Source organism: Streptomyces carpinensis, from assembly GCF_002154505.1.
Classification (GTDB): domain Bacteria; phylum Actinomycetota; class Actinomycetes; order Streptomycetales; family Streptomycetaceae; genus Streptomyces; species Streptomyces carpinensis.
Window position 1 is genome coordinate 1 of record NZ_MUBM01000086.1, and the last position, 92,322, is coordinate 92,322.

At 69.6% G+C, this 92,322-nt stretch carries 87 protein-coding genes and 10 pseudogenes; 50 read left to right on the plus strand and 47 right to left on the minus strand.

Going from position 1 to position 92,322, the window contains the following annotated elements; all coding sequences use genetic code 11:
- A partial coding sequence (locus tag BZY54_RS12520) for an ATP-binding SpoIIE family protein phosphatase (RefSeq protein ID WP_158103853.1) occupies positions 1-914 on the plus strand: 914 nt, incomplete at its 5' end.
- A gap of 117 nt (positions 915-1,031) precedes the next feature.
- On the opposite strand, the gene BZY54_RS12525 is transcribed toward BZY54_RS12520, so the two are convergent.
- Positions 1,032-1,319: a metal-sensitive transcriptional regulator gene (locus tag BZY54_RS12525; protein ID WP_086725253.1), complete on the minus strand. Its 288-nt coding sequence runs from the start codon at positions 1,317-1,319 to the stop codon at positions 1,032-1,034.
- A gap of 168 nt (positions 1,320-1,487) precedes the next feature.
- The gene (locus tag BZY54_RS12530; protein WP_158103854.1) at positions 1,488-2,117 is read right to left on the minus strand and encodes a TetR/AcrR family transcriptional regulator; all 630 of its coding nucleotides are present in this window, start codon (positions 2,115-2,117) and stop codon (positions 1,488-1,490) included.
- Positions 2,118-2,211: 94 nt separating this feature from the next.
- Between BZY54_RS12530 and BZY54_RS12535 the strand changes: the two genes are divergently transcribed.
- Together BZY54_RS12535 and BZY54_RS12540 are read left to right on the plus strand one after the other, a co-directional pair.
- On the plus strand, positions 2,212-2,874 hold the full coding sequence (locus tag BZY54_RS12535) for a class I SAM-dependent methyltransferase (RefSeq protein WP_086725255.1): 663 nt from the start codon (positions 2,212-2,214) through the stop codon (positions 2,872-2,874).
- Between the two features lie 215 nt (positions 2,875-3,089).
- Positions 3,090-3,725: a sigma factor gene (locus BZY54_RS12540; protein ID WP_086725327.1), complete on the plus strand. Its 636-nt coding sequence runs from the start codon at positions 3,090-3,092 to the stop codon at positions 3,723-3,725.
- Here BZY54_RS12540 and BZY54_RS12545 read toward each other — a convergent pair.
- Positions 3,632-4,036 (minus strand): ArsR/SmtB family transcription factor, encoded by a 405-nt coding sequence (locus tag BZY54_RS12545; protein ID WP_086725256.1) that lies wholly within the window; start codon positions 4,034-4,036, stop codon positions 3,632-3,634. The genes BZY54_RS12540 and BZY54_RS12545 overlap by 94 nt on opposite strands.
- A gap of 121 nt (positions 4,037-4,157) precedes the next feature.
- Between BZY54_RS12545 and BZY54_RS12550 the strand changes: the two genes are divergently transcribed.
- The 7 genes from BZY54_RS12550 to BZY54_RS12585 all read left to right on the plus strand — a co-directional run bounded on the left by BZY54_RS12550 (position 4,158) and on the right by BZY54_RS12585 (position 10,024).
- On the plus strand, positions 4,158-6,134 hold the full coding sequence (locus tag BZY54_RS12550; protein ID WP_086725257.1) for a heavy metal translocating P-type ATPase: 1,977 nt from the start codon (positions 4,158-4,160) through the stop codon (positions 6,132-6,134).
- Entirely contained in the window at positions 6,131-6,532 is a 402-nt protein-coding gene (locus BZY54_RS12555; protein ID WP_086725258.1) for a hypothetical protein, read from the plus strand. The genes BZY54_RS12550 and BZY54_RS12555 overlap by 4 nt, the downstream gene beginning before the upstream one ends.
- Before the next feature lie 270 nt (positions 6,533-6,802).
- Positions 6,803-7,288, plus strand: coding sequence for a fluoride efflux transporter CrcB (crcB, locus tag BZY54_RS12560; protein ID WP_086725259.1), 486 nt, complete (start codon positions 6,803-6,805; stop codon positions 7,286-7,288).
- On the plus strand, positions 7,285-7,626 hold the full coding sequence (locus BZY54_RS12565) for a DUF190 domain-containing protein (RefSeq protein WP_086725260.1): 342 nt from the start codon (positions 7,285-7,287) through the stop codon (positions 7,624-7,626). The genes crcB (BZY54_RS12560) and BZY54_RS12565 overlap by 4 nt, the downstream gene beginning before the upstream one ends.
- A gap of 3 nt (positions 7,627-7,629) precedes the next feature.
- On the plus strand, positions 7,630-8,004 hold the full coding sequence (crcB, locus tag BZY54_RS12570; RefSeq protein WP_086725261.1) for a fluoride efflux transporter CrcB: 375 nt from the start codon (positions 7,630-7,632) through the stop codon (positions 8,002-8,004).
- Positions 8,001-9,221: an MFS transporter gene (locus BZY54_RS12575; protein ID WP_244217125.1), complete on the plus strand. Its 1,221-nt coding sequence runs from the start codon at positions 8,001-8,003 to the stop codon at positions 9,219-9,221. Before crcB (BZY54_RS12570) ends, BZY54_RS12575 begins: the two co-directional genes overlap by 4 nt.
- Positions 9,222-9,838: 617 nt before the next feature.
- A complete protein-coding gene (locus tag BZY54_RS12585; protein WP_425276272.1) occupies positions 9,839-10,024 on the plus strand; it encodes a heavy-metal-associated domain-containing protein in 186 nt (61 codons plus the stop codon).
- A 226-nt stretch (positions 10,025-10,250) separates the two neighbouring features.
- Here BZY54_RS12585 and BZY54_RS12590 read toward each other — a convergent pair whose 3' ends face one another.
- From BZY54_RS12590 to BZY54_RS12610, 4 genes are all read right to left on the minus strand, one after another.
- Positions 10,251-11,471 carry a S53 family peptidase gene (locus BZY54_RS12590; protein ID WP_086725263.1) on the minus strand — a complete coding sequence of 407 codons (1,221 nt, stop codon included), beginning with the start codon at positions 11,469-11,471 and terminating at the stop codon, positions 10,251-10,253.
- A 555-nt stretch (positions 11,472-12,026) separates the two neighbouring features.
- On the minus strand, positions 12,027-12,449 hold the full coding sequence (locus tag BZY54_RS54730; protein ID WP_279634680.1) for an SDR family oxidoreductase: 423 nt from the start codon (positions 12,447-12,449) through the stop codon (positions 12,027-12,029).
- Between the two features lie 168 nt (positions 12,450-12,617).
- Positions 12,618-12,839, minus strand: coding sequence for a DUF6059 family protein (locus BZY54_RS12605; protein ID WP_086725264.1), 222 nt, complete (start codon positions 12,837-12,839; stop codon positions 12,618-12,620).
- Positions 12,840-13,021: 182 nt separating this feature from the next.
- Entirely contained in the window at positions 13,022-13,642 is a 621-nt protein-coding gene (locus BZY54_RS12610; RefSeq protein ID WP_086725265.1) for a LysE family translocator, read from the minus strand.
- Between the two features lie 112 nt (positions 13,643-13,754).
- Between BZY54_RS12610 and BZY54_RS12615 the strand changes: the two genes are divergently transcribed.
- The 4 genes and pseudogenes from BZY54_RS12615 to BZY54_RS55365 all read left to right on the plus strand — a co-directional run.
- Positions 13,755-14,207 carry an Lrp/AsnC family transcriptional regulator gene (locus BZY54_RS12615; RefSeq protein WP_086725266.1) on the plus strand — a complete coding sequence of 151 codons (453 nt, stop codon included), beginning with the start codon at positions 13,755-13,757 and terminating at the stop codon, positions 14,205-14,207.
- A gap of 207 nt (positions 14,208-14,414) precedes the next feature.
- Entirely contained in the window at positions 14,415-16,361 is a 1,947-nt protein-coding gene (locus BZY54_RS12620; protein WP_244217126.1) for a maleylacetate reductase and hydroxyquinol 1,2-dioxygenase domain-containing protein, read from the plus strand.
- Between the two features lie 17 nt (positions 16,362-16,378).
- The gene (locus BZY54_RS12625) at positions 16,379-18,151 is read left to right on the plus strand and encodes an FAD-dependent oxidoreductase (protein WP_086725268.1); all 1,773 of its coding nucleotides are present in this window, start codon (positions 16,379-16,381) and stop codon (positions 18,149-18,151) included.
- Positions 18,148-18,393, plus strand: a pseudogene (locus tag BZY54_RS55365) (CoA-transferase); the annotation flags it as partial. The gene BZY54_RS12625 and the pseudogene BZY54_RS55365, both read left to right, overlap by 4 nt.
- Here BZY54_RS55365 and BZY54_RS54735 read toward each other — a convergent pair.
- The 3 genes from BZY54_RS54735 to BZY54_RS12640 all read right to left on the minus strand — a co-directional run bounded on the left by BZY54_RS54735 (position 18,380) and on the right by BZY54_RS12640 (position 20,565).
- Positions 18,380-18,514, minus strand: coding sequence for a hypothetical protein (locus tag BZY54_RS54735; RefSeq protein ID WP_279634682.1), 135 nt, complete (start codon positions 18,512-18,514; stop codon positions 18,380-18,382). The pseudogene BZY54_RS55365 and the gene BZY54_RS54735 overlap by 14 nt on opposite strands.
- Before the next feature lie 60 nt (positions 18,515-18,574).
- The gene (locus BZY54_RS12635) at positions 18,575-19,492 is read right to left on the minus strand and encodes a helix-turn-helix domain-containing protein (RefSeq protein ID WP_086725269.1); all 918 of its coding nucleotides are present in this window, start codon (positions 19,490-19,492) and stop codon (positions 18,575-18,577) included.
- 197 nt (positions 19,493-19,689) lie between these two features.
- On the minus strand, positions 19,690-20,565 hold the full coding sequence (locus tag BZY54_RS12640; protein WP_086725270.1) for an SDR family NAD(P)-dependent oxidoreductase: 876 nt from the start codon (positions 20,563-20,565) through the stop codon (positions 19,690-19,692).
- Between the two features lie 69 nt (positions 20,566-20,634).
- Between BZY54_RS12640 and BZY54_RS12645 the strand changes: the two genes are divergently transcribed.
- Positions 20,635-21,294 (plus strand): TetR/AcrR family transcriptional regulator, encoded by a 660-nt coding sequence (locus BZY54_RS12645; RefSeq protein WP_086725330.1) that lies wholly within the window; start codon positions 20,635-20,637, stop codon positions 21,292-21,294.
- Positions 21,295-21,380: 86 nt separating this feature from the next.
- On the opposite strand, the gene BZY54_RS12650 is transcribed toward BZY54_RS12645, so the two are convergent.
- Entirely contained in the window at positions 21,381-22,283 is a 903-nt protein-coding gene (locus BZY54_RS12650) for a DMT family transporter (RefSeq protein WP_086725271.1), read from the minus strand.
- A gap of 391 nt (positions 22,284-22,674) precedes the next feature.
- Between BZY54_RS12650 and BZY54_RS12655 the strand changes: the two genes are divergently transcribed.
- Positions 22,675-24,810, plus strand: coding sequence for a SpoIIE family protein phosphatase (locus BZY54_RS12655; RefSeq protein ID WP_086725272.1), 2,136 nt, complete (start codon positions 22,675-22,677; stop codon positions 24,808-24,810).
- Positions 24,811-25,000: 190 nt separating this feature from the next.
- Positions 25,001-25,415, plus strand: a pseudogene (locus BZY54_RS12660) (WhiB family transcriptional regulator).
- Positions 25,416-25,490: 75 nt separating this feature from the next.
- On the opposite strand, the gene BZY54_RS12665 reads toward BZY54_RS12660, so the two are convergent.
- Both BZY54_RS12665 and BZY54_RS12670 read right to left on the minus strand, forming a co-directional pair.
- On the minus strand, positions 25,491-26,120 hold the full coding sequence (locus BZY54_RS12665) for a cysteine hydrolase family protein (protein WP_244217127.1): 630 nt from the start codon (positions 26,118-26,120) through the stop codon (positions 25,491-25,493).
- 158 nt (positions 26,121-26,278) lie between these two features.
- Complete coding sequence (locus BZY54_RS12670; RefSeq protein ID WP_086725274.1) at positions 26,279-27,082, minus strand: DUF427 domain-containing protein; 804 nt, start codon at positions 27,080-27,082, stop codon at positions 26,279-26,281.
- A 194-nt stretch (positions 27,083-27,276) separates the two neighbouring features.
- Here BZY54_RS12670 and BZY54_RS12675 point away from each other — a divergent pair, with 194 nt between their 5' ends.
- The 4 genes and pseudogenes from BZY54_RS12675 (at position 27,277) to BZY54_RS12690 (ending at position 29,855) form a co-directional block, all read left to right on the plus strand.
- On the plus strand, positions 27,277-27,720 hold the full coding sequence (locus BZY54_RS12675; protein ID WP_086725275.1) for a hypothetical protein: 444 nt from the start codon (positions 27,277-27,279) through the stop codon (positions 27,718-27,720).
- Positions 27,721-27,832: 112 nt separating this feature from the next.
- Positions 27,833-28,261: a DUF6210 family protein gene (locus tag BZY54_RS12680; RefSeq protein ID WP_086725276.1), complete on the plus strand. Its 429-nt coding sequence runs from the start codon at positions 27,833-27,835 to the stop codon at positions 28,259-28,261.
- Between the two features lie 100 nt (positions 28,262-28,361).
- A pseudogene (locus tag BZY54_RS12685) lies at positions 28,362-29,370 on the plus strand (questin oxidase family protein).
- Positions 29,371-29,498: 128 nt separating this feature from the next.
- On the plus strand, positions 29,499-29,855 hold the full coding sequence (locus BZY54_RS12690) for a hypothetical protein (protein ID WP_086725332.1): 357 nt from the start codon (positions 29,499-29,501) through the stop codon (positions 29,853-29,855).
- A gap of 222 nt (positions 29,856-30,077) precedes the next feature.
- Here BZY54_RS12690 and BZY54_RS12695 read toward each other — a convergent pair whose 3' ends face one another.
- The 8 genes and pseudogenes from BZY54_RS12695 to BZY54_RS12725 all read right to left on the minus strand — a co-directional run bounded on the left by BZY54_RS12695 (position 30,078) and on the right by BZY54_RS12725 (position 35,944).
- Positions 30,078-30,677: a hypothetical protein gene (locus BZY54_RS12695; protein ID WP_086725277.1), complete on the minus strand. Its 600-nt coding sequence runs from the start codon at positions 30,675-30,677 to the stop codon at positions 30,078-30,080.
- A 374-nt stretch (positions 30,678-31,051) separates the two neighbouring features.
- A complete protein-coding gene (locus tag BZY54_RS12700; RefSeq protein WP_086725278.1) occupies positions 31,052-31,312 on the minus strand; it encodes a hypothetical protein in 261 nt (86 codons plus the stop codon).
- A gap of 482 nt (positions 31,313-31,794) precedes the next feature.
- Entirely contained in the window at positions 31,795-32,562 is a 768-nt protein-coding gene (locus BZY54_RS12705; RefSeq protein ID WP_086725279.1) for a class I SAM-dependent methyltransferase, read from the minus strand.
- A gap of 256 nt (positions 32,563-32,818) precedes the next feature.
- Positions 32,819-33,202 (minus strand): VOC family protein, encoded by a 384-nt coding sequence (locus tag BZY54_RS12710; RefSeq protein WP_086725280.1) that lies wholly within the window; start codon positions 33,200-33,202, stop codon positions 32,819-32,821.
- A 51-nt stretch (positions 33,203-33,253) separates the two neighbouring features.
- Entirely contained in the window at positions 33,254-34,120 is an 867-nt protein-coding gene (locus tag BZY54_RS12715) for a GNAT family N-acetyltransferase (protein ID WP_086725281.1), read from the minus strand.
- Positions 34,121-34,364: 244 nt separating this feature from the next.
- Positions 34,365-34,478, minus strand: a pseudogene (locus BZY54_RS49275) (IS481 family transposase); the annotation flags it as partial.
- Between the two features lie 159 nt (positions 34,479-34,637).
- The gene (locus tag BZY54_RS12720; protein ID WP_086725282.1) at positions 34,638-35,378 is read right to left on the minus strand and encodes a class I SAM-dependent methyltransferase; all 741 of its coding nucleotides are present in this window, start codon (positions 35,376-35,378) and stop codon (positions 34,638-34,640) included.
- Between the two features lie 107 nt (positions 35,379-35,485).
- Positions 35,486-35,944, minus strand: a complete 459-nt coding sequence (locus tag BZY54_RS12725) for a PPOX class F420-dependent oxidoreductase (protein ID WP_086725283.1) — start codon at positions 35,942-35,944, stop codon at positions 35,486-35,488.
- A gap of 94 nt (positions 35,945-36,038) precedes the next feature.
- On the opposite strand from BZY54_RS12725, the gene BZY54_RS12730 reads away from it, so the two are divergent.
- Positions 36,039-36,677: a CatB-related O-acetyltransferase gene (locus BZY54_RS12730; protein WP_086725284.1), complete on the plus strand. Its 639-nt coding sequence runs from the start codon at positions 36,039-36,041 to the stop codon at positions 36,675-36,677.
- Between the two features lie 41 nt (positions 36,678-36,718).
- Here BZY54_RS12730 and BZY54_RS12735 read toward each other — a convergent pair whose 3' ends face one another.
- Together BZY54_RS12735 and BZY54_RS12740 are read right to left on the minus strand one after the other, a co-directional pair.
- Positions 36,719-37,414, minus strand: a complete 696-nt coding sequence (locus BZY54_RS12735; RefSeq protein WP_086725285.1) for a hypothetical protein — start codon at positions 37,412-37,414, stop codon at positions 36,719-36,721.
- Between the two features lie 362 nt (positions 37,415-37,776).
- On the minus strand, positions 37,777-38,430 hold the full coding sequence (locus BZY54_RS12740) for a M15 family metallopeptidase (protein WP_086725286.1): 654 nt from the start codon (positions 38,428-38,430) through the stop codon (positions 37,777-37,779).
- Positions 38,431-39,469: 1,039 nt separating this feature from the next.
- Here BZY54_RS12740 and BZY54_RS12745 point away from each other — a divergent pair.
- A complete protein-coding gene (locus BZY54_RS12745; protein WP_086725287.1) occupies positions 39,470-39,691 on the plus strand; it encodes a hypothetical protein in 222 nt (73 codons plus the stop codon).
- Between the two features lie 86 nt (positions 39,692-39,777).
- On the opposite strand, the gene BZY54_RS12750 is transcribed toward BZY54_RS12745, so the two are convergent.
- Entirely contained in the window at positions 39,778-40,305 is a 528-nt protein-coding gene (locus tag BZY54_RS12750) for a DUF3761 domain-containing protein (protein WP_086725288.1), read from the minus strand.
- 204 nt (positions 40,306-40,509) lie between these two features.
- Here BZY54_RS12750 and BZY54_RS12755 point away from each other — a divergent pair, with 204 nt between their 5' ends.
- Positions 40,510-41,283, plus strand: coding sequence for a class I SAM-dependent methyltransferase (locus tag BZY54_RS12755; RefSeq protein WP_086725289.1), 774 nt, complete (start codon positions 40,510-40,512; stop codon positions 41,281-41,283).
- Here the strand turns inward: BZY54_RS12755 and BZY54_RS55045 are convergent.
- From BZY54_RS55045 to BZY54_RS12770, 3 genes are all read right to left on the minus strand, one after another.
- On the minus strand, positions 41,280-41,801 hold the full coding sequence (locus BZY54_RS55045) for a mycothiol transferase (protein ID WP_086725290.1): 522 nt from the start codon (positions 41,799-41,801) through the stop codon (positions 41,280-41,282). The genes BZY54_RS12755 and BZY54_RS55045 overlap by 4 nt on opposite strands.
- Positions 41,802-41,992: 191 nt before the next feature.
- A complete protein-coding gene (locus tag BZY54_RS12765) occupies positions 41,993-43,372 on the minus strand; it encodes an FAD-binding oxidoreductase (protein WP_086725291.1) in 1,380 nt (459 codons plus the stop codon).
- A 39-nt stretch (positions 43,373-43,411) separates the two neighbouring features.
- Entirely contained in the window at positions 43,412-44,332 is a 921-nt protein-coding gene (locus BZY54_RS12770; protein WP_086725292.1) for an antibiotic biosynthesis monooxygenase, read from the minus strand.
- A 111-nt stretch (positions 44,333-44,443) separates the two neighbouring features.
- Between BZY54_RS12770 and BZY54_RS12775 the strand changes: the two genes are divergently transcribed.
- The gene (locus tag BZY54_RS12775) at positions 44,444-45,010 is read left to right on the plus strand and encodes a nucleoside deaminase (protein WP_086725293.1); all 567 of its coding nucleotides are present in this window, start codon (positions 44,444-44,446) and stop codon (positions 45,008-45,010) included.
- 271 nt (positions 45,011-45,281) lie between these two features.
- On the opposite strand, the gene BZY54_RS12780 is transcribed toward BZY54_RS12775, so the two are convergent.
- On the minus strand, positions 45,282-45,884 hold the full coding sequence (locus tag BZY54_RS12780; RefSeq protein ID WP_086725294.1) for a TetR/AcrR family transcriptional regulator: 603 nt from the start codon (positions 45,882-45,884) through the stop codon (positions 45,282-45,284).
- Positions 45,885-45,991: 107 nt separating this feature from the next.
- Here BZY54_RS12780 and BZY54_RS12785 point away from each other — a divergent pair, with 107 nt between their 5' ends.
- Entirely contained in the window at positions 45,992-46,927 is a 936-nt protein-coding gene (locus BZY54_RS12785) for an alpha/beta fold hydrolase (RefSeq protein ID WP_086725295.1), read from the plus strand.
- A gap of 21 nt (positions 46,928-46,948) precedes the next feature.
- Here BZY54_RS12785 and BZY54_RS12790 read toward each other — a convergent pair.
- Both BZY54_RS12790 and BZY54_RS53110 read right to left on the minus strand, forming a co-directional pair.
- A pseudogene (locus BZY54_RS12790) lies at positions 46,949-47,815 on the minus strand (IS5 family transposase); the annotation flags it as partial.
- A 219-nt stretch (positions 47,816-48,034) separates the two neighbouring features.
- The gene (locus BZY54_RS53110; protein WP_086725296.1) at positions 48,035-48,580 is read right to left on the minus strand and encodes an HAD domain-containing protein; all 546 of its coding nucleotides are present in this window, start codon (positions 48,578-48,580) and stop codon (positions 48,035-48,037) included.
- 211 nt (positions 48,581-48,791) lie between these two features.
- Here BZY54_RS53110 and BZY54_RS12800 point away from each other — a divergent pair, with 211 nt between their 5' ends.
- From BZY54_RS12800 to BZY54_RS54740, 4 genes are all read left to right on the plus strand, one after another.
- On the plus strand, positions 48,792-49,238 hold the full coding sequence (locus tag BZY54_RS12800) for a MarR family winged helix-turn-helix transcriptional regulator (protein ID WP_086725333.1): 447 nt from the start codon (positions 48,792-48,794) through the stop codon (positions 49,236-49,238).
- Entirely contained in the window at positions 49,231-50,652 is a 1,422-nt protein-coding gene (locus tag BZY54_RS12805) for an MFS transporter (RefSeq protein ID WP_208640636.1), read from the plus strand. Before BZY54_RS12800 ends, BZY54_RS12805 begins: the two co-directional genes overlap by 8 nt.
- A gap of 166 nt (positions 50,653-50,818) precedes the next feature.
- The gene (locus tag BZY54_RS12810) at positions 50,819-51,376 is read left to right on the plus strand and encodes a cysteine hydrolase family protein (protein WP_244217128.1); all 558 of its coding nucleotides are present in this window, start codon (positions 50,819-50,821) and stop codon (positions 51,374-51,376) included.
- 186 nt (positions 51,377-51,562) lie between these two features.
- Positions 51,563-51,688 carry a hypothetical protein gene (locus BZY54_RS54740; RefSeq protein ID WP_279634681.1) on the plus strand — a complete coding sequence of 42 codons (126 nt, stop codon included), beginning with the start codon at positions 51,563-51,565 and terminating at the stop codon, positions 51,686-51,688.
- A gap of 262 nt (positions 51,689-51,950) precedes the next feature.
- On the opposite strand, the pseudogene BZY54_RS12820 reads toward BZY54_RS54740, so the two are convergent.
- The 4 genes and pseudogenes from BZY54_RS12820 to BZY54_RS53115 all read right to left on the minus strand — a co-directional run.
- Positions 51,951-52,157 (minus strand): annotated as a pseudogene (locus BZY54_RS12820) (electron transfer flavoprotein subunit beta); the annotation flags it as partial.
- Positions 52,158-52,198: 41 nt separating this feature from the next.
- Positions 52,199-53,488, minus strand: coding sequence for a cytochrome P450 (locus BZY54_RS12825; RefSeq protein WP_086725298.1), 1,290 nt, complete (start codon positions 53,486-53,488; stop codon positions 52,199-52,201).
- Positions 53,485-54,279, minus strand: coding sequence for an alpha/beta fold hydrolase (locus BZY54_RS12830; protein WP_086725299.1), 795 nt, complete (start codon positions 54,277-54,279; stop codon positions 53,485-53,487). Before BZY54_RS12830 ends, BZY54_RS12825 begins: the two co-directional genes overlap by 4 nt.
- 251 nt (positions 54,280-54,530) lie before the next feature.
- Entirely contained in the window at positions 54,531-54,716 is a 186-nt protein-coding gene (locus tag BZY54_RS53115; protein WP_244217129.1) for a hypothetical protein, read from the minus strand.
- A 485-nt stretch (positions 54,717-55,201) separates the two neighbouring features.
- Between BZY54_RS53115 and BZY54_RS12840 the strand changes: the two are divergent.
- Positions 55,202-55,702 (plus strand): annotated as a pseudogene (locus BZY54_RS12840) (transposase); the annotation flags it as partial.
- Positions 55,703-55,775: 73 nt separating this feature from the next.
- Here BZY54_RS12840 and BZY54_RS12845 read toward each other — a convergent pair.
- The 3 genes and pseudogenes from BZY54_RS12845 to BZY54_RS12860 form a co-directional block, all read right to left on the minus strand.
- A complete protein-coding gene (locus tag BZY54_RS12845; protein WP_086725300.1) occupies positions 55,776-56,204 on the minus strand; it encodes a VOC family protein in 429 nt (142 codons plus the stop codon).
- A 214-nt stretch (positions 56,205-56,418) separates the two neighbouring features.
- Positions 56,419-56,816 (minus strand): annotated as a pseudogene (locus BZY54_RS12850) (IS110 family transposase); the annotation flags it as partial.
- A gap of 482 nt (positions 56,817-57,298) precedes the next feature.
- Positions 57,299-57,688, minus strand: coding sequence for a hypothetical protein (locus tag BZY54_RS12860; protein ID WP_244217132.1), 390 nt, complete (start codon positions 57,686-57,688; stop codon positions 57,299-57,301).
- Between the two features lie 342 nt (positions 57,689-58,030).
- Between BZY54_RS12860 and BZY54_RS12865 the strand changes: the two genes are divergently transcribed.
- A complete protein-coding gene (locus tag BZY54_RS12865; RefSeq protein ID WP_086725302.1) occupies positions 58,031-59,143 on the plus strand; it encodes an ABC transporter substrate-binding protein in 1,113 nt (370 codons plus the stop codon).
- 243 nt (positions 59,144-59,386) lie between these two features.
- On the opposite strand, the gene BZY54_RS12875 is transcribed toward BZY54_RS12865, so the two are convergent.
- The gene (locus tag BZY54_RS12875) at positions 59,387-60,487 is read right to left on the minus strand and encodes a nuclear transport factor 2 family protein (protein WP_086725303.1); all 1,101 of its coding nucleotides are present in this window, start codon (positions 60,485-60,487) and stop codon (positions 59,387-59,389) included.
- Between the two features lie 151 nt (positions 60,488-60,638).
- On the opposite strand from BZY54_RS12875, the gene sigJ reads away from it, so the two are divergent.
- Complete coding sequence (gene sigJ / locus BZY54_RS12880) at positions 60,639-61,580, plus strand: RNA polymerase sigma factor SigJ (protein ID WP_086725304.1); 942 nt, start codon at positions 60,639-60,641, stop codon at positions 61,578-61,580.
- 585 nt (positions 61,581-62,165) lie between these two features.
- On the opposite strand, the gene BZY54_RS12885 is transcribed toward sigJ, so the two are convergent.
- On the minus strand, positions 62,166-62,606 hold the full coding sequence (locus BZY54_RS12885; protein WP_208640640.1) for an Lrp/AsnC family transcriptional regulator: 441 nt from the start codon (positions 62,604-62,606) through the stop codon (positions 62,166-62,168).
- Positions 62,607-62,686: 80 nt separating this feature from the next.
- On the opposite strand from BZY54_RS12885, the gene BZY54_RS12890 reads away from it, so the two are divergent.
- The 3 genes from BZY54_RS12890 (at position 62,687) to BZY54_RS12900 (ending at position 66,402) form a co-directional block, all read left to right on the plus strand.
- On the plus strand, positions 62,687-63,436 hold the full coding sequence (locus BZY54_RS12890; RefSeq protein ID WP_086725306.1) for an AzlC family ABC transporter permease: 750 nt from the start codon (positions 62,687-62,689) through the stop codon (positions 63,434-63,436).
- Positions 63,429-63,758: a branched-chain amino acid transporter permease gene (locus BZY54_RS12895; RefSeq protein WP_086725307.1), complete on the plus strand. Its 330-nt coding sequence runs from the start codon at positions 63,429-63,431 to the stop codon at positions 63,756-63,758. The genes BZY54_RS12890 and BZY54_RS12895 overlap by 8 nt, the downstream gene beginning before the upstream one ends.
- A gap of 235 nt (positions 63,759-63,993) precedes the next feature.
- A complete protein-coding gene (locus BZY54_RS12900) occupies positions 63,994-66,402 on the plus strand; it encodes a glycoside hydrolase family 84 protein (RefSeq protein ID WP_425276273.1) in 2,409 nt (802 codons plus the stop codon).
- A 72-nt stretch (positions 66,403-66,474) separates the two neighbouring features.
- Here BZY54_RS12900 and BZY54_RS12905 read toward each other — a convergent pair whose 3' ends face one another.
- The gene (locus tag BZY54_RS12905) at positions 66,475-67,632 is read right to left on the minus strand and encodes an ROK family transcriptional regulator (RefSeq protein ID WP_158103855.1); all 1,158 of its coding nucleotides are present in this window, start codon (positions 67,630-67,632) and stop codon (positions 66,475-66,477) included.
- Between the two features lie 286 nt (positions 67,633-67,918).
- Between BZY54_RS12905 and BZY54_RS12910 the strand changes: the two genes are divergently transcribed.
- From BZY54_RS12910 to BZY54_RS12930, 5 genes are read left to right on the plus strand one after another with little or no spacing between them, the layout of a single operon-like run.
- Positions 67,919-69,064, plus strand: coding sequence for an ABC transporter substrate-binding protein (locus BZY54_RS12910; RefSeq protein WP_158103856.1), 1,146 nt, complete (start codon positions 67,919-67,921; stop codon positions 69,062-69,064).
- Positions 69,065-69,067: 3 nt separating this feature from the next.
- On the plus strand, positions 69,068-70,021 hold the full coding sequence (locus BZY54_RS12915) for a carbohydrate ABC transporter permease (RefSeq protein WP_208640637.1): 954 nt from the start codon (positions 69,068-69,070) through the stop codon (positions 70,019-70,021).
- Entirely contained in the window at positions 70,011-70,853 is an 843-nt protein-coding gene (locus BZY54_RS12920) for a carbohydrate ABC transporter permease (protein WP_086725311.1), read from the plus strand. Before BZY54_RS12915 ends, BZY54_RS12920 begins: the two co-directional genes overlap by 11 nt.
- 45 nt (positions 70,854-70,898) lie before the next feature.
- Positions 70,899-72,287 (plus strand): alpha-L-fucosidase, encoded by a 1,389-nt coding sequence (locus BZY54_RS12925; protein ID WP_208640638.1) that lies wholly within the window; start codon positions 70,899-70,901, stop codon positions 72,285-72,287.
- Positions 72,288-72,324: 37 nt separating this feature from the next.
- Positions 72,325-73,773: an alpha-L-fucosidase gene (locus BZY54_RS12930; RefSeq protein WP_086725312.1), complete on the plus strand. Its 1,449-nt coding sequence runs from the start codon at positions 72,325-72,327 to the stop codon at positions 73,771-73,773.
- 158 nt (positions 73,774-73,931) lie between these two features.
- Here the strand turns inward: BZY54_RS12930 and BZY54_RS12935 are convergent, their stop codons facing one another.
- Positions 73,932-76,097: a family 20 glycosylhydrolase gene (locus BZY54_RS12935; protein ID WP_158103857.1), complete on the minus strand. Its 2,166-nt coding sequence runs from the start codon at positions 76,095-76,097 to the stop codon at positions 73,932-73,934.
- 80 nt (positions 76,098-76,177) lie between these two features.
- A complete protein-coding gene (locus tag BZY54_RS12940; RefSeq protein ID WP_086725314.1) occupies positions 76,178-79,348 on the minus strand; it encodes a GH92 family glycosyl hydrolase in 3,171 nt (1,056 codons plus the stop codon).
- Between the two features lie 690 nt (positions 79,349-80,038).
- Between BZY54_RS12940 and BZY54_RS55370 the strand changes: the two genes are divergently transcribed.
- The 5 genes and pseudogenes from BZY54_RS55370 to BZY54_RS12965 form a co-directional block, all read left to right on the plus strand.
- Positions 80,039-80,308, plus strand: a complete 270-nt coding sequence (locus BZY54_RS55370) for a PAS domain-containing protein (protein ID WP_425276274.1) — start codon at positions 80,039-80,041, stop codon at positions 80,306-80,308.
- Between the two features lie 725 nt (positions 80,309-81,033).
- Positions 81,034-82,122: a hypothetical protein gene (locus tag BZY54_RS12955; RefSeq protein ID WP_086725316.1), complete on the plus strand. Its 1,089-nt coding sequence runs from the start codon at positions 81,034-81,036 to the stop codon at positions 82,120-82,122.
- Positions 82,123-82,396: 274 nt separating this feature from the next.
- Complete coding sequence (locus BZY54_RS50840) at positions 82,397-82,555, plus strand: hypothetical protein (RefSeq protein WP_158103859.1); 159 nt, start codon at positions 82,397-82,399, stop codon at positions 82,553-82,555.
- 845 nt (positions 82,556-83,400) lie between these two features.
- Positions 83,401-83,679, plus strand: coding sequence for a WhiB family transcriptional regulator (locus BZY54_RS12960; protein WP_086725317.1), 279 nt, complete (start codon positions 83,401-83,403; stop codon positions 83,677-83,679).
- A gap of 221 nt (positions 83,680-83,900) precedes the next feature.
- Positions 83,901-84,340 (plus strand): annotated as a pseudogene (locus BZY54_RS12965) (ATP-binding protein); the annotation flags it as partial.
- A gap of 119 nt (positions 84,341-84,459) precedes the next feature.
- On the opposite strand, the gene BZY54_RS12970 reads toward BZY54_RS12965, so the two are convergent.
- Complete coding sequence (locus BZY54_RS12970; RefSeq protein ID WP_086725318.1) at positions 84,460-85,374, minus strand: AraC family transcriptional regulator; 915 nt, start codon at positions 85,372-85,374, stop codon at positions 84,460-84,462.
- A gap of 85 nt (positions 85,375-85,459) precedes the next feature.
- On the opposite strand from BZY54_RS12970, the gene BZY54_RS12975 reads away from it, so the two are divergent.
- Positions 85,460-86,458: an SDR family NAD(P)-dependent oxidoreductase gene (locus BZY54_RS12975; protein WP_086725319.1), complete on the plus strand. Its 999-nt coding sequence runs from the start codon at positions 85,460-85,462 to the stop codon at positions 86,456-86,458.
- A gap of 148 nt (positions 86,459-86,606) precedes the next feature.
- Here the strand turns inward: BZY54_RS12975 and BZY54_RS12980 are convergent, their stop codons facing one another.
- A complete protein-coding gene (locus BZY54_RS12980; protein WP_086725320.1) occupies positions 86,607-87,875 on the minus strand; it encodes an MFS transporter in 1,269 nt (422 codons plus the stop codon).
- A 133-nt stretch (positions 87,876-88,008) separates the two neighbouring features.
- Between BZY54_RS12980 and BZY54_RS12985 the strand changes: the two genes are divergently transcribed.
- On the plus strand, positions 88,009-88,944 hold the full coding sequence (locus tag BZY54_RS12985) for a LysR family transcriptional regulator (RefSeq protein ID WP_086725321.1): 936 nt from the start codon (positions 88,009-88,011) through the stop codon (positions 88,942-88,944).
- Positions 88,945-89,076: 132 nt separating this feature from the next.
- On the opposite strand, the gene BZY54_RS12990 is transcribed toward BZY54_RS12985, so the two are convergent.
- Positions 89,077-89,637 (minus strand): cysteine hydrolase family protein, encoded by a 561-nt coding sequence (locus tag BZY54_RS12990; RefSeq protein ID WP_086725322.1) that lies wholly within the window; start codon positions 89,635-89,637, stop codon positions 89,077-89,079.
- Positions 89,634-90,458: an alpha/beta fold hydrolase gene (locus BZY54_RS12995; RefSeq protein WP_086725323.1), complete on the minus strand. Its 825-nt coding sequence runs from the start codon at positions 90,456-90,458 to the stop codon at positions 89,634-89,636. Before BZY54_RS12995 ends, BZY54_RS12990 begins: the two co-directional genes overlap by 4 nt.
- 57 nt (positions 90,459-90,515) lie before the next feature.
- Between BZY54_RS12995 and BZY54_RS13000 the strand changes: the two genes are divergently transcribed.
- Positions 90,516-91,001, plus strand: a complete 486-nt coding sequence (locus BZY54_RS13000) for a MarR family winged helix-turn-helix transcriptional regulator (protein WP_086725324.1) — start codon at positions 90,516-90,518, stop codon at positions 90,999-91,001.
- 25 nt (positions 91,002-91,026) lie between these two features.
- On the opposite strand, the gene BZY54_RS13005 is transcribed toward BZY54_RS13000, so the two are convergent.
- Positions 91,027-91,368, minus strand: coding sequence for a VOC family protein (locus BZY54_RS13005; RefSeq protein ID WP_086725338.1), 342 nt, complete (start codon positions 91,366-91,368; stop codon positions 91,027-91,029).
- 430 nt (positions 91,369-91,798) lie between these two features.
- Between BZY54_RS13005 and BZY54_RS50245 the strand changes: the two are divergent.
- Positions 91,799-92,322 (plus strand): annotated as a pseudogene (locus BZY54_RS50245) (hypothetical protein); the annotation flags it as partial.

Genomic DNA, 92,322 nt, shown 5'->3' on the forward strand with positions numbered 1-92,322 from the left:
TGCGGACCGCGGTCCGCACGCTGGCCGATGTCGACCTTCCCCCCGACGAACTCCTTGTGCACCTGGACGACCTGGTCATCCACCTCGCGGCAGAGGAGGACACGGCCGTCGACGCCGACCTGGAGATCGTCACCGATCTCATCGCCACGTGCGTGTACACGGTCTACGACCCGATCTCGCGCCGCTGCACCGTCGCCAGCGCCGGCCATCCCCCGCCCGCGGTGGTCACCCCGGACGGCACCGTCGACTTCATCGACGTCCCGCCCGGTCCCCCGCTGGGAGTGGGCGGGCTGCCTTTCGAGGCCGCCGAGCGGGAACTGGCCGAGGGCAGTCTGCTCGCCCTCTACACCGACGGGCTGGCGGAAGCCTGCGGCCGTGACATCGATGCGGGGCTCGAACAGCTGCGCCAGGCCTTGGCCAGGCCCGCCGACTCGCTGGACGAGGTGTGCGCAGCCGTCCTGGACAGTCTGCTCTCCGGCCAGCCCGCGGACGACGTCGCCCTGCTGATCGCCCGCACCCGCGCTCTGGACACCAGCCAGGTGGCCACCTGGGACCTGGACCGCGACCCCGCGGCCGTGGCCGGCGCCCGCGCCGAGGCCACTCGCCAACTCGGGGCCTGGGGGCTGCAGGAGATCGCCTTCACCGTCGAGCTGGTGGTCAGTGAGCTGGTCACCAACGCCATGCGCTACGGCGGCCCGCCCATCCAGCTGCGCCTGATCCAGGACACCGCGGTCATCTGCGAGGTGTCCGACGGCAGCAGCGCCGCCCCCCACATGCGGCGGGCCCGCACCTTCGACGAAGGCGGGCGCGGCTTGATGCTCGTCGCCCAGCTCGCCCGGCGCTGGGGGACCCGCCACAAAGGCGCCGGCAAGATCATCTGGGCGGAGCTCACCGTTCCCGGGGCGTGGGCGTGACAGCGCGGGACCGGGTGGCTGAGCCGCCCGCTGCTCTGCCCCTGCCTTGTCGGCGCCGCACCCACTGTCCGGCGTCATGCCGGTCGACGCTGTGGCGAGTGACGGCTGAAGATTTCCTCAGGCCAGCGACAGGAAGAGCTTCTCCAGGCGGGCGCGCATCGCCTCGGTGTCCTCACCGTTCTTGCGACCCGACTCGATATCGGCCACGCACTGCTGCAGGCCGGTGGCGATGATCGCGAAACCGGCACGGTCGAGCGCCCGCGAGGCGGCGGCCAGCTGCGTGACGACGTCCTCGCAGTCCCGCCCCTCCTCGATCATCCGGATCACACCGGAGATCTGGCCCTGCGCCCGCCGAAGCCGGTTCAGCACGGCCCGCAGGGGCGCGTCCTCAAGCTCCAGTTCCACGATCACTCCTCGAAAATACCCCGAGGGGTACTGTACGTCCCGGTTCGGGACGGCGATGACCATCAAGGATCACAACCGGCATGACCAGCCTTCCGATCCCGGTTTCCGGCCTCATCCCGGTTCCCGGCAGCTCGTCGCGGATCCCGACCAGGCGCGACGGCGAAGCCGTCAGGTGGCTGCCGCCCCTCCGCCCTCTTCCGGGAACAGCGATCGCAGTGCCATCCTGGTCAATTCGGCCTCTACGGCATGCCGGTTCGGGACCACGGCCGCGCGGAAGGGGCGACCGGCCAGGAGCGAGACGATCCACCAGGCGGCGGTGTGCGGGTCCACGTCGTTGCGGACGTCGCCGACCGCCTGGCCGCGGCGGAGCAGTTCCGCGAGGGTGGCGGCGAAGTGCCGATGGACCTGGCGCAGGGCTTCGCCGAGCTCGGGGTCGTCGGCCAGGGCGGTGGCGTCGGCGAACAGGAAGCCATGGGAGCCGGGCTGGTGGAAGCGTTCCATGTGGGCCGGGTCGAGAAAGGTTGTCAGCACCTCGGGAACCGGTCGGCCCGCGTCGGCGGCCCCCCGAAGAAGCGCGGAGACCGAGGACGTGGCGTGTTCGAGTGCCGCGCGGTACAGCGCGGACTTGGAGCCGAAGTTCTGGAAGACGACCGGCTCGGTGACGCCGACTCGCTTGGCGATCTCGGAGACCTTGCCGCGTTGGTATCCGGTCTCGGAGAAGACCTCCGTGGCCGCGGCGAGGATCGAGGCGCGCCGTTGGGCGGCGGGCAGGCGGGTGCGCGTGCGGGGCTCGGTCACAACGGCCATCGTATGCCCGCCCCCTTGCCAGCTTTCTTAGTCGTGACTAAGTTAGAGCTTGTACTTAGTGGCGACTAAGTTGTGGAGGAGAGTCATGTCTCTCGGACGCCTCATGCAGGGCGAGCCCCACGCGGCTACGCCCGGCGTGACCATCGCAGCCCCTCGCACTTACGAAGCGTTCGGCGCCGTCTGCTTCGCCGGCCGCCGCAACCGTTCCTTCACCCGCCTCGCCGGACTCAGCGGAGCCGAGCCCGGGGACCGGGTTCTCGACGTCGGCTGCGGCACCGGCTACCTCGCCCGGCGAATGGCCGCGCGGGTCGGGCCGGGCGGTGCGGTGACGGGGGTGGACCCCTCACCGCCGGTCCTGGACTACGCACGGAGCAAGAAGCAGCGTCCCGGCAGTGCCCCCTGCACCTTTCAGGAGGGCATCGCCGAGTCCCTCGACCTGCCGGACGCCTCTTTCGACACCGTCGTCACCAGCCTGATGCTGCACCACCTGCCGGAGGAGCTCCGTCCCGCGGCACTGCGCGAGATGCACCGCGTCCTGCGGCCCGGTGGGCGGCTGCTGGTCGTGGAGTTCCGTCCGCCGCGGAGCCGGATCGGCCGCCGTCTGGTGCATACGGGAACAGCTCATGCCATGGCGTACAACCGGGCGGATCTGCTGGGCGGCCTTGTCGCGGACGCCGGCTGCGAGGTCCGCGGGAGCGGCGATCTGCGGCCCTGGCTGTGCTACGTACAGGCGACGCGGGCGCGGTAGTGCCGGGCGCCGTCCCGCCGTTTTTCGATCACGCTCCACGGTGCGTGGCAGCTGGCGCCGAGCCGCGGTCGCACGGCCCCCACGGGGCGGCCACCGCGCGAGACCACGGTGTGGACCAGTCACTCCCCGGGGCGCCCTGGAGGGGTCCGGCGAGCGACGGTGAGCGCGGCCGCAGCAACGGATGCCGGACGCGAACGGGAGCCGAGACCGTGACCATGAAGACGCTGGAGTCGCACACGGGCCACCCGGAACAGTCCGAAGGCCGGCCGGACACCGGAGGGAACGCCGCGGCGACGTTCCTCAGCGCAAGGCCCCTTCTCCTCTCGATCGGGCTGCGTGTCCTGCAGGACGTGGGTGAGGCCCAGGACGCGGTGCAGGAGACGTGGCTGCGCTGGGCCCGGACCGACCGCTCCGCCGTCACCAACCCGCCCGTGTTCCTCGCGCAGACCACGAGCCGGATGGCCATCAACGTCACCCAGTCCGCCCGCCGACGCCGTGAGACCCTTGGCGGTCCATGGCTGCCCGAGACCGTGGACCGCACCGGCAACCCCGAGTGGGCGCTGGAACGCCATGAGACGGTCGACGGCGCGATCCGGCTGCTCGTGGAGCGGCTGCCCGCCGCGGAACGGGCCGTCCATCTCCTGCGCACGGCCTTCGACCACCCCTGTCCCCGGATCTCCGAGCTCCTCCACCTGAGCGAGGCCTACGCACGCCAACTCCTGCGCCCTGCCCGCCGAGGGGGCAGTCGGCGGTGGCATCAGGCGCGCGGGGCGGTCGCGGCTTCGGGCTCTGGTTCCACTGCCGGTGCCACCGTGTCGCTCAGGCCGAGGCGGAGGTGCTCGACGTGGTAGAGGGCCTGGTCGAGGAGTTCGGCGACGTGGTTGTCGTAGAGGGCGTAGACGACGGAGCGTCCCTTGCGGGTGCCGGTGACCAGGCCGAGGTTGCGCAGCAGCCGTAGCTGGTGGGAGCAGGCGGACTGTTCCATGCCGACCTCGGCGGCCAGCTCGGTCGCGGGCAGGGGGCCTTCGCGCAGGCGGGCGAGTATGAGCAGGCGGGAGGGGGTGGCCAGGGCCTGGAGGGTGGTGGCGACCCTGGCGGCGCCGGCCGCGTCCAGGCGCGCGCGGGGGACGTTGCTGGAAGGCGGTGCGGCTCCGTGACCCATGCGTCCATCGTAGGGCACCCTTCCATGAATGCATGAATGAGTCTTCATCTGTTCCTGTTACGGTGGAGGCGTCGGTCGGACTGTGCTCCGTCCCCCTCTTTCCGTGAAGGACCCCGTGTCGATGTCTTCCACCCTCACCCGCCCGGCGCCGCCCGGCACTGCCCGGGAGGCGGTGGCACCCCGCCGCCCCACCCGGATCTTCGCCCTGCCCGAGGCCCGCTGGGCGGCCGCGGCGCTCGTGCTGTTCCTGCTCGCGCTGCCGCTGTATCTGGCCGGTACGTCGGCCTGGACATGGGCCCCCTTGTTCGCGGCCGTCTACGCGACCGGCGGCTGGGAGCCGGGCTGGGCAGGGCTCCGGGCACTGGGCGAGAAGACCCTCGACGTGGACCTGCTGATGGTGGTCGCCGCGCTCGGGGCGGCGGCGATCGGGCAAGTGCTGGACGGAGCGCTGCTGATCGTCATCTTCGCCACCTCCGGCGCTCTGGAGGCGATCGCCACCGCCCGCACCGCCGACTCGGTGCGTGGCCTGCTCGACCTCGCTCCCGCCACAGCCACCCGGCTTGCCGGCGACGGCACCGAGGAGACGGTGCCGACCGACCGGCTCGCGGTGGGCGACGTCGTTCTGGTGCGGCCCGGTGAGCGGATCGGTGCCGACGGCCGGGTGCTGGACGGCGCGAGCGAGGTCGACCAGGCCACCATCACCGGCGAACCGCTGCCCGCGGCCAAGCAGGAGGGCGACGAGGTGTTCGCCGGCACCCTGAACGGCACCGGTGCGCTGCGGGTGGTGGTCGAGCGGGACCCGTCCGACTCGGTGATCGCCCGGATCGTGGCCATGGTCGAGGAAGCCTCCGAAACCAAGGCCCCCACCCAGCTGTTCATCGAGAAGGTCGAACAGCGCTACAGCCTCGGGATGGTCGCCGCCACGGTGGTCCTGTTCGTCCTGCCTCTGGTGTTCGGCGCCGATCTGCGGTCCACGCTGCTGCGCGCGATGACCTTCATGATCGTCGCTTCGCCGTGCGCGGTGGTGCTGGCCACCATGCCGCCGCTGCTGTCCGCCATCGCCAATGCCGGACGGCACGGCGTGCTGGTCAAGTCGGCCGTGGTCATGGAGCGCCTCGGACAGGTGGACACGGTCGCCCTCGACAAGACCGGCACGCTGACCGAGGGCACCCCGCGCGTGACCGACATCCGCCCGCAGGCCGCCTCCGGCCTGAGCAAGGACGAGGTGCTGCGGCTGGCGGCGGCGGCCGAGCACCCCAGCGAGCACCCGCTGGCCCGCGCGATCGTCGACGCCGCCCGCGCTCGCGACCTGGACATACCGCTGGTGGAGGACTTCGTTTCCGCCCCGGGCGCCGGAGTCAGCGCGAGGGTGGAGGGCAGCACCGTCGCGGTCGGAAGCCCCGCCCGCATCCTGGACGATCCCGCCGGCCACCCGGCCGTCGCCGTGGCCGCCGCCCTGGAGCAGGACGGCCGCACGGCCGTGCTGGTCACCCTCGACGGCACCCCGGTGGGGGTGCTGGGCATCGCCGACCGGCTGCGTGAGGACGCCGCCGCCACCGTCGCCGCTCTGGGCAGCCTGACCGGTACGGCCCCGGTGCTGGTCACCGGCGACAACCCCCGCGCCGCGGGCCGGCTCGCCGCCGAGGTCGGCATCACCGACATCCGCGCCGGTCTCCTCCCGCAGGACAAGGTGAATGCGGTGCAGGAGCTGGAACAGGCCGGGCGGAAGGTGCTGGTGGTCGGCGACGGTGTGAACGACGCCCCCGCACTGGCCGCCGCCCACACCGGTATCGCCATGGGCCGTGCCGGATCGGACCTGGCCCTGGAGACCGCCGACGCCGTCGTCGTGCGCGACGAACTGGCCACCATCCCCACCGTGGTACGCCTCTCGCGCCGAGCCCGCCGCATGGTGGTGCAGAACCTCGTCATCGCCGCGCTCTTCATCACCGGCCTGGTCGTGTGGGACCTGGCCGGCACCCTGCCCCTGCCACTGGGTGTCGCCGGCCACGAGGGCTCCACCGTCATCGTCGGCCTCAACGGGCTGCGCCTGCTCGCCGACGGCGCCTGGCGCCGTGCCCTCGCCGGGACAGACCGTTGAGCCGCCGCGCCCGCAAGGCCGCCCCCGCGGGGGCGGCCAGGTGCACCGTCACCGTGTGCCGCGGCTGCTGCTGCGGCACCGAGAAGATCCCCGGCGTCGACCACGCGGCCCAACTGGCAGGCCTGCGGCAGGCCCTCGCCGACACCGCGCAGATCCGGGTGACCGGGTGCCTGGACGCCTGCGAGCACGCCAACGTGATCGTCGTCCAGCCCTCGCCGGCCGGGCGGGCCGCCGGCGGGCGGCCCGTGTGGCTGGGCCTGGCCAACGACCCCGAGGCCGCCGATGACATCGCCACGTGGATCGCTGCCGGCGGGCCCGGACTCGCGGACCCGCCCGGCGTGCTCGACCTGTACGCATTCACCCCGTCCCGGCGCATGCGCCAGGCGGTCGAGGGCTGATCGCACCCGGCGCCGGGAGCGGCACGGCGAGGCGCCCAGCCCTTCCGCCGGTCGCGCTGGGCCGCTGTTCTCCGAAGGGGCCACGGGACTGACTGCTGCTTGCCGCCCGGACAAGGCGTTACCCTGATCTGCGGCTGTGGCTCCCGATCACAGCGCGGCGGTGGGGCTCGCCGTACCCGAACCGCGGCATCGTCGCCGCCGACAGTCCCTACTTGCGATGGAGCGACGCCCGCATCCGTGCGGGCCCAGGCGAGTAGGAGACGTGCGTTCATGACTGCCCCGAACACCAGGGTGACGGACGAGCCCACGGCTCCCGACGTCGATCTGCACCTGCCGTCTCAGCGGCGGCAGTCGTGGCGGGCGCAGGGGCCGATCGTTGCGGTGGTGGCGATCGGCGGGACGATCGGGGCGACGGCCCGGTACGGGGCGTCCCTGGTCTGGCCGGTCGCCGCGGGTGGCTTCCCGTGGACGACGCTGTGGGTCAATGCCGCCGGCTGCGCGGTCATCGGTGTCTTCACGGTGCTGATCACCGACGTGTGGGCGGCGCACCGGCTGGTGCGGCCCTTCTTCGCGACCGGGATTCTCGGCGGGTTCACGACCTTCTCCACGTATGCCGTGGACATCCAGAAGCTCGTGCAGGGCGGGCATCCCAGGACCGGGCTCGCCTATCTCGCCGCGACGCTGTGCGCGGCGCTTGCGGCGGTATGGCTCGCGGCGACGACGACGCGCCGCATGGTGGCATGGAGGCAGCGGTGACAAGGCTGACGGGCAGCGCCCTTCGAGTGACGATCTTCATCGGTGAGAACGACGTCTGGCACCACAAGCCCCTGTACAGCGAGATCGTGCACCGGGCGCACAAGGCCGGGCTGGCCGGAGCGTCGGTGTTCCGCGGTGTGGAGGGCTTCGGGGCCTCCTCTCTCGTCCACACCTCGCGGCTGCTGTCGCTGAGCGAGGACCTGCCGGTGGCGATCGTCATCGTGGACACGGCGGAGCGGGTGCGGGCCTTCCTGCCGCAACTGGACGAGCTGGTCGGGTCGGGGTTGGTGATCCTCGACGACTGCGAGGTGATCCGGTACGTGGGCAGGGAGAATTAAGGCATGAACTGGCTGCTCGTGGCCCTTGGTGCCATGGTCGGGGCTCCCCTGCGGTACCTGACCGACCGGGCGGTGCAGAAACGGCACGACACGGTGTTCCCGTGGGGCACGTTCACCGTGAACGTGGCCGGCTGCCTGATCCTGGGCCTGCTCTCCGGCGCCGTGGCGGCAGGGGCCGCTTCGTCGCACGTCCAACTGCTGCTGGGCACCGGGCTGTGCGGGGCTTTGACGACCTATTCGACGTTCTCGTACGAGACACTGCGGCTGGCGGAGGACGGGGCGAGGTTCTTCGCCGCCGCCAACGTGATCGCCAGTGTGGTGGCGGGCTTGGGGGCGGCGTTCGTGGGGGTGTCGTTGGCGGAGGCGCTGTGGGCGTGAACCGGCCCGGCCCCACGGCGCGGGAGGCGGACCGGCCGCCCGGGCGGATGGGGCCGTGGCGGTTCGTGGTCTGGTTCGGCACGGTCAGCCTGCTCGCGGATGTCGTGTACGAGGGGGCCCGCTCGATCACCGGGCCCCTGCTGGCCTCCCTGGGTGCCTCCGCTCTGGTCGTCGGGTTGGTGACCGGCGCCGGGGAGGCGGCGGCACTGGGGCTGCGACTGGTCTCCGGCCCGCTGGCGGACCGGACCCGCCGCTTCTGGGGTCTGGCGATCGCCGGATACGCGTTGACCGTCGTGTCGGTGCCGCTGCTCGGCGTGGCGGGTGTGCTGTGGGCTGCCTGCGTGCTGGTGATCGCCGAGCGGGTGGGGAAGGCGGTGCGCTCGCCCGCGAAGGACACCCTGCTCTCGCACGCCACCGCCGCGACGGGCCGGGGGCGCGGCTTCGCCGTCCACGAGGCGCTCGACCAGATCGGCGCCCTGGTCGGCCCGTTGCTGGTGGCGGGCGTGCTCGCGCTGACCGGGAACGACTACGGTCCCGCGCTGGGCGTGCTCGCCCTCCCCGGCATCGCCGTACTGCTGCTCCTGTCCTGGCTACGGGCCCGGGTGCCCGACCCGGAAGCCTACGAACGTGAGGTGACAGCCGCGGCGCCCGCGACACCTGTCGCGCACGACGGGCGGCTGCCGAGGGCGTTCTGGACGTATGCCGGGTTCACCGGGGCCACCACGACCGGGTTCGCCACGTTCGGCGTGCTCTCCTACCACCTGGTCCAACGGCATCTGCTGGCCGCCGCGTGGGTGCCGGTGCTGTACGCCGCGGCGATGGCCGTCGACGCCGTCGCCGCGCTGGCCACGGGGTGGCTCTACGACCGGCACGGTCCGCGTGTGCTGATCGCCCTGCCCGTCCTGACCGCGGCCGTGGCGGCACTGGCGTTCACCGACACGATCGCGATCGCGGTGGCCGGATCGCTGGCCTGGGGTGCCGCCATGGGCATCCAGGAGTCCACTCTGCGCGCCACGGTCGCCGACCTGGTGCCCAGCGGGCGGCGGGCGACCGCCTACGGGCTGTTCGCAGGCGTCGTCGGCGCGGCGAGCCTGGCCGGCGGCACCCTGACGGGCGGCCTGTACGGCTACTCCATCCCAGTACTGATCACGGTCGTCGTCGCCATCCAGGTGCTGGCAGTGGTGCTGCTGGCCGCTACCCGCGTGCGGCGGCTCTGACCGCCGGGCGGAAGGCGACTGCCGCGAGGCGAGGAGCTTTCTGGCGGCCGCCGGCTGGTTCGCCGGATCCGCGGATTCGCCGGCATCGCCCTCGCCTACGGCTCCTACCGGCGCAGCCGCTGGTCCAGCCGCTCCGCACTCACCTGCGCCTCCTTGAGACATCCGACCCGCCACTCGCGTCAACAGACGGAGCAGGCTTGTGCGGAGCGCGTCCTGTGCTTCGGTGTCGGACATCCGGCCGGCGCCCCGTTCCTCACTTGCGACATGGGCAAGCCTGATGGTAGCGGCGACCGGCCAGTGGACCGGTAGCCGGTCAACGAACTCCCCGGTCTCCCGGCCCCTGGCGATCACCTGTCCGACACGGTCGGCGAGGGGCCTGTGCTGGTCCCGGTCGGCCTGCGGGCTGACGGGCAGGGCGCTGACCTTCTGCAGCAGCACGGGGTAGCGCCGGGCCGCCCTCATTCCCGCTTCGAGCAGACGCATCGACGCGTCCGCAGCGGGTCCGGTGTCGAGATCGACGCCATCCATCGCAGCGACGGCGTCCTCGGTGACGCGGTCGACGACGGCCAGCAGCTGCTCGCGCGGGAGGGGCCGGCGCGACCGAGACCAGCTTCACCATCACGGGCATGGTCTGCGCGCACTGCGCGGCACCCGTCACCGAGGAGATCGAACGCATCTCCGGGGTCACCGCCGCGAGGCTGGACGTCGACAGCGGAAGGGCCGTGGTGATCAGCGACGGAACCCTGGACGTCACCGGCGTACGTGCCGCCGTCGACGAAGCGGGCTACGCGTTGTCGACCTGAGATACGAAACCGGCGGTGGACGGAGCCCCCGTCGGGATCACCCGGCGGGGGCCTGGGCCTTCGGCCCCGTCAGCTGCCGCCGGTCGAGCGGCAGTTCTGGCGGGAACCGGAGCCGGCGTTGTCGCCGACTCCGGCGCGGCGGCGGAGGACCGGGAGCGCCGCGACAGGGCGGGGCGGCGGTCCTCCGCCGCCGCATACGGCCGAACGGCCTGTCCCGTAGGGAGGTTCAGCCGGTGAAGGCGGTGGTCCCGTTCGGGACGCCGAGACCGGACGGGCCGTCGTACCCGGTGGTGCCGGTGCAGAGGTAGGAGCCGCCGCAGCTGCCGTTGGAACCGCTGGTGACGTCGTACAGCGCCGAGGTGTGCGCGTAGGGGAACGATGCCGGGTAGGAGCCGGCGGACGGGGTGCCGCCCAGGGCGTAGGTCGCCGCGATCAGCGGGGAGGAGGCGCTGGTGCCGCCGAAGACCATCCAGCCCGTGCCCTGGCTGTAGGTGTCGTACACCGCGACACCGGTGTTGGGGTCGGCGACCGCCGAGACGTCCGCGACCGTGCGGTTGGCGCAGCCGGTGTCCTTCTGCCAGCTGGGCTTGGCGTCGTAGGAGGAGCAGCCGGAGCCGGCCCCGCTCCACACCGTGTCGGTCCAGCCGCGCGTGTTGGAGGCCGTCTTCAGGGACGTACCGCCCACCGCCGTCACGTACTTGGAGGCCGCCGGGTACTCGACGCCGTAGCCGTTGTCACCGGAGGAGACGGTGATGGCGACGCCCGGGTGGTTGAAGTACGAGGAATCGTACGTCGCGTCGCTGGAGGACTCGGAGCCGCCGTAGCTGTTGGAGACGAACTTCGCGCCCAGGTTGACCGCGGTGTTCACGGCCGTACCCAGGTTGGTCATGGTGGCCGAACTGGCCTCCACCAGCAGGATCTTGCAGTTCGGGCAGGCAGCGCTGACCATGTCGAGGTCGAGGGAGATCTCCTCGGCCCAGCCGGAGTTGCCGCGCGGGTACTTGGTGCCGCCGTTCTGGTCGACCTTCTTGAAGCAGCCGTTGGCCGTGGTGCAGGCGGACAGGCCGTACTGGGAGCGGTAGACGGCGAGGTCGGCCTCGGCGTTCGGGTCGTCGTAGGCGTCGACGATCGCCACCGTCTGGCCCGAACCTCCGGTCGCGGACGGGAGGTTGTACGCCGCCTGGAGCGAGGCGGGACCGTAGCCGGAAGGTGCGGCGGCCGCGGTCAGGTCGCTCTCGGCGTGCGCCGACTTCGGGGTGCCCGCGGTGACCTCGAGGGCGTGGCAGGCCATCTCGCCCTTCTTGGCCGGGGCGGCACAGGCGTGGGCGACGGTGACGCCGTGGGACGGGGAGGCGGTGGCCTGGGCCGCCTGGCCGACGGGGGCGGCCAAGGCGAGGGCGGCCGTGGCGAGCGTGGCCACGGCGGTGAGGGATACGGTTCTGCGCAACGTACGTCCTCCGCAGGGTGGGTGAACCGGGAAGGGCTGTGGGGGGTGCGCGGCCTCGGCGCGGGGTGCGCACCACGGCCGCGCAGAACCTACGGATGTCGGGGCCACGTCAACAAGATGGATGTTGAAGCCGGAACGTTCCTTTGCCGTTCTTGGGGCGTTCATATGTCGTTCCTGGACGAGTCGTAACCGACACCGGGAGCGACCATGGCTTGACCGTGCTTCGTTCGGAACCGGATCGTCGACACCCTGTGTCAGCGACTTCCCATGGTGCGTTCCTGTCCAGCGACCGCCTCACACCGGGCTGCGTCCAGTGGACGCCCCATCACATCGCCCGCTCCCCGGAGCAGTTCGAGGTGACCGAGCGCGCGGTCGGCGAGTCGGGGCCGGCGCCGCCGCTGGAGCCCGAAGTCGTGGAGGCCGTCATGCGGTGCCTCGACTGGATGCGGCCCGTGGAGGCACGGCCCGGTTTCGGCCTCTCCTGCAGGCAGTGGACGAGACGACCGGACAGCCGTTCCGTCCACCGAATCGATGCGCACCCTGGCCCCCGTCTCCTCAAAGCTCATGCACGAAGGGCGGGGCCGCCGCGCGGTTGTGTTCAGAGGTGCGAGCCGCCGGACGCGTCGATGGTTTGGCCGGTGATCCAGCGGCAGTGTCGGATGCGAGGAACGCGATGATGTCGGCGAAGTCGGAGGGGTCGCCCATGCGGTTGAAGACCGAGTGCTGTGCGTGGGCGGTTTCGCTTTCCGGGGTGTTCCAGCGGTGCTTGTTCATGTCGGTTTTGACGTGGTCCGGGGCTACGGCGTTGATGGTGATCTGGCGGGGCCCGAGTCGTTTGGCGAGCGTGCAGCTTTTTCGTTGGTCGCGTAGTGGACGGCGACGAGTGTCCCGTCGGCGGCGAGACGGTGGGCGATGGCCCGGCCGATGCCGCCGTCCTGCGCCGGTGACCAGTGCGGTTCTGCCCGTCAGGGCTGCCATGGTTGTCGCTCCGCACGTGTGTTGTGTGCTCCTGTGGTGTGCCGGTGCCGGTGCCGGTGCCGGGCCCGGGCCGTCCGGCACCGGGCGGTCTGGGGCGGGACGGTCCAGCCCCGCCCCGGCGCCGGCCGGCGTGGGACTGAGGTGCCCGCTGTCGTTTCGCCGGCTGGGTCAGCGTGAGCGGAGTTCGCGCCGCAGGGTGCGTTCGAGCGGGGTGAGGGGGATGTCGTGCCGTATGCGTTCGGGGTGCCTGGCCGCGGGTCCGGTCAGGTCGTGGAGTGACCCCGCGGGGAAATACGGTCCGGCTGGCGGCGGGCCCATGGTGTTGTAGGGCTCCAGGCCTGTGTAGACGTACAGGGCGTGCAGCATGCGGCGGGGCAGTGACAGTGCCACGGGGGACCTCGCTTGGCTCGTCGACGGAACCGGTCGGATGTCTCACCGTGCGGCTGTACGGTCGGCACGCGGTCCTGACGCGCTGGAGGCGGAGTCGGGGTGCGGTGGTGCTGAGGTGGGGGAGGACCCCAGGCGCCGGGCCGGCAGGGTGGCCGCGCGATCGCCTGCGGGAGACCCGGCCCTCACCAGCCGGCCAGGCGCTCCACCAGCAGAGAACCGCCGATGACGATCATCATGGCACCGGAGACCCGGGTCACGGCCCGAGCCGCGGAGGGCCGCGTCTTGAGCACGGTGCGGGCCAGGACACCGACGGAGAGATAGACGACGGCGCTGGCCGTCATGTGGAGCGTGCCGAGCAGGCCGGTCTGCGCGGCGACGGGCCAGCCGCCCGAGGGGTTGATGAACTGCGGGAACAGTGAGAAGTACAGCAGCAGCGCCTTCGGGTTCAGGCCGCTCGTGCCGGCTCCCCTGAGCGCGACCTGCCAGTGCGAGGAGGCCATGGTCTCCGTGGACGCCGCCAAGGCGGCGGGCTGCCTCAGCACGCTCCACCCCAGCCAGATCAGATAGGCGGCCCCGGCGACGGTCAGCGCAGTGAGAACGGTGGTCGAGTTCGCCACGATCACCACCAGCCCTGCCACGGCCAGCAGCGTGTACCCCGCGTATCCGGCGATCAGTCCGGCGACGGCCGGCACGACCGAGCGGTCCCGAAGCCCGGCCGAGATTGCATAGGCCCAGTCCGCACCAGGGGTGAAGACCAGCAGCAGATCCACTGCCAGGAAAGCCGCAACCGTCGTCGTGTGCATCGATCGTTCCCTCTCACATTCCTTGCTGTGAGAGGGAAGGTTAGGTGCGAGTTGCCCGAAAGTGTTTGCTTCTTTACTCCATGATCGCGCTTCTTCGGGGAAAATCTCCCCCATGGATGCCCTGGACCGGAAGATTCTTACCGAGCTGCAGCTGGACGGCCGCCTGACGGTCACTGAACTGGCAGCGCGCGTGCAGCTGAGTGTCTCGCCCTGCCATCGCCGGCTGCGCGACCTCGAACGCGAGGGCGCCATCCGTGGCTATCGCGCCGTCGTCGACCCGGCTGCCGTCGGCCTGAACTTCGAAGCCGTGGTCTTCGCCACCCTGCGCTGGGAGGACGCCGGCACCGTCACCGCCTTCGAGGAGGCCGTGAGCGCCATTCCTCACGTCATCCAGGCCCAGCGTCTCTTCGGCGACCCCGACTACCTCCTGCGCGTCGCCACCACCGACCTGGCCGCCTACCAGCAGCTCTACGACCAGCAGTTGGCCAAGCTCCCGGGCGTCCAGCGCCTGACCTCGACCCTCGTCATGAAGAACGTCGTGCAGGACCGGCCGCTGCCCGAGTAGCCGCACCCTCGAGGACGCCGGATTCGCCGATGCCCGAGGCATCAGGACGCACGCCGGCGGGCGGTGCCGCGCGGAGACACGCCGGCGTCCATCCCCTGGCGGGGCAGGCCCGCGCGTTTCGTGCAGCGGGACGCGCGCATCGTGCAGGAATCCACGCGATCGCGCTGCGGATACTCGTGCGCAAACGACCGACGTACCTCAGATGACATGCGGAGGCAGAGCTCCATGCGGACGTTCGTCTACACATCTCCTCCCTCGCGGGTGGTCTTCGGCGCCGGCACGGTGGGCCGCCTCAGGGCGGAGGTCGAGCGGCTGGGCTGCTCCCGGGTTCTGCTGCTGTCCAGTCCGCCCGTGGCGGAGGCCTCCGCGCGGGTCCGCGACGCGCTCGGGGACCTGCTGGCGGCGGAGTTCGACGGCGCGGCCATGCACACCCCGGTGGAGGTGACCGAGCAGGCGCTCCAGGCGCTCAGGCACGCCTCGGCCGACGGCATCGTGGCCGTCGGGGGCGGTTCGACGACCGGCCTGTCGAAGGCACTGGCCCTGCGCACGGACCTGCCACAGGTGATCCTGCCGACCACGTACGCCGGTTCCGAGGTGACGCCCGTCCTCGGCGAGACCCGCGACGGGCGCAAGGTCACACAGTCCTCCCCGGCGATCCTGCCCGAAACCGTCGTCTACGACGTCGACTTCACCCTCACCCTGCCGCCGGCCATGACACTCACCAGCGGCGTCAACGCCCTCGCGCACGCCGTGGAGGCCCTCTACTCCGCCGACGCCAACCCGGTCACCGACCAGCAGGCCCTGGACGCGATCTCCCGCATCGCACGGGCGCTGCCCCGGCTGGCGGCCGATCCCGCCGACCCCGAGGCGCGGGCCGACCTGCTGCACGCGGCCTGGCTCGCCGGGACCTGCCTCGCCACGGTCGGCATGGGCCTGCACCACAAGTTGTGCCACACCCTCGGCGGCAGCTTCGACCTGCCGCACGCCCAGACGCACACCGTCGTGCTCCCGCACGCCATGGCCTACAACGCGCCCGCGGTGCCCGACGTGATGCGCCGCATCGCCAAGGCCCTGGGCGCGCCGGACGCCCCGAGCGGCGTGTACGACCTCGTCGCCTCCCTGGGCGGACCCACGTCGCTGCGCGAACTCGGGATGCCGGAGTCCGGCCTGGCCCGCGCGACGGAACTGGCCACCTCGACGCCGTACCCGAATCCGCGCGAGCTGACCACCGAGGGGATCGCGCGGCTGCTGGCCGACGCCTGGCACGGACGCCGCCCCGAGGATTCCCCCTCCACGGAAGCCAGGCTGGCGCGTCTGACCGAACAGGTGGTGGCCAGCTTCGCGCAGGCCCCCGACCCGCGCGTCCGCACCCTGCTGAGCGACCTCGTCCGGCATCTGCACACCTTCGTCGCCACCAACGACGTCACCGATGCCGAATGGCAGTACGCCATCGACTTCCTCACCCGCACCGGACAGATCTGCGGCCCGACCCGCCAGGAGTTCGTGCTGCTCTCGGACACCCTCGGTGTCTCCAGCGCCGTGGACCTGCTCACCAACTCCCGCACGCCCGACACCACCCCGTCCGCGGTGCTCGGCCCCTTCTATGTGGAGGGCCCGCCCGAGGCCGCGCCCGGCAGCGACATCTCCGGAGGCCTGCACGGCACCCCGCTCTGGGTGGACGTACGGGTCACGGACACCGAGGGCGTGCCGGTCAAGGACGCCGTGGTGGACGTGTGGCAGTCCAACGAGGACGGCTTCTACGACGTGCAGCTCCCCGACCTGGACGGGCCGGTGCTGCGTGCCCGGTTGCGCACCGACGCCGAGGGGCGGATCACCTTCTGGTCCATCCTGCCCTCGCACTACCCCATCCCCGGGGACGGGCCGGTCGGGCAGATGCTCGACGCGGTCGGACGCCACCCCTACCGGGCGCCCCACCTCCACTTCATGTTCGACGCGCCCGGCCACCGCCGGCTCGTCACCCAGCTGTTCGTGGCCGATGGGGCCTACCTGGACAGCGACACCGTCTTCGGCGTCAAGGACGAACTCGTCGTCGACTTCACGCCGCAGACCGGTCCCACCCCCGACGGCCGCCCGCTCGACGGCCAGTGGTGCCGTCTCGACTACACCTTCCGTCTCGCCCCCCTGGCCGGATGACCGAGGAGCGCCCACCCATGACGACCACCGATGCGCACGACCCGTACGACACCGACGTCCTCGTCGTCGGCAGCGGCCCCGCCGGCGGCTCGGCCGCCCTCCTGCTGGCCAGCTACGGCATCCGCACCCTGCTGGTGACGAAGTACGGCTGGCTGGCCAACACCCCACGGGCGCACATCACCAACCAGCGCACCATGGAGGTGCTGCGCGACCTCGGCGTCGAGTCGGAGGCGCTGATGTTCGGCAGCCCGTCCCACCTCATGGGGGACACCGTGCTGTGCACGGCGCTGACCGGAGACGAGATCGGGCGCATCCGCAGTTGGGGCACGGGCCCCGCGACGGCCACCGAGTACGCGTCGAAGAGCCCCTGCGAGATGATCGACCTGCCGCAGACCTACCTGGAGCCGATCCTGGTGAGCAACGCGGCGGCCCGCGGCGCCAAGGTCCGCCTCGACACCGAGTTCGTCAGCCTCACTCAGGACGACGACGGCGTCACGGCCCTGCTGCGCGACCGGATCCGCGGCGACGAGTTCACCGTACGGGCCCGCTACCTGATCGGCGCGGACGGCGGACGCAGCACGGTCGCCGAGCAGCTCGGCCTGCCCTTCGACGGGCGCATGGCCAAGGCCGGCAGCATGAACATCGTCTTCAAGGCCGACCTCACCCGCTACTGCGCCCACCGGCCCAGCGTCCTGTACTGGGTGCTGCGGCCCGGGGCGGAGACCGGCGGCATCGGCATGGGCCTGGTACGCATGGTCCGCCCGTGGAACGAGTGGCTACTGGTGTGGGGTTACGACATCGAGCAGCCGCCGCCGGATATCGACGAGGAGTCCGCGCGGAGAATCGTGCGCGACCTCGTGGGCGATCCCGACCTGCCGGTGGAGATCACCTCCACCTCGCTGTGGACCGTCAACCACGCCTACGCCACGCAGTACTCGTCCGGGAGGGTCTTCTGCGCCGGCGACGCCGTGCACCGTCACCCGCCGTCCAACGGGCTGGGCTCCAACACCTCAGTCCAGGACGCGTACAACCTGGCCTGGAAACTCGCGATGGTGATCCGCGGCGAGGCCGGTCCGGCGCTGCTCGACAGCTACACGGCCGAACGCGCCCCCGTCGGGCGGCAGATCGTCGAGCGGGCCAACCTCAGCCGCGACCAGTTCGGCCCGATCTTCGACGTGCTCGGCGTCGGCGCCGGCAGCGACGAGAACGCCATCTCCGAAGGCATCGCCGCGATACGGGCCCGGACGCCCGAGGGCGCCAAGAAGCGACGCCTCCTTGACGAGGCCGTCCAGCTCAAGAACTACGAGTTCAACGCGCACGGCGTGGAGATGAACCAGCGCTACGCCTCCTCGGCGGTGCTCCCCGACGACACGGGCGCCGAAGACTGGGAGCAGGACAGGGAGTTGGTGCACAGCCCGACGACCCGGCCCGGCGCCAAGCTGCCGCACGCCTGGCTCGTCGGCGCACAGGGAGAGCGCATCTCCACACTGGATGTCGTCGGCAAGGGGGTCCTCACCGTGCTGACCGGACTGGCGGGCGACGTCTGGGACGCGGCCGCGAGCGCCTGCCGGGACACCCTGGGCGTACCGCTGCGGGTCGTGCGCATCGGTGCCGAGAACTCCCGTGACGCGTACGGCGAATGGACCCGCGTCAGCGAGATCGCCGAGGACGGCGTCCTGCTGGTGCGCCCGGACGGCCATGTCGCCTGGCGCCGGGCCACCGCCCCTCGGACCGCGCGGTCGGCGCAGGACGAACTGCTCGGCGCCCTGCGCCACGTCCTGGCGCGATAGGGGAGAGGCAGACGGACAAGCTCGTGGCCACGGCCGAGGATGCCCTGGCGGAGGTGACGGACGGACAGTCGTTCGCCGCCGGGGGCTTCGGACTGAGCGGTGTTCCGGAAATCCTCGTCGCAGCCCTGCACGCGACCGGGGCGAGCGGCCTCACGGTCGTGTCGGACAACTGCGGTGTCGGCGGCCGAGGCCTCGGCATCCTGCCGGCCTCGGGCCGCATCGCCCGGGTCACGGGCTCGCACTGCGCGCCGCGCGGTGGAGGACGAGGCTGCCGTGCCGGTCCCCACGCGCGGCCCTGACCAGCGAGTAGTCGGTCGAGACGGCGTGCTCCAGGATGCGGTCCAGCCCGTTGAAGCCGCGCACCTGGCCTGACACCGGAGACGGTCGCGGCCCGAACGCCGTCGACCATCCGTCGCCCCGTCTCTATGGGAAGGCGGCGGACGCGGCCTCGTCCTGCCGGTGGCCCTCGGCCCGGCGCAGGGCGGCCGGGGTGGTGCCGAGCCGGGCGCGCATCACCCGGGTGAGGTGCTCCTGGTGGGAGAATCCGCAGGCGACGGCCACCTCGGCGATCGGCGCGGAGTCGGTGCGCAGCAGCCGGCAGGCCCGCTCCAGCCGCAGCTTGAGCAGGAACTGGTGCGGGGACTGCCCGGTGCTCGCCCGGAACTGCCGTGTGAACTGGCTGCAACTGAGAGACGCCGAGGCGGCGAGGTCCGCGATCGGCAGCGGCTCGGCGAGCCGCGCCTCCATCAGCTCGTGCACGGCGGCCAGCTGCCGCGCGGAGAGCCCGGACCGCGCGGGGCGGGACGCGGCGGAGCCGACGGGGCCGACACCGTGGCGGCGCACGAGCTGCGCGGCGAGCATCCCGGTCAGGTGGTCGGTGTAGGTGCGGGCCGACGGCTCCCAGGAGCGCACCGCGTCCTCCAGTGCGAGCACCAGCTGCTCGGCGAGTGGATCTGCCGCACCCAGTTCCTCGCACAGCTCCACCGGCCGCCCGTCGTTCGCCTCGCGCAGCGCCCCGTCGGTGAGATAGGCGTGGACCGTGTCCAGTCGGCCACCGAGCTCGACGGCGAGGGCCCGGCCGGCCGGCTGCAGGAAGAGCCCGCCGGCCGCGATCCGCCGTGACCGTGCGCCGCCGCCCCGCCCGCGGCGCACCGTGACGGGCCCGCTCAGGTGCAGGATCAGCAGGTGGGTCGGCGCGGGATCGAACGTGGCGCGGTAGGGCTGCTCCTGTTGGGCGGCGAGGTACAGCTGCTCCCAGCCGAGCCCCGAGCTGGTGTGCCGTGCCCGTATACCGGGCTGGCGCAGGATGCCGACCGTGTCGGCCGGACCGAGCTCCGTCATTGGTGCGACCTCCTCGCGGCACCCGATGTAGTTGAACTGTAAATCGCCAGGGGCTTCCCGAAAAGCGACCGGGCCGTAGAAGTTGCCCGACGAAGCGAGGAGGTGGGGCGGCCGGGCGGAGCCGGAGCCGGCCGCGGGTGAACAGCCGCGCGCGACGCATGGCGCGTCGGGGAGGGTGTCCGGGGGACGGACGGACCCTACTCGGTCGCGACCTGAGGCGGGAGCTGTACGGGGTAGGGCTCGCCGAAGTCGGCGGAGCGGCTGACCTTCTCCCAGGCGGTCGCCTCGGACAACTGGCGGCGGGAGTAGTCCAGTGCCATCTCCGCCGCGTTCGCGCCCAGCAGGAGATGGCTCGGGACCTGCCCGCGTCGGACGGTGCGCACGATGATCCCGGCAGCGCGCTCGGGGTCCCCGGCCGCTCCGTCCGTGCTCTGCCGCACCCGCCGGTTCATCGCCCCGACTGTCTCGTCATAGGCGTCGGGGATCGGGTGGACCGTCATGGACGAGCCGGCCCAGTCGGTGGCGAAACCGCTCGGTTCGACGACCATGACCTGCACACCGAACGGCGCGGTCTCCGTGGCCAGGACTCTGCTGAAGCCGTCGACCGCGAACTTGGCCGCCTGGTACGACGCGATTCCCGGCGAGCCGCCGACGCGCCCGCCGATCGAGGAGATCTGCACGACGGTGCCCCTTCCCTGTTCCCGCAGGGTGGGGAGCGCGGCCTTCGTGACGTTGTAGACACCCCAGAAGTTCGTCTCGAACTGGGTGCGGAAGTCGTCGTCCTCCGTCGTCTCGATGGGGGACACGTTCGCGTATCCCGCGTTGTTCACGATCACGTCGATGCGTCCGAACCGGGCCAGCGCCGCTTCGACGGCCTTGCGCGCCTCGTCCGGGCGCGTGACCTCCAGTGAGAGGGGGTGAATGCGGTCGCCGTACTCCCTGAACGCTTCCGCGAGGGCCTCGGGGCGGCGGGCGGTGGCCACGACGCTGTCGCCGGCCCCGAGGGCGGCGGTGACCAGGGCGCGGCCGAGGCCGCGGGATGAACCGGTGATGAACCAGACCTGTGAACTCATGCTGTTAGTACAACACCGTTCTCTTAATTACGCAACGCCGTTGCGGTAATGGTTCCTATGATGTCCTGCATGACTACGCCTGCCTTTCAGCGCGCGCGCAGTGTCCAGGCCAAGCAGGCGCGAGAAGAGGCGATCCTGGACGCGGCCCGTACGCTCGGCCGCCGGCGCGGCATCCGGGAGGTCACCCTCACCGACATCGCCGCTGCCGTGGGCATGCACAAATCGGCGTTGCTTCGCTACTTCGAGACGAGGGAGCAGATCTTCCTCAAGCTCACGGCGGAAGGGTGGCGGCAGTGGTCCGCCGACCTGCGCGGCGACCTCGAACGGAGGGCGCACGCCACACCCGCCGAGGTCGCCGCGGTCATCGCCGCCACGCTGGCGGCGCGGCCGATGTTCTGCGATCTCCTCGCGCAGGCGCCCCTGAACCTCGAGCGCAACGTGTCGATCGAATCGGTGCGCGCCTTCAAGCTCGTGACCTTCGAGGAGATCGAACTGATCGGCGCCGAGCTGCGACGACTGCTCGGACTGACCGAGCTGCAGACGATCGACACCATCGCGACGGCGACCAGCATGGCCGGGGCCCTGTGGCAGATGTCCAGCCCCGGCCCGCGTCTGCGGGAGCTCTACGAGACGGATCCCCGGCTCGGCCACGCGGTCGTCGAGGTGGAACCCCGCCTGCGCCGCGTCCTTGCAGCCTTCCTCACCGGACTCGGTGCGGGCGCCCTGTGACCGCGGCTGGAACGCCGTGATCGGTGCCCCGGCCGGCCCCGAAGTGTGCGCGCCGAGCCCGGCGTGAAGGCGCCGGGACGCCGTCGCTACCGGGCCGGGGCGTGCTCCGCCGGCTCCGGCCGTTCCTCGTCCGCATGCAGGCAGTTCGCCAGACACCGTGTGCGGGACAGCGCGAAGATCCCGTAGGTGAGCAGGGCGAAGCCCACCAGGGCCGACAGCAGCCACATTCCCGTGCGTGGCTCCTCGCCGTAGATCGTGACGCCCAGGAGGACACCGGCCGTGGCGTCGGTCAGCGTCAGCGCGGGCTGTGAGGCGATGAGGGGGCCGGCCTGCATGGCGGTCCCCAGCAGGAACAGGGAGGTGCCGCCGATCACCGCGAAGCCGTAGGTCTGCCACGCCAGGAGAAAGGCCTGAAGACCCCGATCGCCCAGGATGCCCATGGCCGATTTCATGAGCGCGGCGGTGAGGGCGTTGCCGAGGGCCGCCCCCGCGGCCAGGCAGGCCGCCCGCGTCATGCCCAGAGGCCTTCGGGTACCCGCGAGTACCAGCGCCGCGCCGATGCCGCCGACGACCAGGAGCGTGGGCACCCACAACAGGCCGGGCACCTCGTCCCTTCCACCGGAGGGAGCGAGGGACAGCAGGAACAGCGTCAGCCCCACGGCGATGCACGCCACCGAATACCAGGCCTTGCGCGAGCGGTGCACGTGGAAGACGGCTCCACCGATCATGAGAGCCAACGGCAACTCGAGGATGAAGACCGGCTGAACCGCGGCGAGTGAGCCGGATGCCAGGGCCAAGGCCTGAAGAATCGCGGAGGCGGTGACGCCGACGATGCCCGCGAGCCAGACGGGGGTGCGCAACAGATCGAGGAGGAGACCCACCCGCAGGGACATCGTGGCCGGCACGGTCAACGCCGCGCGCCGCTGCAGAACCGTTCCGAGCGCATTGCTGCACGCGGCAAGAACGGCGAGAATCAGGGAAAGAACCATGCCCGGGTCACTCCTTGGTCATCGCGGCCCTGCCTACCGGAATGCTTCGAACAACCGCGGCGTGGAATCTCTGATTCCGCCTACCCCGTCGGCGTTGGGACTGCCTGCCGGCCATGCAGGCATCGGTCGCACGGACCGTTGACAGCCCAGCCCCTGCTCACCGCACCGCTGGGGCGGCACCCCCGCAGATCGCCGGCTGTCCTCGTCGCCTGCTGCTCTCGCCGGCGAACGCCGTGACGCCCGCTTGGCTCCGCGCCTGTCAGGGCGGCCTCATGGGCGTATCGTCCTGATATGCGTGGCGATGGCGCTAGGTGTGACCGGTGACACCGCCCGCCGCCGTATCGCGCAGGTACGGCAGTCACCGACCGGTGCTCGCACAGGGAGGTGAAGCGTGTCCGACGCCACCCCCGAAAAGACCTGCGCGGGCTGTGTTCCGGAAGCACTGGACCCCGTCCTGAGCCGGTTCACGCGGGAGGCCGGCGCCAGCGTGAGCGCGGTCTACCTGCCGTCGCCGGACGGCCAGGTGTTGCACCTGGCGGTGCTCAGCGGAGTCTCATGGCAGATCGCCACCCCCTGGGCGCAGGTCGCGCTGGAGGCCACGACCCCGGTGAGCGACGCCGTGCGGGAACGACGTCTGGTGTGGATCGGCGACCAGGAGGAACTGGCCCGCCGCTATCCGCAACTCGCGCTGGTCCTGCCGCACCCCTTCACCATGGCCGCCGCTCCGATCACCACCGGCCCGACCGCGTGGGGCGGCCTGGTGCTGCACTGGCCCGCCACGCACCCACCGGTCCTGGACTGCGACGAACAGGATGCGATCACCGGCGTCTGCGACCACCTGGGCCTGATCCTGCAGCAGGCCGTCAGCAGCGGAGGTGCCGTGTCGCCCGGGTCCGAGCCGCGGATCCTGCCCGTGCCGCTGACCTGTGCCGCCGGGCCGGACGAGGCACAGGCCGCGGTCGGCTTCGCCGAGCGCCTCCCCGACGGCTGCTGCGCGCTCGACCCGGACGGTCGGGTCACCTTCATCACCACCTCCGCGGCGGACCTCCTCGGCGTCGGCAGGCCCGACCTGCTGGGCGTTCGGCCCTGGGAGGCACTGCCGTGGCTGGACAACCCCGTGGCGGAAGACCGGTACCGGGCCGCGGTTCTCAGTCGTCAGCCCACGTCCTTCACCTCGCGGCGCCCGCCGGACCACTGGCTGTCCTTCCACCTCTATCCGGACACCTCCGGCATCAGCGTGCGCATCGTCCCCGTCTCCTCGGCCGACCTCCTGGCCCCTCCACGGCTGGTGCATCCCGCGCCTGCCGCCGGGCCTGTCCGCGCCCCGGCCCTGTACCACCTGATGCATCTGGCTGCCGCTCTCACCGAAGCCGTCGGCGTGCGGGACGTGGTGGACAGGGTCGCCGACCAGATCCTGCCCGCCTGCGGCGCCCAGGCCCTGGCCCTGCTGGCGGCGGAGGAGGGGCGGCTGCGGATCATCGGCTACCGCGGCTACACCGGCGAACTCATGGACCGCTTCGACAACGAACCCCTGACGTCGGACACCCCCGCCGTGCGCGTCCTGACGACGGGCGTTCCCAGCTTCTTCGCCACCTTCACCGACCTGAAGGAGGCCTATCCTCCCGCGGTCCTCCAGGACGACATGGCCGCCTGGGCGTTCCTGCCGCTGATCACCTCCGGACGCCCCGTCGGCTCGCTGGTCCTCGCCTACGACCGGCCTCGTTCCTTTCCCGCCGACGAGCGTGCCGTGGTGATCTCGGCGGCCGGGTTGATCGCCCAGGCGCTGGACCGCGCCCGTCTCTACGACGCCAAACACCGGCTCGCCCGCAACCTCCAGGCCGGCCTGCTGCCCCGCACCCTGCCCCGCATCCCGGGCCTGGAGGTGGCCGCCCGCTACCTCCCTGCCGGGCGCGGCATGGGCATCGGCGGCGACTTCTACGACCTCATCCGCCTCGGCGAGGCGACCGCCGCCGCGGCCATCGGCGACGTCCAGGGTCACAACGTGCACGCCGCGACCCTCATGGGACAGGTCCGCACCGCCGTCCACGCCACCGCCGGAGCACCCCCGGGCGAGGTCCTCGCCCGCACCAACCGCCTGCTCACCGACCTCGACGCCGGACTGTTCACCAGCTGCCTCTACGCCGCCCTCGACCTCGCACGCCACCGAGCCTGCCTGGCCACCGCCGGACACCCTCCGCCGATCCTGCGCCACCCCGACGGCCGCACCGAAGTCCTCCATCCGCCGCCCGGACTCCTGCTCGGCATCGACCCCGACGCCGACTACCCCACGACCGAGATCCCCCTGCCGCCCGGCGCCGTACTCACCCTGTACACCGACGGACTGGTCGAAGAGCCGGGTAGCGACATCGAGGACTCGATCAACACCCTCGCCGACCGGCTCGCCCGAACCCGGGACCAGACGATGGACGCCCTCGCCGACAGCCTCATCGACCACGCCCAGCGGTCCGCGCCCTGCAGCGACGACATCGCCCTGCTCCTCATCCACCATCGACACACAGTCGGCTGACCGAACGGGCCACCGACAAGCAGCCGGCTGAACGAACGGGATCGTACGCGCCGCCGGACGGCCGGATCCGCCACCGGACGGGCAAGCGGGGGCGGCGCTGGTCCCAATTACCGCCGTTCGTCATGATTGGCAAGGCTGCTCACTCGAAGGTGTGGCGTGGCGCCGCCCGGCACAGACGGCATATGCCTGCGTGTCCTACTGTCACGTCCCTACCTGCCCATGGGGCAGGCAGCCGCTGGCCGAAAAGGGGAGAGGACCGGGTGGGGACGGTGGGAATGATTGCGGGCAACGAGAGCTGGGCGGAGCGGGCGACTTGCCGAACCGCTGATCCGGAGCAGCTGTTCGTCGAGGGAGCGGCCCAGCACCAGGCCAAGGCCCTGTGCACGGGCTGCCCCGTGCGCACCGAATGCCTGGCGCACGCGCTCGACAACCGGATCGAGCACGGCATCTGGGGCGGCATGACGGAGCGGGAGCGGCGCGCCCTGCTGCGGCGCCGCCCGACGGTGACGTCCTGGCGGCTTCTGCTGGAGACCGCGCGTGCGGCGCACGCGCAGCAGGCCACAGGGAGCGCCGGCGCCGGGGAGTACTGGGCCCAGGCCGGCTGATGCGCTGATGCGGCGTGGTGGCGGGTCGCCGGCGTTCAACCGGTCCGGCAGCTGCGGTCGTTCACTCAGGCGCGGCTACGTCGGCGCTTGCTTGAAGGCGGTGACCAGCTCGGTCGTGGTGAGGATCGCGTGCGCGAAGGTGGGGCCGATCAGTTCGTGCGCGGCGTGCATCATCTCGGGTGTGTAGGCCGCGGTGGCGTCACGGACAAGGGTCACGTGGTAGCCGAGCTCCATCGCGAAACGCGCGGTGGTCTCGACGCAGGTGTTCGCCAGCACCCCGACGGCCACCACATGTGTGATGCCGTGCTGCCTGAGCCGCATGTCCAGATCGGTGTTGGCGAATCCGCTCTGGGCCCAGTGTTCGTGCACGACGAGGTCACCTGCCTGCGGCTGGAAGTCCGTGTGGAACTCCCCTCCCCAGGTGCCCAGAGCGAACGTGTGCTGCGTCTGGATTCTCCGCTGGGTCGGATTCGGGTGGTCCCAGGCGTCGTAGTCGCCGGGCCGCCAGCGGCGGTGCGGCACGAAGACCACCTGCAAGCCGGCCTCCCGTGCGGAGGCGATCACGGTACGCAGATTGTCCAGCAGGCCGACCTGCGTCGCGACGGGCTTCAGGCGCTGCCAGACCTTGCCTCCCTCGGAGAGGAAGTCGTTGTAGGGATCGATGAGCATGACCGCCGTGCGGCACGGGTCGTAGGCCTCGATCACGGTATCTCCTCACCCTCTGGGCAACCGACATCAACGCGGAACAGGGGAAGCCGTCCCGCACCGTAGCGGCGGACGGGTCGACGTGACGAGCCGGAACGAGCGGCCGCTCACGGGCCCGTGGCGCGCCAACGCCGTCCGCTCGTCGCGACGGGGAAGGTTCACGTGGGGTGCTCTCGCTCCCATACGGCTCTGGTGACAGCGGACGGGCGGGGCAGCAACTGTCCGTCGAGGTGGAGATCCACGCGCTCGTTGTAGAAGGCGACCAGGCCGGCGATGGGCGTTACCTGCCGGGTCGGGAAGTCGTACGACCAGGCGAGGTCGGGGTAGGTGTCCGTGTCGGTTGTGACGGACCAGTAACCGCTGGTCCTGCCCTTGTACGGGCAGCTGGTGACGGTGTCGGTGGGCTGCATGCGTGTCCAGTCGATGTGCACCCGGTCGAGGTAGTGGCGCGTCGGGAGGCCCGTCTCCAGCACCATGACCGAGGACGGTGCGTCCGCGAGCACCACTCCGTCGAGCATGACGCGGACACCGCGGCCCGACCGCAGTGCGTCGACGCGGGTGTAGGGGCTGCGCGGATGAACGAACACCTGCTCGTCCTCCTCGAACCATGCGTCGATGGCCTCCCAGCGGAAACTGGCAGTGCCGTGGATACCGGACGGCGTGTCCTCAGCCCACTCCCAGGCCGCTCCCGGTCGGGAGAGCGAGCCCAGTCGAAGGGTGTGACGCCGCGCCGTGCCGACCCGCAGAGCCATGGTTCGGCCCTCGTCGAGCAGAGCCCCATCGCGGATGTCCTCCCACGGGATGCAGTACTGCGGGTAGCCCGGCCACAGCCACACATAGCGGGCCCGCACGGTGTCGAAGACGGGAAGGCCGGCCACGTAGCCGCGGACGCGGCGCGGCACAGGCTCCACATGGCCGACCGGGACGATCATCTGCGGGTAGTCCGGTGCGTGCTGCTCCATGATGCGTTCCCTCGTAGCGTCTCATGCCGGACCTGGACGGCCGAAAGCCGTACACGGCCCGACGGCACCAGGCAATCACGGGGGCGGCTGTCCGGCACCCCGAGCATCGGACAGGCCGGATGGCCTGTCGGAGGTGACCGCTAACGTTCTTGCGACGTGAAACCGCGCCGGCGGCTGACTCGGAGGGGTGCAGGATGGGTGCTTCGGCCTGGGACTACTACGTGCCCTACCAGGCGGATCTCGGCGCCGCGCTGGAGGAGTTGCACCAGCGGGTGTTCCTCGCCGGTGACTACTACTGGGTGCGCGGCGACGACTCGCTTCCCGAGGAGGAGCGCCGCCCACGACCTTCCACTCCGGACGAATTGTGGGCCGACGAGTGGACGCAGCACTCCGGCACCCACTCGGTCCTCGACGTCTTCCACGTGCAACGCGAGGACGAGGAGCCCGAGGTCTGTGCCGTACAGCCGGTGACCGCCGAAGAGGCCCGGAAGGCCGCCGGCACCGAACGGCTCACCCGCGCACACGTCCCGGCGATCCAAGACCTTGCCCGCGACCGCTGGTACGGACGCTGCGCAGTACTCCACGACGACCACGGAAGACCACAGGAGATCTACTTCTGGGGTTGGTCCGGAGACTGAGCCATGCATCCGGCGGCTGCGGCAGGGCACGCGCACTGTGCCGCCAAGCATCACGAACGTTGCGACGGAAATGCCGTTGAGCTCGTGGCCGGCGGCCCGGAAGACTGCTGCCATGAGCCTGCGGCGCTTCGTCTTCGTCGATCCCGACGGCATCAGCGGCGGCGGTTGGCTGTATGTGGTGGTCGAGGCGAAGACCGGCGTCCTCTACCAGCAGCAGTACGGCGGAACCGCCTGTCGGCAGGGACAGGCGGAGGGCTTCCTGGTGCCGCTGTTCGGCCCGGACGAGCTGGACGCGCTGCGCGAGCTGTTCGAGAGGGACTTCCGTGGTGCCGGCACATGGAACTACGCGTGGCCGGACGACGAACGCGACAGACTCCGCGGGATCATCGAAGTCATCCGCTACTGGACGTGCGACGGGACCACCGAGGAGCCTCACGGCCTACGGTTGGACGAGAGCCGGATGCACGAGGCGGACGAGGCGTGGGTCCCGGTGATCACACCGGACGGCCCGGGCGTGTTGCCGTGGTTCAACTCCGACTGAGCTCGGCCGGGCACGTCGGTTCCACGACAGGTCCTACTAGGTCCGGTCCTACGTCTGCGGCCTGTTACGCCGCTGTGCGGCCTCACCTACCGTCCTGACCATGGATAAGACAGCCATACTCGACGAGGCGCTCCAGCGGCTGCACAGTTCCGGGCCGGAGCGGCTCGGGCGGCTCACCAACCACGCGCCGATGGCCGTCGAGGCCCTCGCCGCGCACGGTCGGGCCGGCTCGGTGCACCGGTGGCTCGACCTGTACACACGCAAGCTTGAGGAGTTCCCGTCCGGTGTCGAGCCGGTCACGGCCGCCAACTGGCGTGCCGCTCGGCGATTCCCGTCGAGCCGCAGACTGGATCGGCTACCTCGGCCGCGAGATCGCCGAGCGCCCCTGGCGCGACGTGCTCACTGAGTGGTGGCCCCGTCTCCTGCCCGGCATGTACGGCGGCTCGACCCACCCGGTGATCCGGGTGGGTCACGCCGTGCGCACTCTTCTGGCCGACGACGTCACCGAACCACGTCTGACCGAGCTTGCCCACGGCCTCGGTTACTGGGCCGCCCGCTACCACCCGGTCGCGGACCTCGCCCCGCTGCCCGGTGCCGACAGCGCAGCCGCCGCCCTGGACGCGGTGGCGCCCATCGCCGCACGGGAGGGCGGCTTCCCCGACCGGCTCGGCCGCGTCACGGGCCTGCCCCGGTGGGCGGCCGCGGTCACGGACCCGCACGAGGCGCGACGCCGTCTCACCGAACTGGTGCGGGCGGCCACGCACCGGTACGCCACCCACGGCCACGGAGAGGAGACGATGCTGGTCCACGCGGCCACGGCCCCCAACGCCGTGCTGCGCACCCTCCCCGCGCTCCCGCCTGGCCTGTGGGCACCGAGCCTGCGGGCCGCCTGGACGGCATCCGCGGCAGTGACCGCGATGTACGCACCCGACACCCCGGTCGCCTACACGCCACCGGGCACCCTCATCCCCGAGGAGGTCTTCGAGCGGGCCCTGTCGCACGGCGACGAACACGTCATCAAGCTGACCGACACAGCCCTCGACGTCGGCGACGAACAGGCACTGACGGCCGCACTGCGCTCCATCGAGCTGAGCGAACCGCTGGTCTGAAGGCCGTCCCGCAACTGCCGGTTGCACCCGCGGAGGGAAGCTCGAAACCTGGTGGCCGCCGTCCTCGAGCAGTCGATACGGTCGGGCTCCCGGCCGGCCGCATCGGCGGCTACCCCGTCCAGAGAGCGATTCCCGTGACCAGCCAAGCAACGACGACCCTGTGGCGTCCCAGCGGACCCAAGGAACTGGAGCTGGTACGTGAGCTGGACTGGCGTGCCTGGCCGCCCCGGCTTCCCGAGCAGCCGATCTTCTACCCGGTCCTCAACGAGGACTACGCCGTCAGGATCGCGCGAGACTGGAACGTGAAGCATGACGGCGCAGGCTTCGTCACCCGGTTCGAAGTCGAGTCCGGCTTCCTGCGCAGGTATCCGGTCCGGCAGGCGGGCGGACAGACGATCGTCGAGCTGTGGGTACCGGCCGAGGAACTGGACGAGTTCAACGCTCACATCATCGGCAGGATCGAGCTGGTCCACGAGTTCCACTGAGCTGCCAAGGCTCCGTGACGTGGCGTCGCGACCCGACACGACTTACCGCACAGCCCATTTGACTTGCGGTCGTTCGCTCGGCTGTTCAGGGTCTCGAAGTCCGGGGCCGACCGGATCGTCAACCGCCGGTGACCGGCTCGGTGACCTGGCACGGGTCACGGAACACCGGTGGCCGCGCGGTCATGCCACAGATGGTCCGTGACTCCCGGATGCCGCAAGCCCTCAGGCGACGGCTCCAGCCTCAGCGCCTGCGGGGGTGAGGGCGAGGACTCCGGTGCCGCGCACCCGCGTGTCCTTCGTCAGTGTGAGCGGGCTGGGTCCCAGGGCAGCGGCGATCTCGGGAGCGAGATGGAACGCGACCGACGTCCATTCGCTCTCGGACTCGTCGTCGGCGTCCTCGCCCCAAGTGGGCGACAGCATCAGCTGCTCGCGTCGGGACCTTTCCAGTGGCAGCGGTTCACCCCGTGTGAAGCCCGCGTCCTCGGCCTCCCCGGTTGCGCAGTACCGCCGGAGCACGGCACCGTGCTCAGCGACGAGCCAGGCAGAACCATCGCCCTGCGCACCGTAGTAGTACGCCTGCGCCCGGCCGTAGCGTGCGCTCAGCTCGGTGCACAGTCGCAGCATCTCGTCTGCGCGCTCGGCGCCGCACGGATCGCACCACCAGCCGATGACGAGCGTCCACCCGTCGACTTCGGGGCTCACGTACACCCGGGCAAGGCCATCGGGATTTCCGTCCGCATCTCCGTGGCCGTCCTCGTCGATGACCGACTCGGCTTCCGCGAACGTCACTGGTCTGGGTCGGGTGAGCCCCAGCATCGCCATGACTCCTGCTTGATCACCGGTCGGTACCGCGATCCAGGACAGCCAGCATGTCGCCAGGGGCCTTGGCCGATCGTCTGCCGAGATGTGCACGGACACACGATGCCACGCCGCTGTCCGCACCCTGAGACCAGGTCAGAACTCAAGCCGACCCGGTGATCCCGAGGCCACTGTCGGGCCGGCAGAGGGGATCGCGAACGGAAGGAACCACGAGCACCGACACACCGCCTGGCAGGATGGGCGTGGCTTCCGGCACGCATCGGTCGAAGAGACCAGGCCCGACGCAATGAACCGGCCCCGGCCCGCCCTGGAAGGGGCGCGCCGGGGCCGGTTCGGATCGCCGCCGCTACGGGCGGGTGCCGGCGTCAGCTACCGGGTCAGCGGTGGCAGTCGCGGTGGACGGGGCGCCAGGCGCGGGTCCAGTGGCCGGGGTGCCAGCGGTGGTGCCGGTCGCGGAATGCCGGGTGCCACTGGCGTGCCCACTGGCCCCGCGCGTCCTGGCAGTGGTGCGACGCCACCGGCGGCCGGTGGTGCTGCGGCGCGGCCGACGCGGTGCCGACCGTGCCGACGAGCGCGCCCGCGGCCAGAGCCACCGTCGCCGCCCCCAGGGCCGCGGCCCTCTTCAACCCGTTGATCATGTTCAGACCTTTCCGTACGAACCGGGGCTGGCGCCCCGTCACTGCCCGAACCATTCGGCCGGGCACGGACTGATCTTTGCTCTCCGACGCGACCAAATCACCGCAGAACACTGTCTGTTACGAAATACCAATCAATTTCTCATTGGGCTCAAATACTCATATAAATACGTCGATAGGGTGCAGTGCACTAGAATGGTCGGCCGCCGGCAGTCATGAGCGAGCGGCTCGGTTCACGGGCTTGCCGACTGAGCCGCTCAGGCGATGCCCGCGCGGGCGAGGACGAGGACGATTCGGTGGCCCAGGATTACGGGCGGGTCGGTATCGTTCCAGGTCAGACAACCGGTGGCCGGCTCGACAATCGCCTCACCAGCCTGCCACGCCCACCCGTGTGCGGTTCAACTGGGCTGCCACACCGAGGGCTTGTGGGGACAGGTGTGAACCGACGTCCAGACCATCCCACCGACCGGGCGACGGTGAATAACCTACTTACCGGCGTGCGCCGTGAGCAGAGGCTGGAAGAAGCCCGTCTCCTGCGGCATGCGCCACCGAGGGGCCACAAACCCAGCCTCGGCCACGAGGCCGGCCAGCCTGTCGCGGCCGAGCGCCCAGGAGACGGTCCGACGGACCCGGACACGCCACTCTCCGGCTGCCGGCAGGAGTTGGAAATGCTCCAAGTCGTAGTGTTCGCCGTCCTCGTGCCAGTGCCAGAGCTGGAAGGTGACGGTCCGTTCTCCATCGCCCGCGTACCGATGGACCTGCGGAGGCGCCGAAGCCGGCCGGCTGCGCAACAGGTCGTCATAGGCGCGCGTGCTGACCATCAACAAGCCCCCGGGACGCAGTACGCGGCGCATCTCCGCCAGCGCGGCATGAACGTCCTGCTCCGTCAGAAGATGGGGAAGGGAGTTGTCGGCGCAGACGACGGCGTCGAACCGGGCGTCGGGAAACGGGAGGCGTCGCATGTCGGCGGCGGCTGTGCGCAGCGTGACATCCCGCTGGGCGGCCTCACGGGCAGCACGGGCGGCGGCGCGGGGGCTGAGGTCCGTCCCGATGACGCGATGCCCGCGCAACGCCAGCCCGATGGCCTGTGTGCCGATGCCGCAGGAGCAGTCGAGCACCGCCGTACGGTCCTGACCTATCAGGGCGTGCAGAGCTTCCCCCTGCCGGCGAATGCCCGCGTCCCAGTCTGCGTAGATCAGGTGGTAGTCGTCGGCCAGGTCGTCGTAAAACTGTGCCACCGAGTTCTCGGGCATGGAGCGAGGCTACCGTGCGGGATTGCCGGAGGCACTGGTTATGCCGGTGCTCCATGGTCGCCTGGACACCCTCTGCCGAGCACGCCGCTGCCAGTTCTCGCGAACATCCGCGAGCGTGCTGATCGCCGACTGCTGCCGAAACCCGCCGACAGCCGGCAAGCGCCGCTACCGAAGGTGAACGAAGCCACCCTCTCCATCGAGCAGCATCACCAGCGCGTGCTTCAGCCCGATGAGGATGGCTGCGGCGCGCGTGTGGTCAGAGGGGCTGGAGCCGGCGGCGCAGGAGGCAGAACACGTTGCCTTCCGGGTCGGCCAGGACGTGCCAGCTCTCGGTGCCGGTCTGGCCGACGTCGGCGGGCTTGGCGCCGAGCGCGAGCAGCCGCTCCAGCTCGGCGTCCTGGTCGCGGTCGGTGGCGTTGACGTCGATGTGAAGCGGCAGCTTCCCGGTCCGCGGGTCACTGCTCGGGCTGAGGATGAGGGTGGGCTGCGGGCCGCCGAAGCCGGCGTCGGGCGGCCCGATCTCGATGCTTCCGTCGTCCTCCCGGCCGAGTTCGACGTAGCCGAGGACCTGGCTCCAGAAAGCGGCGAGGCGTTCGGGGTCGGCGGCGTCGAGGACCAGCTCACTGATGCGGCATGCCATGCCCGCCAGTGTAGGTGGACAACTCCCGCCGGGCGATCGCATTTTGCTTGCTCAGGCGTCCCGGCGCCGGTCCCGGATCTCAGGGCGTTGCTCGAAGCCGGCTGACGTGTAGGTGGCGACGGCGCCGACGTTGGAGCTCGGGGTGCAGACGATCGCGCTCGACGAGCCCAGCTCCCGGAGCGCGGCCGCCGCGGCGACGGTGATCGCCTTGCCGTAGCCGTGACCGCGGTGTTCCCGGTCCACGCCCATCGGCTCGAGCAGCCCGGGCTTTCCCGGACCGGCGGACCACACCGTCACCGCCGCCACCGCGTTGCCCTGATCGTCGTACGCGACCAGACACCGGGCGTCGGCGTACGGCAGTCCGGCCGCCATCGCGTACCAGTGCTCGTCCGTGAACGTCGACCTGTCGAACGATGCGCGCTGCACGGCGGTCCGCACGTGCGCCTGCTCCGGCCCGATCACCTCGATCCGCACGCCTGGGTCCTCCACCGGCTCCGTGAGGTCGCGGCGCAGCGGCGTCCACGGCTCGTCAGCGCTCCAGCCGTCCTCGAACAGCAGATCTTGGACGAGCGCACCCATCGGCGCCTCGACGTACACCTTCCCCTCCATCAGTACGCCGCGCTCCGGTTCGGTCACGTCCTCAACCAGTCGCTGCGCCAGCTCCTCGTCCCGCTGAACGTCCGGCGCGATCGTCAGCCGCAACAGCTCGGGACCGTCCAGCAGCCCGACGGCGAGGATCCGTCCGTCCCGGCTCCAGGTCCGGACCGCAGCGGCCGTCGCCTGTGCACCGAACCGCCAGAACCAGCCCAGATCCCCCGGATGCAGTTGCATAGGCGCCCCGTCGTACTGCCACTCCCGCAGCACGCCCACAGCCTCGCCCAACCCGTCGACTCCCGGCTTGCCCGACACAATCGCCATACCCCCGATCACACACCACCGCGCCGGCGGCCCGCACCCGGTTTCCGGCCGGTTGGCGCGGTAGGGCGGGTGGATTCGGGAAGGGGCACGAGGCGGGCTCGATGATGCCTGAAGTCCGGAGCGGTTCCGCGTGCACGACGGCTGCGAGCGGACCACGCGCGACGACGACCACTGAACCACGGACGTCGGCATCAGCGCCGGACTGACGACCTACGCTTGCTGCTGCCCCAGGGGCGGGGCCGACGATGCTGACCTGGAAGCGTTCCGCGGCCCGCCGCAGCGGCCATCCGTCGTCCACGACACACCGGGCCAGACGCAGCCTGCCGGTCGGAATCAGCGGGGCATTACGGTGGGACACGAGGGCCTCCTGCGATCGGGCGTAGATGTCGCAATCCACACCGAACCCAGAAGGCCCTCACCTGTTCAAGCACCCAGCACGCGTGTCACCAACGTCCCGGGACAGCACACCTAGGCCTGCCCGGCGAGGGGATGCCTTCACGTCTCGGCTCGGCGGAACTTACGGTTTGTGGGTTACCCAGAGCAGTTCCGCCGGCCAGCGGTGTGCCCAGTCGGGTGGGTCGGTTTCGTTGTAGCCGTTGGGTGTTCCGAGTTCGGGCCGCGGCTCGATGAGGTCGTCGATGATGAGACCCGCGCCGCGCAGGACCTTGACCCAGTCGCCGTAGGTGAGCTGATAGCTGGTCGCGCCGTCGTCTTCGGCGATGGTGTTCAGCCCGAAGTAGTCCTGCTGCAGCGTCGTGGTCACGCGGCTGGCGGCTTCGTCGTAGCAAGCTTCGAACCATGGGCTGGCGACGTTGAACACCAGGCGCCCGCCTCGGCCCAAGACGCGTGCGGCCTGCGGGACGGCCAGGTGCGGGGGCGCCCAGCTGAGCCCACCGAAGTCGCAGAACACCAGGTCGAAGCTGCCGGCGGCGAAGGGGAGTTGTTCGGCGGCGCCTTGCACTAGCGGATAGCGGGCCGCTCCCATCGCGCGGGCCGCGGCGGCGAGTTGGGCTTCGGACAGGTCGAGCCCGACCACGGTGGCGCCCTCGGCGGCGAGCGCCCTGGACCACTGGCCGGCGCCGCAGCCGAGTTCGAGGACCCGCTTGCCGGTGACGTCGCCCAGGGCGTGCAGGTGCGCGTCGGGGATGGAGTACATGCCCCACAGCCGGGGTGTGGCGCCGATTCGCGGGTCGTGCTCGTGCTGGTAGGCGCTGCTGATCTGGTTCCAGAGCCGCCGGTTGGCGGGGATGCTGTCCACGTGCCGACCCCACCACTGCCTGCCGGGGGCGGTCAACACGATTAGGGCACTGGCCGGCCCTCGCCTCGGTCCGGCCCTGGCTCGGCCCATGATCCGCCGGACGAGCCCTAGCCGTTGACGTCGAGCGCCGTTCCGTACAGCCGGTCCACCCGCAACCGGATCACCACTCGGCGCTCGGCAACGACCTGTTCCAGGAACGCGTCCTCATCCTCCGGCTTGGCGGCCTGCGGGATCATCTCCAGCAGTTCCCGACCGATCGCATCGCCTGGAACCGTCGTGACCTCGGAGACCCCGGCCTCGCCTTCGGCGACTGCGAACGACCACATGTCGCCGCCCTGCACATGCAGCGCCGCACGCGGGTCGCGCCGCAGGTGCCGCACCTTGATGCGATCGGCCGTCGTCGAGAACCGCACCATGCGGGCAGCAGGGTCCCAGCTGTACAACATGGTGGTCAGATGGGGATGGCCGCTGCGTTTGACGGTGGCGAGCGTGCCGAACCGCTGCTTGCCGAGGAGGTCGGAGAGGGATTCGTCGGACAGTGGGCGAGGCGCTGGTCCTTGAGTCATGCCTGATCAACAACGAAGACCGCTCGGCAATTTCCAGGAAATGGCGCGATCATGGACCGGTCACTGATCCGCAACCGCCGAGGAATCGAATCGCATGCCTGTGCCGGCCGACCCCACGGTCCTCCATCCGATGCCCGAGCAGCCGCGGGTGGTGTTGCTCAAGCCGCTCGTCAAGTCCCCGCTGATCGAGGTCGGTGAGTACTCCTACTACGACGACCCGGACGACGCGACCGCGTTCGAGACGCGCAACGTGCTCTACCACTACGGGCCCGAGAAGCTGATCATCGGCAAGTTCTGTGCGCTGGGCACGGGCGTACGGTTCATCATGAACGGCGCCAACCACCGTATGGACGGCCCCTCGACCTTCCCCTTCCCCACCATGGGCGGCTCCTGGTCGGAACACTTCGACCTGCTCACCGGCCTGCCCGACCGAGGGGACACCATCGTCGGCAACGACGTCTGGTTCGGCCATGGCACGACGGTCATGCCCGGCGTACGGATCGGACACGGCGCGATCATCGGCACCGGTGCCGTGGTCACCAGCGACGTACCCGACTACGGCATCGTCGGCGGCAACCCTGCCCGCCTCGTCCGCACCCGCTACAACGCCCGGGACATCGCCCGGCTCCTGGCCGTGGCCTGGTGGGACTGGCCCGCGGAGCACATCACCGACCACGTGCGGACGATCATGTCGGGCGGCATCGCCGATCTGGAAGCCGCCGCTCCGGCGTAGGCGCATGCTCAAAGGATCAAAGGTCGTCATATCCGGCCCGGTCAGTTGGGGTGCTGCGTGGTCCGGAGGTGTTCAAGGAGGTACGGGTCGTCGAGACGTGCGTCGGTGACGCGGTCCCGTACATCGGTGAGGAGCCAGCCCAGTAGCTCCGCAGTGGCGTGGTACTCGTCGTAGAAGCCCATGCGCAGGTCGGTGATCTCGAACTCGAACATCACGTCGTCGACGAGGTCTGCCAGGTGCGCGTCGGCGGCCGGGCCGTGGGTGACGGCCCATCTGTCCAGCCAGGGACGAAGGCTGTCGGTGGCGACGGTGATGAGGCTGAGGGTCGCCCGGATGGGCACGGGGCTGGGGTGGATGTCCAGGGTTGCCTGCCACCAGGCGGTCCAGACGCCGCGAAGTGCGTCGGCCAAGGGCGCATCCCAGGTGGTCCAGCCCGCCTGCGTCAGACGGGAGGCGATGAGTTCCTCGTCGACGTGGAACCGGCCGGTGACGACGGGGCGGATGATGCGCGGGACAAGGCGGCGGTAGAGACGCGGGAAGTCGTCCCAGTGGCTGGGCACCTCCGCGGCGGCGGAGGACACCAGATCGTCGGGTATCAGGTGCAGCGGCCCGGAGAGTTCGGCGAGGTCCTGCTCGCCGTAGCAGAACAAGCACCCCGTCACAGGGAAGGGCTCCTCGGCGGCGAAAGCACGATCCAGGGCATCGAGAGCTCTCGTGAGCTGCTCGGAGCGAGACATGGCGACCTGCCGGGGGACTCCGTCCGGGCGACCGGCGAAGAGCGCAGGCTATCAGAAGGGGCACCGTCTCATCGACTCCCCGCGTGCGTTGAGCGCAGGAGCACCGGTCATTGGTCATAGGTCGAAGGTCGGTGGTCAATTGACCTGCCTACAAGAAGATTGGAGCCGTGGCTTGTCCTGGTTCTGACGCGGACTCCTTCTTGCGCCGGCCGCTCACCGCTCGCATCGCGACCAGCGGGCCGACCGTGCGCCGATCAGTGCCGCAGGTCCCGCGCAGCCTGGGAGCGCCGCTCCGCAGACCGAGGGCATCGACACTGAGGTGGAGTCCGCGAGCTGGGGCAGGCAGCAGGAGGATTGCCGCACTACATGAGCTCCTTCGGGCCGTAGAAGGCTGCCGCGGATCCCGTGTCCAGTGCCCAGTACCGGTCTCCGAACGACCAGTGCCACCACTCCGTGGGGTAGTTCACCAGACCCGCCGTGGCCAGGGCGGTTCCCAGAATCCGCCGGTGAACGCGAGCCTCATCGCTGATGTCGGCGGCCTGGGTGTAGCAGGCGCCCGCGCTCTCTTCCGGACTCGCGTTCAACCGGGTGCCCAGGTCGAGTTCTCGGCCTTGAGCATCGGCGAGCGTCAGATCAACGGCAGCCCCGGCGCTGTGCGGTGCGATCTCGGGCGGCGACACGTAACGGCTTGCCGCGGATCGGATCTGCCCGGCCGACCACTCGGGATGGACGGTGCTCAGTTCGGCGGCGTACTGGCCGAAATAGTGACGTTGCAGAGCCGGCGGACGGTACCCCTCGACGAAGAGCAGCCGCAGGCCGTCGGGTAGCGTCCCCTGGGCTTTCAGAAGACGCTCCAGCACGCCTTCCCGCAGATGGGCGAAGGCCCCGGAACCATCCTGCCTCCGCTCGTCGATCAGTATCCGACCGCAGCGGCGCACGTCCACGAGCCGCTCGCCGTCTTCGCGTACGGGCACAGCGGCGACCCTCGGGTCGGACATCAGGATGATCTCGCTCATAACTGGCTCCGACGAAGGCCGTTTGATCGTGTGAGCGCAGTCTGCTGCGTCGTAGGCGTGTTCGTGGGGAAGAGACAGCCGAAGCCGTGGATGTGTCGGACGACCCGTGGCCGCTGATCGAGCCGCCCCTGCCGGAGCCTGGATCCAAACTGGTGGGAGGCTCACCAAGGGTTGCTGGACAGGTGCGCTCTGTCCGGGAACCCGTTCGCGCTGCAGGTCGCCATTCAGCGGGAGCACCCGGCCCAGGGGCTGGGCTTCGGCTCGGCATGACCCGCTGGCGGCGCCTTGTGTCCTGGAAGGTGACCTGTGTCCGGACCCGGCTGCGTACGGTGCTGCTGAGAGGGTGCTGGGTCGAAGACGGAAGCTGATGATCGACTCCTCCCGTGGCAGGGGAGGCTCGGCCGGCTCCAGAGTGAGTCCAGCCTGGTCGGCCCCGGACATCGGGACACGAGCACCACCTCTTCGCCGAGGGGCGGGGTATGCCGCTGACGGTGTCACTGGCCGGCGGATACCTGCTTCGCCGAAAGTGAGGAGCGCGCAGCTCCGCCGGACCAGGCGTTGGCCCCCGCGTGGCCCGCCGCCTAGGATCGGCGGACCGACGCCTCGGAGGACGTCCACGCGGGGTAAACGGAACGTACGCCTCCGCCCGGCCGTATCGGAAGCCCCGCAGCTGTGTGTCGTGGCTCACGTCGGCGCGGTCGGGTCGCGTACCTCGGGTAGAGGACGACACGAGCAGCCACGCACCCGGCCTGCAGGAACGGCCTGTGCCCCATCCGGCGGGGGCGGCCGGCGTGCCCGAGGCCGTGTCCGGCGGCCGCCGGGCACGCTCGCGCCGGCCGGCGCACTGCTCCGGGCCCCGCGTACGCCGACGGTGCGCGGCTCTGTTCCCGATGCGGCTCCTGCGCGCCGCATGGCCTGCGCCGACTCGCTGCGAGAGAGGCTGGGAGAGAGCCGTACGATGGGCGCTCGCCCACATCCGGCGCCGGTACGGACGTGGCGTTCCGGGCGTACGTTGCGCGACATCACCCGAGGGGGACCCATGGCTCGCAAGAAGATCGAACACGCCGCGCCGAAGAAGCAGTTCATGACCCTCGACGAACTCGCCGTGTTCGTGCAGGACGCCATGCGCTCCGGCGCGCAGGGCGATGAGATCGTCATGGCCACCGTGTCCATCGGCGGCAAGCTGCAGAAGCTCGGCGTCGACGTCGAGCTCCGCCCGGCCGTCACCGACCAGCCACCGGCCGTACGGCTCGACAAGTGACGCAGGGATCGTCACCCGCCCACTGGAAGGCCCGGTCAGTCATGCCGCTGGCCGGTGGTTCCTTGCTCGCACGTCGCGTACTCGGGCTACCTGTAGAAGACGGCCACACCTCCATGGTGCGAGCAGGCTCCCTGATGGTGGGCGGCGTACGAGTAGGTGCCGTCATTGCACAGAGCGGTGGCGCCGTTACCGGCACTGCTGGAGCCGCCCGAGCCGCTGGAGCCCCCACTCCCGGAGCTGGAACCACCCGACGAGCTCGAGTCACTGCTCCCGGATGACCCGCCGGAGGAGCTGTCGCTGCTTCCCGAGCCTGCGCCGGCGGCCCGCGCGGTGACGGTCACCTTCACCTTGACCGTCTTCGTCGCCGTCACGGTCGGGGCCGGCTCCGGCGTAGCCATCTGAGTGGCCGTCGCCGTGGCTGTAGCAGTGACCGTGGCGGTCGGCTGCACCTTGGCAGCCGCAGCCTTCGCGTCGTTCCCGTCGTCCTGCCCGCCGGCACCGGCACCGATGCCGAGGAAGAAGGCGAGGCCTATGGCGGGCAGCACGTACCGCTTCCGCGCCCACTTGGGAGCAGGCGAGGCAGGCTGCGGCGGCATGGTGAATGGATTGGTCATGTGTCCCCCCGGGATGTATCGACAGCGTTGAAGGTAGCGCCAGTTGTGAAGATGATGTGCTGTTTTGGTGCAGCAGTCATCTACTTGTGATCTGCCGAACAGGATCCAAGTGTCCGAGAGCCTCAGCGCTTCGACGACGTGACGGTCGGAGCTGAGTTCACCAGGGCCTGTCACGGCGGATCATGTGACTACTAGGCTGCGACGATGGAACGTGTTACCGATGTGCCCGAGAGCTTCGATCGGTCCGCGGATCTGGTCCAGGCGAACGACTACGACAGCTTCGCCGAGGCGTACTCGGCGGAGAACGAGAACAACCTCGTGAACGCGTACTACGCGCGGCCCGCGATGTTGGCCCTCGCCGGAGACGTGGCCGGCCGTCGGATCCTGGACGCCGGCTGCGGCTCAGGCCCCCTGTCCGCTGCACTGCGCGACCGCGGTGCCGTCGTCACCGGCATCGACGCCAGCGCCGGGATGCTGGCGTTGGCCAGGCGGCGGCTCGGTGACGACGTGGCCCTGCACGTGGTCGACCTGAGCGACCGCCTGCCGTTCGCCGACGGTGCGTTCGACGACGTGGTCGCGTCGTTGGTCCTGCACTACCTGGAGGATTGGGGGCCGACGCTGGCCGAGTTGCGGCGAGTGCTCAGGCCCGGCGGCCGGCTGATCGCTTCGGTGGACCACCCATTCGTGGCCTACACGATCCAGGATCCTCGGCCCGACTACTTTGCGACCACCAGCTATACCTTCGACTGGACGTTCAACGGGAAGTCCTTCCCGATGAGGTTCTGGCGCAGGCCGGTGCACGCGATGATCGATGCCTTCACCACCGCCGGCTTCCGCCTCTCCGGCATCAGCGAGCCGCAGCCCGACCCGGCCGCGCGTGAACTGTTCCCGGACGGCTTCCATGACCTTTCGACCAGACCCAACTTCCTGTTCTTCGTCGTCGAGGTACCGCCATCGGCTGCCGACTCGGACGACTAGGACTGGTCAAGCCGATCGTGTTCGGAGCCAGAAGGTGAGGGCCTGGCCGTCCGCCGCATGAGCCTTTGCGCAGGCGGCGGTCTGGCTGTCGGTCTTCTCCGGGATCGTGTGCCGGCTGCCCCGGCGTCGCAGGCACTTGCGGCAGGGCCCGTTTCACGAGGTTTCCCACGGGCCGGGTGTCTGGCGATCAGTCCCGTGGGTGGTCGTCCGTTCCCGTCCAGAAGTTCGCGCACGATGTCCATGTGCCCGACGTGCCGTGCGGTTTCTTCGATCATGTGAATGAGTGTCCAGCGCAGGGACACGGATTCGCCATGCCATGCGGTGCCCAGACTGTCGATCTCCAACTCGTCGATCACTTTGTCGGACGCGGCACGAGCCCGGGCATAGAACGCGACGATGTCCTCGGCCGTCTCCGAGGGTGTCGGGCGCGGTGTCCAGGGCGTTGGGGTTGCCGGCGAAGGGAGATCATGGTCGGCGATGCGGGTACGGACGGTCTCGACGAACTCGTCATCCGCCATGGCCCGCCGTCCCCAGCCGGCCTGGTTCCAGTAGTGGCATACGGGGCGAAGCTCCCCGGATACCTGAGCACTCGTCGATACGCGTCGCGGCCGTCGGCGACGACGGCCGTACGCGTGTAGAGGAACGGCCGGAAAGGCCCCGGTTGTGGGGAGTCTCCCCGACAGCAAGTGCCGAGAGGGCGCCGGGCCGCTCAGGCGGACAGGTAGGAGAAGAAGAGACCCTGCGGGTCGTACTCCGCCCGCAGGGATTGCAGGCGCTCCCAATCGGCAGTCGTGAACGATCGCCGGGCACGGGACGGGTCGGCGGTCAGGTCCGCTTCGGCGATGTAGTGACCGGTTCCGAACGGCTCCACCGCGCGCATGGCATCCCGCAGCCAGTGCACGTTGACGTCATCATGGGCGGGATCGGTCCAGACGGCGTAGGGCACGACATAGCTCTCACCGAGCACGGAGAACGCCATGTTCCGCAGCAACGCGTCCTCCCGCGAGACCGGTGAGACGGGCGCCAGCACGACGGACTTCCCGGAGGGCGCTTTGGCGAACGCGTCGCCCAGCTTCGTCAGGAGCGAAGCGTAGTTCTCGTGCGACCACAGCGTGTCGGCCGCGTAGCGGTGCTTTTCGGGCCACAGGCCCATCGAGGTGTCATAGAGAACGGCAAGAGATGCCGGCTCGTCGAGTCGCCTGGAAAGCGGTCGTTCGGGGAGGGGGCGGCTCCGCAGCGGATGCAGGGCGTCAACGGCTTCGGTGTGCGAGTTCGCGAACGCGGTGGCGGTGACGACGACGACCTTGAACCCCGGCCCATCCGTCACACCTGACGCTTCCTGCGTGGCCAGCAGGAAGGACAGTTCCACGTTCGCAGGCAGTTCACGCGCCGTCTCGGTGGCCCAGTCGGCTACGGGGCCGACTGCCGCCAGGGGAAAGACGTAGGAGGTCCCGGCAAGGGCGGTCGGGCGCGGCTGCAGACGGAGACGGAAGCGGGTGACGACGGCGAAGAAGCCGGGCCCGGCTCCCCGTGCCGCCCAGAGCAGGCCGGGATTCTCTTCTTCGGTGCACCTGAGCACTTCACCGCCGGCAGTCACAGCGGTGATCGCCAGTACGCTCGCGCAGCCCACTCCCCACAGACCGGAGTTCCAGCCGAGGCCGCCGCTGAGGAGGTAGCCGCCCAGCGCGACGGTAGGGCAGTGTCCTGCCGGAAAGGCGAGATCGTGCCGGGCCAGCTCCCTCGCGAATCTGCTGCCGATGACACCTGGTTGCACGGTCGCCGTCGCCGACTCGGCGTCGATCTCCCACCGATCGAGGCCTGAGAGGTCGAGGAGTATGCCTCCGTCCCGTAGTGGTGAACCGCACCAGCTGTGTCCACCCGCGCGTACGGCGACTTGCAGTCCGCGGGACACGGCCAGCTTCAGGACCTCCTGAACATCCCGCTCGCAGGCGGCTCGGACGATCACATCGGGGTACCGGTCCGGCTTGAGTTCGTTCCAGAGTGCGCGCACACGGGCGGTCTGGTAGTCCGCGTCGCCCCTGCGGAGGAGCGGGCCCTCGATCCCTGAGCGCCAACTGTGTTCGCTCATGACGGCCTCCTCGTCGTGAGCATCTGCTGGGGCCGGCCGTCAGCCGGTGGTCAAGCCGAAGACCACGATGAACGCCAGCCAGCAGATCGCCACGACTGCGGCACCTGCCACGTCGATGCGGAATGATCGCGCCTGGCCGGGCATCAGCCAGAAGGCGAGGGCTCTGTTCACCAATGGCATCAGCAGCCACGTCAGAATGCACACACTCAACACGTTCGAGATGAACAAGGCGAGATATCCGGGCAGGCCAAGAGCATCAAGTTGGGGACTCACCGCAAGGTTGAGGATCTCGACGGTGGGATAGAGGGCCAGCACCACGGACATGGCCTGCTTCCAGTTGGGCGGAACACCCTCTTCCGTGCCCTGCTCGAAGCGGAACCAACTGCCGAACGCGGAGCCGACCTTGCGCACGTCGTAGGAGACGAAGGTGCCTCGGCCTTCGTCGAGGAGCTTGCGACGAGTGCTGGACTCGAGCCACTTGTCCAAATGATGGCGGGTGTCGAAGCGGAAGACGGTGACCCACCTGTCCTGTACGCCCTTCACGGGCCGGAACAACTCCGAGCCCATGAAGCCGGGGAACTTCCGTTGAGCTGACAGGATCTTCTCCTGCCAGCTCACGAACGCATGCTCCTGGTCGGCTTGCACGTCGTGCGAGATCACCGCGGTGACGGCGTCATGGACCGGCGTGCCACCCGCCAGAACTTCCTGTGTGGGGGCCTCCTCGAACAGATCTCGTGCCTGTTCGAGGAGTTCACGGCGTGTATCGGAGTCCATCCACGCGGTCAGCTGATCCAGATGGGAGAAGCGGAAGACAACGACCCACTCGTTACCTTCGACGGATGGCGGAGGGTACTGCTCCGTGCCCTCGAACCCGTCGAATTCGCCTGCGACCTCGTTGGTCCGATCCTGCCAGTGCCGGTAGTCGTCTTCACACCCGGGACGGACCTTCTGCGAGATCACGACGGTCGCGCTGTCATCGGGGGAGCCATGAGTTGCACGAGGACTCACGACTCCTAGAGTAGATAGAAACCTCATACGCCGCAAAAGTAACGTTGGATCGGAGGCGCCGAGATGGGACACAGGGAGTACCTGGCCGAAGCGGCGCAATTGGCCACCGAATCGGTCGAGAACGGCTGGGGAGGCCCATTCGGCGCGTTGATCACCCACGATGGTGAGGTGATCGCTCGCGGCCAGAACCGCGTGCTGCTCACGGCGGACCCCACCGCGCATGGCGAGGTGGAAGCGATACGCAAGGCCATTCAGTACCTCAACCCGGATGCTCCCACGGTCTCGGAAGAGCACCAGAACGAGTACACACTGGAGTTGGTGCCCCGTCCCGAAGGGTCCCCGGACATCTTGCCGGAGCGTGCCCGCATGCTCCAGGGATGCTCGATCTACACCAGCGGCGCGCCCTGTCCCATGTGCATGAGCGCTATCTACTGGGCGCGAATGGACGCCGTCTACTACAGCTGTGACTGGAAGGCCACCCAGGAGATCGGGTTCAGCGACGACTTCCAGTACGAGGACTTCCAGCGGCCTCCGGACCAGCGGAGCATCAGCATCAAGCAGATGTACCCCGAGTTGGGCGCACAGGCATACCAGGCGTGGCAGGACAAGCCGAACCACCATCCGTACTGACGGTCACTGACTCGGTACGCGGAACTCCGGCTCGGGGGTGCCCGGTCGTGTGACGGCGCGGACCTCCAAGGGCGGACACGCACGGATGCATTTACGGCCTGTCCGATGGGGCACGTGACCGCCGAGCCTCGCAACTCGCATGAGCCGGTGGCCACTTCACGGGCATCGTCCACCTACGTCTCGTGGGCGCGGCGGAGGTACAGGGTGGAAGGCGCGACCGGCAGGGCGAGGGGCTCTTGCGGTGTGCTGGCGGCGGGGGGGCGTCCGCCCTTCAGGGCCGGAAGATCCGGTCCAGTTGGTAGTGGAGGACGGCCGTGGCGGATTCGGCGTCACGCTGGCCCACCAGGACGCTGGTGCCGAGCCCTGCGGACATGGCCAGCAAGCCGACCGCTTCGGCGTGAGGGTCCGTACCTGGCCGGAGTAGTCCGGCGTCCGCCGCCTGCTGCAGCAGCCCGGTGAGGGTGATCTCGGCGGCGTCCGGATCCTTGATGAAGGGCTGGGCCGCGAGGGTCTCGTCGGTCACCGACAGCACGGCGTACGAGGTGTAGAGGTGATGGAACAGGCGGCTCTCCTCGTCGACCGGCAGGGCTGCCATCAGCAGCGCCTCGATCACCGCGCGCGGCCCGGGGCTGTCACCGGCGGCGCGGACCCGGGCGGTCACTCGTTCCCCGAACCTGCCGGCCAGATGCCGCAGTCCGAAGAGGAGCAGCTTCTCCTTGGACTCGAAGTAGTACTGCACCAGCCGCAGTGAGACGCCGGCCTCGGCCGCCACGTCGCGCATCCCCACAGCGTGCAGCCCGAGCCGTCCGGCGGCCCGGACGAGGGCCTGCGCGATCTCGGTGCGCCGCTCCGCGTGATCCACCCGCTTGGGCATGGTTCGACTCTCCGCTCTTCGGATCGTGCCTCCGATTTTTGATGATACAGCCGTACCATGTTCGTGGTACGTTCGTATCACAATGACCGACTGCCCAGGAGGTGGCCGTGCCCGAGTCCACACCAGCCCGTTCCAAGCCCGATGTCGGCCGCTTTGTCAGCGACGCCTGGCGTGAGCGCTACTTCGCGGCCTGCGACGCGGTCTACGCGCTGGGAGCGCCCGCGTCCTGGGAGGAGGATGTGGAGACCTCCTTCGGGGCCACGCACGTCTACCGCTACGACCCCGAGGACCCGGCCGCCCGAGAGCGCATCCCTCTCGTCCTCGTCCACGGAGCCGGCTCCTGCTCCGCGATGTGGTACCCGAACACTGCCGCCCTCAGTGCCGAACGGCCCGTCTATGCCATCGACACCCCGGGCGACCCGGGCCGCAGCGTGCAGCGCGAACCCATACACGAGCCCGAGCGTGCCGCGAAGTGGCTGGACGAGACACTCGCCGGCCTCGGGCTCGACCAGGTGCACCTCCTCGGCTCGTCGTACGGCGGCTGGCTCGTCCTGAACCAGGCGTACCGCGCACCGGAACGCCTCGCCTCGGTAACGCTGCTCGACCCCGGAGGCCTGGAGAAGGTAGGAATGCGCTTCTTCGTGTGGATCTTCGCCAGTCTGTTTGCCACCTTCGCCCCCAAGGCGCTGCGGCCCCGTCTCGCGTCCTGGCTGGAACAACCCGTCCTCGTCGTGCCGGAACTGCGCACCATGATCCGGACCGGGGTCCGCGCCTACCGCATCCGCCGGCCGGTGCCGCAGCCGCTCACCGACGCCGAACTGGGGGCGATCCGCAAGCCGTTGTACCTGGTGCTCGGCAGGCGCAGCCTCCTGGTACACCCCGACCGACAGGCCGAACGCGTGCCTCGGCTGATCCCCGGCGCAAGGGCCGAGATCATCTCCCGGACCGGCCACGGCCCGCAGATCGACCACGCGGCACTGACCAACCGGAAGATGCTCGACTTCATGAACGCCGCCGACCTCGGTCTGCCGACAGTGCGCTGAGGACTGCCCGTCAGGTGACGAGCGAAGCCAGAGCCGGGCCGCGGCGACAGCCACGGTGCCGTGAAAGACATAGGCCCGCTTGTCAAAGCGGGTTGCCACGGCCCGGAGGCCCTTGCGCTGATTGATCGTCCGCTCGACCTCATTCCTGCGGGCGAAGCGTGATTGGTCGGTGGGCCGATCTCCTCGGCTGCCGCGGTTCTGGCGGTGGGTCCGCTGGTCGCGGCGGTCGGGAATGGTGTGTTTGACCTGCCACCGCCGCAGGTAACGGCGGTTGCGGCGGCGGGAACTGTACGCCTTGTCGCCACTGGGATGATCCGGCGGGGTCCGCGGGTGCCCGCCTGCCGGGCGGGCGCGCGGATGCGTTCCAGGCCCGGGATCATATGCGAGGCGTCGCCCCACTGATCAGGCGTGACCAGCCGAGCAAGAGGCCGCAGCCCGCCCTCACCAGCCAGGTGGATCTTTGTGCTCAGCCCGCCGCGTGAACGGCCGAGGGCTTCATCAGGGCGGAGCCGGGCAGGCGGGCCTACCGGGTCTCCGCGGTGCCTGCTTGCGGGCACCCGGCAGCGTGCTGGTGGGCGCGGCACACGGTGGAGCCCACACTCACCATGGACCAGTCGATGCGGCCCTCCGCACCGGCATCGGCTTGGACGGCCCGCAGAATCCTGTCCCAGCTGCCGTCCGCTGACCACCTGCGATGCCTGTCATGAACCGTCTTCCACTTCCCGAACCGCGTCGGCAGATTCCGCCACGGGATGCCGGTCCGCTGACGGAACAGGATCCCGTTGCTCACAGACGGTGGTTCTTCCAACGCCCGCCGCGTCCAACGTCCTTCGGCAACTGAGGCCCCAGACGGGCCCATTCCTCGTTCGACAGATCACCTTGCCCCACGCCGACCGGAACGATCGCAATGCAAGGTAGTCACGTGGAACCATCGGACAGGTCCTAGTCGGCCATCGGATCCATGTCGGCCGGCCCGCCTTCCGGGCTGATGTAGGTTCCCTGGCCGCCCGAAGAGGCGGAAGCAGCGGATCGCCGGCTTGTCGGGACCACTCATCGTGAGCGGACCCGAACCGGGCCTGGCCCGGTTGGTGGAAGGGCCCGCATCCTCTACGGGAAACGCCGATCCTCGTGACTCGTTGTCGGCGCAGCAGCGCGGAGCCATCGGGCCAGCGCGGCGAAGTCGGCGTCTACGAGGCCTTTGGCCGGGTCGACGCGGTGAAGGAGCGACGGACCGGGATGTCCGGCAGCGACCCAGAGGCGGTCCATCGCGCTGATCTCGTCGTCGACCCAGATGAACGGCCGGCCGTCGGCCCACTCGACAAGGGGACGGGTCTTCCAGTGCACTCCGTGCGGGGTGTCGTCGTCGCAAGCGTCCGGCCACTCCACCACAGGCAGCCTCGGGAGCCCAATACGGGGGGCGACGGACTCGTTGGCATCCTCCGCCCATGTCGACGCCCACACGAGATGACAGCCCAGGGCCATGAGGCGCGCACCAAGGCCGGGTTCAAGTCGTCCTAGCAACGGGTTGTCCCGGTCGAGGGGTGCTCGGGCGTCGGGCACAGGGGCTTGCAGACGACCGGGTGGCGATCCGAAGGGGATGAGTGGACCGTCGACGTCGAGGAAGAGGATGGGGCGCTCTGTCGCGCATGTCACGACGGCACGATAGCTCGGCCGGCGGGGGAGTGGCCAAGCCGCCTTCACTCTCGCATGTGCGCGTTCATCTGCTGGAGGGGCCCGAAGCCGTCGCGCAAGGAGTGCGGTGCCGAGACCGGAGCACCGGCTCCGCATGGCTTCGCGGCAGGTGTCCAGCTTGCCTGCGCAGGCAAGCTGGACAATTCGCGTGGACGTTTCTAGGGTGAGGATCATGAGTGAACACCGTGAGCCGTCGCCTTCAGCCGTCCGTGCCTCGCGGGACGTGCGGGCGGTCATCGGGCGCCTGCGGCGCCGTATCCGCGCCGCCGGGGACACCGGGGACATGAGTCTCACCCAGGCATCGGTCCTGGCCCGCCTGACGGACAACGAGGGCCTCACGGTCAGCGATCTCGCCGCCATCGAGGGCATGCGGCACCAGTCGATGACGACCACGGTCGCTGCTCTGACCGGCCTGGGGCTGGTCGAGCGGCGTCGCGACCCCGGCGACGGTCGCCGCCTGCTGATCGCGCTCACCGCCGAGGGGCGTCGGCGGGCCGAGGAGGGCAGACAGGCCCGTGGCGAATGGCTCGCCGCGCAGCTGCAGGAGAAGTGCACCGAGGAGGAGCGTCAGACGGTGATCGCGGCCATGGCTGTGCTGGAGCGACTCGTCCATGACTGACCAGACGACCGCGGCGCGCGGCGACACCAGGAAGGCAGGCTTCGACCGCCGGCTCGTCCCCCCGATGATGCTGGGCTCGGTCCTGAACCCGATCAACTCCACCATCATCGCCGTGGCGCTCGTGCCCATCGGCGCCGCGTTCGGGGCGCCGCCGTCGGAGACCGCCTGGCTGGTCTCGGCCCTCTACCTGGCCACCGCCCTCGGGCAGCCGATCGTCGGCCGACTGATCGACATCTTCGGTCCGCGCCGTCTGTTCCTCCTCAGCACCAGCCTCGTCGGCGTCGCCGGCATCGTCGGCGCCCTGGCCCCCGACCTGGGGGTCCTGATCGCGGCACGGGTCCTGCTCGGCTTCGGAACGTGCGCCGGCTACCCCGCCGCCATGGCACTGCTGCGCAGCGAGGCCAAGCGGACCGGCCAGGACAGCCCCGCGGGCGTGCTGACCGCTCTGGCGGTCGCCAACCAGACCATCGCCGTGGTCGGTCCCCTGCTCGGCGGGCTGCTGATCGGGCTGGGCGGATGGCGCTCCACCTTCGCGCTCAACATCCCCCTGTCCGCGGTCGCGGTCACGCTCGGCGCGCTTCGGCTGCCCGAACAGCCGAGCACCGGCGCGGCGGCCCGGGGCAGGCCTGCGGCACAGATCGACCTGCCGGGCATGGCCCTGTTCGCGGCCATGTTGTTCTCGCTCCTGCTGTTCCTGATGAACCTGCACGCCGGCAGCTGGTACCTACCGGTGATCACCCTCGCCGCCGGAGCCGGTTTCACTGTGCGGGAGCTGCGCGCCGAGACGCCGTTCATCGACCTGAGGGTCCTCGGCGGCAATGCACCGCTGCTGGCCACCTACGGACGCGCGCTGGTGGCCTACGTCGTCTCCTACGCCTTCCTCTACGGCTTCACCCAGTGGACCGAGGAGGGCTACGGGCTCTCGCCCTTCCACGCCGGGCTCGTGCAGATACCGATGTTCCTCGTGGGGATCGCCGTCTCCGTCAGCGTGGGCCGGCGCAGCGGAGTCCTGGGAAAGCTCCTGCTGGGCGCCATCGGCCAGATAGCCGCCTGCGCGCTGATGCTGACCCTCACCGCAGGCAGCCCCGTGTGGATGCTGGTCCTGCTCGCCGTGGTCTTCGGTGTGCCCCAGGGGTCCAACAGCCTGGCCCTGCAGAACTCCGTGTATTTCCAGGCCGATCCCCAGCGCACCGCATCCTCCGCCGGACTGCTGCGGACCTTCGCCTACGTGGGCTCGATGATCGCCTCCTCCGCGACCGCCGCGTCCTTCGGGCGGCGTGCCGGCACCTCCGGCATGCACCACCTCGCCTGGATCATGCTCGCCGCCGGGGTCCTGTACCTCCTGATCACCGTCTTCGACCGAAGCCTGCGACGCCTCTCGGCCGACCGGGCCGAAGGCACGCCAAAGGCATAGGCGTTGCGCGCCGGTGAACCCGTGCAGTCCGTCCGGGCGGCACCCGCGCCCTCCTGAGCGGGTGTGCCCGAGGCCGAGACCTGCGCACCGCAGCCCCGTACGGCGAGAGCGCCGGAACACCGAGCCCCATCCCCAAGACCCAGTACCCGTAGTGAAAGGCCGGACCGTGTCCCGCACCGCTCTGCTCTCCATGGACCTCCAGGTCAACCACCTCGCCCACGTTCGCGCCGACTACCTGCCGACCGCTGTCCGGGCATTGGAAACGGCCCGAGCCGCCCAGCTTCCCGTCATCCACGTCGCCCTCCAGCTCCGCCCCGGTCACGCCGACGTCCATCCGCGCAACAAGGTCTTCGGCTCGCTGCCGTTCCACCTGTTCACCGCCGACGACCCCGGTGCCGCCATCCACCCGGACGTCGCCCCTCGCGGCGACGAGATCGTCGTGCACAAGAACCGCGTCAGTGCCTTCGCGGGCAACAACCTCCAGCAGATCCTCGCCGCCCAGGACATCGACCACCTCGTCATGGCCGGCATCGCCACCGGCGGCATCGTCCTGTCCACCGTTCTGCAGGCGGCCGACCTGGACTACCGCGTCACCGTCCTGTCCGACGCCTGCGCCGACCCCCACCCCGACCTGCACGACATGCTGCTGACCAAGGTCTTCAACCGCCGCGGCGACGTGGTCACGACGAACGAGTGGGCTGCCGGCCTGTCGACCGACGCGTAACCAGGCCTTGGAACTCCTGCCACGATGACTTCGGGCGTCCCCAGCAGACGAGCGCGCATGGGGCCAGCCGGCGCTCATCACCAAGACGCCACAGCCGAGTTGGCTCCGCCGATCGCCCCGTACAGTGCACGGCGAGAGGACATGGGCGATCAGAACTGAGACGACGACAGCGACTATCGCCAAGCCGTGGGACGGGCATGGGTCATGGTGGCGATCGCTTCCTGCTGCTCGCTACTGGTTGTCGGGATCGTCGCCGTCGTCGTCTTCGGCTTCGGCTTCATGATGGCCCTCGCGGCAGATCTCAGCAGGTGACCGCTGCTGCGGTACGGACGCGGGCAGAGAGCAGCCGCGCGTCGTCCTCCTCCGCGTGCCCTCCGCGGCCACGACCGGCCCACCGGGTCGGTGTACGCCGAGTTCCGTAGACTGCGGGTGTGGCTGAGCAGAGGACGAGTGGCGGGCGGCGAGTACTCCAACGGGAGTGGCCCCGGCAGCAAGCACTTCGACCTGTGGCCGCTCTCCAAGGCAGCCGAGGCATGCTTCGGCACGGCCCAATGGCCCGCCGACCGGGTGGTCCCGCAGCCATGATGCCCTTGAACGACGGGTAACGGGCCTCACCCGACTGGTCGGTCACCGACACCACCGCCGGCAGCAACGCCTGAAGCTGCTCGGAGGCAACGTCGCCATCCCGGCGACCCTTGACCGTGCCGTCCTAGACGGAGACCTCGAAGAGCAGGGTGACCTGCGGGACGCCGAGGCGCTCCGCCAGCAGCGCCGGAACCACCGTGCTGCGTTCCTTCCGCGTCATGCCGCAGCGACGACGGGCTACGAGGAGCCGGCCACCCGCACGGGCAGGGTTTTCAGGCCGTTGATGAAGTTCGACACCAGGCGGCGCGGTGGGGACGCGAGACGGAGTGGGTCGGGCAGGGCGCTGCGGGCCTCGTCGTACAAGGCTCGTAGCTGGAGGCGGGCGAAGTGTGCGCCCAGGCAGACGTGGGGGCCGTCACCGAAGGAGATGTGGGGGTTCGGGGAGCGGGAGAGGTCGAGGGCGTACGGGTCGTGGAAGACACGTTCGTCGTGGTTGGCCGAGGCGTGGAAGACGACGACCTTGTCGCCGGTGCGGATACGCGTGCCGGCCAGTTCCGTGTCCTGGGCGGCGGTGCGGCGGAAGGTCAGGACCGGTGGATGGCGGCGCAGCAGTTCTTCCACGGCGGTGGTGAGCCTAACCTCGGCGGCGCGCAGGCGGCGGTATGCGTCGGGATGTTGGGCCAGGAGGTGCAGGCCACCGGGAGCCGCGCTGCGCACCGTGTCGTTCCCGGCCACCACCAGAAGGAAGAAGAACATCTCCAGTTCCGGCTCGGTCAGTTCCGGGTCCATGGCGAGGGCTGTCATCACGTCGTCGTCGGGGTGTTGCCGCTTGTGTGCCGCCAGGGAGAGCGCATAGTCGAACATGTCCCTCAGCGACGCCGGGGATCTCGGGTTGATGGGCTTGGCGTCCGTCCCGAGTCTCGGTGTCCCGGCCTCATCGGGGTCCTGGTAGCCGATGACGCGCTGGGTCCAGTGCAGGAGGAGGCTTCGGTCGCTGTCCGGTACGCCCAGCAGGTCGGTGAGATTGAGCAGGGCGTAGTCGTCGGTGACCTGGGCGACGAGGTCACAGATGCCGTCGGTGGTCTGTGCCCTGGCGATCGCCCGGGTGAGCAGGGAGCGGGCGCGTTCGCGGACGACCGCGGTGAAGCGATCCAGGCGCTTCGGGGTGAACGCACGGCTGACCAGGACCCGCAGTCGCCGGTGGTGCGGTGGGTCCTGGTTGAGCATCATGCGGCGGATGAACGGCAGGTCGTCGGGGTCCGGGTCACGAATCTGGGTGGCCCCCAGGTACGAGGAGTAGGTCGAGGAGTCCCTCAGGACGCGAACGGCGTCGTGGTGCCGGGTGACGGCCCAGAAGCCGGTGCCGGCCGGCCAGCCGAGCACCTCCGGCTCCTCCTGCCACGCCACGGGATGGTGATCGCGTAGCGCGCGGTAGCGGTCGTGGGGGATGCCCTGCGCGTACCGCCTGGGGTCGAACACATCCGGTACCGCCGCCCGTCCCGCCGCTTCGGGGTGTTGCCCGCTCACGCGCCCGCCCGGTCGCTCTGCCCGTCGGCCCGTAGGAAGTCTTCCATCAGCCCGATCAGGTCGAGAGGTGCCTCATCCATCGCGTAGTGACCGCACGAGGGCAACTCCACCAATTCGGCCCGCGGAAACCAGCGCGTCCAGGTGGCACGCTGTACCTCGGCCGTCAGCGCCGGGTCCAGTGCGCCCACGACAGCCAGGGCCGGCACGGGCGAACCGTCGATCTGGCCATGGAAGTCCTCGCCCGCCCAGGAGTCCAGCCAGGCCCGGAACGCCTTCACGTCGCTGCGTTCGAGCGAACGACGCACCATGCGGTCCAGCCAGGCCGAAGGTCGTCGGCCACCCGTGGTGATGTCGATGATGATCCGGCGGTTCTCCGGGTTGTCTGCCGCAGCGGAGAAGAGTTCCCACTGCTCGGGCGGTAGGGGCAGGCCGGATGCGGGTACTGGCGACACACCCACGATCCTGCGCACCCGCCCAGGCGCGACGGCCACCGTCCGCTGAGCGACGCAACCGCCCATCGAGTGGCCGACCAGCGAGAACCGATCCCAGCCCAGCCGATCGGCCAGCGAGATCACGTCGGCGGCTCCCTCAGCCGTGGTGTACGCGCCCTTCACGTCCCTGGCCTCTCCGTACCCTCGCAGGTCCACTACCGCGTACTGGAACGAGGCCAGGTCAAGATTCGGCAGCACCGGATCGTAGGCGGAGCGGTCGGCGAACCAGCCGTGTACCGCGATCACTTTGTGCGGGCCATCGCCGTGCAGTTCATGGGGCAGAACAGGAAATGCGGTCACGCTGACTCCGGTCACCGAATCGAGAAGCCGGTCGGTTCAAACCGGCCCAACTCCGACCACTGTGGCGGTAACTCGCAGCCCGCGCAAGGCTCGCGCAAGTGCGGAAACCTCAGGCTCGCAGCATCGAGGACACACTCGCGCGCAAGAACTTCCAGACCCTCGCCGAGAAGCTGTCAGAGGCCCCGGAACCGGAGTTACTGCTCGTTGCAGAACGAGATGGGCGTAGTACGCCTCGACTACCGCCAGGGGTGTCAGCGGCTGAGAGTTCCGTCCCAGACGTTGCCGCGGTTGGCCCAGGTCCACAGCCATTGCCGCAGTGAGAGGGTCGCATGGAGCAGGCCGTCGTGGGGACGCCGGCCCAGTGTGGGATGCCAGCCCCCAGCGTCGTAAAGGAGCACCGGGTTGTCGACGGCGAGCAGTGAGACGTACCACTCCATTGAGCAGCCGCCTGAGGTCAGGTGGAGCCACGACGCCGGCAACCCGTGCAGGCGTTGGTGTTCGTGGGCGCGAACTGCGGATGGCCAGTCGACTGGGTAGAACGGTGTGCGATTGCCGTCGGTCAAAGCCGCTAGGCCGCTCTCGGGTCCGAAGCCCCCGTTGGCGACCTCGGTGTAGATGCGCCGGAGCAACCCGGGCAGTGGTCGTCCGATTCGGCTCTCAGCGTGCTCAACCTCGGCCATGGTGATCGAGGGGAACAACGGCCCGGGGGAGCATCCGCATACAGTTCGGCCATATGTTCCATATCGAAGCGCAGGCCCGGGTCCCATGCGCGAACGCGCAACTTCTCGATCAGCGCGTCGTCGTCTCTCTCCTCGGCACTGGTCTCAGGTCGGGGCGTCGGCGGGGAAGATGCCGGGCCGTCGGGCAGAGCCGAGGTCATGGATCGGCAGCCTACTGCGAGGCGCAGACTGTGCTCCGATGGCCGATGCTCGCCGTGCAGCCACGCAGGCGGTTCCGTAAGGACACCGTCCTCACCGTCGACGGCACGCTGGTACCCACTCGGGACCACACCGTCGCTGAGCAGACGAAGAACCACCGTTGTTCCACGACCCACCAGGTCGTCATCGACGCCGACACCCGCCTGGTCGTGGTGGTCGGCCGGCCCGTGCCGGGCAACCGGCACGACTCCCGCGGCTGGGAAGAATCCGGCGCCAAGGCCGCCGCCGGCAACACGATGACCATCGCCGACGTCGGCCATCAGGGCACCGGACTGGTCATTCCGCACCGTCGCCGCAAGGGCGAGGAACTCCCGGACTGGAAAGAGGAACACAACCGGTCCCACAAGCAGGTCCGCGCCCGTGCCGAGCACGACTTCGCCCGGATGAAAGCCTGGAAGATCCTTCGCGACTGCCGTCTGAAAGGCGACGGCGTTCACACCGCCATGCTCGGCACCGCCCGGCTCCACACCCTCGCCCTCACGGGAAAACTATCCGCCCCATATGAGACCAGAGAGACCCCAGGGAGGGGGCTCCCCGCCTCTCCGGCTCAGAGAACGCTCAGTCGATACAGAACTCGTTGCCCTCGATGTCCAGCATCGGGATGCACGCATCGTTGCCGTCATACAGCGTTCGCACGTGTACCGCGCCGAGCGGGACCAGCCGCGCACATTCGGCCTCAAGCGCGGCGAGGCGCGCTTCACCCACGAGACCGGTGCCGACCCGCACATCAAGATGCACCCGGTTCTTGACGGCCTTCCCTTCGGGGACACGCTGGAAGTACAGCCGCGGGCCCACTCCTGAGGGATCTATGCAGGCGCACCATGAGTCCCGCTGCTCAGGTGGTTGCGAACGATTGAAATCGTCCCAAGTGGCAAACCCCTCCGGTGGCGGCGGTACGACATAGCCCAATACCTCGCACCAGAAACGAGCGAGACGCTCAGGTTCTGCGCAGTCAAAGGTGACTTGGAACTTCTTGATCGCTGACATCGGCGCACAGTAGCAGGGGCTCTGCCGCTCATCACCCGAGGTGGATCCGCCCGCCACCCATCACGCCCTGGGCCTCCTTGGACGCCAAGTGATCAAACCGGACGGTCGACGAGAACGACGCGACCGTGGTGGTGGGGCCCACCGGTGGTCCCCACGATCCATTCCTGACCAACGACCGCCAAGATCAGTTACGGGACTTGCCAATGCTGAAGTCAAGCCGCTGCAGATCGATGGCGATTTCGTCGCCGGGCCTGACAGCCCCAGATCCCGGCGGATGCGGGCCTGGTCGGCGATGAGGAAGGCGCCCTTCGCGTCGGTCTTTCCCTCACCTCGATAGGTGGCCGAGGCCCGGTGCACTGCCAGGCCGGTGAGATAGGCGACAGACTGATCGTGAGCGGTAAGCAGGCCGATCAGCAGGGCAGCACGACCATGGTTGAGGTCGGCTGCCCACAGCACATCGTCGGATATTGCGAGCACGTCGCCGAGCAGTGCCAGCAGCTCAGCCTCGTCGTTCTGGACCTGGCGCGAGAGCAACCGCTCGCCCTCCGCGTTGAGTACCACGGCGTGGTGATGGGTGTTGCCGATGTCCACCCCGGCCCGGATCTCCGGCACGTTCCCCTCCACCAGCTCGTCCCATATCGATCCCGCAGACGACCTCGCCGGCGTTGTCCTACAGCAGCGACGGAGTCGCGTCTCCCAATCAGCGGTCAAGTCGTCGAGGGGCTCCGGGCGGCCAAGTCCCGTAAGCCATCCGGTGTCTCAGCCTTTACAGCCATACCTGGAGCCCCCGGGGCCTCCGATCCTACGAATGACCAGACCGGACCCACGTCTTTAAGGTAGGACAGCCCTTGGGCGAGGCCACTGACAACGACCGCCCACAGCGGCCGTCTCGTTTTCCTGCCTCACTCAGCTCGGTTGGCAGACGTTCGACCGAGGCGCGGGGGCGATCGCAAACTGTTCGGGAGCTGCCCAAGAACCCAGTTGAACGGCTCGGTACTCTGCTCAAGTCCCTTGAGGACGGGGAGATCCTGAGCTCAGGGCTCGCGCAGTCAGCAAGTGCCATGCCGGACTGCGTGAGTCCGGCGCTCCGTGGATCAGACCAGCGCCGGTATGAAGCCACCGCGGGCGGTGCCCGAGGACAGCACGGCAGACCAGTCGAGTTCCTCGGGTATGTGGTCCAAAGACAGAACGACGGCTCCGCCGGCCTGCTCTGCGTCCGCGCACCAGTCGCCCATGCCGCTCGACGGCGTAGCTTCGTCGCCCCCGCCGACCACCGGCGCAGCGAGAGCGGGTACGACCAGTCCTTGGTCCCCAGGTCCGTCCACGACGCACAGGGTGAGCCGGGGGACGATGCTCCAGCCCTCACACAAGGGCACCGCCCCGTCCGGCGCGATCAGGAGCGGCAGGGCATCGTGGACGGGCGCGTCGGCCAGCAGAAGCACGGGTGTGGCACCACGAACGAACAGAGTGTTCTCAGGACTCATCAGCACGGGACCACTCTCGCAGGCTGGGGCATCGGGGCGGCAGGAGGGTGCCGAAAAGGGCAATGAGCGCGCGCGGGGTCGGAATCGTCGAACCAATGCCTGACAACCGTCACTGACATCGACTGCCTCGAACAGCGGCGCATCACCTGCGAAACCGGGGTCGACGCGCGGTGGCAAGGCGCCGAGGGCTCAGAGACCTGATCGACTCCTGGAGCGGGTGCCGCACCTTCGATCCCTGCCCGAAGCCGGTCATTCTCAGCTCGGTTACGCTCGGCATCACCCACGTTCACTAGGCGATCCGGGCCAACAGCCACCGAATCGCCACTCGGGAGACGCCACCACATGAATACGCCACCGTCGCCGACCGGAGCGGAGCGGGCTGACGAATCAGCCGTCCGGATCGGTGCTCTCGTTCCGCTGACTCGGCCAGGCTGGGTCGAGGCAGGCCGACACCTGCTCGCCGGAATGGAGCTGGCCGTTCGCGAAGTCAACGACGCCGGCGGGATCTCCGGAAGACCACTCGAGCTGGTGGTCCGAGACACCGCGGCTGATCCACAGAAGGCCGCCGCGGCCGTAGACGAATTGGCTCGCCTGGGCGTGGCCGCCTTGGCGGGGGAGTATCACAGCGTCGTCGCTCGCGCCGCTGCTGCCGGGGCCGACGCCCTCGGCCTGCCGTTCCTCTGCTCATCAGCGGTTCTCGACGCGCTCACCGAACAGCCGACGGATTGGGTCGCGCGCCTCGCTCCGGCGCAGTCACACGGCTGGCAGATCTACGCGGACTTCCTCCTCGGCGCGGGCCACAGTCGAATCGCCGTCGCAGCCGAGCCGAGTGTCTACTGGGCATCTGGCGCCCGCATTCTGCGGGACTACCTCGCTCCACGCGGCGGCACCATCATCGAGCTCGACATGCGCGCGCTCGCCCCCACCGCGGTGTGCGACGAACTCGTCGACCATGGCGCGACAGCCCTCCTTCTTCTGGTCGGCCACCCGGAGCCGGCGGTGCCGATCGTCAAGTCCGTCCGCCGCGACCAGCGCCTCACCGAGATCATGATCGGTGCTCCGGCCGGGCAACCGGAGTTCGCCGAATGGGCGAGGTTGCTGGGTGGCGACGGCGCCGCGATCCCGTTCCTGCGCTATCTGCCCGAGCGCCTCAGCCCACTGGGTGCACGAGTCGAGACGGCCCTTTGCGAGCGGCTGGCCGATGCGCCCTCGTTCGTCGCCTTCGAGGGCTACGACACGGTCGCCGTCCTCGCCGAATTGCTGCGTTCTCACGGCGCGGACCGGGCGCGCACTGCCGAATCCTGGCCGCGCGTCGCAGTCGAAGGCACCCGTGGGCGGATCCGGTTCTCCCGCACGCCAGGCATCAGCGTTTGGCAATGGGCCTGGGCGCCGGTCCAGGTCGTCGATCGAGATCCGGTCGAACCGGAGCGCTTTCGGATCCTCCACGCCGGCTGAGAGAGCACGGAGCTCCGACCGCGCAGACCTGTAAGAAGGCTCGCACGGCGGACGCGAGTACAGCTTCGACCAGGAGCTGTACAAGGGCCGACATGCAGTGGAACGCGGAATCGACCGCCTCGAGCGACACAGTGCCGTCGCGACCCGGTACGACAAGCTCGCAGTCCGCTACGAAGCCGCCGTCCGGACCGCCGCCGTCAATGACTGACTCTGAGCCCATGAGCCAAGGGACCCTGGGCCGGGTCAGTATCCGATGGCCTCACGGAGGAGCAGCACGGTGCCGCGCCCCGGGCGGGGTTCCGCGTTGAGAATGAGCAGGCGGTTGACGGCGCTGGGCATCCCGTACACCGCCTGGGCCCGGGCGTTCTCCAGCGGAAGGGCGTGCTCCTCGACGCGGCGCAGCGCTGTGCTCAGGTCAGGCACCACCTTCTGCGCGCCGACGATCCACACCGCGTGGGCGGCGCCGCCCGCGTTGGCAGGGAGTTGGCTGCCGCTGCCCGACGCAAGAACGAGCGAACCGGTCTCGGTGACCGCGGCGACGCTGTTGACGACGAATTCGGGGCCGGCGACCAGCCTTCGGATCTCGTCGGCGCCGGTGGTCCGGTCGATGCCCAGGACGCGCGGCCTGATGGCGTCGTACCGGCCGCCGGAGTTGATGTCCTCGTCGATGCCGGACAGCCGGAGGGTTTCGCTGGCTCCGGTGAGCACGGCGGCGCCCTCGGGGACCAGGTCCTTGACGCGGGCGCGCGCGGCCGCGGCGTCGTCGAGGATCTCGGCGGCGAAGCCGTTGGCACGCAGTGCGGTGGCCACCCGCTCCAGTCGTTCGGCCGATGCCGGGGCGGCGAAGGACGCGGCCGGAGCCGGGGTGGCCGTGGTGTCTGCCGGGTCGGTCCCGGAGCCCTGCGCCGTGTGGGGCGCCGCGCCCGCCAGCGGGGAGGTGTCGAGGTACCTGACCTCGTACACACGCTCGGCGAACTTCCAGCCCTCCGCGGTGCGCTGGTAGCGGTCGTGGTAGACGGCGTAGTTCAGACCCTGGCGTCCGTCGAGGGTTCGCACGAGTTCTTGGATGTAGGCGCGGCCGGTGGCGGTGTCGCCGTCGAGCAGGATCGTGCCGGGGTGTGTGGTCTGTACGAAGAAGTCCCACTGGCTCTGCAGTCGCTCGCCCCCGGCACGGATCTCCTCGCGGCCGATGTGCTCGGCGGGGATGTTGGGCATGCGCAGGGCACCGTCCGGTGTGAACAGCGAGGCCAGGCGGGGCCGGTCGCGCATCATCGCCGCGTCGGTGAACTCGCCGCGCAGTGCCTCGATCTCGACGCGGTCCGCGATGGCCTGGAAGTCGTTCATCGAAAGTCTCCTCTGCGTCTTGTCGTCGTCTTCACCGGTACGACAACGCAGCCGTTGGGAATGTGAGGCGGCGCGTCGGCCTCACAGTCAGGTGCGCTGTCTTGTCGTAACGGGTAGAGCCACGGAAGCGAGCGAGGGAGACGGCCAGACCATGACCACCAGAGCGGAGCCCGGCGATGATCAGAGCGATCCGGGCCTCAGCGCGATCATGAGCGAGCGGCGCCGGCTGATCAACCTCGCCTATCGACTCCTCGGGTCCCTTGCCGACGCCGAGGACGTCGTGCAGGAGACCTACGCCCGCTGGTACGCCATGTCCGCAGGGGAGCAGCAGGCCATCGAGTCGCCCGGCGCCTGGCTGGTGACGGTCGCCAGCCGCATCTGCCTGAACCTGCTCGGCTCGGCGCGGGTCAGGCGGGAGTCGTACGTGGGCGACTGGATCCCGGAACCGCTGCCCGAGCCCGCGGAGTGGGTCACCGGGCGCTCCGGCGTCGGCGGGATCGACCTTGCCGATCGGGTCACCCTGGACGAGTCGGTGACGATGGCCTTCCTGGTCGTCCTCGATTCGATGACCCCGGCCGAGCGAGTCGCGTTCGTCCTGCACGACGTCTTCCGCTACCCCTTCGGCGAGGTCGCCGAGATCGTCGGCCGCACTCCGGCGGCGTGCCGCCAGCTGGCCTCGTCGGCCCGTCGCCGCATCCGCACCGCGCAGAGCCCGGCGGCGGGCCCGAGTGGCGGGCAGGCGGGCATCGTCAGGCAGTTCAAAACGGCCTGGGAGGCCAAGGACATCGACGCCCTGATCGGCCTGCTCGATCCCGAAGCTACCGCGACCGCGGACGGCGGCGGGCTGGCCGTCACACACCTGGAGCCGATCGTGGGCGGTGAGCAGATCGCACGTGCCTACGCCGAGATCGCGCGTGTGTCGGGCGACCGCACGACGTTCCTGGAGTGCACGGTCAACGGCGTGCCCGGTCTGGTGGCGCGGCAGGACGGCGACATCGCGACCGTGTTCGCGTTCGAGATCGCGGGCGACCGGATCAGGCATATCTGGGCGGTGCGAAACCCCGAGAAGCTCCGTCCCTGGCGGATCAGCTGAGGAGCGATCCGGAACACAGCGGCGATCGGATCGTGACCAGCACCGACCCGCATCGGCGCCACGTCTCGAAGCCGCCCTGGCGATGCGATACGGACCATCCCATGTGCGGCAGACGGGACGGGGGGCGCCCGTGCGCAGGCGCGGCCACCCTCAGAGTGCACATCCTCGGTGTGTCGTCGATCGCTCATTGGCTGATGAACGATCGTTGAAGCGGGGCGTCGGCCGCCGATAGAGTGCCATGCAGTCGGCCCGCTACGACCGCAGCCGGACCGCCCCGATTCACCCCGGCTGAGCGCCTGTTCTTGAACGGCCTGGACGGTAGTGGATCAACTGCCGACGTCGAGGCCGCCTGGTGATCGGTGTCCATGCGGTACCAGGCTCCGCAGAATCGGTCCCTGCCGGCGCACGATGCTGGATTTGTCACCCGACGGCGACGCACCGGGCACCTGACTGAGAGGGAAGAAGAGGTCTTTCGCCGCGTCCGGCAGCGGATCGAGGAGCGCGGTGAGGGTCCGTCGGCATGGCAAGACACGCCTCCCAGATGCGAACTGGGTCCTGTCCGGGCCGACGCCGCTTCATGTCGCCCTACTCGTTGTTCTTGATCTCCTTCATCGTCAGGTGGGATTCGAGGCGCCGGACGGCAGGCAGGCCGCTGAGCTTGCCGGTCAGGAAGGCCTCGTAGGCGGCATGGTCGGCGACCGCCACGCGGATGAAGTAGTCGGGGCGCCCGTACATGCGGCGAAACTCGACGACCTCCTCGTAGGAGGCCACGGTGTCCTCGAACTCCTCGAAGCTCCTGCGGTCCTGGGCGTAGATCTCAACGTCGATCAGGACGTCCAGTCCGCGGCCCAGGGCCTCGCGGGAGATGACGGCCCGGTAGCCGGTGATGACGCCGGCCTCCTCCAGCCGCTTGACGCGGCGCAGGCAGGGCGGCGGAGTCAGGCCGACCCGCTTGGCCAGCTCGACGTTGGTCAGCCGCCCGTCCTGACGCAGATGAAACAAAATTTCCCGGTCGAGCGTATCCATGCTGAATTCATTGCTCACAAGAACAGCATAGAGCCATAGTCGGTAACCATATGAGGCGGGTTTCTTCCTAAAATTTCGCCATGGGTACACCTCCTCTCGCCACCGGTGGCCGGCCTCGGCCCGCGCCCGCGGCTCGGTCCGCGGCACCGTCCGAGGCGCGTTTGGCCTTCAAGGACTCCGCCGGTGTAGGCCTGGGATTCCTTCCGCTCGGGCTCGCCTTCGGGGCGCTCGTGACGCAGTCGGGGCTGCCCTGGTGGTGGGCGGCGCTGTCCGCGGCGGTCGTCTTCGGTGGATCGTTCGAGTTCCTGCTGATCGGCATGGTCGTCGCCGCGGTCCCGCTCGCGGCGATCGCGTTGTCGGCGTTCATGGTGAACGTCCGGCATGTCTTCTACGCGCTGTCCTTCCCTCTGGACCGCGTGATCGGCCGCCTCGGCAAGGCGTACAGCACCTTCGCGATGTGTGACGAGGCGTACGCGCTGACCACCGGTGAGGGGGCCCGTTCCTGGTCCGGTCGGCGCATCCTGTGGCTGCAGTTGTTGCTGCACGTGTACTGGGCGGGCAGCTCGACCGTGGGGGCCCTGCTCGGTTCCCGCATCCTTGCCAGTGTCACCGGGCTGGACTTCGCCCTCACCGCCCTGTTCACCGTCCTCGCCCTCGATGCGGTCCGGGATCTGCGCGGCGACCTGCCCACCCCCGCACTGGCACTGCTCAGCGCCCTGGCCGCCCGGCTCCTCTTCCCGGGCCAGATGCTCCCGGCCGCCTTCACTCTGTTCACCACCGCCCTCCTGGCCCGCCACCTCACAAGCCGCAGGAAGTCGAGCCATGCCTGACACGCACTACGCCGTCGCCGCCGTTCTCGTCGCCGCCGCCGTCACCTGGGGTCTGCGCGTGCTGCCCTTCGCCGCCCTCACGCCCCTGCGCTCCAGCAGAACCGTCCAGTACCTCAGCACCCGCATGCCCGCCGGTGTCATGGTGATCCTCCTCGCCTACTGCCTGCGCGACCTCCCCCTCACCCACACGCGCGCGCTGGCCCCGATGGCCGCCCTGGCCGTCACCGTCGGGCTGCACCTGTGGCGCCGCAATGCGCTGTTGAGCATCCTCGGCGGCACCGCCGTCCATGTGGTCCTGGCCAGCACCGTCTTCACTCGCTGAGCCCGCCCGGCATGAAGCCCGGTGCTGCCGCTCCTGCTGAGCATCGAGCACGGCACAACGTCAGCTCCGCCCGGAGCAGTGAACAACACGGCCCAGCCCGACAGTTCCAACCTATTGACAGTGAACGGAGCTTCCCCAGTAGCCTTTATGGGCCGAAGTGGTCTAGACCACCTGCCTGGAGGGCTTTGTGACAAGACGTGGAATCGCCGTCGGAGCGTTCGCGATGGCCGGCTGGATGGCACTCGGAGTTCTTCCGCCCGGCGCCGGCGCCCAGGCCGCCCAACGTACGGATGCGCGTACCGCCGCCTCGGCGGGCGCCCGCCCGCTGCCGCCGGTCTCCCCGACGCCGCAGTCCATATCCCGCTCGGGCGAGGACGCGACCGTCACCGGCCGGGTGCTGCTGGTCGTGGACGAACACACGGACGCGGCAGCCCGCGACCGTGTGGTCCGCGAGCTCGAGCAGCACGGTGCCGAGCGCGTTGACAACGTTTCCCCGAACGACGTATCACGAGCGACGGCGGGTCTGCTCACTGTCCGACTGGGACCCGCCGATCGCCCGGACATCGCGGACGCGTTGGGCGACACCGCCGTGCCGAACCGCGCGGAGGGCTACGCGCTGCGGGTCTCGGGGACGAAGCCGCAGCCGGAGATCGCACTCGGGGGTACGGACGCCGCGGGCCAGTTCTACGCCGTACAGACCCTGCGCCAGCTCTTCCAGCGCGCGGACGACGGCTGGAAGGTGGCGGGCGCTCAGGTCAGCGACTACCCGTCGATGCCGCTGCGGGGCGCCATCGAGGGCTTCTACGGCCCGCCGTGGACGACGGCCGAACGACTGGATCACATGGACTTCCTCGGCGACATGAAGTCCAACACCTACGTCTACGCACCGAAGGACGATCCCTACCACCGGGACAAGTGGCGCGAGCCCTACCCGCCGGCCAAGCTGGCCGAGCTGCGTGAGCTGATCGACCGCGCCCGGGCCGACCACGTGCGCTTCACCTTCGCCGTCTCACCCGGCGCCTCCATCTGCTATTCCGACCCCGCCGACACCAAGGCGCTCACCGACAAGATGCAGGCCATGTACGACGCGGGCGTTCGGTCGTTCTCGATCCCGCTGGACGACATCAGCTACACCCGCTGGAACTGTTCCGCTGACGCGGAGAAGTTCGGCGCGCCGGGCCGCGGCGCGGCGGCCCGCGCCCAGGTGAGCCTGCTGAACACCGTGCAGCGCGAGTTCATCGCCAAGCGCCCCGGGACCAACCCGCTGCAGATGGTGCCCACTGAGTACGGCGACCTGACCGACACCGCGTACAAGCAGACGATCCGTGCCACGCTCGACCCCGCGGTGCAGGTGATGTGGACCGGGACGGACGTGGTGCCGCCGGAGATCACCAACGCCCAGGCGTCCAAGGCCGCCGAACTGTTCGGCCGGAAGGTCTTCGTGTGGGACAACTACCCGGTCAACGACTTCGCCCGAACCGCCGGGCGACTGCTGCTGGCGCCGTACGACAAGCGTGAGCCCGGTCTGTCGGACCACCTCAGCGGCATCGTCTCCAACCCGATGAACCAGGAGGCCGCCAGCAAGCTCGCCGTCTTCACGATGTCGGACTTCTCGTGGAACGACCGGGGCTACGACCGGGACCGTTCCGGTCGTCAGGCGGCCCTGTATCTTGCCGCGGGGGACAGCCGTACCGCGGACGCGGTGCAGGTGTTCGTCGACCTCAACCACATGGCTCCGACTTTCGGTTCGCAGCCGTGGCAGCCCCAGGCACCGGTGTTCGGCGCCGAGGTGGAACGCTTCTGGCAGGAGTACGCAGGCGACGCGGGGCGGGCGATAAGCGAGTTCCGCCCGTCCGTGCGCACTGTCACGCAGGCCCCGGCCGTCATCCGGGACGGTGTGCCCGACAAGCTGTTCCTCTCCGACGCCTCCCGCTGGCTGGACGCCACACAGCTGTGGGGGCGGTCGATGGAGCACGGACTGAACACCCTTGCCGCAATCGACGCCCACAACGCGAGCGAGGCGGCACAGGAGCGCAAGTCCATGGACTCCCTTGCCGCCGCCGCGTCGCAGATCATGGTCGATCCGGCGGAGCAGGGCCAGCACGGCCAGGTGAGGATCGGCGATCCGTTCATCGAGGACTTCGTCTCGCGCGTGGACAACCTCCACGACGAGTCGATGGGACTGCCGCCCCTGCGTGAGCTCGCCCGCGGAAAGACCGCGACCCAGGTCTCCGACTACGACTGGGGCGGGGCCTTCCCCTTCAGTGCCGACAAGTCCGTGGACGGTGACCTGTCCGACTTCTCCACCACCAGCGGCGGCGAGGCGCAGCCGTGGTGGCAGGTCGACCTCGGATCGAGTGCGGACCTCGAAAAGATCAAGATCTACAACCGGACGGACTGCTGCGCGGAGCGGACGAAGGACTACTACGTCCTGGTGTCCGACCAGCCCTTCTCGGGGACGCTCGCGGACCAGCTCGGCAAGCCGGGCGTCTGGAGCCACCACGAGACGGACCAGGCCGCAAGCCCCACCACGATCGCGACCACGGCCAGGGGCCGGTATGTGCGGGTGTGGCTGGCCGCCACGACCCCCGTCGAGCTCAACATGGCGGAGGTCCAGGTCTACGGCCGTGTGAAGGAGGGATGACCGCGTCATCCACGTAGGCGTCCGGTGAGGTGAGGCCGTGCCAGGCCCGTACGGCGCGCGGCGTCGTACGGGCTAGGCTCTGGTGATCGCTCCGCTGCGGGCGAGCAGCAGGCAGGCCGCACCCCGCGCGTGCTCCGTGTCCCGCCAGGGCGCCACGGCGATCTCCAGGTCCCGCAGCGGCTCGATCGCCCCGGCGACGGCCGCGGCGGTGAAGGCCGGGCCGAGGTGGGGCCACAGCACGAGGCTCTCGCCGATCACCTTGACCGCCTTGACCGCGAGGACGTTGACCACGCCGGCGACGCTGCGCCCGAGTAGCTCGCCGGCCTCGTCCAGGACGGCGAGAACCGCTCGCTCACCACGTTCGGCGGCGTCGACCAGTTCGGAGAGCCCGTCCCCGGGTCCGAGCTCGACGCCGGCGCGGCGGGCCCGTTCCAGGAGCGCCGTCTGCCCGACGAGGGACTGCAGACAGCCGCGGTTGCCGCAGTTGCATCGCGGCCCGTTCCGATCGACCGGCATGTGGCCGAACTCGCCCGAGAGTCCGTCCGCGCCGCGCTGGACGCGTCGCTCCAGCACGACTCCCATGCCGAGTCCGTCACCGATGCCGAGGACGAGGAAGTCATCGTGATCACGGCCCATGCCGAACAGCAGCTCGGCCGTCGTGCTGGAGCGAAGGTCGTTGTCGACGAGAATCGGCACGGGCAGGGCCCGGCCGAGCTCCGCGGCCAGCGGCAGATCGTGCCAGTCCATGATCGCGGAGAGCCGTACGACGCCGGTCATCGGATCGACCATGCCGGGGACCGCGATGCCGACTCCGCGGATGGGCGTCGTGTTCCGTCGCGCCTCGATCTCCTCCCGCAGCACCTGGGTGAGCAGCGGAACGGGTGACTCTGCCACACGCAGGGGGAGACGGAACTCGTCGGTGATCTGGCCGTCGAGCCCGACCACGACGCCGGCCAGATGGTCGATGGCCACGCGCAGCCCCAGGACGTGGGCGGCGGTGGGGACCAGTTGGAGCGGAACGCGGGGGCGGCCCTTGCCGGAGGAGACGTGGGGCTTCAGTTCGCGGATGAACCCTTCGCCGATGAGCCGCCGGGTGTGGTCGGTGACGGTCGCGGCCCCCACACGCAGCAGTTGCGCGATCTCCGCCCGGCTGAGCGGCCCGGCCGCCCCGAGCAGCGCCAGGATCTCGGTCTGGATCAGATCCCCAGGTGCCGGGCGTTGTGCCTCCACATCCTCCCCTTTCGCCGGTGAGCGCACCGAGTTGGAGCCCTTGACGCCCGATCTGCGCGCCTCTACCGTCCCATTTTACTCGGGCCCGAAAAAAATACTCCGTCACACCAATCTTCCCCTGCCGGGTGTCAATTGAGGAGGTCAAGCGATGCGCTTGCGTGCCGTGCAGTGGGCCAGTGTCGCAGCGGCGGCAGCACTCGTCGCACTCGCCGGATGTGGAGGCAACTCCGGCGCAGGATCGGGAGGATCGAAGAGGTCGGATGGATCCGTCAGCCTGAGCTGGCAGATGTGGGCCAGCGGAGCGGACGAGGAGAAGCAGCTGCAGCACCTCGCGTCGCTCGTCACCCAGAAGTACCCCGACATCAAGGTGGACCTGAAGACCGCCCCGTTCAAGGACTACTTCACCAAGCTGCAGACCCAGGCGGCGGGCGGCGACCAGCCGTGCATCGTGAGCATGCAGAGCCTGCGGCTGTCCGGCTTCGCCGACCTCATGGAACCGCTGGACGACCTCGAGGGCGCCACCGGCACGGACGGCTTCGAACCCGCCGCGCTCAAGGCCCTGCAGTGGGACGGTAAGCAGTACGCGCTGCCGATGGACCTCGCCAGCATGCTCATGTACTACAACAAGGACGCGTTCGCGAAGGCCGGCCTCGCCGAGCCGAAGACAGGCTGGACCGTCGCGGACTTCGAGGACGCGGCGAAGTCGCTGACCAGGAACGGGAAGACGGGCTTCGCGCTCTCCTTCTCCGACCTCAACCTGCTGACCATGGCGCTGAGCTACAACGGCGCCCGCCCCGTCACCGCCGACGGCAAGGCGCAACTCGACGACCCCGCGATGGTCAAGGCCCTCACCTGGTACTCGGGCCTGGCCACCAAGGACAAGGCGGCCAGTGTCCCAGCCAGCTCCAGCGACGGCGGGTGGGCAGAGACCCAGTTCGTCAACGGCAACGCGATGATGGCCGTCGACGGCACCTGGAATCTCGGATCCACCTCCACCCAGGCGAAGTTCAAGGTCGGCGTGGCCCCGATCCCCGCCGGACCCGGCGGTTCGAAGACCTACGTCGCCAACTCCGGCTTCGGCATCTCCAAGAGCTGCGCCTACAAGAAGGAAGCGGCCAAGGCACTGTCCGTGCTCACCGGACCCGAGGCGGAGGACTACCTCGCCGGGCAGGGCCGCGTCTTCCCCGCCCGCACCGCGGCACAGCCCGCGTACGAGAAGTTCCTCACCCGGCAGACCGGCGGGAAGACCGAGACGGTCAAGGCCGGGATGAACGCCGTCCGCGACGGCCTCGCCGGCGGAGTGCCGTTCGTCGGAACCCGGAACTGGGACGAGGTCAACACCCTGTTCAGCCAGTATCTGCTCGAGGCCTACACGGGGTCGACGACCGCCGAAGCGGCGCTGACGACCATTCAGAAGAAGGCGGAACGCTGAACCGTGGCGACACGACCGATCGAGCACAGCACCCGGCCCGTGGCCCGCTTCGCCGCCCGGCCGCGCCGAGCCCGCCCCGGCGGACCCGGTCGCCGGGAACGCTGGTACGCCTACGGCTTCCTGTCCCCGGGGGTCCTCGGACTGACCGTCTTCACCCTGTTCCCGGTGGCGATGGCCGTCGTGATGAGCCTGTACCGCTGGCCCATCTTCGGCCAGCGGTCCTTCGTCGGACTCGACAACTTCCGATACCTGCTGCTGGAGGACCCCGGCTTCCTCGTCTCCGTCCGCAACACCTTCGTCTTCACCGCACTGTTCCTGCCGCTCAACGTCGTGCTCTCGCTTGCCCTGGCGTTCTGGATCTCCAACAGCCGCTGGCAGCAGGTGTTCCGGGTGCTCTTCTTCATTCCCGCGATCACACCGATGGTGGTCAACGCCGTGATCTGGAAGCTGCTCTACCAGCCCCAGGGCGTCATCGCCCACTACCTCGGCAGCTGGTTCGGCATCACCGCCCCGAACTTCCTCGCCGACTCCGGCACGGCGATGATCTCCGTGGTCGTCATGAGCGTCTGGCAGGGCATCGGCTACAACCTCATCGTGTTCTCGGCCGCCATCGACGAACTGCCGCGCTCCGTGCTCGAAGCGGCGGAGATCGACGGGGCCCGGGGCCTGAGGAAGTTCCTGCGCGTCCAGCTGCCGCTGATGTCACCCGCGGTCTTCTTCGTCACCACCATGACCATGATCACGTCGATGCAGGTGTTCACTCAGACCTACATCCTCACCAGGGGAGGACCGGGCGACTCCACGGTGACGATGGTGCAGAACGTCTACGAGAACGGCTTCGTCTCGCGCGACCTCGGCGTGGCCGCAGCGGGCGCGTGGCTCCTCTTCGCCGTCATCCTGCTGATCACTGCCGTGCAGTTCCTCGGCCAGAAACGGTGGGTGCACTATGAGCACTGACAAGATCCGCTGGACCCCGCGCAGTCTGGTCTCCCACACGCTGCTCGTAGTGGTGACGCTGCTGTTCCTGGCACCGGTCGTCTACGCCGTGGCCACCGCGCTCAAACCGCCAGGGGAGACCTTCGCCGACCCGACCTCGCTCATTGGCTCCCACCTTCGCTGGCAGAACTTCGCCGACGTCTTCGATTTTCTGCCGTTCCAGCGGTTCATCCTCAACGGACTGCTGGTGGCCGCCGTCGGCACGCTCGTCGTCCTCGCCGCCTCCTCACTGGGTGCCTACGCCTTCGCCCGGCTGAGGTGGCGCGGCAGGGACGGTCTCTTCCTGATGTTCCTCGCGACCCTGATGGTGCCGCAGGAAGTGCTGGTGGTCCCGATGTTCATCCTCATGCAGGAGTTCGGCTGGGTGAACAGCTACCAGGCGCTCATCTTCCCCTGGGCCTTCACCGCCTTCGGCACGTTCCTGCTGCGGCAGTTCTTCCGCGGAATCCCGTACGAGCTCCAGGAGGCCGCCACCCTCGACGGCTGCTCGCCCCTGCGCACCTTCCTCGCCGTCATGCTCCCGATCGCCCGTCCCGCGCTCAGCGTGCTCGCGGTCTTCACCTTCATCGGCTACTGGAACAGCTTCCTGTGGCCGCTCATCATCGTCAACGACGTCAGCGCGCTCGGCACGGTGCCGCTCGGCCTGGAGTTGTTCTTCGGGCAGAACGGCAGCCAGTGGCATTTGGTGATGGCCGCCTCCGTCATCTCCCTCATCCCGACCCTTCTGCTGCTCATCGCACTGCAGAAGCACCTGGTGAAGGGCATCGCCGCCACCGGTCTGGCCGGCCGCTGACACATCGCACCGCAACCCGGCCATGACGGCCGGGCGCGCCTCGCCGTGGCCACCAAGGAGAACCCCCTGCTGCGCTTCGACCAACGCACCGGTCCCGACCTCGGTGCACACACACCCGTCTACCCGTCCGCCCCCGTGCCGCGCTGGTACACCGACGCCAAGTTCGGCATCTTCATTCACTGGGGCATCTACTCGGTGCCCGCCTGGGGCACCCCTCGCGACCCCGAGGTCCACATCCCGGTCGAGCTGGAGTTCGTCCACCATCCGTATGCCGAGTGGTACGCCAACACCGTGCGCATCGCCGGATCGCCCACCCGCCGATTCCACGAGGAGAGGTACGGCGTGGGCACCTCGTACGAGGACCTGGCCGACCTCTGGACGGCCGAACGCTTCGATGCCGATGCGTGGATGTCCCTGTTCGCCGAATGCGGCGCACGCTACGTCGTGCCCACGGCCAAGCACCACGACGGCTTCTGCCTCTGGGACTCGGGCACCACCCCGTTCACCGCAGCACGCCGCGGGCCGCGCCGTGACCTGCTGGCCGAGCTGAGCGGCGCCGCACGCCGCCACGATCTGCGGCTGGGACTGTACTTCTCCGGCGCCCTCGACTGGCACGTCAGCGCGTTCCGGCCGATCCGCTCGCTGACGGACCTGTTCGAACTGCGCCGCAGCGACAGGGCCTTCGCCGACTACGCACACGCGCAGCTCGTGGAACTGGTCGAGCGGTTCCGGCCCGACTACCTGTGGAACGACATCGACTGGCCGGACGGCGGAAAGGGCAGCGGCGACCGCGACCTGGCCGCGCTGTTCGCCCGCTATCTGAAGCAGGTGCCCGACGGCCTGCTCAACGACCGCTGGGGTGTGCCGTACCACGGCGTGCGCACACGCGAGTACCTGACCGAGCAAGAGCCGTCCGAGCGGGTGTGGGAGGCATGCCGGGGACTCGGGCAGTCCTTCGGCCACAATGTGGTCGAGGACGACCGGCATCTCATCGGCGGTGCCGAGCTGGTCCATATGCTCGTCGACACCGTGGCCAAGAACGGCAATCTGCTGCTCAACGTGGGCCCGCGGGCCGACGGCTCGCTGCCCGAGAGCCAGGTGTCGCGGCTGCGCCGGCTGGGGGAGTGGCTGCGGGTCAACGGCGAAGCGGTCTACGGGACCCGGCCATGGCGCCGCCACACCGACGTGGCCGGTCATCCCGTCCGCTACACCACGCGCGAGGGGACCCTGTTCGTGGCGGACCTGGCACCGGGCGAGGGGCGGCTGACGCCGGCCCGAGATGTCGCCGAGCTCGCCGCCGGCCGCCCCGTGAGCTGGCTCACCGCGACCGGCCGTCGGGCAGCGGCGACGGACCCGGACGGCACGGTGGTCGTGCCGGACGAGCTGCGAGGGGCGCCCGCGGCGGTGCTCGCGATCGAAGGCGGCGCCGCATGACGGAGCGGCACCGGGCAGCCGGGCCGGTCGTCGTGCGATGCTCGCGCAGACACGCGGCGACGCGCCCCGGGCACGGCTGGGACGAGCACGACACCCCCGACACCGAGCACCTGAGCGGTCGAGCCTCCCCCACGAGCCCTGGGCCACTCCTCCACCCGAGGAGCGGCGGTTCCCTGACACAATTGACGGAGCTGTCACAATGACGTCGCAACGCTGGTTCACCGAGGCCAAACTCGGAATCTTCATCCACTGGGGCATCTACAGCGTCGACGGCGTCGCCGAGTCCTGGTCGTTCTTCGACGGCCGGATTCCGTACGACGACTACATGGCGCAACTCGACCGATTCAGCGCCGCCCGCTTCGACCCGGACACATGGGCTGACCTCTTCGTCCGCGCGGGCGCCCGTTACGCCGTGCTCACCGCCAAGCACCACGACGGAGTCGCACTGTGGGACACCGGTGCGAACGACGTGTCGGTCGTCAAACGCACTCCCGCCGGGCGTGACCTGGTCGCCGAGTACGTCGCGGCGCTGCGCCGACGGGATGTGAAGGCCGGTCTCTACTACTCCCACCTGGACTGGTCCCACCCGGACTACGCCACAGTGCGCAGGCCCGACGAGGACCCGGCGGAACGCGGCAACCCGTACTCGATGCCCGCTCCCGGCGAGGAGGACCCGGCCCGATGGGGGAACTTCCTGGACTTCCACCGGACCCAGGTCCGCGAGCTCCTGGAACGCTTCCAGCCCGACCTTCTGTGGTTCGACGGCGAGTGGGAGCGAACCCCCGAACAGTGGGGCATGGACGCTCTGGCCGGGGAGATCCGTACGCGCTCCCCGCACACCGTCGTCAACGGCAGACTGACAGGCCACGGTGATTACGCGACGCCCGAACAGGGCGTGCCCATCGAGCCACCGGCCGGCCCATGGGAGCTGTGCCTGACCATCAACGACTCCTGGGGCTATCAACCCCAGGACACCCACCACAAGTCGCCGCGGCAGCTGGTCCGGATCTTCGCGGAGACCATCGGCGGTGGTGGCAATCTGCTCCTCGACGTGGGTCCACAGGCCGACGGCACCATCCTCCCGGAGCAGGTCGCGCGTCTGGAGGCCCTGGGGGAGTGGATCGGCCGGCACTCCGCCGCCGTGTACGGGACGGACCGAGGTATGCCGCACGGCCACTTCTACGGCCCCTCGACACTCTCCGCCGACCGCAGGACGCTGTATCTCTTCGTCTTCGACCGCCCCAACGAATTCGTGGTCCTGCGCGGTGTGCGCAACGCGGTGACCTCGGTACGGGTGCTCGGCGCGGACACGGAGGCGCCGCACGAGCGCGTCGGCGGCCTCGGCGAGGTACCCGGATGGGAGTACATCCACCTCGCCGATGCCGACCTCGACCCGCTGTGCACCGTGCTTGCCCTCGAACTCGACGGCGAACTCGACCTCTATAGGACCCACGCGCGGGACCAGGCCGTGCCCGACGGGTCGTGAGTCGCGTGGACATCACTCCCGGCACGGCCTTCTGACGGTGTTCACCCTCCGCACGGCCTGACCGGGCCACCGGCAGCGGCCGGAGCCGCCCACCTCGCACACGGTCGCTCCGCCCGTGCCCGGGGTTCCCCACGATCGTGGGGAACCCCGGGCACGTGTCACTTCTGCGGAGGGTTCAACTCAAGCGTGTCGACCGGCTGTCGGAAGCCGGGTGCGTGGCCGAGCCTGCGCAGGTAGGGATCGAAGGCCGCGAAGTCGGCGACCGGATCGGGCGAGTTCCACACCGACTGGGCGTGCACCCGCAGCCTGGGCAGCAGCGTCTGGGTGAGGACGTACTCGGGGGCCCAGCCGTGCGGGTCGTCCCAGATCGGGAAGAACTGCCCGACGCTGTTGCTCCCGGCAGGCACGCTGTAGGGGGCGCCCCAGCCGCCGGAGTACACATACGGGCTGCCGTACGTGGTCCATTGGTCGGCGGGCCACGGCTGGTTGATGGTGTTGTTCTTGTTGTCGGCCGTGAGCGGCGGCCACAGGTCGTGGTACAGGTCGGACGACGAACCGATCAGGGTGAAGCCCGCGTCCAGGTAGGCGCCGGCCGGAGGCGCGTCGTAGATCTGCGCCCAGTAGTCGATCGTGATGTCGCGGCTGAGCCGGACGGCTCCACCGGCCGGATCGCTGATCATGTCGTCCCACATCCAGGCTCCGCGGCCGTCCTTGGCGAGTTCGCCCGAGAGGTAGTTGAACAGCGCCTTGTAGCCGTCCTCGCCGGTGGCCTTCGGCCCGGCGAGTCCCCGGACCCAGGACAGCAGCCGTGGATTGTCCGCGTCGAAGAACTCGTCGCCGCCGAGGTGGACGTACGGGGCGTCGAACGTCGCGCCGATCTCCCGGACCCACCGTGCCAGATGCTCACGCACATCGGCACGGGAGTAGTCGTAGCCCGTCTTCTCGGGCAGTGCGTACTCGGGATACACCTGCGTGTCGAGGCTGCTGTGTCCGGGTACGTCGATCTCGGGGACGATGGTGACGTGGTACCGGCGGGCGAACGCGACGAGGTCGGCGATCTGTGCCTTGCTCCACGAGCCGCCGGCCGGCAGCCGGTCGACCAGCTTCGGCGCCACCGCGCTCTCCACCCGCAGACCCTGATCGTCCTTCACCCGCAGCTGCAGGTAGTTCATCTTGGTGTAGGCGAGGTCCTTGATCTGGTTCTTCAGCCAGCCGATCGAGTAGTAGCGCCGCCCGGAGTCGACCTGCAGCCCGCGAAACGTCTGGTCGGTCCAGTCCGTCACCACGCCGGCGGGCAGCCGACCCGCCGACCGGAGTGCCTGCAGGATGGTCTGAGCGCCGTAGAACGCGCCGGTGCCGGAACCACCGGTGACCACGACGGCGTTCTCGTCGATGTCCAGCCGGTAGGCCTGGGACGCCAGGGCTTGTGCCTTGACCGGGGCGGCGGACAGGTCCACGGCGCCTGTGGTCAGCAGGATTCCCCGCGCCACGCGGGCGTGGTCGTCCACAGTTCGGACCGTGGCCGTCCGCACCAGCTTGGCGTCGACGAACTCCTTGGCGATCCGTTCGGCGTCGTCACGCAGTGCGGCGGCCTGCCCGCGGCGCACGAAGATGCCGAGGTCGCCCTGCGGCCGCCAGGACTCTCCGTCGTGACGTGTGAAGGACTGCACCGCCGGGATGGTGACCGGGAACCCGTTCGCTCCCAACGCGCGGGTGTCGTCGGCGGGCGCGGGTGCCGGGTCGGCCGCCGGGCCGACCCTGCGCACCGCGAAGTCGTCGCAGTAGCCGGGGCCGGAGCCGCTGCCCAGCTCGTTCAGGAAGCAGAACGCGTTCAGCTCATGGGTGCGCGGCCCGGTGGTGATCGTGCGGGTCACCGTGGTCCAGGTCGGGCTGCTGACGTCGGCGTAGTTGGCGGCGCCGCGGTAGAACGCGGCGTTCTCGGCGTCGAAGACACCGACCCGCACCGACGCGTTCCCCTCGGTGCGGACCTTGGCGGTGAACGCGTAGACGGTGTTGGGCTGCACCTGCCGGACCGGCTTGTTGACCATCCCGCGCGAGACCCCCGTGCCGCGCACCGGAAGATTGCCGCCGCGCGGGTACCGGCTGTCCCCGTCGTAACCGAGCCCCACCTGCGCCGCGTGGCCCGATCCGGACGCGCCCGGGGCGACGAGGGAGGCGTGGTAGTACTCACCGCCGTCGAATGTCCCGGATTCGAACCCCGGGTCGGTCATCACCGGGTCGCCGTCGTCGGCGCTCGCAGGGGAGCCGCCCAGCGCCGTCAGTGTGGTGGCGCACAGGGTCAGTGCCGCAACGGTCGCCAGCATGCGCCGTGACACGGTCACGAGGTTCCCTTTCTCTTCGACTTCAGGCTTCGCTGTGATCCGGGCAGTGCGTGCCGATGCGGTCATCGCGGGTTCACCTCGACCTCGGCGAGCGACAGGGGCGCGGTGGTGGCGAGCTGGATACGCACGTACCGTCCGGTGGCGTCGAGCGGGACGATCGTGGGAGTGGCCGCGGTGTCCGCACGGCGGACGGCGGTCACACCCGGCTGTGCCAGTGTCGCGGCGAGCGAGTCACTGGTGAACGGGGCGTCGGAGACGAGCACGTAGTAATCGGTCAGGCGCTCCGAGCAGCAGTCGGTGCGGTTCCACACCTTCACGTCGGAGATGGCCTTCGACGCTCCGAGGTCGACCTGCCACCAGGGCTCCGCCGAGCCGTCCTCGGCGGTGTGGGTGACCGAGCCGACGGTGAAGTTGCCGTCGGTGTTGCCGTCGACCGCCCGCGATGCCACACCGCCCCAGGCGGTGCTCTTCTGCGTGGCCGGCCTGCCGTAGGAGAGAGAGGTGACCTTCAGCGCGATGAACGTGCTGCCGAGCGACTCACCGGTGGACGCGTTGGTCATCTTGACTTCGACCGTGTGGGCGCCGGGCTTGGCGGAGCCGTCCGCGGCAACCGTCACCGGGGTTGCGGCCCGGCCGCCGGCGTCGACCGTCAGACTCCCGGAAGCCGGTGACACGGTGATGCCGTCTGAGGGAGCGGCGCTGAACGCCACCTTGGTCGGGGAAGCCGAGAGGTTGACCGCCCCCACGTTCGCCTGAAGGCTGCTGCCCGGTTCGAGCAGCGCCGGACTGGCGTCGGGCACCGAGGAGAACGGCCGGACACCGGCCTGCATCGTGCCGTGGCGCGGCGGCTGACTGCCGCTTCCGCGGCCCCAGTCGGTGCTCGCCGGGTCGGAGGTGAGGGCGAACCGGATCGTGCCCGCGCGCAGCAGATCACTGTGCGAGATCCACGACTTGGACCAGGCCTGGTCGCCAACGTGCACCGACGAAACGTATTGCAGCTTCGACCGGTCCGCCCCCGGTGCGACGATGTCGACAGGGCGGCCGCCGTCCGGTTGGATCCGGACCCGGTCGAACATCGGCGCGGTGAGCACGTACTCGCCGGAGCCGGGCATCACCTCGTAGACGCCGATCATGGACCAGATCAGCCAGGACGATATGGTGCCGAGGTCGTCGTTGCCGGGCATGCCGTAGGCGTCGTCGGTGAACAGCGGCTGCGCCGCACGCAGCACCGCGGAGGTCTTCCACGGCTGGTCGGTCCACGCGTACATCCAGGGCGTGTGCAGATCGGGCTCGTTGTTCGGGTTGAAGGCGAAGTTGTTGTGGTAGTCGTACGCCCCGACCACCCACGACTTCTTGGCCACTCCCGTGTGGTCGCGGAGAAGTTCCGGCATGTCGAAGAAGGTGTCGAGTCGCTGTTCGGCCTTGGCCTTGCCGCCCATCAGCGCGAAAAGCCCCGGGGCGTCCTGCTGCGCGAGCCACTGGTACTGCCATGGGGTGCCTTCGTGGAAGCCGGTGCTCTGTGTCGGGTCAGCGCTGCCGACCCAGGTTCCCTCCGGGGTGCGGGCCCGTGGGAACCCGTCGAACCCCTTGGAACTCACCCCGAGATCCCACTCGTTGCCGAAGTTCTCGCACCGTGCCCGCAGCGTTTCGGCCTTTGCGCGCTCACCGAGGCCCTGGGCCATGTCGGCCAGACCGCAGTCGGCCAGCGCGTACTCCAGCGTCGCCGAGCCCGCCTGACGGGAGTCGCCCCAGGTGTAGCCGCCCTTGTCCTGGTAGCCGATCCATCCGTTCCGCACATAGGTCGGATTGCCGTCGCGGCCCCGGAAGACGGACTGGTCGGCCGGCACCTCGGTGACGTTCTTCCACAGTGCGTCGAACAGGGACCGTGCGGTGGGCTTGTCGAGCAGCCCGCGGGCGTACAGGGAGGTGATGAACGGCGTAGGGCCCTCCCCACTCATCACGTTGGTCTCGCTCGGACCGAGCGCCCAGCGCGGAAGCCAGCCGCCGTCCTGGTAGACACGCAGGAGCGACTTCGCGATGTCGGTGGCGCGTCGCGGTTCGAGCAGCGCGACGAGCTGGTTCTGCGCGCGGTAGGTGTCCCAGAGCGAGAACATCTGGTAGTACGGCCGGTCGCTGCGGTGAACCTGCTTGTCGAAGCCCATGTACCGGCCGTCGACGTCGGAGCCGACCGACGGGTGGAGCGTCGCACGGTAGAGGGCGGAGTAGAACGTGCGCCGGTCGACGTCGCTGCCGCCGGACACCTGCAGCCGCCCGAGCTGGCGCGCCCAGGTCCGGTGCGCGGCGGCCCGCACGGAGTCGAAGGTCTGGTCCGCACTCTCGGTCCCTCGGTTCAGCCGGGCGCCGTTCACCGAGGTGTAGGAGACGCCGACGGTCGCGCCGACCTGGCCGCCGCCGCTGAACCCGACCATCGCGCCGCCGTCGGCCCGGGAGCCGTCCGAGGACGTACCGCTGATGTCCGCCGACCGGCGGTCCGAGGTGACGTCGCCGCCGTCCGCCCAGGTGCCGAACTTGTCGAACGGCCGGTCGAACTTGGCGCTGAAGAAGACCTTGTACCGTTCCTTGCCCGTCTCCCAGCAGAAGTTGCCGCCGGTGATCCAGCCCTCGACGGTGTTGTCGCCGACGACGTCCACATGGCCGGCGTAGGTGTAGCCGTTGCTCGAGCCGACGTTCACCACGACCGTGCGCTGCGAGGCGTTCGCCGGGAAGGTGTAGCGGTGCCAGCCGGTCCGCTCGGTCGCCGTCAGCTCGGCGGTCACCCCGCTGTCCAGGCCGACCTTGTAATACCCGGGCTCGGCGTGCTCGTCGGCGTGGCGGAAACCGGCCGCCTGCTGGTCCGGTTGTGTCCCGGGGAATCCACCGGGCACCGGCATCAGCCGGAAGTTGCCCGCGGTCTGGCAGCCGACGCCGGACAGGTGCGTCTGGCTGAATCCCAGGATCTTCGAGTCGGCGTAGTCGTACGAGGCGTACGAGTTGAGCCGGGTGTCCGGGCTGTTCTGTACCATCCCGAAGGGAAGCGCCGCCCCTGGGAACGTCGTACCCGACCCGTTGTTCCCGATCGAGGTGTTCACATACGCCGTCGGATCCTCGGGGAAAAGTGGTCCTACCTTTGTTGACGCGACCGCGGTCGTTGTCAGTGTGCTGCTGATCAAGACAGCCGCAGATGCCATGGTAGACAGGATGCGGACCAGACGGGCTGGTCTCGGCAATCGCATGGGCCCCCCCTAAGAGGTCGGATAACTGCTGGCGTGACATCGTTGTCACATTCGAATGCCCCGTCAAGGCCCCGCGTGTGGCGGATCATTGACGAGATGTGAGGGCGTCGCGAAGGAGCAGCCGACAGGCACCGGCCGGAGGCGTGCGACATCGCACGAGGAGGCCGCTTGGTGCCAAGATCGGTGACGGCATGTCGTCTGCCGGTTCTCCGCAGCTGAAGGGGCCGTGGAGTACCCGGGCGAACGATGCCGTCGGCGACCCCCGACAGAGCGGTGGAACGCCCCATCCGCTGCGTCTTGCTCCTCGGCCTACTGAGCGGCCGGTCCGAGGAGGCGATGATCCGGGCGGTGAGGTCCGGGTCGGGCATCCGCGGATCGAAGGTTCTGCGCTTCCCGGTCGCCGCACCGCACCGCGTTGACCATGCCCGTCATGGTGAGCGGTCCGGTGTGCCGGTCACCGACCTCCAGCGCCCGCGGGGACGGTGACCGCCGCTCCCCACTCCCGCCCGTACGGCGGCATGTACCACGCCCGGCTCCGGCGGCGTCGCGTACCCGGCATCGGCCGGCCGGTGCGGCTGCGGGCGTTTCCAGCATGAGGCACCGCATGGGAATCGAGAGCAGGCTGGGAGTGGAGGTGAGGCTGATGACGAGGATGCTCCCCTGGTGGTGGTCGATGACGGCGGGGCAGTGGTGCAGTGGAGCCGCGAGGCGGAGGAGCTGCTGGGGCGCGCCGCAGCCGAGGTGCTGGGGCAACCGGTCGGCCGGGTGGTCAGCCGCACCGTGACAGCCGCCGCCCGCCGTGTGCTCTCCCGGCTCCGTGGGGATCGTCCGGCGTCGAGGGCGGACCTACGGGTGAGGCGGTTTCGCATGTCCGGGTCCGCGATCTGGACACGTTGCGTCGGCACTTCCCCGGTCTGGGCCCGGAGGAGATCGCCGATCACTTGGTCACCGGGGCGGTGAGGGGCACCGAGGTCGTCGGAGCAGGCGTAGGTTCCGCCGCGGCGTTGCCCACTCCTCCGGCCATGCCCGTCGAGCTGGCCGCAGGCATCCTCGGGACGGCGTCCGTCGAGTGGAAACTCATCGCCGAACTTCACGAGGTGTACGGTCTGCCTGCGCCTGGAACCGCTCGACAGCGTGCCGCACTGTATCTCGCGGATGGACGGAAGGGCGCGGCCTGAACATTACGACACCACAAGGCTCGCCCAGGCCATCCGTGCCGACCTGCACGCGCGCCAGGTTCCCTGGACCGCGCTGCCCACGCAGGAGCCGGGTGCCGACTCCTGAGCCACCGCCGTTCGGTTCATGGACTCTTTTCCGCCCTGCCGCGCCGACGATCCCACCCGGGGCGTCGGCCATTGCGACTGCCACAGGGGGCGGCTGCAGGCCCTACACGCGGGTCGCGCAGCCACAACGAGCGTCATGGCCCGGTGCAGCGCCGTCACCGAAGCCGTGGGCGAAGCAGCGCCGATGCGAATGCATGACATCCCTGAGGTGGCACTGTGTCAGCTGGGGCAAGGAACCTGCTTGGAAAAAACGACTGGCCCCAACTGTGGACTTTGGGTGAAGATCAGTAGCAGCCCCCTGCTGCGGCCACCCGGCAACACACCCCAAGACAGCAAGCCATTCGGCAGAAACGATTCTACGGGCGCCAACACGCTTGCCCACACAACAACGAGGAGCCTGACATGCACGCACGCCACGCGGCCGCAGCCCTGACCGTCGTGGTCGCAACAGCGGTTGGGGCCACAACCGCCTGCAGCGCCTTCCAGAACCTGTCGACGGCTGAGAAGGTGAACAACGCCTTCAACAAGCTGAACGACGGCCACGAGGCCACCATCGACTTCCAGCTGAAGGCAACCACCGACCAGCTCCTCGCTCTCGACGCCGCGGCCTCCAGCAGCGACTCCAAGATGACCAGAGACCAGGCCAAGCAGATCTCCGGCCTCGGCATCACCGTGTCGATGCGCTCCAAGAAGCCGCTGAAGGACGCCCTCAAGGCCAGCAACACATCAACGGGCAAGCTCGACCCCAGCCTGGACATGGACCTCGCCATCCACAACGGCGCCCACACCAGCCTGGCCGAGTACCGCTCCATCGCGGGCAAGGCCTACATGAAGCTCAACATCGCGGAACTCGCCAAGCTCGGCGGCGACAACAAGAACGCCGCGGAGCTCCAGCAGCTGCAGGCCATGACGGACTCCATCCCGCGGGCACTCGAGCCGATCAGGCGCCTCCTGCAGGGCAACTGGGTCTCCATCGACCCGGCCAAGTTCGCCAAGCTCTCCAAGCAGGCAAGCGGCGACACCAAGCCCAGCCCGATGCCGTCCCTGAACCCCGACCAGCAGCAGAAGATCAGCGACACCCTGTCCAAGATCATCGCTAAGGACGCGACCTTCTCCGACAAGGGCACCAGCGACGGCATCGACACCATCGAGATCAAGGCGAACGCCCGCAAGCTCATAACGGACATCCAGCAGCAGGTCTTCCCCCACCTCAAGGACGTCCCCGGAGTGGGCGGCAAGTTGCCCACCTCAGCACCCACCAGCGTCCCGACCGCCCCGGCGACGGTCACCGTCAAGCTGAACAAGGACGGCGGCACCCTGAACACCATCGCGCTCGACCTGGGTCAGTTCGACACCAGCAGCAAGGGCAACCACTTCCCCCTCGCCATGACGTTCAAGGACACCGCTACCAACATGACCGCGCCCGCCGGCGCAATCGAGTTCGACCCGAACTCCATCGAGGACCTGATGGCCACCTCCCTCGGAGGCTGACCCCAACAGGCCAAACACGAAGGCCCGAGCCGCAGCCGCGGCCCGGGCCTTCTCCTTCGGGGCGGCCTTCACGCGGAAGACCGCGTTCTCGCAGCCCTGGCACGTCCGGCCCTGTGAGTGCCGACAATCCTGTCACCTATGCTGAGCTGGGGCTTCAGGGTCACGATGTGATCACATCGACGGTACTCTTGAGCCTGCTCACGCACGCCTGGGAAGCCTGACGAACCGTCTGGTCTACCGCTTCGGCTGCCTTCTGCTCGGCCGGCTGCGCCTGATGGCCCGCTCCTCCGCGGCCAAGGATGTCGAGCTGCTGATGCTCCGGCGCCAGCTGGCCGTCCTGCACCGCAACCCCAAGCCGGCCTTCACTCGCGGGGACCGCGCGGTACTCGTGGCCCTGCTCCCCCTGCTGACCAGCGGCACCGTTCAGCGCTGAAACTGCTGGTCAACCGCGGACCGTGCTGCGCTGGCACGCGAGACTGGTCGCAAAGAAGTGGACCTACCCGCGCCAGCGCCCAAGTCGTCCGGCCAAGCCCGAGGCACTGCGCGCCCAGTGGTGCGCCTGAAGCGCGAGAACGGCGGATTGGGTATCGCCGCAGTCGACGGTGCGTGATGCGGCAAAAAGTACCGGGCCGCACGCTTCTGACCAACCGCAGGGCCGTGGCCGTCGATCACACCCTGCACTGGTCAACCTGGCGACGACGGCGCCAACACCAGGCCCGCATCAGCCACTACAAACGACGCGGACACAGCCCCTGACCTGGCCATCAGTCACGGCAAGCACCGTTGCAGTACTAGCCGACCAGGCCGCTGTGGCGGGCCCTGAACAGCGCGGCGATGGTCACAGCGTCGCGAGTCCCGCGCGGCGGCTTGGAGCCGGGGGAAGATGCGCAGCGGCTCTACGGAAACTCGAGGAGGAGGCCGGCCTGACCGCACAGTCAACGCGCACCATCGGCGTCCTTCACGCCGATACCGGACTCATCGATACGCCTATGCATGTCTGCCTCGCCGTAGTGCAGCCAGCCGGCAGCACACGGGCCGCCCCGAAGTAACCGAGTGTGCAGCCGCCACAGCCAGGGACCGCCGTCCGACCGGCACGAGACATGAGAGGGGGCAGGCGACCGTTCCGTACCCTGCCCGGGCCACCGGCCCACGGGTGCTCCCTCGGGATGTGTGGTTTCAGCAGGTCAGGGAACTGATCTTGACACTGGCAGGTGCTGCGGAGTCGAGTGTCCTGAGTGGTGGACGGCGAAAGGTCGTTGCGGAGAGCTGAGGGGGGTCATGGGCAGCGTCGAATGGGTTGAGAGCGCGGCGTGCCGTAACGGGGACCCGGAGGAGTTGTTTACGCAAGGCGTCCAGCAGAACCAGGCGAAGGCGGTATGCACCGGGTGCTTGGTGCGCACCGAGTGCCTGGCCGAAGCGCTCGACAACCGGATCGAGTTCGGCGTGTGGGGCGGCATGACGGAGAGAGAGCGACGTGCGCTGCTGCGCCGCAGGCCGCATGTCGTCTCCTGGCGGGCGGTGCTGGAGGAAGCCCGCCGCGCACGACGATCTTCATGAGACGAACCGCACTCCTGGGCACTGACAACGAGTCCGATCCGGATCGCAGTTGGCAGTGCGCGGCACCACTGAGTCCGTGCAATCACCGCCTGGTCGGCCGTGGGGCAGGACCCGCAGTGAGACGGCGCCGCTGCGCGACGCCGTGGTTGAGGAGGCGATTCCTCCAGGGCCTGCAGGCACGGGGTTCCTCGCCAGAAACCGGCTGAAAGGGCAACGAGGGTCCCGGCGACGCCATCCTGCTGCTCGCCCGCATCCGGGCACTCCCCGCCGATCACGTCGCCACCTGGCCTTTGGACCAGGACCCCGCGGCTGCGGCCACGGCGCGCACCCACGTTCGTGCTCAGCTCACCGACTGGGGGTGGACGAGGAGACGGTGTACGCGACCGAGCTCATCGTGAGCGAGTTGGTCGCCAACGGCGTCCGCTACGGCAGGGCGCCCCTTCGCCTGCGTCTGATCAAAGACCGCGCCCTGACCTGCGAGGTTCATGACGCCAGCCCCGTCACGCCCCGCCTGCGCCATGCGCGGACCATCGACGAGGGCGGACGAGGTCTGTTCATCGTCGCCCAGCTCGCCGAGAACTGGGGCACGCGGTACACACCCGAGGGCAAGACGGTCTGGGCGGAACAGGCACTCCCGTCGGTCACGCCGCAGCCCTGGTGAGAGGGTCACGCAGTCGGCCACGGCGCCAAGTGTCATCGAGCTCCTTCCGGTGCGACGAGACACCGACGGCAGGAACCGGATCAGCGGTGGCCTCTCGCGCGGTCTCCTCCTCGACGGCATCAAGGCGTCGTCGGGCGCTTGCGGTAGTCACCGGGAGGCATCCCGAGGACCCTTTTGAAGGCGACGCTGAGGGCACTCTCGGATCCGTAACCCACGGAGCGGGCGATGGAGGCGAGTGTTCCACCGCCTTCCCGCAGCTGCTGGGCCGCGAGCTCGATGCGCCACCGCGTGAGGTATTCCAGTGGCCCCTGGCCAACCGTGTCCTTGAAGCGAGCGGCCAGGGTGGACCGGGACACCCCGGCGGCGCGCGCCAGTTCGGCCACGGTCCACGAGTGCGCCGGATCGCGGTGCAGGGAGGCCAGCGCGGGGGCGACCACGGGATCTCCGAGGCCGGCCAACCACCCCGACACCGCATGCGGCTCACGCGCGAGATGCAGACGCAGCACATGGACGAGCATGACGACGGCGAGATGCTCCGCCACCAGAGTGGAACCCATCTGCCGGCGCATCAGTTCCTGGTCGATCGCGGTGAGCGCCCACTGCACCGTCTCCGCATGCCGGGTGCCGGCCGGAACATGGATGACGGGGGGAAGCCTGTCCAGCAGCAGTTCGTGGGCACGGGTCCCGAAGGAGAAGCGACCCCCGACGAGGAAGACCTCGTCGCCCTGGGCCACCCTTGCGATGCCGTCCTCGGCCCGGGCGAACAGGGGGCCGGCGGCAACAGGGACGGCCTCCGGATCGCTGCGGAGCGTGAAGGGTCGCTGACGTGCGAGAAGGTAACAGTCACCTTCCGCCAGCCCGATCGGCTCGTCGACCCCGTCGACTTCCAGCAGGCAGGAGCCGCGTCGTACGGCATTGAACTTCACGCCCTGGGGGGCGTCGAACCGAACGGCCCATCGTCCTCCCGCCGCCAGGCTCACGGACAGATGACTGCGTGTCTCCAGCAGGGTCAGCACATCTTCAAGAGGATCCACGCCCACTCCCTTGGTTGGACTACTGCTAAAGAATCTAGGACGATCGCTTATAGGACGTCCAAGCCGGTCGTCGTAGCGTGGCCGCATGACGACGAACGCCCCGGCCGACAGGCCCTCGCAGAACGACTTCGCCCTCCTGACCACGCCCTTCTCCGCCCACGCACGTGCACAGGAGGTGATCGACGGTGTCGATCTCACCGGCCGACGTGCCGTGGTCACCGGCGGCGGCTCGGGCATCGGCGCCGAGACCGTCCGGGCCCTGGCCGTCGCCGGTGCGGAGGTCGTGATCGCCACGCGCCGCCCGGAGTCCGCAGAACCGCTCGTCCGGGAGCTCACCGCCGTCCGCCGCGCGGGCCGGGTACGCGCGGCGGCACTCGATCTGTCCGATCCGACCTCGGTCGACGCCTTCGTACGGGCATGGAGCGGGCCTCTCGACATCCTGGTGGCCAATGCCGGGATCATGGCCCTTCCCGCGCGTGTGCTCACCCCGGGCGGCTGGGAGATGCAGCTTGCCACCAATTACCTCGGCCACTTCGCACTGGCCACCGGTCTGCACGCGGCTCTGCGGGACGCCGGCTCCGCCCGCATCGTGGTCGTCAGCTCCGGTGCCCACCGGGGCGTGCCCTTCGACTTCGAGGATCCTCACTTCGAGCGGCGGCCGTACGACCCCTGGGCCGCCTACGGGCAGTCCAAGTCCGCCGACATCCTGTTCACGGTGGGCGCCCGCCGCTGGGCGGCCGACGGAATCACGGCCAACGCGCTCAACCCCGGCTACATCCTCACCCGCCTGCAGCGGCACCTCGACGACGACACCATGCGCGCGTTCGGTGTGATGGACGGCGAGGGGAATGTCAGGCCGCTGCCGTATTACAAGAGTCCCGACCAGGGGGCCGCCACCTCCGTCCTGCTGGCCGCCTCGCCTCTCCTGGAGGGCGTCACCGGCCGCTATTTCGAGGACAACCAGGAGGCGCGCGTCGTCCAGGGCGACGAGGATCAGCCTGGGGGCGTGGCCGCCCACGCGCTCGACCCGAAGGCAGCCGACCGGCTCTGGGAGTACGGCACCGCCGTCCTCCGCTCTGCTTGATCGGCCGTCGACTGAGAGTGCCGCGCCGCCATCCCCACCGGCCGCAGCGGAGGCCGTCGCGCTCGTCTCCGAGCCGTATGCGGAGGGGTGGACCACTTCGAGGCGGGGGGCGGCGCAGCCCGATCGCGGCGTCGGCCGTGGCGGCGCGTCAGGCGCGGCTGGGTGCCGGTTCCGGCTCGGAGAGAGTCGCTGCCGCGCGGCGGGGGAGCAGCAGCGGGGTCGCCAGCAGGAGCACGCCGGCCAGGCCGATGGCCGTCCGCGGGCCGAGCAGACCGCCCAGCACGCCCCAGACGGCCGTCAGGAGTGCGGTCGAGGCCTTGGTCGTCACCGTCCAGGCGGACAGCGTGCGGGTGATCCGGTCAGGCGCGGTGCGCTCGAGACGGTAGGTGGCGTAGACGGGGTTGAAGACGCCGCAGCAGAAGATGAGCCCGAGTTCGACGCCCATCACCAGCAGCAGCCCTCCGGTGCCCGGCCGCAGGAAGGCCAGGCCGACGGGCCAGAGGGCGCGCAGCGAACCGACCACGACCAGGACCCGGTGCTGACCGAACCGGGTGACGAGCGGTCGGGCCAGCCGCGAACCGAGCAGTCCGCCGATCGAGGGCGCGGCGAAGGCGAGGCCGTACTCCCACGGTGCGTACCCGAGTCGGCCGAGCATCAGGACGGCCAGCAGTGGCTCGGCGGCCATCACCAGGCCGTTGAACAAGGCGGTGTTGAAGAACAGCGGACGCAGCGTCGCGTCGGCGAGGATGTACCGCCAGCCGTCGAGCAGGTCCCCGGCCCGCATGCGCGCGGCCTCCCGGCGCTCGGGCCGGGGCTCGTGCCCGCCGATCGCGCGGATGCCCAGGGCCGAGAGCAGGTAGCTGACCGCGTCGGCCACCACCGTCGCCACCGGACCGAGAAGTCCGATCGCTGCGCCGCCCAGCGGCGGTCCGATGATCGTGGTCGTCCAGGCCGTGGACTCGAACCGCGCGTTGGCGACGAGCAGGTCCTCGGCCGGCAGCAGCGTCTTCAGATACGCGCCGGAGGCGGCGCGGAAGGTGATGTCGGCCGCCGCCACGACGACCGAGACCAGCAGGAGCTGAAGGAAGGTGAGCACGCCGAGCGCGAACGCGGTGGGAATCGTCAGCAGCGCCGCGAACCGCGCCAGGTCCATCGCGATCAGCACCGGCCGCTTGCGCCGGAACTCCACCCACGGGCCGAGCGGCACCGCCACGGCCGCCCCCACCGCAGCGCCCACGGAGGAGAGCGCGGCGACCTCGGCCGGTCCGGCGTGCAGCACCTGGATAGCGATCAGCGGGAACGCGCCGAAAGCGAGCCACGTGCCGAGCGCGCTGGTCCCGTAGGCTCCCCAGAGCCACCCGAACCGCCGCCCGAGCCGATGTCCGAGCAGATGTCCCAGCCGGTGCCCGCTCCTCATGCCTGACGCCCCTCGCCACTCACCCGCACAACCGATCCGTGATCGGAAGCATCAAAGCGAGCACCATGTCCAGGGGGCAAACAACTACACAGCCGCCGGCCACAACCAACCGTTGTGTCTATAGGGTATCGGCATGGATCTCGACGCCGTCCGGACCTTCGTCGCCGCCGCCGACGCGGGGCAGTTCGCGGAGGCCGCAGCCGAGCTGGCGGTCACCCAGCAGGCCGTCTCCAAGCGCATCGCCGCGCTGGAGCGAAACCTCGGCGTGCGGCTGTTCACCCGCACCGCCCGCGGCGCGGAGCTCACCATCGACGGGCAGGCGTTCCTGCCCCACGCGCGTGAACTGCTGCGTGTGGCCGAGCGCGCGGTCGCGTCCGTGGGCACCGGCCGCCGTCCGCTGCGCGTCGACGTGATCGCCTCGCGCGTCGCGCCGTCGGGCCTGATGCGCGGCTTCCACCGCGCACACCCCGAGGTCGACCTCGACGTGGTGATGCTGTTCGACATCGAATCGGCCGTCGCCGCCATCCGGTCCGGCGCGATCGACGCATCCTTCCGCGCCGTGGCCATGCCCGGCCAGCCCCTTCCCGAGGACATCGAGTCCGTCCGGGTGCTCGACGAACCACTCCAGCTCCTCACCGGCCCCGCCCACGCGCTGGCGGGCGCCCGATCGGTGACCGTCGCCCAGCTCGCCGGGCACCGGATCTGGATGCCCGGCATCGTCCCCGGCACCGAGTGGGCCGCCTACTACGACGACCTCGTCGCCGAGTACGGCCTCACCATCGAGGCGACCGGCCCCAACTTCGGCTCCGACGCGCTCCTCGACACCGTCGCCGACACCCCGGCCCTGGCCACCTTCATGGGCGAGCACACTCGCCTCGTCTGGCCCGCCGGCCACGGCCTGCGCCGCATCCCGGTGACCGACCCGACACCCGTCTACCCGCACTCCATCCTCTGGCACCGCGACAACTCCCACCCGGGACTGACCACCCTCCGTTCCCACCTGGCCGCCACGACGGCCGGCCACGACGCCGCCGGGACCTGGACCCCGGGCTGGGTGCTTCCGCGCTGAAGCCGCCACGTCCTCGATCACCGTGGCCCGATCGAACGACGGTGACTCGGGGGCGTGGCCATGGTCGGGGAGCAGCCTGCCGAGTGGGATCGCCCTGCCGGCCGCTCATGGTGTCGTCCACGTGGTGCGGCGCTATCGGGCCGCGATCGCATCGAGCCAGTCGTCGACGGTGACGACGTCCGCCCACTGCGGGAACAGCTTCTCGGTGAGCACCCGGTGCACCTCTGGGTCGAGGTCCAGGCAGGCGTCGGGGAGGACGGTGAGGCCGAAGTCGAGGTCGTTGGCATGGCACAGGGTGTGCAGCACCACAGCGCTGGTGGCGATGCCGGTGAGCACGAGGCTGTCGATGCCGCGTGCCCTCAGCACCACGTCGAGATCGCTGCCCGAGAACGCGCTCGCCCGTCTCTTGGTGACCACCACGTCGTCCGGCCGGGGCGCGATCTCGGGGTGGATCTCAGTGCCTGTGTCGCCCTCGACGTGGAGGCCGGCCCGCGCGATGGCGGTGAGAGCCCTGTTGCGCGTCCCGACTTCCGGGAAGCCGGGACGTAACGCGATGACCACGTAGATCACGGGGATGTCGGCCGCTCGGGCGCCGTCGATCGCCCTGCGCAGGCGTGGCAGGTATCCGGAGCCGTCGTCGGCGATCTCCACGATGGCCCGTTGGACGTCCATCACGAGGAGGGCTTTGCTCATGCTGTCTCCAGGAACGAGGTCAGTTCGGCGTTGAAGCGTGCAGGATTCTCCATGTTCGGGTAGTGCGCGGAGTCCGGCACGGTGGTGGTGCGTCCGTCGGGGACGAGCTCGGTCAGGCGGTCGGCCATGGCCAGGTGGTCCGGGGCGTCCAAGGCGCCGTTGACGGCGCACACGGGGACGGGGATGCCGGCGGCGCGCTCCCAGGTGGCCGCGACGGGCACTCGATGGTCCGGCTCGCCGGGTGCGTGCTTGCCGAGGGTGCCGAGTGCCATCTCCCGCACCCAGCTCACGACATCGGGATCGACGTCGGCCAGGTCGCGGTGCGGGCCGGCGGTGAACCGCTGGAACGCGTCGGCCCAGCCGGCCACGTCACCCGCAGCCAGGGCCTGCCCCTGGGCGGCGAACACGTCCAGCGCCCACGGGTCCTCGAAGACGGGCTCGCTGGTGCCGACACCGCTGACGACGACCGCGCGGACCAGTTCCGGGTGTTCCAGCACGCAGTCGACGGAGGTGGCCCCGCCCATCGACACGCCGACCAGCACGGCCGGTGCGGCGTCCAGGCCCCGCAGCAGCGCGGCGACGTCGTCAGCGGGCCGGAAGGGGCCGGTCGCGTTGTCCGAGGCACCGTGTCCGCGGGCGTCGAATGCGATGACCCGGTGGCTCGGGGCGAAGGTCCGGAGCTGGTGCTGCCACATGCGGTGATCGAGGAAGCCGCCGTGCAGGAACACCAAGGGCGGTCCGGCCCCGACCTCACGGTAGGCGAGGCGGCCGCCGGCGGTCTCCAGGGAACGGATCGGGACGGATGCGAGATCGGCACTCATGGCAACCAAGGTGTCATCTCTCTCGCGACTTGACAACCAAGGTGTCATGATGACGGGATGACGGACGAACGCACCGCGGCCCTCGCCGCGGCCTCCCCGGACGAGGTGGCCGAACGCCTCACGGAGGTCTTCGGCCTGGTCGGCCCCCTCTACCGGCGGGTCCAACGCAAGGTGGAGCAGCAAGTACCGGCCGAGGGTCTGTCGGTCGGGGTGCGCGCCGTACTCGATCTGCTGCGGGTCCAGGGCCCGATGACGGTGCCACAGATGGGGCGGGCTCAGGCGCTCAGCCGGCAGTTCGTGCAGCGCATGGTGAACGACGCCGCCCGGCACGGCATGGTGGAGATCCTCGCCAACCCGGCACACCGCCGATCGTCGCTCATCCGGCTCACCGATGAGGGCCGGGCCGCGATCAGTGCGGTACGGGCCCGTGAGCACGCACTGCTGCGTCAGGTCGACGGCGATCTGACCATCGCCGACATCGACGCCTGCATCCGCGTCCTCGGCGCGATGCACGCGCTGTTCGATGACGTGGACGTGGACTGAGCGACTGTAGGTGTCGGAAGTGGGGTCAGCCTGGGGCGCCGCCGAAGCTGATCTCGTTGCCATCCGCGTCTCGGTAGGTCACCTTGGTCACGCCACCGTCGTACGTCTCGCGCTTCGTGGGCTCGATGCCCCGCCGACCGGCCTCGGCGACTCGGGTGTCGAGGTCGTCGACGAACGACAGCACCAGGGCGTTTCCCGCCCGTTCCGGGTCCTCCACGATGTAGATGTAGCGATGCTCGGCGACCTCCCAGACCGCCTCGATGTCGTTGGGCAGAAACGACGGCTGCCCGCCGAAGAACCGTTCGTACCAGGGCAGCGCCACGGTGTAGTCGGTGACGGGGATGCCGGCGAAGAGGTCCAGAGCCATGCCGTCCTCCATGTGGAGTCGATGTGTGGTCCGTACTGACTTCGGCGGCGTCGAGAAGTCATCGGTTGTCCACCTCCCATGACCTGCCCGGGCGACGCCACCCTGCACCGCTGTAGGTGAGGTCGGCCTCAGCCCAATCGGTCACGTCGCGCGCACCGCGCGGACGACGGGCCGGGGGCTGGCGGGCGGAGAGCGGCGCAGGTCTGACAGGCCTCAACGACCTGAGGCCGCCCCGGCATCCGCGATCACGCCAGTGCCGCCCGGAGCGCAGGACGCCACCGGGAGGGACGCTGACCATGCACGGGCGGGACATGGCAGACTGCCAACATCCGTGTAGCAGCCAGTACTTACCGCCCGCTTACTTGCGTCCCGGGCATTATGGCCGAAATCTGCTCCCGCCGACTCGGCGCTGCTACTCAGAAGTGAGATCATGGCTGACACCCCTGCCGGCAAGGATCAGTCGAGCCACGTGAAGGATTCGAAACCTCCGACGTACGGGCAGCAGTACCTGAACTCCGGACGCTCCCAGTCGAGCCGCCAAGGCCCGACGGGTAACTCCAGACTGCGGCCTACGGTGCGGATAAGGCTGACGCTGCTGTATGGGGGCATGTTTCTGGTCGCCGGCGCGGCGCTGATTTCGATCATTTATCATCAGATAGCGCAGGGCCTGGAGAGCAGTGCCGAAGCCGCGAAGATATCCGCGGCCCAAGACGTTACTCTGTACAGCGAGGCATGCCCGGCCATCAGCCAGGCCCGCGATTTCAGTGAACTCAACGCCATTGTACGTGAGTGCTTGAACGGACAGCATGCTGCTGCGCTTGAATCACTGCAACGAAAATCACTGTTGTGCCTGCTGTCCCTGACGGTGCTCGCGTTTGCTATCGGTTATGTCTTGGCCGGCCGAGTACTGCACCCCCTTGGCCGCATCACTAATACTCCAGCTGTAGATCGTGA

What these genes read in the sequence shown, in the direction of transcription:
- BZY54_RS12535 (WP_086725255.1), top strand. Translation starts at nt 2,212, where the DNA reads ATGTCTCTCGGACGCCTCATGCAGGGCGAGCCCCACGCGGCTACGCCC.
- BZY54_RS12540 (WP_086725327.1), top strand. Translation starts at nt 3,090, where the DNA reads ATGAAGACGCTGGAGTCGCACACGGGCCACCCGGAACAGTCCGAAGGC.
- BZY54_RS12545 (WP_086725256.1), bottom strand. Translation starts at nt 4,036, where the DNA reads ATGGGTCACGGAGCCGCACCGCCTTCCAGCAACGTCCCCCGCGCGCGC.
- BZY54_RS12550 (WP_086725257.1), top strand. Translation starts at nt 4,158, where the DNA reads ATGTCTTCCACCCTCACCCGCCCGGCGCCGCCCGGCACTGCCCGGGAG.
- crcB (WP_086725259.1), top strand. Translation starts at nt 6,803, where the DNA reads ATGACTGCCCCGAACACCAGGGTGACGGACGAGCCCACGGCTCCCGAC.
- crcB (WP_086725261.1), top strand. Translation starts at nt 7,630, where the DNA reads ATGAACTGGCTGCTCGTGGCCCTTGGTGCCATGGTCGGGGCTCCCCTG.
- BZY54_RS54730 (WP_279634680.1), bottom strand. Translation starts at nt 12,449, where the DNA reads ATGGCAGCCCTGACGGGCAGAACCGCACTGGTCACCGGCGCAGGACGG.
- BZY54_RS12610 (WP_086725265.1), bottom strand. Translation starts at nt 13,642, where the DNA reads ATGCACACGACGACGGTTGCGGCTTTCCTGGCAGTGGATCTGCTGCTG.
- BZY54_RS12615 (WP_086725266.1), top strand. Translation starts at nt 13,755, where the DNA reads ATGGATGCCCTGGACCGGAAGATTCTTACCGAGCTGCAGCTGGACGGC.
- BZY54_RS12620 (WP_244217126.1), top strand. Translation starts at nt 14,415, where the DNA reads ATGCGGAGGCAGAGCTCCATGCGGACGTTCGTCTACACATCTCCTCCC.
- BZY54_RS12625 (WP_086725268.1), top strand. Translation starts at nt 16,379, where the DNA reads ATGACGACCACCGATGCGCACGACCCGTACGACACCGACGTCCTCGTC.
- BZY54_RS12635 (WP_086725269.1), bottom strand. Translation starts at nt 19,492, where the DNA reads ATGACGGAGCTCGGTCCGGCCGACACGGTCGGCATCCTGCGCCAGCCC.
- BZY54_RS12640 (WP_086725270.1), bottom strand. Translation starts at nt 20,565, where the DNA reads ATGAGTTCACAGGTCTGGTTCATCACCGGTTCATCCCGCGGCCTCGGC.
- BZY54_RS12645 (WP_086725330.1), top strand. Translation starts at nt 20,635, where the DNA reads ATGACTACGCCTGCCTTTCAGCGCGCGCGCAGTGTCCAGGCCAAGCAG.
- BZY54_RS12650 (WP_086725271.1), bottom strand. Translation starts at nt 22,283, where the DNA reads ATGGTTCTTTCCCTGATTCTCGCCGTTCTTGCCGCGTGCAGCAATGCG.
- BZY54_RS12670 (WP_086725274.1), bottom strand. Translation starts at nt 27,082, where the DNA reads ATGGAGCAGCACGCACCGGACTACCCGCAGATGATCGTCCCGGTCGGC.
- BZY54_RS12675 (WP_086725275.1), top strand. Translation starts at nt 27,277, where the DNA reads ATGGGTGCTTCGGCCTGGGACTACTACGTGCCCTACCAGGCGGATCTC.
- BZY54_RS12680 (WP_086725276.1), top strand. Translation starts at nt 27,833, where the DNA reads ATGAGCCTGCGGCGCTTCGTCTTCGTCGATCCCGACGGCATCAGCGGC.
- BZY54_RS12695 (WP_086725277.1), bottom strand. Translation starts at nt 30,677, where the DNA reads ATGGCGATGCTGGGGCTCACCCGACCCAGACCAGTGACGTTCGCGGAA.
- BZY54_RS12700 (WP_086725278.1), bottom strand. Translation starts at nt 31,312, where the DNA reads ATGATCAACGGGTTGAAGAGGGCCGCGGCCCTGGGGGCGGCGACGGTG.
- BZY54_RS12705 (WP_086725279.1), bottom strand. Translation starts at nt 32,562, where the DNA reads ATGCCCGAGAACTCGGTGGCACAGTTTTACGACGACCTGGCCGACGAC.
- BZY54_RS12710 (WP_086725280.1), bottom strand. Translation starts at nt 33,202, where the DNA reads ATGGCATGCCGCATCAGTGAGCTGGTCCTCGACGCCGCCGACCCCGAA.
- BZY54_RS12715 (WP_086725281.1), bottom strand. Translation starts at nt 34,120, where the DNA reads ATGGCGATTGTGTCGGGCAAGCCGGGAGTCGACGGGTTGGGCGAGGCT.
- BZY54_RS12725 (WP_086725283.1), bottom strand. Translation starts at nt 35,944, where the DNA reads ATGACTCAAGGACCAGCGCCTCGCCCACTGTCCGACGAATCCCTCTCC.
- BZY54_RS12730 (WP_086725284.1), top strand. Translation starts at nt 36,039, where the DNA reads ATGCCTGTGCCGGCCGACCCCACGGTCCTCCATCCGATGCCCGAGCAG.
- BZY54_RS12735 (WP_086725285.1), bottom strand. Translation starts at nt 37,414, where the DNA reads ATGTCTCGCTCCGAGCAGCTCACGAGAGCTCTCGATGCCCTGGATCGT.
- BZY54_RS12740 (WP_086725286.1), bottom strand. Translation starts at nt 38,430, where the DNA reads ATGAGCGAGATCATCCTGATGTCCGACCCGAGGGTCGCCGCTGTGCCC.
- BZY54_RS12745 (WP_086725287.1), top strand. Translation starts at nt 39,470, where the DNA reads ATGGCTCGCAAGAAGATCGAACACGCCGCGCCGAAGAAGCAGTTCATG.
- BZY54_RS12750 (WP_086725288.1), bottom strand. Translation starts at nt 40,305, where the DNA reads ATGACCAATCCATTCACCATGCCGCCGCAGCCTGCCTCGCCTGCTCCC.
- BZY54_RS12755 (WP_086725289.1), top strand. Translation starts at nt 40,510, where the DNA reads ATGGAACGTGTTACCGATGTGCCCGAGAGCTTCGATCGGTCCGCGGAT.
- BZY54_RS55045 (WP_086725290.1), bottom strand. Translation starts at nt 41,801, where the DNA reads ATGGCGGATGACGAGTTCGTCGAGACCGTCCGTACCCGCATCGCCGAC.
- BZY54_RS12765 (WP_086725291.1), bottom strand. Translation starts at nt 43,372, where the DNA reads ATGAGCGAACACAGTTGGCGCTCAGGGATCGAGGGCCCGCTCCTCCGC.
- BZY54_RS12775 (WP_086725293.1), top strand. Translation starts at nt 44,444, where the DNA reads ATGGGACACAGGGAGTACCTGGCCGAAGCGGCGCAATTGGCCACCGAA.
- BZY54_RS12780 (WP_086725294.1), bottom strand. Translation starts at nt 45,884, where the DNA reads ATGCCCAAGCGGGTGGATCACGCGGAGCGGCGCACCGAGATCGCGCAG.
- BZY54_RS12800 (WP_086725333.1), top strand. Translation starts at nt 48,792, where the DNA reads ATGAGTGAACACCGTGAGCCGTCGCCTTCAGCCGTCCGTGCCTCGCGG.
- BZY54_RS12805 (WP_208640636.1), top strand. Translation starts at nt 49,231, where the DNA reads ATGACTGACCAGACGACCGCGGCGCGCGGCGACACCAGGAAGGCAGGC.
- BZY54_RS53115 (WP_244217129.1), bottom strand. Translation starts at nt 54,716, where the DNA reads ATGGAGTGGTACGTCTCACTGCTCGCCGTCGACAACCCGGTGCTCCTT.
- BZY54_RS12845 (WP_086725300.1), bottom strand. Translation starts at nt 56,204, where the DNA reads ATGTCAGCGATCAAGAAGTTCCAAGTCACCTTTGACTGCGCAGAACCT.
- BZY54_RS12860 (WP_244217132.1), bottom strand. Translation starts at nt 57,688, where the DNA reads ATGAGTCCTGAGAACACTCTGTTCGTTCGTGGTGCCACACCCGTGCTT.
- BZY54_RS12865 (WP_086725302.1), top strand. Translation starts at nt 58,031, where the DNA reads ATGAATACGCCACCGTCGCCGACCGGAGCGGAGCGGGCTGACGAATCA.
- BZY54_RS12875 (WP_086725303.1), bottom strand. Translation starts at nt 60,487, where the DNA reads ATGAACGACTTCCAGGCCATCGCGGACCGCGTCGAGATCGAGGCACTG.
- sigJ (WP_086725304.1), top strand. Translation starts at nt 60,639, where the DNA reads ATGACCACCAGAGCGGAGCCCGGCGATGATCAGAGCGATCCGGGCCTC.
- BZY54_RS12885 (WP_208640640.1), bottom strand. Translation starts at nt 62,606, where the DNA reads ATGGATACGCTCGACCGGGAAATTTTGTTTCATCTGCGTCAGGACGGG.
- BZY54_RS12890 (WP_086725306.1), top strand. Translation starts at nt 62,687, where the DNA reads ATGGGTACACCTCCTCTCGCCACCGGTGGCCGGCCTCGGCCCGCGCCC.
- BZY54_RS12895 (WP_086725307.1), top strand. Translation starts at nt 63,429, where the DNA reads ATGCCTGACACGCACTACGCCGTCGCCGCCGTTCTCGTCGCCGCCGCC.
- BZY54_RS12900 (WP_425276273.1), top strand. Translation starts at nt 63,994, where the DNA reads ATGGCACTCGGAGTTCTTCCGCCCGGCGCCGGCGCCCAGGCCGCCCAA.
- BZY54_RS12910 (WP_158103856.1), top strand. Translation starts at nt 67,919, where the DNA reads ATGTGGGCCAGCGGAGCGGACGAGGAGAAGCAGCTGCAGCACCTCGCG.
- BZY54_RS12920 (WP_086725311.1), top strand. Translation starts at nt 70,011, where the DNA reads ATGAGCACTGACAAGATCCGCTGGACCCCGCGCAGTCTGGTCTCCCAC.
- BZY54_RS12930 (WP_086725312.1), top strand. Translation starts at nt 72,325, where the DNA reads ATGCTCGCGCAGACACGCGGCGACGCGCCCCGGGCACGGCTGGGACGA.
- BZY54_RS12935 (WP_158103857.1), bottom strand. Translation starts at nt 76,097, where the DNA reads ATGCTGGCGACCGTTGCGGCACTGACCCTGTGCGCCACCACACTGACG.
- BZY54_RS12940 (WP_086725314.1), bottom strand. Translation starts at nt 79,348, where the DNA reads ATGCGATTGCCGAGACCAGCCCGTCTGGTCCGCATCCTGTCTACCATG.
- BZY54_RS12955 (WP_086725316.1), top strand. Translation starts at nt 81,034, where the DNA reads ATGCACGCACGCCACGCGGCCGCAGCCCTGACCGTCGTGGTCGCAACA.
- BZY54_RS50840 (WP_158103859.1), top strand. Translation starts at nt 82,397, where the DNA reads ATGGCCCGCTCCTCCGCGGCCAAGGATGTCGAGCTGCTGATGCTCCGG.
- BZY54_RS12960 (WP_086725317.1), top strand. Translation starts at nt 83,401, where the DNA reads ATGGGCAGCGTCGAATGGGTTGAGAGCGCGGCGTGCCGTAACGGGGAC.
- BZY54_RS12975 (WP_086725319.1), top strand. Translation starts at nt 85,460, where the DNA reads ATGACGACGAACGCCCCGGCCGACAGGCCCTCGCAGAACGACTTCGCC.
- BZY54_RS12980 (WP_086725320.1), bottom strand. Translation starts at nt 87,875, where the DNA reads ATGAGGAGCGGGCACCGGCTGGGACATCTGCTCGGACATCGGCTCGGG.
- BZY54_RS12985 (WP_086725321.1), top strand. Translation starts at nt 88,009, where the DNA reads ATGGATCTCGACGCCGTCCGGACCTTCGTCGCCGCCGCCGACGCGGGG.
- BZY54_RS12990 (WP_086725322.1), bottom strand. Translation starts at nt 89,637, where the DNA reads ATGAGCAAAGCCCTCCTCGTGATGGACGTCCAACGGGCCATCGTGGAG.
- BZY54_RS12995 (WP_086725323.1), bottom strand. Translation starts at nt 90,458, where the DNA reads ATGAGTGCCGATCTCGCATCCGTCCCGATCCGTTCCCTGGAGACCGCC.
- BZY54_RS13000 (WP_086725324.1), top strand. Translation starts at nt 90,516, where the DNA reads ATGACGGACGAACGCACCGCGGCCCTCGCCGCGGCCTCCCCGGACGAG.
- BZY54_RS13005 (WP_086725338.1), bottom strand. Translation starts at nt 91,368, where the DNA reads ATGGCTCTGGACCTCTTCGCCGGCATCCCCGTCACCGACTACACCGTG.